Source organism: Jannaschia sp. 2305UL9-9, assembly GCF_041403465.1.
Taxonomy (GTDB): domain Bacteria; phylum Pseudomonadota; class Alphaproteobacteria; order Rhodobacterales; family Rhodobacteraceae; genus Jannaschia.
In genome coordinates this window covers 983,189-1,083,738 of the sequence record NZ_JBGEHM010000002.1, presented here as the reverse complement: position 1 = coordinate 1,083,738, position 100,550 = coordinate 983,189, and the positions used below count along the sequence as shown (strand labels likewise).

At 65.6% G+C, this 100,550-nt stretch carries 88 protein-coding genes, 1 tRNA gene and 1 riboswitch; of the genes, 40 read left to right on the top strand and 49 right to left on the bottom strand.

From position 1 onward, the window contains the following. Positions 1-102: 102 nt before the first annotated feature. Both V6N07_RS13330 and V6N07_RS13325 read right to left on the bottom strand, forming a co-directional pair. Positions 103-366 (bottom strand): hypothetical protein, encoded by a 264-nt coding sequence (locus V6N07_RS13330; RefSeq protein WP_371156790.1) that lies wholly within the window; start codon positions 364-366, stop codon positions 103-105. 39 nt (positions 367-405) lie between these two features. After that, positions 406-481: transfer RNA gene (locus tag V6N07_RS13325), tRNA-Ala, on the bottom strand. Between the two features lie 131 nt (positions 482-612). Here V6N07_RS13325 and V6N07_RS13320 point away from each other — a divergent pair. Next, positions 613-1,893, top strand: coding sequence for a DUF2254 domain-containing protein (locus tag V6N07_RS13320; RefSeq protein WP_371156789.1), 1,281 nt, complete (start codon positions 613-615; stop codon positions 1,891-1,893). 3 nt (positions 1,894-1,896) lie between these two features. Here the strand turns inward: V6N07_RS13320 and gcvP are convergent, their stop codons facing one another. From gcvP to gcvT, 3 genes are all read right to left on the bottom strand, one after another. Further along, complete coding sequence (gene gcvP / locus V6N07_RS13315; protein ID WP_371156788.1) at positions 1,897-4,722, bottom strand: aminomethyl-transferring glycine dehydrogenase; 2,826 nt, start codon at positions 4,720-4,722, stop codon at positions 1,897-1,899. An 83-nt stretch (positions 4,723-4,805) separates the two neighbouring features. Beyond that, complete coding sequence (gene gcvH, locus V6N07_RS13310) at positions 4,806-5,165, bottom strand: glycine cleavage system protein GcvH (protein ID WP_371156787.1); 360 nt, start codon at positions 5,163-5,165, stop codon at positions 4,806-4,808. 20 nt (positions 5,166-5,185) lie between these two features. Beyond that, positions 5,186-6,304: a glycine cleavage system aminomethyltransferase GcvT gene (gene gcvT, locus V6N07_RS13305; protein ID WP_371156786.1), complete on the bottom strand. Its 1,119-nt coding sequence runs from the start codon at positions 6,302-6,304 to the stop codon at positions 5,186-5,188. Between the two features lie 111 nt (positions 6,305-6,415). Further along, a riboswitch (glycine riboswitch) is annotated at positions 6,416-6,505 on the bottom strand. 50 nt (positions 6,506-6,555) lie between these two features. Here gcvT and V6N07_RS13300 point away from each other — a divergent pair. Then, positions 6,556-7,071 (top strand): gamma-glutamylcyclotransferase family protein, encoded by a 516-nt coding sequence (locus V6N07_RS13300; RefSeq protein ID WP_371156785.1) that lies wholly within the window; start codon positions 6,556-6,558, stop codon positions 7,069-7,071. A 16-nt stretch (positions 7,072-7,087) separates the two neighbouring features. On the opposite strand, the gene V6N07_RS13295 is transcribed toward V6N07_RS13300, so the two are convergent. Then, complete coding sequence (locus V6N07_RS13295; RefSeq protein ID WP_371156784.1) at positions 7,088-9,100, bottom strand: protein-disulfide reductase DsbD family protein; 2,013 nt, start codon at positions 9,098-9,100, stop codon at positions 7,088-7,090. Positions 9,101-9,262: 162 nt separating this feature from the next. Here V6N07_RS13295 and V6N07_RS13290 point away from each other — a divergent pair, with 162 nt between their 5' ends. After that, on the top strand, positions 9,263-9,997 hold the full coding sequence (locus V6N07_RS13290) for a DsbA family protein (RefSeq protein ID WP_371156783.1): 735 nt from the start codon (positions 9,263-9,265) through the stop codon (positions 9,995-9,997). 30 nt (positions 9,998-10,027) lie between these two features. Here the strand turns inward: V6N07_RS13290 and V6N07_RS13285 are convergent, their stop codons facing one another. The 4 genes from V6N07_RS13285 to metF are packed head-to-tail and all read right to left on the bottom strand — an operon-like array spanning position 10,028 to position 12,264. Continuing rightward, the gene (locus V6N07_RS13285; protein WP_371156782.1) at positions 10,028-10,426 is read right to left on the bottom strand and encodes an ACT domain-containing protein; all 399 of its coding nucleotides are present in this window, start codon (positions 10,424-10,426) and stop codon (positions 10,028-10,030) included. Next, complete coding sequence (locus tag V6N07_RS13280) at positions 10,423-10,824, bottom strand: PaaI family thioesterase (protein ID WP_371156781.1); 402 nt, start codon at positions 10,822-10,824, stop codon at positions 10,423-10,425. The genes V6N07_RS13285 and V6N07_RS13280 overlap by 4 nt, the downstream gene beginning before the upstream one ends. Before the next feature lie 54 nt (positions 10,825-10,878). Then, complete coding sequence (locus V6N07_RS13275; RefSeq protein ID WP_371156780.1) at positions 10,879-11,355, bottom strand: PaaI family thioesterase; 477 nt, start codon at positions 11,353-11,355, stop codon at positions 10,879-10,881. A 45-nt stretch (positions 11,356-11,400) separates the two neighbouring features. Continuing rightward, positions 11,401-12,264 carry a methylenetetrahydrofolate reductase [NAD(P)H] gene (gene metF, locus V6N07_RS13270; RefSeq protein ID WP_371156779.1) on the bottom strand — a complete coding sequence of 288 codons (864 nt, stop codon included), beginning with the start codon at positions 12,262-12,264 and terminating at the stop codon, positions 11,401-11,403. 99 nt (positions 12,265-12,363) lie between these two features. Between metF and V6N07_RS13265 the strand changes: the two genes are divergently transcribed. From V6N07_RS13265 to V6N07_RS13240, 6 genes are all read left to right on the top strand, one after another. Continuing rightward, positions 12,364-13,290 (top strand): LysR family transcriptional regulator, encoded by a 927-nt coding sequence (locus tag V6N07_RS13265; RefSeq protein ID WP_371156829.1) that lies wholly within the window; start codon positions 12,364-12,366, stop codon positions 13,288-13,290. Between the two features lie 93 nt (positions 13,291-13,383). After that, positions 13,384-14,181: an inositol monophosphatase gene (locus tag V6N07_RS13260; protein ID WP_371156778.1), complete on the top strand. Its 798-nt coding sequence runs from the start codon at positions 13,384-13,386 to the stop codon at positions 14,179-14,181. A gap of 43 nt (positions 14,182-14,224) precedes the next feature. Next, a complete protein-coding gene (locus V6N07_RS13255; RefSeq protein ID WP_371156777.1) occupies positions 14,225-14,440 on the top strand; it encodes a hypothetical protein in 216 nt (71 codons plus the stop codon). A 218-nt stretch (positions 14,441-14,658) separates the two neighbouring features. Then, positions 14,659-15,615 carry a deoxyribose-phosphate aldolase gene (gene deoC, locus V6N07_RS13250; RefSeq protein WP_371156776.1) on the top strand — a complete coding sequence of 319 codons (957 nt, stop codon included), beginning with the start codon at positions 14,659-14,661 and terminating at the stop codon, positions 15,613-15,615. Next, positions 15,612-15,857 (top strand): hypothetical protein, encoded by a 246-nt coding sequence (locus V6N07_RS13245; RefSeq protein ID WP_371156775.1) that lies wholly within the window; start codon positions 15,612-15,614, stop codon positions 15,855-15,857. Before deoC ends, V6N07_RS13245 begins: the two co-directional genes overlap by 4 nt. Continuing rightward, a complete protein-coding gene (locus V6N07_RS13240; protein ID WP_371156774.1) occupies positions 15,854-18,160 on the top strand; it encodes an aldehyde dehydrogenase family protein in 2,307 nt (768 codons plus the stop codon). The genes V6N07_RS13245 and V6N07_RS13240 overlap by 4 nt, the downstream gene beginning before the upstream one ends. Positions 18,161-18,241: 81 nt before the next feature. Here the strand turns inward: V6N07_RS13240 and V6N07_RS13235 are convergent, their stop codons facing one another. Beyond that, the gene (locus V6N07_RS13235; protein ID WP_371156773.1) at positions 18,242-19,153 is read right to left on the bottom strand and encodes a hydrogen peroxide-inducible genes activator; all 912 of its coding nucleotides are present in this window, start codon (positions 19,151-19,153) and stop codon (positions 18,242-18,244) included. Positions 19,154-19,265: 112 nt separating this feature from the next. Between V6N07_RS13235 and V6N07_RS13230 the strand changes: the two genes are divergently transcribed. Genes V6N07_RS13230 through mnhG form a run of 7 tightly spaced genes read left to right on the top strand, consistent with a single transcriptional unit; the run spans position 19,266 to position 24,962 of the window. Continuing rightward, positions 19,266-21,509 (top strand): putative monovalent cation/H+ antiporter subunit A, encoded by a 2,244-nt coding sequence (locus V6N07_RS13230; RefSeq protein ID WP_371156772.1) that lies wholly within the window; start codon positions 19,266-19,268, stop codon positions 21,507-21,509. Beyond that, the gene (locus V6N07_RS13225; RefSeq protein WP_371156771.1) at positions 21,506-21,928 is read left to right on the top strand and encodes a Na+/H+ antiporter subunit B; all 423 of its coding nucleotides are present in this window, start codon (positions 21,506-21,508) and stop codon (positions 21,926-21,928) included. The genes V6N07_RS13230 and V6N07_RS13225 overlap by 4 nt, the downstream gene beginning before the upstream one ends. Continuing rightward, on the top strand, positions 21,928-22,287 hold the full coding sequence (locus V6N07_RS13220; RefSeq protein ID WP_371156770.1) for a Na+/H+ antiporter subunit C: 360 nt from the start codon (positions 21,928-21,930) through the stop codon (positions 22,285-22,287). Before V6N07_RS13225 ends, V6N07_RS13220 begins: the two co-directional genes overlap by 1 nt. Further along, complete coding sequence (locus V6N07_RS13215) at positions 22,284-23,786, top strand: Na+/H+ antiporter subunit D (RefSeq protein WP_371156769.1); 1,503 nt, start codon at positions 22,284-22,286, stop codon at positions 23,784-23,786. The genes V6N07_RS13220 and V6N07_RS13215 overlap by 4 nt, the downstream gene beginning before the upstream one ends. Further along, complete coding sequence (locus tag V6N07_RS13210; protein ID WP_371156768.1) at positions 23,783-24,262, top strand: Na+/H+ antiporter subunit E; 480 nt, start codon at positions 23,783-23,785, stop codon at positions 24,260-24,262. Before V6N07_RS13215 ends, V6N07_RS13210 begins: the two co-directional genes overlap by 4 nt. Beyond that, entirely contained in the window at positions 24,259-24,618 is a 360-nt protein-coding gene (locus V6N07_RS13205) for a monovalent cation/H+ antiporter complex subunit F (protein WP_371156767.1), read from the top strand. Before V6N07_RS13210 ends, V6N07_RS13205 begins: the two co-directional genes overlap by 4 nt. Next, the gene (mnhG, locus tag V6N07_RS13200; RefSeq protein ID WP_371156766.1) at positions 24,615-24,962 is read left to right on the top strand and encodes a monovalent cation/H(+) antiporter subunit G; all 348 of its coding nucleotides are present in this window, start codon (positions 24,615-24,617) and stop codon (positions 24,960-24,962) included. Before V6N07_RS13205 ends, mnhG begins: the two co-directional genes overlap by 4 nt. Positions 24,963-24,977: 15 nt before the next feature. On the opposite strand, the gene V6N07_RS13195 is transcribed toward mnhG, so the two are convergent. From V6N07_RS13195 to V6N07_RS13165, 7 genes are all read right to left on the bottom strand, one after another. Next, the gene (locus V6N07_RS13195) at positions 24,978-25,628 is read right to left on the bottom strand and encodes a DUF1523 family protein (RefSeq protein ID WP_371156765.1); all 651 of its coding nucleotides are present in this window, start codon (positions 25,626-25,628) and stop codon (positions 24,978-24,980) included. Positions 25,629-25,639: 11 nt separating this feature from the next. Next, positions 25,640-25,906: a hypothetical protein gene (locus tag V6N07_RS13190; RefSeq protein ID WP_371156764.1), complete on the bottom strand. Its 267-nt coding sequence runs from the start codon at positions 25,904-25,906 to the stop codon at positions 25,640-25,642. After that, positions 25,903-27,207: a DUF6638 family protein gene (locus V6N07_RS13185; RefSeq protein ID WP_371156763.1), complete on the bottom strand. Its 1,305-nt coding sequence runs from the start codon at positions 27,205-27,207 to the stop codon at positions 25,903-25,905. The genes V6N07_RS13190 and V6N07_RS13185 overlap by 4 nt, the downstream gene beginning before the upstream one ends. Next, the gene (locus tag V6N07_RS13180; RefSeq protein WP_371156762.1) at positions 27,204-27,563 is read right to left on the bottom strand and encodes a hypothetical protein; all 360 of its coding nucleotides are present in this window, start codon (positions 27,561-27,563) and stop codon (positions 27,204-27,206) included. Before V6N07_RS13180 ends, V6N07_RS13185 begins: the two co-directional genes overlap by 4 nt. After that, the gene (locus V6N07_RS13175; protein ID WP_371156761.1) at positions 27,560-29,479 is read right to left on the bottom strand and encodes an ATP-binding protein; all 1,920 of its coding nucleotides are present in this window, start codon (positions 29,477-29,479) and stop codon (positions 27,560-27,562) included. Before V6N07_RS13175 ends, V6N07_RS13180 begins: the two co-directional genes overlap by 4 nt. Before the next feature lie 76 nt (positions 29,480-29,555). Then, on the bottom strand, positions 29,556-30,671 hold the full coding sequence (locus tag V6N07_RS13170) for a hypothetical protein (protein WP_371156760.1): 1,116 nt from the start codon (positions 30,669-30,671) through the stop codon (positions 29,556-29,558). Positions 30,672-30,737: 66 nt separating this feature from the next. Beyond that, positions 30,738-31,862, bottom strand: coding sequence for a hypothetical protein (locus V6N07_RS13165; protein WP_371156759.1), 1,125 nt, complete (start codon positions 31,860-31,862; stop codon positions 30,738-30,740). Between the two features lie 79 nt (positions 31,863-31,941). On the opposite strand from V6N07_RS13165, the gene V6N07_RS13160 reads away from it, so the two are divergent. From V6N07_RS13160 to V6N07_RS13145, 4 genes are all read left to right on the top strand, one after another. Next, the gene (locus V6N07_RS13160; protein ID WP_371156758.1) at positions 31,942-33,210 is read left to right on the top strand and encodes an acetylornithine deacetylase/succinyl-diaminopimelate desuccinylase family protein; all 1,269 of its coding nucleotides are present in this window, start codon (positions 31,942-31,944) and stop codon (positions 33,208-33,210) included. Between the two features lie 7 nt (positions 33,211-33,217). Then, a complete protein-coding gene (locus tag V6N07_RS13155; protein WP_371156757.1) occupies positions 33,218-33,565 on the top strand; it encodes a YigZ family protein in 348 nt (115 codons plus the stop codon). A 145-nt stretch (positions 33,566-33,710) separates the two neighbouring features. After that, complete coding sequence (locus V6N07_RS13150) at positions 33,711-35,168, top strand: ABC transporter substrate-binding protein (protein ID WP_371156756.1); 1,458 nt, start codon at positions 33,711-33,713, stop codon at positions 35,166-35,168. A 166-nt stretch (positions 35,169-35,334) separates the two neighbouring features. Further along, entirely contained in the window at positions 35,335-36,054 is a 720-nt protein-coding gene (locus tag V6N07_RS13145) for a hypothetical protein (RefSeq protein WP_371156755.1), read from the top strand. Between the two features lie 24 nt (positions 36,055-36,078). Here the strand turns inward: V6N07_RS13145 and V6N07_RS13140 are convergent, their stop codons facing one another. Continuing rightward, on the bottom strand, positions 36,079-36,858 hold the full coding sequence (locus tag V6N07_RS13140; protein WP_371156754.1) for an SDR family oxidoreductase: 780 nt from the start codon (positions 36,856-36,858) through the stop codon (positions 36,079-36,081). Positions 36,859-37,011: 153 nt separating this feature from the next. Between V6N07_RS13140 and V6N07_RS13135 the strand changes: the two genes are divergently transcribed. Next, on the top strand, positions 37,012-37,995 hold the full coding sequence (locus V6N07_RS13135; RefSeq protein WP_371156753.1) for a Hint domain-containing protein: 984 nt from the start codon (positions 37,012-37,014) through the stop codon (positions 37,993-37,995). 29 nt (positions 37,996-38,024) lie between these two features. On the opposite strand, the gene V6N07_RS13130 is transcribed toward V6N07_RS13135, so the two are convergent. The 20 genes from V6N07_RS13130 to V6N07_RS13035 all read right to left on the bottom strand — a co-directional run bounded on the left by V6N07_RS13130 (position 38,025) and on the right by V6N07_RS13035 (position 59,394). Continuing rightward, on the bottom strand, positions 38,025-38,468 hold the full coding sequence (locus V6N07_RS13130; protein WP_371156828.1) for a molybdenum cofactor biosynthesis protein MoaE: 444 nt from the start codon (positions 38,466-38,468) through the stop codon (positions 38,025-38,027). 5 nt (positions 38,469-38,473) lie between these two features. Further along, positions 38,474-38,719, bottom strand: a complete 246-nt coding sequence (gene moaD / locus V6N07_RS13125) for a molybdopterin converting factor subunit 1 (RefSeq protein WP_371156827.1) — start codon at positions 38,717-38,719, stop codon at positions 38,474-38,476. Positions 38,720-38,721: 2 nt separating this feature from the next. Further along, positions 38,722-39,390, bottom strand: coding sequence for a CDP-diacylglycerol--glycerol-3-phosphate 3-phosphatidyltransferase (gene pgsA, locus V6N07_RS13120; protein WP_371156752.1), 669 nt, complete (start codon positions 39,388-39,390; stop codon positions 38,722-38,724). 63 nt (positions 39,391-39,453) lie between these two features. After that, entirely contained in the window at positions 39,454-41,310 is a 1,857-nt protein-coding gene (uvrC, locus tag V6N07_RS13115) for an excinuclease ABC subunit UvrC (protein WP_371156751.1), read from the bottom strand. Positions 41,311-41,630: 320 nt separating this feature from the next. Continuing rightward, positions 41,631-42,401: an SDR family oxidoreductase gene (locus V6N07_RS13110; protein ID WP_371156750.1), complete on the bottom strand. Its 771-nt coding sequence runs from the start codon at positions 42,399-42,401 to the stop codon at positions 41,631-41,633. After that, positions 42,398-43,324: a calcium/sodium antiporter gene (locus tag V6N07_RS13105; RefSeq protein ID WP_371156749.1), complete on the bottom strand. Its 927-nt coding sequence runs from the start codon at positions 43,322-43,324 to the stop codon at positions 42,398-42,400. Before V6N07_RS13105 ends, V6N07_RS13110 begins: the two co-directional genes overlap by 4 nt. A gap of 173 nt (positions 43,325-43,497) precedes the next feature. After that, on the bottom strand, positions 43,498-44,331 hold the full coding sequence (locus V6N07_RS13100; RefSeq protein WP_371156748.1) for a S49 family peptidase: 834 nt from the start codon (positions 44,329-44,331) through the stop codon (positions 43,498-43,500). A 235-nt stretch (positions 44,332-44,566) separates the two neighbouring features. Then, positions 44,567-45,631, bottom strand: coding sequence for a flagellar basal body P-ring protein FlgI (locus V6N07_RS13095; RefSeq protein ID WP_371156826.1), 1,065 nt, complete (start codon positions 45,629-45,631; stop codon positions 44,567-44,569). 71 nt (positions 45,632-45,702) lie between these two features. Then, positions 45,703-46,608 carry a hypothetical protein gene (locus V6N07_RS13090; RefSeq protein ID WP_371156747.1) on the bottom strand — a complete coding sequence of 302 codons (906 nt, stop codon included), beginning with the start codon at positions 46,606-46,608 and terminating at the stop codon, positions 45,703-45,705. 94 nt (positions 46,609-46,702) lie between these two features. Further along, positions 46,703-48,148 (bottom strand): flagellar basal body protein, encoded by a 1,446-nt coding sequence (locus V6N07_RS13085; RefSeq protein WP_371156746.1) that lies wholly within the window; start codon positions 48,146-48,148, stop codon positions 46,703-46,705. 33 nt (positions 48,149-48,181) lie between these two features. Next, positions 48,182-49,489 carry a flagellar hook protein FlgE gene (locus V6N07_RS13080; RefSeq protein WP_371156745.1) on the bottom strand — a complete coding sequence of 436 codons (1,308 nt, stop codon included), beginning with the start codon at positions 49,487-49,489 and terminating at the stop codon, positions 48,182-48,184. Between the two features lie 126 nt (positions 49,490-49,615). Further along, the gene (locus tag V6N07_RS13075) at positions 49,616-50,416 is read right to left on the bottom strand and encodes a flagellar motor protein MotB (RefSeq protein WP_371156744.1); all 801 of its coding nucleotides are present in this window, start codon (positions 50,414-50,416) and stop codon (positions 49,616-49,618) included. A gap of 54 nt (positions 50,417-50,470) precedes the next feature. Continuing rightward, positions 50,471-51,019 (bottom strand): pyridoxamine 5'-phosphate oxidase family protein, encoded by a 549-nt coding sequence (locus V6N07_RS13070; protein WP_371156743.1) that lies wholly within the window; start codon positions 51,017-51,019, stop codon positions 50,471-50,473. Beyond that, positions 51,012-52,058 (bottom strand): lipocalin-like domain-containing protein, encoded by a 1,047-nt coding sequence (locus V6N07_RS13065; protein WP_371156742.1) that lies wholly within the window; start codon positions 52,056-52,058, stop codon positions 51,012-51,014. Before V6N07_RS13065 ends, V6N07_RS13070 begins: the two co-directional genes overlap by 8 nt. Further along, complete coding sequence (locus tag V6N07_RS13060) at positions 52,048-54,435, bottom strand: FtsX-like permease family protein (protein WP_371156741.1); 2,388 nt, start codon at positions 54,433-54,435, stop codon at positions 52,048-52,050. Before V6N07_RS13060 ends, V6N07_RS13065 begins: the two co-directional genes overlap by 11 nt. Further along, a complete protein-coding gene (locus tag V6N07_RS13055; RefSeq protein WP_371156740.1) occupies positions 54,432-55,088 on the bottom strand; it encodes an ABC transporter ATP-binding protein in 657 nt (218 codons plus the stop codon). The genes V6N07_RS13060 and V6N07_RS13055 overlap by 4 nt, the downstream gene beginning before the upstream one ends. 81 nt (positions 55,089-55,169) lie before the next feature. Then, positions 55,170-55,904: a peptidase gene (locus V6N07_RS13050; protein WP_371156739.1), complete on the bottom strand. Its 735-nt coding sequence runs from the start codon at positions 55,902-55,904 to the stop codon at positions 55,170-55,172. Between the two features lie 157 nt (positions 55,905-56,061). Further along, on the bottom strand, positions 56,062-56,880 hold the full coding sequence (locus V6N07_RS13045; protein WP_371156738.1) for a transglutaminase domain-containing protein: 819 nt from the start codon (positions 56,878-56,880) through the stop codon (positions 56,062-56,064). After that, complete coding sequence (locus tag V6N07_RS13040) at positions 56,877-57,818, bottom strand: alpha-E domain-containing protein (protein ID WP_371156737.1); 942 nt, start codon at positions 57,816-57,818, stop codon at positions 56,877-56,879. The genes V6N07_RS13045 and V6N07_RS13040 overlap by 4 nt, the downstream gene beginning before the upstream one ends. A gap of 148 nt (positions 57,819-57,966) precedes the next feature. Further along, positions 57,967-59,394 (bottom strand): circularly permuted type 2 ATP-grasp protein, encoded by a 1,428-nt coding sequence (locus V6N07_RS13035; protein ID WP_371156736.1) that lies wholly within the window; start codon positions 59,392-59,394, stop codon positions 57,967-57,969. A 132-nt stretch (positions 59,395-59,526) separates the two neighbouring features. Between V6N07_RS13035 and V6N07_RS13030 the strand changes: the two genes are divergently transcribed. Next, positions 59,527-60,870, top strand: a complete 1,344-nt coding sequence (locus V6N07_RS13030) for a nitrate- and nitrite sensing domain-containing protein (RefSeq protein ID WP_371156735.1) — start codon at positions 59,527-59,529, stop codon at positions 60,868-60,870. A 24-nt stretch (positions 60,871-60,894) separates the two neighbouring features. On the opposite strand, the gene V6N07_RS13025 is transcribed toward V6N07_RS13030, so the two are convergent. Beyond that, on the bottom strand, positions 60,895-62,472 hold the full coding sequence (locus V6N07_RS13025; protein ID WP_371156734.1) for a phospholipase D-like domain-containing protein: 1,578 nt from the start codon (positions 62,470-62,472) through the stop codon (positions 60,895-60,897). Positions 62,473-62,710: 238 nt separating this feature from the next. Here V6N07_RS13025 and V6N07_RS13020 point away from each other — a divergent pair, with 238 nt between their 5' ends. The 15 genes from V6N07_RS13020 (at position 62,711) to V6N07_RS12950 (ending at position 88,886) form a co-directional block, all read left to right on the top strand. After that, positions 62,711-64,495 carry an autotransporter assembly complex family protein gene (locus tag V6N07_RS13020; RefSeq protein ID WP_371156733.1) on the top strand — a complete coding sequence of 595 codons (1,785 nt, stop codon included), beginning with the start codon at positions 62,711-62,713 and terminating at the stop codon, positions 64,493-64,495. Continuing rightward, positions 64,495-69,039, top strand: a complete 4,545-nt coding sequence (locus V6N07_RS13015) for a translocation/assembly module TamB domain-containing protein (RefSeq protein WP_371156732.1) — start codon at positions 64,495-64,497, stop codon at positions 69,037-69,039. Before V6N07_RS13020 ends, V6N07_RS13015 begins: the two co-directional genes overlap by 1 nt. A 1-nt stretch (position 69,040) precedes the next feature. Then, on the top strand, positions 69,041-69,661 hold the full coding sequence (locus V6N07_RS13010) for a paraquat-inducible protein A (RefSeq protein WP_371156731.1): 621 nt from the start codon (positions 69,041-69,043) through the stop codon (positions 69,659-69,661). After that, positions 69,628-70,266, top strand: a complete 639-nt coding sequence (locus V6N07_RS13005; protein ID WP_371156730.1) for a paraquat-inducible protein A — start codon at positions 69,628-69,630, stop codon at positions 70,264-70,266. The genes V6N07_RS13010 and V6N07_RS13005 overlap by 34 nt, the downstream gene beginning before the upstream one ends. Then, entirely contained in the window at positions 70,259-73,012 is a 2,754-nt protein-coding gene (locus V6N07_RS13000) for an MlaD family protein (RefSeq protein WP_371156729.1), read from the top strand. The genes V6N07_RS13005 and V6N07_RS13000 overlap by 8 nt, the downstream gene beginning before the upstream one ends. Positions 73,013-73,037: 25 nt before the next feature. After that, entirely contained in the window at positions 73,038-73,559 is a 522-nt protein-coding gene (locus V6N07_RS12995) for a membrane integrity-associated transporter subunit PqiC (protein WP_371156728.1), read from the top strand. 68 nt (positions 73,560-73,627) lie between these two features. Then, positions 73,628-74,320 carry a D-lyxose/D-mannose family sugar isomerase gene (locus V6N07_RS12990; protein ID WP_371156727.1) on the top strand — a complete coding sequence of 231 codons (693 nt, stop codon included), beginning with the start codon at positions 73,628-73,630 and terminating at the stop codon, positions 74,318-74,320. Positions 74,321-74,385: 65 nt separating this feature from the next. Continuing rightward, positions 74,386-75,984, top strand: a complete 1,599-nt coding sequence (locus V6N07_RS12985; protein WP_371156726.1) for an alpha-glucosidase — start codon at positions 74,386-74,388, stop codon at positions 75,982-75,984. Further along, entirely contained in the window at positions 75,981-77,612 is a 1,632-nt protein-coding gene (locus tag V6N07_RS12980) for an alpha-glucosidase (RefSeq protein ID WP_371156725.1), read from the top strand. The genes V6N07_RS12985 and V6N07_RS12980 overlap by 4 nt, the downstream gene beginning before the upstream one ends. A gap of 209 nt (positions 77,613-77,821) precedes the next feature. After that, positions 77,822-80,221, top strand: coding sequence for a glycogen/starch/alpha-glucan phosphorylase (locus V6N07_RS12975; RefSeq protein ID WP_371156724.1), 2,400 nt, complete (start codon positions 77,822-77,824; stop codon positions 80,219-80,221). A 10-nt stretch (positions 80,222-80,231) separates the two neighbouring features. Further along, positions 80,232-82,421, top strand: coding sequence for a 1,4-alpha-glucan branching protein GlgB (gene glgB, locus V6N07_RS12970; protein WP_371156723.1), 2,190 nt, complete (start codon positions 80,232-80,234; stop codon positions 82,419-82,421). Between the two features lie 55 nt (positions 82,422-82,476). Next, positions 82,477-83,739, top strand: coding sequence for a glucose-1-phosphate adenylyltransferase (gene glgC / locus V6N07_RS12965; protein WP_371156722.1), 1,263 nt, complete (start codon positions 82,477-82,479; stop codon positions 83,737-83,739). Then, positions 83,740-85,173: a glycogen synthase GlgA gene (gene glgA, locus V6N07_RS12960; protein WP_371156721.1), complete on the top strand. Its 1,434-nt coding sequence runs from the start codon at positions 83,740-83,742 to the stop codon at positions 85,171-85,173. 1 nt (position 85,174) lies between these two features. Further along, positions 85,175-87,262: a glycogen debranching protein GlgX gene (gene glgX / locus V6N07_RS12955; protein ID WP_371156720.1), complete on the top strand. Its 2,088-nt coding sequence runs from the start codon at positions 85,175-85,177 to the stop codon at positions 87,260-87,262. Positions 87,263-87,272: 10 nt separating this feature from the next. Continuing rightward, positions 87,273-88,886: an alpha-D-glucose phosphate-specific phosphoglucomutase gene (locus V6N07_RS12950; protein WP_371156719.1), complete on the top strand. Its 1,614-nt coding sequence runs from the start codon at positions 87,273-87,275 to the stop codon at positions 88,884-88,886. A 33-nt stretch (positions 88,887-88,919) separates the two neighbouring features. Here V6N07_RS12950 and queF read toward each other — a convergent pair whose 3' ends face one another. From queF to V6N07_RS12935, 3 genes are all read right to left on the bottom strand, one after another. Beyond that, the gene (gene queF, locus V6N07_RS12945; RefSeq protein WP_371156718.1) at positions 88,920-89,387 is read right to left on the bottom strand and encodes a preQ(1) synthase; all 468 of its coding nucleotides are present in this window, start codon (positions 89,385-89,387) and stop codon (positions 88,920-88,922) included. A 104-nt stretch (positions 89,388-89,491) separates the two neighbouring features. Continuing rightward, complete coding sequence (locus V6N07_RS12940; RefSeq protein WP_371156825.1) at positions 89,492-90,712, bottom strand: mandelate racemase/muconate lactonizing enzyme family protein; 1,221 nt, start codon at positions 90,710-90,712, stop codon at positions 89,492-89,494. Between the two features lie 8 nt (positions 90,713-90,720). Next, positions 90,721-91,794, bottom strand: coding sequence for an alcohol dehydrogenase catalytic domain-containing protein (locus tag V6N07_RS12935; RefSeq protein WP_371156717.1), 1,074 nt, complete (start codon positions 91,792-91,794; stop codon positions 90,721-90,723). Between the two features lie 260 nt (positions 91,795-92,054). On the opposite strand from V6N07_RS12935, the gene pcaD reads away from it, so the two are divergent. Genes pcaD through V6N07_RS12920 form a run of 3 tightly spaced genes read left to right on the top strand, consistent with a single transcriptional unit; the run spans position 92,055 to position 95,337 of the window. After that, entirely contained in the window at positions 92,055-92,849 is a 795-nt protein-coding gene (gene pcaD / locus V6N07_RS12930; RefSeq protein WP_371156716.1) for a 3-oxoadipate enol-lactonase, read from the top strand. Next, the gene (locus tag V6N07_RS12925) at positions 92,846-94,135 is read left to right on the top strand and encodes a lyase family protein (RefSeq protein WP_371156715.1); all 1,290 of its coding nucleotides are present in this window, start codon (positions 92,846-92,848) and stop codon (positions 94,133-94,135) included. Before pcaD ends, V6N07_RS12925 begins: the two co-directional genes overlap by 4 nt. Next, positions 94,132-95,337 carry a TCR/Tet family MFS transporter gene (locus tag V6N07_RS12920; protein ID WP_371156714.1) on the top strand — a complete coding sequence of 402 codons (1,206 nt, stop codon included), beginning with the start codon at positions 94,132-94,134 and terminating at the stop codon, positions 95,335-95,337. Before V6N07_RS12925 ends, V6N07_RS12920 begins: the two co-directional genes overlap by 4 nt. On the opposite strand, the gene V6N07_RS12915 is transcribed toward V6N07_RS12920, so the two are convergent. From V6N07_RS12915 to fabB, 6 genes are all read right to left on the bottom strand, one after another. Beyond that, on the bottom strand, positions 95,334-96,284 hold the full coding sequence (locus V6N07_RS12915) for a threonine/serine dehydratase (protein ID WP_371156713.1): 951 nt from the start codon (positions 96,282-96,284) through the stop codon (positions 95,334-95,336). The two genes, V6N07_RS12920 and V6N07_RS12915, sit on opposite strands and share 4 nt — an antisense overlap. After that, positions 96,266-97,102 carry an alpha/beta fold hydrolase gene (locus V6N07_RS12910; RefSeq protein ID WP_371156712.1) on the bottom strand — a complete coding sequence of 279 codons (837 nt, stop codon included), beginning with the start codon at positions 97,100-97,102 and terminating at the stop codon, positions 96,266-96,268. Before V6N07_RS12910 ends, V6N07_RS12915 begins: the two co-directional genes overlap by 19 nt. Position 97,103: 1 nt before the next feature. Continuing rightward, the gene (locus tag V6N07_RS12905) at positions 97,104-97,790 is read right to left on the bottom strand and encodes a haloacid dehalogenase type II (protein WP_371156711.1); all 687 of its coding nucleotides are present in this window, start codon (positions 97,788-97,790) and stop codon (positions 97,104-97,106) included. 94 nt (positions 97,791-97,884) lie between these two features. Continuing rightward, positions 97,885-98,322, bottom strand: a complete 438-nt coding sequence (locus tag V6N07_RS12900) for a hypothetical protein (RefSeq protein ID WP_371156710.1) — start codon at positions 98,320-98,322, stop codon at positions 97,885-97,887. 180 nt (positions 98,323-98,502) lie between these two features. Next, positions 98,503-99,282, bottom strand: a complete 780-nt coding sequence (locus tag V6N07_RS12895) for an enoyl-ACP reductase (protein ID WP_371156709.1) — start codon at positions 99,280-99,282, stop codon at positions 98,503-98,505. A gap of 3 nt (positions 99,283-99,285) precedes the next feature. After that, positions 99,286-100,515 carry a beta-ketoacyl-ACP synthase I gene (fabB, locus tag V6N07_RS12890; protein WP_371156824.1) on the bottom strand — a complete coding sequence of 410 codons (1,230 nt, stop codon included), beginning with the start codon at positions 100,513-100,515 and terminating at the stop codon, positions 99,286-99,288. Positions 100,516-100,550: the final 35 nt, after the last annotated feature.

The window sequence follows — 100,550 nt, the reverse complement described above, 5'->3', positions numbered from 1 at the left end:
GCTGCCACCTTCAACCCCCCGAAGCATCCGCCCCGTAGCGCCTTCCAGCGTCCCGTCCAGCACCTCAGCGCCTCCGGTGAAGCGGGGTTTAGTTCCAGACATTCACAGCCGCAACAGGTTTTTTGACTTTCCGTCGAAAAACTTTGCCCGGATGGTCAAAAAACCCGTAGCAGCCTGTACTATATACATTATTTTGAGACCCACCGGTAGTTCGGCGAAGGATACCCCGCGAAAACGGGCCACTGACAAGATCAGAAGACCCGAAAAATCGGTCAGACCCGAGTCGTTCACGCCGCTAGCAGGCATGAATTGGGGCGTGATACCGGTATCGATAGTGGGATGCGCCCATACCGCCCATGCAACCATGCCGATGGGCAAACAGAGGACAACGGAGTTCGGGAAACCTGGTGGAGCCGAGGGGAATCGAACCCCTGACCTCGTCATTGCGAACGACGCGCTCTACCAACTGAGCTACGACCCCAACGGCCCTGTCTATGCTATGCCTCTGCGCCACCCGTCAAGATCATGATGGCTGCGCGTGTCGATCGCGTTACCTATGGGGCGGGGCCGGAACCATAATGCGACGGCCGGGAACAATCGGACGGATGCGCGATGAACCTGACATTTCAATTCTGGCGCGTACGGGAAGTCCTGCGCCTGATCTGGGTTCGGATTGCTGCCATATCCGCGCTTGCTGTTGTTGCCGCGATCATCGCGCCCTTCGTGTCGCAGCTTTTGCCGGAAGGCCTGAAGGACCGGATACCGGAAAAGGCCGTAACGGACCTTCTGTCGGTCATCGCCGGTTCCATGCTGGCGGTGGCGACCTTCTCTCTCTCGGTGATGGTGTCCGCCCACCACTACGCCGCGAGTCAGGTGACCCCCAGATCCCACAGGTTGCTGCGGCAGGACGGCCGCACGCAGTCCGTCCTCGCGACCTTCATCGGGGCCTTCGTCTACGCCCTGGTTGCAATCATCATCCTGAATGCGGGGTTCTACCAGGGGCGCGATTACCTCGTGATCTTCAGCGTCACGATCCTCGTCATTGCCTTCGTGATCTTCGCACTCGTCCGCTGGGTGCAGCATATTTCGGATCTGGGGTCCATCGAGGCGACAACCCGGCGTGTCGAGGCCGCTGCCCTGAAGGCCATGCAGACGCGGATGGACCATCCCTACATGGGCGCGCGCCCGCTTGATGCCGCCATTCGCACGGGCGAGGCGATCCCCGTCATAGCGGGGACATTCGGTTGGGTCCAGCATGTCGACCTGCCCGCCCTGTCCGAACTTGCCGAGAAGCTGAACGCGAAAGTACATTTGAACGTCATGCCGGGGCACCGGGTCGATCGTGGTTTGCCGTTGATGGAGGTCGAGGTCCTGCGCCTGTCGACCGAGGATATGGCGGACCTGACCGGGACCATCGTCGTCGGCGACACGCGGTCCTTCGATCAGGATCCCAGTTTCGGGTTGGAAGTCATGTCCGAGATCGCGCAACGCGCCCTGTCCCCCGGCCTGAATGACCCGCGCACGGCGACGGACATCATCTGGCGGCAACACGGCATCCTCGACCTATGGCGCGAAGTCGGTGATCCGGAGAACCCGGCATACCCGCGTCTGCACGTACCCGGCATGACCGCGGATCACCTGACGCGGGTCGCACTGGATCATATTGCCCGGGACGGTGCCGCCCTCGTCGAGGTGCAGGTCGCGCTGCAATCCGCCTTGGCGCAATTGGCAGACCACCGCGAAGCATCCTTGCGGGATGCCTCACTCGAGGTGTCGGCCCGCGCCCTTGCCAGATCCGAGGCGCTGCTGCCCCTGACACAGGACCGGGTACGCGTGCGCGACATCGCCCCAGCCCGCAAGCCGGCCGACTTTCGTACGGCCGGCCAGCAGTAGCCGTTATTCCGCCGCTTCGAGGTAATCCTCGACCGGGGGACAGGTGCAGATCAGGTTGCGATCGCCCGCGACGTTGTCGACCCGGTTGACCGGCGGCCAGTACTTGTCGACCCGGAAGGCACCCGGCGGGAAGCATCCTTCCTCGCGCGAATAGGGCCGGTCCCAGTCGCGGACGAGGTCCTCCATCGTGTGGGGCGCGTTCTTGAGCGGATTGTTCGCCGCATCCATGCGCCCCTCGGCAATCTCCCGCACCTCGTCGGCGATGGACAGCATCGCGGTGATGAACCGGTCCAGTTCCGGCTTCGGCTCCGACTCCGTCGGCTCCACCATCAAGGTGCCCGCCACGGGCCAGGACATGGTCGGCGCGTGGAAGCCATTGTCGATCAGCCGCTTTGCCACGTCGTCGACCGTCACACCATGTTCAGCGAAGGGGCGCGTATCCAGAATGCATTCATGCGCAATCCGCCCACGACGACCCCCATACAGCACGTCATAGGACCCCTTCAGCCGTGCCGCGATATAGTTCGCCGACAGGATCGCGACCTTGGTGGCCTGCGTCAGCCCCTCGCCCCCCATCATCATGACATAGGCATAGCTGATCGGCAGGATCGAGGCGCTGCCGTAGGGCGCGGCGGACACAGGTCCGTCGGTGCCCAGGTCGGGGTGGCCGGGCAGATGCGGCGCCAGATGCGCCTTGACGCCGATCGGCCCCATGCCGGGACCGCCCCCGCCATGCGGGATGCAGAACGTCTTGTGCAGGTTCAGGTGGCTGACATCGGCGCCGATTTCGCCCGGCTTGGACAGGCCCACCATCGCGTTCAGGTTCGCGCCGTCCAGATAGACCTGCCCGCCGTGGCTGTGCGTGATGTCGCAGACCTCGCGCACCGTGTCCTCGAACACGCCATGGGTGCTGGGATAGGTGATCATGCAGGCGGCAAGGTTTTCGCCGGCGGCCTCGGCCTTGGTGCGGAAATCATCGAGGTCGATGTCGCCATTCTCGGCGGCCTTGACCACGACGACCTTCATTCCCGCCATCTGTGCCGATGCCGGGTTGGTGCCATGGGCCGAGGTCGGGATCAGGCAGATGCGCCGGTCCTGCCCGTTGGCCCGGTGATAGGCCGCGATGGTCAACAGACCCGCGTATTCGCCCTGCGCACCGGAGTTCGGCTGCATCGACATCGCGTCATAGCCGGTAATGACGCAGAGACGCGCGGACAGCTCGTCGATCATCGCTTTGTAGCCCACCGCGTCCTCGGGAGGCGCGAAGGGGTGGATGCGCCCGAAGCCGGGGAAGGTGACCGGCATCATTTCGACCGCCGCGTTCAGCTTCATCGTGCAGGACCCGAGCGGGATCATCGCACGGTCCAGCGCCAGATCGCGGTCGGCCAGACGACGCATATAGCGCATCATCTCCGCCTCGGCCCGGTTCATGTGAAAGATCGGATGGGTCAGGTACTCGGTCGTGCGGCGCAGCCCCTCGGGGATATCGACGCGCGGCGCGGGAACATCACCGTCGATGCCAAAGGCACGCATCACGCGCGACAGGACATCCGTATCCGTCACCTCGTCGCAGGCGATGCCGATGGCGGTGGCGCCAATGCGGCGCAGGGTGATCCCCTCGGCCCGCGCGGCGCGCCAGATGACGCCCTGCATCGCGCCGACCTCGACCGTCAGCGTGTCGAACACATGCCCCGGCGCCACGTCGAACCCGGCCCCGGTCAGCGCATCGCGCAGGGCGACGGCATGGGCATGCACGTGGGTGGCGATATGGTGCAGGCCCTTCGGCCCGTGGAACACCGCATAGAAGGACGCCATCACCGCCAACAGGGCCTGCGCAGTGCAGACGTTCGACATCGCCTTTTCACGGCGGATATGCTGTTCGCGTGTCTGCAGGGACAGGCGGTAGGCCTTGTGCCCGTGGCTGTCGACCGACACGCCGACGATCCGACCCGGCATCGACCGCTTGTAGGCGTCGGCACAGGCAAAGAACGCCGCATGCGGCCCGCCATAGCCCAGTGGCACGCCGAACCGCTGCGCCGACCCGACGGCGATATCGGCCCCCATGGCGCCCGGTTCCTTCAACAGGCACAGCGCCAGCAGGTCGGTTGCCACGATGCCCAGCGCCTTCGCGCCGTGCAGCGCCTCCATCTGCGGGGTCAGGTCACGCAAGTGGCCGTGGGTGCCGGGATACTGGAAGATCGCGCCAAACACCTGTTCGGCCACCAGATCATCCGGCGACCCCACGATCAATTCGATGCCCAAGGGCTCCGCCCGCGTCCGCATCACGGCGATGTTCTGCGGGTGGCATGCCTCATCGACGAAGAATGCCATCGCCTTCGATTTCGACACACGCTGAGCCATCACCATCGCTTCGGCGCAGGCGGTGGATTCATCCAGCAGCGAGGCATTGGCCACCGGCAGGCCGGTCAGGTCTGACACCATCGTCTGGAAGTTCAGCAACGCCTCCAATCGACCCTGCGCGATTTCGGGCTGATAGGGGGTATAAGCCGTGTACCACGCAGGGTTTTCAAGGATGTTGCGCTGAATCGCGGGGGGCGTGACGGTATCGGAATACCCCTGCCCGATCATGCTGACCGTCACGCGGTTCTGATCCGCAAGGTCGCGCATCCGTGCCAGGATCGCGTGCTCCGTCATCTGCGGCCAGGGCAAGGGCTCCGCCTGACGAATGGACGCGGGCACCGTTTCGTCGATCAGCGCATCGAGGCTGCCTGCGCCGCAGGCGGCCAGCATCTCGGCCATTTCGGACGGCGACGGACCGATGTGACGGCGGTTGGCGAAGTCATAGGTATCATAGTCGGTCAGGGGCATCCGGCGATCCTTGCATTGGCACGGGGCTGAGATTTGGGGAGCAGGCAGGGCGGCGCGCGGCTGATCCGCGCGCCGCGGCGACGTCAGTCTTCGACGAATGCCTTGTATTGGTCTTCGTCCATCATGTCGGTCATCTCTTCGGGCGTCGTGGTCGTCATGCGGAAGAACCACGCCGCTTCGGCGTCCTCGTTCACCAGACCGGGCGCATCGGCGAGGGCCGTGTTCACTTCGACGATCTCACCATCCAGCGGCGCCATGATGTCGGACGCGGCCTTGACGCTTTCGATCACGACGACCTCCTCGCCCTTGGTGACCTCCTGTCCGACTTCCGGCAGATCGACGAAGACGACATCTCCCAATTGGGTGGCGGCGTGCTCCGTAATGCCGACGGTCACGATACCATCGTTTTCATCCAGCCATTCATGATCTTCGGTGAACTTCATCTGACTCTCCTGTGTGGTCTTCACCGCTTGTAACGCGGCGTATGAAAGGGCAATTCGGCGACGGTGACCGGCAGGCGCTTGCCCCGAACATCACCGTAGAGTGTCGTGCCGGGGGCGCAATCGGCAGGCACATACCCCATCGCGACGGGCGCGCCGACGCTGGGCCCGAACCCGCCGGACGTGACGGTGCCGACCGGCGCGGTCGCGGTTTCGCTGTCATAGAGCATGACACCCATGCGCATCGGTGCCCTGCCCTGCGGCAACAGGCCGGCACGCCGCCGCGTCGCCCCGTCGTCGAGCTGTGACAGGATCACCGCATCCCCGGTAAAACCACCGGCCCGGTCACCCCCGGTGCGACGAACCTTCTGGATCGCCCATTTCAGGTCCGCTTCGACCGGGGTGATGTTGCCCGTCAGGTCCTGACCATACAGCGGCATCCCCGCCTCGAGGCGCAAGCTGTCACGTGCGCCCAGACCGATCGGCAGGACATCGTCATGCGCCAGGATCGCCCGCGCAAGGGCCTCGGCCGTGTCGACCGGGACCGATATCTCGTAGCCATCCTCGCCGGTGTATCCCGACCGGCTGATCCACAGCTCTGCGCCATCGTAGGGGAAGGTCGCGACATCCATGAATTTCATCGCGCCGGTGCCGGGGACCAATGCCTCCAGCACCGCCTCGGCGGATGGTCCCTGCAATGCCAGCAATGCACGGTCCTCCAACAAGGTGACCTCGTGATCCGGCAGGCCTGCCGTCAGGATCTCCATGTCGGCGTGCTTCATCGCGCCGTTGACCACCAGCAACAGGTGATCGCCCCGGTTTGCGAACATCAGGTCATCGGCCACGCCACCGTTCGGCAAGGTCAGCAACCCATACCGCTGCCGTCCTTCGGCCAGCCCCATGACATTGACCGGCAACAGCCGCTCCAACGCCTCGGCCCGGCCCTCGCCGTGCACGATGACCTGCCCCATGTGGGAGACATCGAACAGACCGGCCTTTTCGCGCGTGTGCAGATGCTCCGCCATCACGCCCGCGGGAAATTGCACGGGCATCGCGTACCCGGCAAAGGGCACCATCTTGCCGCCAAGCTCCGCATGCAAAGCGGCCAGCGGCAGGGATTTCAGATTCGTCTCGGCAGTCATAGGCACCTCCAGCAAACGGGATCGCCCCGCCGGTTCGTGCCCCCTCTGTCCCGTGCGCCTGAGATCGCTATCCCTTCGGCGGGCACACGAGGTGCCACTCTCCAGAGTCTTTCGCACGACCGGTCCATTTGCCTGAGAGTTTACCGGGGCGGTTGCTCCTTCGGCCCTGCGATACACCGCAGAGTCTCCCGTGTCGTGCGGGTTTCCGATACGAAACTTGACCCCGACTGCGCAAGGGGGAACATGCGCCGATGGATGAATTCTTCGGATATGGTTCGCTCGTGAACCTCGGCACCCATACCTATGCCGGTGCCCGGCGCATCACGGTGCGCGGCTGGGCCCGCACATGGCGTCACGCAGCGGGCCGGTCGCATGCTTTTCTGACCGCGACCCCCGACGCGGGCGGCGTCATCGACGGTATCGCCGCCCGCGTGCCCAACGGCGACTGGTCCGCCCTCGACCTGCGCGAGGAAGCCTACATCCGCACCCGTCTTGCCGAGGGTCCGGCGATCTATCACATCCCCGAAGGCCACCACGCCCCGGCAAGCGTCGCGAACCCCATCCTGCTCAGCTATCTGGATGTCGTCGTCAAAGGCTACCTGACGGAATTCGGCGAGGACGGCGTCGCCCGGTTCTTCGCCACCACCTCCGGCTGGGATGCGCCGATCTTAGATGATCGTGCCGCGCCGCTCTATCCACGCGCGCAGCAGCTGACCCTAGCGGAAACGGCCCTTGTCGATGACTGGCGCGGGCGCGTGACATCCTAGACCGCGACGGGCTGCACTACTGACGGCCGGCGGCACGCTCCATCGCGTCGATGACGGCGCGTTCGGTCAGGATTTCAGGCAGGGCGATGCCTTCGGGCGCGCCGGGGCCATAGACGGCGTTGAACGGAATGCCGAAGCGTCCGTTGTCGCGCAGATACGTCGCGATTCCCTCGTCCGGGCGGGTCCAGTCGGCCCGAAGCGCGGTTACCCCGTCCCGGGCCAGCAATCCGCTGACAGGTGCCGCATCCAGAACCAGCCGCTTGTTCACCTTGCACGTCAGACACCAATCGGCGGTGACATCGACGAACACCGTCTGTCCGCTGGCCACGTCCTGCGCGATGCGATCCCGGGCGAACGCCTGCCACGGGCCGGAAACTACGGCCGGTTGCCCCCCCGAAACGGGCAGGATCAGCGCCAGCACCACGACCGCCACCAGACCGACCGCCCCGATCGGGGTCGCACGCCGCCAGAACCCGAGCGCCAGCAGCATCGCGATCGCAGCCGCGGCCACGCCGCCCGCGATCACCCACCCGGCAGACGCGGCCAGCACGGACAACAGCCAGATCGCCGCCAGCAGAAGCAATCCGCCCAGCACGCGCCGCAGCGTAGCCATCCATCGGCCCGGTCGCGGCAGGCGTTCGATAAGGCGGGGACGCGCCGCCACGATCAGGAACGGCAGGGCAAGACCCAGCGCCATCGCGACGAACACGGCCATCGTCAGGCCCGCGCCGCTGGTCAGGGCAAACGTCACCGCCGTGCCGAGGAACGGCGCGGAACAAGGCGTCGCCATCACCGCGGCAAAGGCACCGGTTGCAAAATCCCCGCCCCAACCGCCGCGCGTTTCCGTCCGGGCCATTCGGGTCTGCACGTCGCTGGACAGGCCCACTTCGAACAGGCCCATCAGGTTCGCCGCAAACAGGACCATCAGGCCGATCATCAATGCAAGGAAGGCCGGGTTCTGGAACTGAACGCCCCATCCGACCGCGACACCCGCCGCACGCAATCCGATGATCCCGGCGGCAAGGGCCACGAAAAAGGCCAACACCCCTGCGGCAGAGGCGAGAAACCCCGCGCGCACCCGTGCGGCACCCCGGTCACGCGCCTGCAATGCCGATGCCAGCTTGATCGACAGCACCGGCAGAACGCAGGGCATGACGTTCAGGATCAGCCCCCCCGCAAAAGCGAGGAGGAGGATCAGAGCGATCCCCCGCGATTGTCCCGGCGGCGCGGGCGGCGTCTGCGACAGATCCGGGCGGAACGTGGCCGCCCTCGGACCGTCGACAACCGTCAGGTCAAGGCCCCCCTCCCCGGACGACAGGACAGGCAGGCGGGCCCACAGGATCCGGCCGGCATCGCCCAGACGAACATCGGGCGCGCCGAAGGCGGCATAGCTGCCCTGCTCGGGAAAGACGTCGGGGCTGCGCAGGGGCGGATCGGCCACAAGGCGAAGGGTCAGCGCCTCTTCGCTCAGGTGAACCTGATCGACGGTCAGACCGGCACCCTCGGCCGAGACGGGCACACGTGCCACCCAATCGGCGAGCAGACGCGCGTTGGCGGCGTCCACGCTGCCGCCGGCAGGCAGGTCCAGCGTCACGTCCACCGTTTCCGGTATACATACCTCGGCACACACCAGCAGGTTGGCACGCAGGGTCAGCCGGGCGGCCTGCCCCGCATCGACAAGCGCGACGGTCAGCGGGAACAGAACCTCTTCGCCGTATCCGAAATTCTCGATCTCGAAGGCGGTGAACCGTGTCGGCGCAGGATAGGCCAGCGTGACGTCGGAAATGTTCTCGCTGCCGCTCCAATCGATTTCGGGGGGCAGGCCCACCTCGCCGGGCGACCGCCAATACGTCTTCCAGCCGGGCTCCAGTTCCAGATGCAGGCCCGCCGACACGACGCCCGTGCCTTCGCCGACGCCGTCGGTGGCCGACACAAGCTGTGCCCGCACCGTCCGCGTCTCGACCGGGTCGGACGTGGCGGCCAGAACCGGCTGCATCAACAGGCAGAGCATTATGACGAGGATCCGCATCACGCTGCCACCTAGTCCCGGATCGCGCCCGCGCGAAAGGGGGCTGTGCCGCCCTGACGCAGATGTGACCACGCGACCCGGTTGCGCGAAGGCGGCAGACGGGGTCATGTATCACGCAGCCGTGAAGCCGACGGCGACAGCCATTCCTTTCGGAGCTTTCACATGATCCCCGCCGCCCGCCACCTGGCAACCCTTGCCCTGACAACCTGCCTCGTGGCCGGACCTGTTGCCGCGCAGGACTTTTCCGAAGAAGAGATCAAGCAGCTGGCCCTTCAGGCGATCCTCGAGAACCCCGAAATCGTCATGGAAGCCGTCGCCATCCTTCAGGCCCGCGACGAGGAGGAGGCCGCCGCGGCCGCACGCGCGTCCCTTGATGATGACCGTGACATGCTGGAACGCGATCCGAATGCGCCGGTCGTGGGCAATCCCGACGGGGACGTCACCGTGGTCGAGTTCTTCGACTACAACTGCCCCTATTGCCGCCGGGCGGGTGAACAGGTCTCCGCCATGCTGGAGACCGAAGACAACGTGCGCGTCGTCTACCGCGAATGGCCCATCCTCGGCGAAGGGTCCGTGTTCGCGGCGCGCGCCGCCCTCGCATCGCGCGAGCAGGGCAAATACGAGGATTTCCACAAGGCGTTGATGCAGGCCCGTGGTCGTGTCGACGATCGCGTCGTCCTGCAGATCGCGGCCGGTGTCGGGCTGGATCTGGACCAGTTGCAGGCCGACATGGATGCACCCGAGGTTCAGGCGCATATCGACACCTCGATGCAGCTTGCCCAATCGCTCGGCTTTTCCGGCACGCCAAGCTTCGTCGTCGGCAGCGCGCTTGCCCCCGGCCTGATCGACGCGGATCAACTGATCGAGATGATCGAAGCGGCGCGCGAAGACCTCTGAGCCGCGGGACGGGACCGAGGGGCCGGCCGCCTATCGCGCCGTGGCGGCCATCTCCCGCAGGGTTTCCATGGCATCCTCGGCGCGATCTTCCGGAACAAAGAGGTGATCGTGGTAGAACCCCGCAACAGGGTTCACGCCCATTCCCTCGGCTGCCAGTCGGGTCGCGATCCGCGCAAGGAAGCCGACCGCCTCCAGTGACGAATGCACGTTCAACGTGATCATCCGTGACCGGAAGCTGCCTGCAAGGCCGGCTTGCGCGGCCTCCTCGGCGGTCATGATCAGGGTGGTCCCTTCCGCTTCCTCGAACCGCATGCGTGCCGGCAATCCCGCAACGGTCACATCCTGCGTCGTCACAAAAACGAAAACGCCCGGCATCAATTCCGGCCGCATCCCAGCGATCAGCTGCTGCAAATCTGTTCCACCGGTCATGAGGGGCACGCCGACACCGGGACCATCGTGCCAAGGGCCGTCGCGACATGCACGTCATCTTCGCCCCAGACATCCGCCGCCACCGCGATCAGCCTGCGCCCCGGGCGCAGGACGCGCCCTTCGGCGATCAGCCTGCCGCGCGCCGGGGCCAGCAGGGTGATGCGGAACTCCGTAGTCACCACCTCACGATCCGGGGCCATCAGGGTCAGCGCGGCATAACCGGCGGCCGAATCCGCCAGCGAGAACGTGAGCCCGGCGTGCCCTGCCCCCTGCTGCTGCGATGTGGCGGCGCTGACCTCGGCGACGATCCGCACGACCCCCTCGCCCACATGCTCCAACCGGGCGCCCAAGGTGTGCATCATCCCCTGACGGGCGAAACTGTCGCGAATTCGTTCCATCGGCTTTCGTTCCTTTCCGCCAGACCATCGGGCGGGTCCCGCCCTGCCGCCGTCCTACCCTGTCATGATCAGACAGGTTGCAGACCCCGTGGCATAGATCCTGCCGTCATCGACACCCCGGATCGCACCTGTCGCGACACCCGTCGTGCGGCCCGCATGCTGAACGACCCCTTCGACGGTGACGGCCATGCCGACGGGGATCGCCCGCGTGACATTCACCTTGTATTCCAGTGTGGTGTAGATCGATCCGGCAGGCACCTTCGTATGCACCGCACAGGACATCGCGCTGTCCAGAAGGGTTCCGTACCACCCACCGTGGACCGTGCCGAGGGGGTTGCAATGCTGCGCAAGCGGGGTGCCGTCAAACACCACCCGCCCGTCCGCAACCCGTGATACGCGATAGTTCAGCACACCCGCGATGGGCGGGGGTGGGACCGTCCCATCGAGGATACCCTGCATGAATTGCAGACCCGACAGGGCAAGGACCTCGTCCCTGCCAAGGCGGGTGGCGTTCGAAATGGTATCAGACATCGGCGTCCCTGCATTGCTGCGGAGACGCTAGCGCCTGTGGCGGTGTCAGGCCACCCGGCTCAACGCCGACCGTGGCGCGATGCCGAGTGCGGCGCAGACATCCCGCGTCAGTTCCGGCTTGTTCAATGTGTAGAAGTGCAGATGTTCCACCCCTTCGCTGACCAGCGTATCCGCCAGTTCCGCCGCCTGCGCGATGGCCAGAAGGTCTTCGCGGCCGTCGCGCACGGCAACCTCGAAGGCAGCGGCAAGATCATCGGGGATCGTCGTCCCGCAGGCGGCTGCAAACTTGGACACGCCTTTCCAGTTCTCGATCGGCAGGATCCCCGGCACGATCGGCGCGTCGATCCCTTCGGCCGCACAGCGATCGCGAAACCGCAGGAATGTCTCTGCGTCGAAGAAGAACTGCGAAATCGCTTCGCTGGCACCCGCATCGATCTTGCGCTTGAGCCACGCGATATCCGCGTCGGCGCCCGCCGCCTCCGGATGGGTATCGGGATAGCAGCCGACACGCACGTTGAAGTCGTCCGCCGCAAGCGCGGCAATCAGTTCCAGCGAATTGTTGAACCCTTCGGGATGCGGCTCGAACCGGTCGGATCCCTTGGGGGCATCGCCGCGCAAGGCCACGATATCGGTCACCCCGGCGGCCCGGAAACCGCGTGCGACCTCCATCGTTTCCTCGCGCGAGGCATCGACGCAGGTCAGATGCCCGGCCACGCGCAGGTCGAACTGCTTGCCCAGGGTTGCGACGGCCTCGCGCGTCAATTCGCGCGTCGTGCCGCCGGCGCCATAGGTGACAGACACCCATTCCGGGGCAAGAGGGGCAAGCGTGCTGACACAATCCCACAGACGAAAGGACGCCTCCAGGGATTTGGGCGGGAAGAACTCGAAGCTGATCGACGGCGTGGGCATGGCGGAATCCTTTTGGCGTTGTCCCCTTGTGCCAAACCATGGCGGTGTGAGACAGGTTCATAATCCTCATCATCAACATGAGTTCCGTGCGATATGCGCCTGAACATCGAATTCCGACATCTTCGCACCATCCGCGCGATCCAGGATTGCGGCGGCCTTGCCCGGGCGGCCGAACGCCTGAACATCACGCAAAGCGCGCTGTCGCATCAGGTCAAGAACCTCGAGGATCAGATCGGGGTGGAGCTTTTCATCCGCCGCTCCAAGCCCATGACCCTGTCACCTGCGGGGCACCGCCTGCTGCGCCTCGCCGATCAGGTGCTGCCGCAGGTCGAGGCGGTCGAGCAGGAATTCGCCGGCCTGAAGTCCGGCAAGACCGGTCGCCTGCACATCGCCATCGAATGCCACGCCTGTTTCGAATGGCTGTTCCCCGTTCTGGAACAGTTCCGCCGCGCATGGCCCGACGTCGATGTCGATATTCGTCCCGGATTGCAGTTTCAGGCCCTGCCGGCGTTGCAGCGCGAAGACGTCGACCTCGTCGTTTCGTCCGATCCGGATGACATTCCCGGCGTCGAGTTCGCGCCGCTGTTCGACTATGAACCCGTCTTCCTCGCGTCTTCCGCGCATCCGCTTGCCGCGAAGCCCTTCATCACCGCCGAGGATTTCGCGGGCCAGACCCTGATCACCTATCCCGTCGATCGTCCGCGCCTCGATGTGTTCAGCCAGCTGTTGACGCCCGCCGGAATCGAACCTGCCTCGATCCGGCAGGTCGAGCTGACCGCCGTGATCCTGCTGCTGGTGGCATCGAACCGGGGGGTTTCCGTCCTGCCGGATTGGGTCGTGCGCGAGGTGCGATACAATTCCGACTATGTCACCCGCCCCTTGACCGAAGGCGGCATCACCCGCCGTCTCTATGCGGCCATTCGACAGACCGATGCCGCAAAACCCTTCATGGCGAACGTGCTGCGCCTGATGCGGACGGAGCCGCTGAAGCTGCAACGCGGCGATCAGATCCAGCAGGTCCGTTAGGGCGTATGTACCGACGATGCACGGATGGGCTGGTCCCCCGACCTGCCATCGGTTAGACGCGCTGCCTACCCGACCCCCTTCGGAGCGCGACAGATGCAAGGCAGTGCCAATCTCAACGTCATGATTAAGGCCGCCCGCAAGGCGGGACGTGGACTGAACAAGGACTTCGGCGAGATCGAGAATCTCCAGATTTCGGCCAAGGCCCCACAGGATTTCGCGATGCGTGCGGACCGCACCGCAGGCGAAACCATCCGCGAGGCCCTGATTGAGGCGCGTCCGACCTATGGCATGCTGTGCGACGGCGCCGCCGAAGTGGAAGGTCAGGATCCGACGCGCCGCTGGATCGTCGATCCCATTGATGGCACGACCAATTTCCTGCACGGCCTGCCCCATTGGGCGGTCACCATCGCGCTGGAACACAAGGGGCAGATCACCTCTGCCGTGATCTATGATCCTACCAAGGACGAGCTGTTTTGGGCTGAAAAAGGGTCCGGCGCCTGGCTCGACGGGCGGCAGCGTCTGCGCGTTGCCGGTCGGTCCGCCCTGATCGAGGGCACGTTTGCGACCGGCCTGCCCACCGCGGGCAACCGCTACCTGCCTGCCGCCATCAAGGATCTTGCCAAGCTGGCCCCCGCCTGCACCGGCGTGCGCCAATTCGGGGCAGCCGCGCTGGATCTTGCCTATGTCGCGGCAGGACGAATCGATGGCTACTGGAACCGGGGCCTGTCCCCTTGGCATTGGGCCGCCGGCAGCCTGCTGGTCCGCGAGGCGGGCGGTATCGTCGAACCCATTCGCCCCGAGACGCAAACCCTTCTGGAAGACGGCCATCTTGTGTCAGGTTCCGGCGCAGTCTTCGAAAAGTTCGCCAAAATCGTCCGCAGTTCAGCCTGACCCGGACCCATTCTGGTCATGATTGCCCGGCATCCCGAATGTGATGAGTTTGACTGCACATATAAGGGGATTCGCTTCGGGTGAGGACGGAAGCGTCGTCATCGACTGGGCAATCCTGACTGCGGCAACCATCGGAATCAGCGCCTTCATGTTCGACGGTGTCGCCGGATCGATCGAGGCCCTTGCCTACGACATCGAGGCGACGCTGACCTCCATCACCGTGCCGACCACGTTTGCGGCGTATCAGGACCTGAACTGAGCCTTTCGGCCCCGGCCGTGCCGACACGGGTGCCGCGGTCCCGTCCCCGCCAGTCGCGCGGCGTGCCCGACGTCCCCTGCGTTCGCGGAACGATCCCCCTGCTTCCCCTTGGGTGACGGTTGCGCCAATCCCGATGCCATGCGACGTTTTCCAATCAGGCATGCGCGGCCCCACGCCGCCCGTGCCTTCCGATCTGATACACATTCCGGGCCTTCGCTTTGACACACCCTTCCGATCTGCCCCGCAATGCGGGTTTGCCCTTTGACCCCGCGGTCGTGGAGGCGGTCCGGGTCAATACCCCGGCCACGCTGCGCCGGGCCGCGACCTTGCCCGGTCGTCGGTCCCTCAAGAAGGACTGGCAGGCCGCATGGCTGGCCCGCGCGATCACCATGATCGATCTGACGACCCTGTCGGGCGATGACACGCCGGGACGGGTACGCCGCCTGTGTGCCAAGGCGCTGTCCCCCGTTCGTCCGGATCTGCTTCAGGCGATCGGCCTGCCCGACCTGACCACGGGCGCGGTCTGCGTCTATCACGAAATGGTCCCGACCGCGGTCGAGGCGGTTGCGGGCCGGATCCCGGTCGCGGCCGTGTCCACCGGATTTCCCGCCGGCCTGTCACCGTTCCACCTGCGCCTGCGCGAGATCGAGGAAAGCGTCGCCGCCGGCGCGACCGAGATCGACATCGTCATCAGCCGCCGCCATGTCCTGACGGGTGACTGGGCCGCGCTCTATGATGAAACGGCACAGATGCGCGCGGCCTGCGGTGACGCCCACATGAAGGCGATCCTCGCCACGGGCGAACTGGGACCGCTGAAGAACGTGATGAAGGCGTCCATGGTCTGCATGATGGCCGGATCCGATTTCATCAAGACATCGACGGGGAAAGAGGCCGTGAACGCCACCCTGCCTGTCAGCCTGACCATGATGCGCGCGATCCGCACCTACGAGGGCGCGTCGGGCTTCAAGGTCGGCTACAAGCCGGCCGGTGGCGTCTCCAAGGCCAAGGACGCGATCACCTACCTGTCGCTTCTCAAGGAAGAGCTTGGCGACCGCTGGTTGCGGCCCGACCTGTTCCGTTTCGGCGCATCCTCCCTGCTGGGTGATATCGAACGACAATTGGAACACCATGTGACCGGCCGTTATTCGGTGGCGCACCGCCACGCCGTCGGATGATCCTGTTCACCCTTGCCTGCCTGCTGGTTGCAGGATCCGCAGTGGCCATCGCGCTGCGCCAGAAACGGCGCGCGCGGGCGCGCGGGATCGGCACATACGAAACCATGGCGCAGATGTCGCCCGAACAGCGCCAGTTCGCGCGCACCGCCACGGCTGAATGGCTGTACTGGCTGGTGGCATCGCTGATCGTCCTGTCCGCGGCCAGCTGGGCCGAGACCATCTTTTCCGGAGGAGCCCAATGACCGTGGCCGACATTTTCGAAAGCATGGAGTGGGGCCCCGCCCCCGAAGGCCGCGCAGAAGCGGACGCATGGCTTGATGCCCACGGGCGGACCTTCGGGCATTACATCGGCGGCAAACGTCTGGCGCCGGCGGACGGGTTCGCCACGACGAACCCCGCCACCGGCGAGGACCTTGCCCGGATTACCCAAGGTACCGAGGCGGATGTCGCCGCCGCGGTCAAGGCCGCGCGCCGCGCGCAGGCCGACTGGGCCGGGATGCCGGACCATCGGCGCGCCCGGATCCTCTATGCGATCGCTCGGGGGCTGCAGAAGCACGCCCGCCTCTTTGCGGTGCTGGAGGTGCTGGACACCGGCAAGCCGATCCGCGAAGCGCGCGACATCGACGTGGCCCTCGCCGCGCGGCATTTCTACCACCACGCGGGTCACGCCGAATTGCGCGGTGAAACGATGCCGGGTGCGACCCCTTGGGGAGTCTGCGGTCAGATCGTGCCGTGGAACTTCCCCCTCCTGATGCTGGCATGGAAGGTCGCGCCTGCGCTTGCGATGGGCAACACGGTCGTTCTGAAGCCTGCGGAATGGACGCCGCTGACGGCCCTGGCCTTCGCCGATATCTGCGATCAGGCCGGGGTGCCGCCGGGCGTCGTCAACATCGTCACGGGCGACGGGGCGACAGGCGCGGCACTGGCGCGGACCGAAATCGACAAGCTGGCGTTCACAGGCTCCACCCAGGTGGGTCGGATCCTGCGGCGCGAAACGGCGGGCCGCGCCATGGGCCTGACCTTGGAGCTTGGCGGAAAATCCCCCTACATCGTGTTCGAGGATGCCGATATCGACGGGGCCGTCGAAGGGTTGGTCGATGCGATATGGTTCAACGGCGGACAGGTCTGTTGCGCCGGTTCGCGCCTGTTGGTTCAGGAAGGCATCGCCGAGGATTTCGCAGCGCGCCTGCGGGCCCGCATGTCCCGCGTGCGCGTGGGCAATCCCTTGGACAAGTCGATCGACATGGGCGCGATGGTCCATGCCGAACAGAAGGCCCGGGTCGAGGCCATGCTGGCCCGCACATCCGGCACCGTGCATCGCGGCACCGCGCCCGAAGGCTGCTACCTGCCGCCGATCCTCGTGACGGACCTGCACTCTGCCGATCCGCTGATGCAGGAGGAGGTGTTCGGCCCCGTCCTCGCCATGACGACCTTCCGCACCCCGGCCGAGGCGGTGCAACTTGCCAATGACACGACCTACGGGCTGGCCGCATCGGTCTGGTCGCAGGACATAGACGTTGCGCTGGACACCGCGCCGCGCATCGATGCGGGCGTCGTCTGGGTCAACGGGACGAACATGCTGGATGCCGCCGCGCCCTTCGGTGGCATGAAGGAAAGCGGTTTCGGCCGCGAAGGCGGACAGGCAGGCCTTCGCGCCTACCTGCGCCCCGCCGTGGCAGGGCCGTTGAAACCGATTAAGACCAAGGACGGCAACACTATTGCAACCGACGGCATCGACCGCACGGCCAAGATGTACGTCGGCGGCAAGCAGGCCCGCCCCGATGGCGGCTATACCCGGCCGGTCTTCGGGCCGAAAGGACAGGTCGGCGAAGTCGGCATCGCCAACCGCAAGGACCTGCGCAATGCGGTCGAGGCGGCGTCGGGCGCCAAGGGGTGGTCCAGATCGACCGGACACCTGCGCGCGCAGATCCTGTATTACCTGGCCGAGAACCTGTCGGCCCGCGCGAACGAATTCGATGCCCGTCTTGCCGCACAGGGTGCCAAGGACACGACCGAGGAGGCCGCGCGCCATCTGTTCCGCTGGGCCGCTTGGGCCGACAAGCATGATGGCCGCACTTTGGGCGTGCCGATGGGCGGGCTGGCGCTTGCCCTGAACCGTCCGCTCGGCGTGATCGGGGCCTTCGCCGCCGAGGAATCGCCCCTGACGGCCATGGCACAGGTGATCGGCGCTGCACTGGCCACCGGCAACCGCCTCGTCCTGATTGCGCCGGAACATGCCTCGCTTACGGCAACGGATCTGTATCAGGTGCTCGATACGTCGGACGTGCCCGCGGGGGTGGTGAACATCCTGACCGGCCCCCACGGCGAACTTGCGTCGCAGATGGCCGGGCACAAGGGTGTGGACGGGGTCTGGTCGTTCTCGGCCAGCGACATCTCGGGGATCATCGAGGAAGAAGCTGCCGAGGACCTCAAGCGGACATGGGTCAATGACGGCCGGACACGGGATTGGTCCGCGTCCGACGGCGCAACGTGGCTCGCACAAGCGACCGAGGTGCAGACCATCTGGGTTCCGTTCGGCCTTTGACGAAATGGGGGGGCCGCAACGCCCCCTTTGCGTTCAATAACGCGCCGCGCAGTCCCTGTGGTTTGCCGTGCATCTGTCCGGCTAGTCGATGACGCGCACCTCTGGCGCCGCGTCGCGCAGCGCCGCCTTGATGTCGGCGGCCAACTGCTCGAAGGCGCCGCCCTGCGCGGCGGTGCGACGCCAGACCATCCCGATATCGCGACCCGGCTGCGGATCACGTAGCGGGCGCGCCGTCACCAATTGTTCGCGCGCCACTTCGGAACGCACATAGAGCGCGGGCAGGATGGACAGGCCAAGCCCCGTGGCCACCATCTGTCGCAGGGTATCGAGGGACGTTCCCTCGTAGTCCAGCGACAGATGCGCGCCGGTTTCCGCGACGAGGTCTGCAACCGTATCATGCAGGCGGTGGCCTGTTTCCAGGGTCATGACCGTCTCACCCCTCAGATCGGATCGATCCACGACGGATCGGTCGGACAGGCGGTGATCCGTGGGCATGACGACCAGAAGCGGTTCATGGAACAGAGGCGCGATGCGCAGGCCGGGTTCCGAAACGGGCAGTGGAAAGAACAGAAGGTCCAGCGCCCCATCCCCGAGACGGGTCATCAGGTCGGCGGCCAGCCCCTCGCGCACGTAGAAAGTCAGCGCCGGATAAGCCGCATGCAGGGCTGGAATCACCAGCGGCAGGAAATACCCCCCCAGCGAGCCGACGATGCCGACCCGGATGGTGCTTGCGAACGGGTCCGCCCCGGCGCGCGCCACGGTCGAGATGTCGGCCACGTCGCGCAGGATACGACGGGCGCGCGCCGTCACCTCCTGTCCGATGGGGGTCAGCGACACGCCCGAGCGGGACCGCTCGACCAGTTGAACGCCAAGCTTTTCCTCCAGCTCTCGAAGCTGCGTCGACAACGTCGGCTGTGTCACGTGCACGCTGTCGGCCGCACGACGAAAGTGCAGCGTGTCGGCGACCGCGACGAGGTATCTGAATTGCTGCAAGGTAGGCATGATGCTCGCGATAGATAACGGCTATTGAAATTTACTTATACCGAGTGTTTGAACAATCAAACTATTCGCCTATGTAACGACGCAACGCAAAACCGGGGACGTCATGGCAAAGACAGACAGCAGGGGGCCGACCCTTGGGGGACCGGCGGGATGGATCTCGGTCCTGGTGCCGCTGGGCCTGTTTTTCTGGTTTGCCCAGTTCGTGCCGCAGGTCGCGGCGGGTGACGTTCTGTCGTGGCGGTGGGAATGGGTTCCGGCACTCGGCGTGTCCCTGGGTATTCTGCTCGACGGACTCAGCCTGACATTCGCCCTGCTGATCACCGGGATCGGGGCCTTGGTGACGCTCTATTCGACGTCCTACCTTGGCGGGCATCAGCATTATGCGCGGTTCGTAACCTATCTGCTGGCCTTCATGACCGGGATGCTGGGCCTCGTGCTGTCGGACAACCTGCTGTCGCTCTTCGTCTTCTGGGAGGTAACGACGATTTCCTCCTACCTTCTGATCGGGTTCGACGCGGACAAGGGCGCGTCCCGGCGCAATGCCCTGCAGGCCCTGCTGGTGACGGGCACGGGGGGCCTTGCGTTTCTGGCAGGGATAATCCTGATCGCCGCCGCGACCGGCACCTTCGACATCTCCGCGATCGAAGGATCGCTGGCCGATCACCCCCTCTACCTGCCGATCCTGCTGCTGGTGCTGGCCGGGGCCTTCACCAAGTCGGCACAGGTGCCTTTCCACTTCTGGTTGCCCAACGCGATGGCGGCACCGACGCCGGTGTCGGCCTATCTTCACTCGGCCACGATGGTGAAGGGTGGCGTCTACCTGCTGGCGCGCATGAACCCCGCTCTGGGCGGCACGGACATCTGGTTCTGGACACTGGTCATCTTTGGCGGGGTCACGGCGGTCTTTGCCTCGATCCTCGCGATCAAGCAGACCGACATCAAGCAGGTGCTGGCCTATACGACGCTGATGGCACTGGGCACCCTCGTGATGTTCATCGGCATCGGCACGCATGAGGCGATCAAGGCCGCGATGACCTTTCTGCTGGTGCACAGCTTCTACAAGGCGGCCCTGTTCCTGATGATCGGGGTCGTCGACCACGGGACAGGCACACGGGATGCGACCGTTCTTCGGGGCCTCGTCCGTGCGATGCCCTTTACCGCCGTTGCCGCCGCGCTGGCCGCCTTGTCGATGGCAGGTGTGCCGCCGCTGTTCGGCTTCATCGGCAAGGAGTTCATGTACAAGGCCGCGCTCGATGCGCAGCCTGCAATGCTCTGGGTGACGGTCTGCACCTTCGCGGCCTCGGCCCTGATGTTCGTGGCGGCGGGTATCGTCGCGTGGCGTCCCTTCACCGGCAAGCTCGCCGACACGCCCGTCACCCCGCACGAGGGGCCGATGCCCATGCTGCTGGGGCCGCTGCTGCTGGCGGTGCTGGGCCTTGCCCTGGGCCTGTTTCCCGACTTGGCCGAGGGGCTGGTCCGGCCGGCCGCCGCTGCCGTCGCGGGCGAAGCGGTCAAGGTCGACCTCTACCTCTGGGGGGGCGTGAATGCCGCGTTGATCCTGTCGCTGGCGACCTTCGCGGCGGGCTTTGCGCTCTACCTCGGACATATCCGTCTGCGCGCATGGTTGTCGGGGTGGAAGTCACGCTTCGATCCCGGCTGGGACCGCCTCCTGGATGGTGTCGCCGCCGGCGCCAGATGGCAGACGCGCCTGATCCAGACGGGTCAGTTGCGCCGCTACATCTTCATCACCTTCCTGACCCTCGCCATCGTGCTTGCCTGGTCGGTCTGGCGTGCGGGCCTGACGCCTGCACTGGACCTCGGCTATGACATCCGCATCAAGCATTGGTCCGTCCTGATCTTCATTACCGCAGGCGCCACCATCGTCGCCTTCACCAATTCGCGCATGACGGCCGTCGCCGCCCTTGGCGTCGTGGGCGTCGGCGTCGCGCTGATCTTCATCATGTTCGGCGCGCCTGACGTGGCGATCACGCAACTGCTGGTCGAGGTGTTGCAGGTCGTCCTCGTGGCCGTCGCCATGCTGAAACTGCCGCATCTGAACCATGAATACGTCAAGACGCTGCGCGTCTGGGACCTGCTGCTGGCGCTGGTGCTGGGCGGGCTGGTCACGATCATCCTGCTGGCTGTCATGGCCACGCCCTTCGACCTGCGCCTTACCGAATTCTTCGAAAGCGCGTCGGTTCCGGTCGCCTATGGCCGCAACATCGTAAACGTGATCCTCGTCGACTTTCGGGCGCTGGACACATTCGGCGAGGTCGCAGTCGTCGTCATCGCGGCCTTGGGGGCCTTTGCCCTGCTGCGCGGAACAAAGGGGGGGACATCGTCGTGAAATCGTCTCTGATCGTGCGTGCGGCCACGCGGCTTCTGGTCGGGCTGCTTCTGATGTTCTCGCTCTGGATGCTGTTGCGCGGGCACAATGAACCGGGCGGCGGCTTCATCGGGGGCCTGATCGGCGCGACCGGCTTCATCCTGTATGCAATCGCCCACGGGTGCCGCGCCGCGCGCGAGGCCCTGCGGCTGGAGCCGCAGACCATCGCCATGGTCGGACTGGGAATTGCCCTGATCGCCGGTGTGTCCGCGTTCCTGTTCGGCGATGCGCTGTTCAAGGGGCAATGGCTGTTCCTCGGCGCGACCGAGACCGACAAGGGCCTGCCCCTGTCTACCGTGCTGGTGTTCGATATCGGTGTCTACCTCGTGGTGCTCGGCTCCGTCCTGACCCTTGTTCTCGCGCTCGAGGAGGAAGTCTGATGGAGGTCTTCATCGCCATCATGGTCGGCGCCCTCGTCGCCGCCTCCGTCTACCTGATGCTGGCGCGCAACGTGCTGCGCTTCCTGTTCGGTCTGATCCTGCTGTCGAACGCGGCAAACCTGCTGATCTTCGCCTCCGGCGGCCTGACGCCCGAGGCGCCGCCGCTGATCGCCTACGGCGCCACCGCGCCGCCCGAGGGGGTCGCCAACGCCCTGCCGCAGGCCCTCGTGCTGACGGCCATCGTCATCGGCTTCGGGCTCTTCGCCTTCGCCCTCGTGCTGATCTATCGCGGCTACCAGAACCTCGGAACGCTGGATTCCGACGAAATGCGCCTTGCCGAACCGGAGGAGCGGACGTGAGCACCGCAATCCTATTGCCCTTGCCGCTGATCATCGCCTTCGCGACGGCGGTCCTGGCCTTCCTGTTCCGCCGCAACCGCGAGGGGCGCTGGATTTCCGTCGTCGGGTCCGGTGCGATGCTTGTCGCCGCCCTTATGCTGTTTCAAGCGGTTTGGACCCAGGGCACCGTCGCCGCGCAGATGGGCGAATGGCCCGCACCCTTCGGCATCACGCTGGTCGCGGATACTTTGTCCGCCGTCATGGTCGTCATCACCGGCATCACGGCGCTGGCGGTCAGCATCTATGCCGTCACCGATGTCACCGACGAGATGGAGGAGCTGGGCTATCACGCGCTGTTCCAGGTTCTGATCGCGGGCGTCACCGGCGCCTTCCTGACCGGCGACCTGTTCAACCTGTATGTCTGGTTCGAGGTGATGCTGATCTCGTCCTTCGGCCTGCTGGTGCTGGGCGGGCGGCGGGTGCAGCTGGATGCGGGCATCAAGTACGTCACGCTCAACCTGATCTCGACGATCCTGTTCCTGTCGGGCATCGGCCTTCTGTATGGCACGACGGGCACCCTGAACCTCGCCGACCTGAGCCGTGTCGCCGCCACCGTCGACGACGGGTTGATGACGGTGATCGCGGTGATGTTCATGGTCGGCTTCGGGGTCAAGGCGGCGGTCTTCCCGCTGTTCTTCTGGCTGCCTGCCTCCTACCACACGCCGTCCTTCGCGGTGTCGGCGGTCTTTGCCGGACTGCTGACCAAGGTGGGCGTCTACGCGATGATGCGGATGTTCACGCTGGTCTTTACCCAAGACATCGCCTTCACCCACACGATCCTGCTCTGGGTGGCTTGTGCCACGATGGTCACCGGCGTTCTGGGCGCGGCCGCACAGACCGACTTCCGGCGCATCCTGTCGTTCCACATCGTCAGCCAGATCGGCTACATGGTCCTAGGGCTTGCCCTCATGACACCGCTGGCGATGGTCGGGGCCGTCTTCTACCTCGTCCACCACATCATCGTGAAGGCGAACCTGTTCCTCGTGGCCGGCGTCGCCAACCGCATCGCTGGCGGGACGGAATTGGGCCGCATCGGCGGCCTCTACAAAGGCGCGCCGCTGCTCGCCTTCCTGTTCCTGATCCCCGCCTTCTCGCTGGCCGGTTTTCCGCCCCTGTCGGGGTTCTGGGCAAAGTATGTGCTGGTGAAGGCATCGATGGATATCCAGATGTGGATCGTTGCCTTCATCGCCCTGGCCGTCGGCCTGATGACGATCTACTCGATGACCAAGATCTGGGGGCAGGCGTTCTGGAAACCGCACCCCGGCGGTGTCGTGCCCACCCTGTCGTCCCTTTCGATGGGAGAGCGGGTCACCCTGCTGTTCCCGATCGCGATGCTGGCCACGATGACGGTGCTCATCGGGCTGTTCCCGCAGCCCTTCATCCTGATCGCCGAACGCGCGGCCGCCGAACTGCTGGACCCGACCGCCTATATCGAAGCCGTTCTGGGGGCCGATACATGAGCCTGTTCCTCCTCAACATCATCCTTGCCATTGCCTGGGCTGCCCTGACCGGCACCTTCACCCTGCCCGGCCTTGCCATCGGTTTCGTCGTCGGTTTCGTCTGTCTCTGGGTCGTGCAGCCGCTGTTCGACAACCGGGGCGGCGGCTATTTCATTCGGGTCTGGCGCTGGATCAAACTGCTGGTGCTGTTCCACTACGAACTTGTCGTGTCGTCCCTGTCGGTCGCATGGGACGTGCTGACCCCGCGCCACCGGGCCCGGCCGGGCATCGTCGCCGTTCCCCTGCGCGCCAAGGGCGAGGCGGAGGTTCTGCTGGTGACCAACCTGATTTCGCTGACGCCCGGCACCCTGTCGCTGGATGTGACCGAGGATTGCAACACCCTCTTCGTGCACGCGATGTTCGCCGACGATCCGGAGGTGATTGCGTCCAGCATCGAAAACGGAATGGAACGCTGGGTGCGGGAGGCGTTGGAATGAACGAAGCGGTAACGACACCATTGGTGGACAACATGCCGATCCTCGCGTGGTCGGTGCAGGTCGGGTTCGTGTTGGTGATGGCGGGCATCGTGCTGGCCTTCATCCGCCTTGCCAAGGGGCCGAGCCTGCCTGACAGGGTGGTCGCGCTCGATACGATGACAGTCCTGATCGTCGCGTTTTGCGGTCTGTTCGTCTTTGAAAGCGGGTCTAGCGCGTTCCTCGACGTCGCCGTCGTTCTGGCACTGATCGGTTTTCTGGCGACCGTCGCACTGGCGCGTTTCGTCGAACGCAAGGCGGACCGCCCCGCGGCCGAGAAGCTGCGCAGCAATGCCGCCACGTCGGAGGACACCCCATGATCCTGGAGCTGTTCCTGTCGGCCTGCGTCCTGCTTGGCGGGTTCTTCGCCTTCATCGCCGGCTTGGGCATTCTGCGCCTGCCCGACGTCCTGATCCGCATGCACGCCACGACCAAGGCGGGAACCCTCGCGTCCGGCCTGATCATGCTGGCGGTTGCGGCGGGCATCGGTGACGCCCCGACGATCGCGCGGGCCGTCGTCATCGTGGTATTCCTGCTGATCACGGCGCCGGTGGCGGCGCATATGATCGGGCGGGCCGCCTTCCGGTCCGGCGTGCCATTGTGGGCACCGACAAAGGTGGACCCGGAAGCGATCACCAAGCTGGGCGCGCGCAACCGGGATTGATCCGCCGCCGCGCGGTCAGACGCGCGGCTTTCCCCTCCAGGTGTCCAGCCACGCGCGGAATCCCTTGCGGCGTTCCGCGACGCGGTCGCCCGCATCGTCCCACGCTTCGCCCGCGTCTTCGATCAACGGATCGATGCGGTTCCGGCGAAAGCGGCGCACCCGCACCGCGATCGCCCAGACGATTGCCGCAAGGATCGTCAGCACGATGATGTTGATCCACGGGATGATGCGTACGTCCGGTCCGTCGACCGGCCGGATGCCGACCGCGTTCGGGAAAATGGTCAGAAACTCGGACCGCCAGCCATAATGCGTCATCGCGACCCAACGAGGATCGGCAGAGGACGATACCAGATCCCGCGCCTCGGTCTGCAGGTTGGAGGAGTCGAGCTTGAAATACGGCGGCCAGCCCCAGCCCGTGTCCTCGTTGCGATAGACCTTGGGGTCGCCGTCCGTTGCGATGGTCTCGATGAAACGCACGTCGCGGTTGATTGCTTCACCGGTGCCGACGTCGGCGGCGGCCCAGAAGATCGAGTTCTCGCCGAAGTCGACCCGCCGCACCTCGGTGTTCACCACGCGCACGATATCCGTCTGGGGAAGGGTGTAATGCAGGAACCCTGCGACGATGGCGAACAGGGTCAGGCCAAGGACCCATTTGACGATGCGCATGTGCAGCCCCCTCAGGCGTAGTTCACGAAATAGATCAGCCCGCATATCAGCGAGATGGGCACGATATAAACACCCCACAGCAATTTGCGACGCAGGCTGCCCTGATATTCCCGGATCCCGTTCTCGACGAAGGTATGCTGCGGCAGGGGCGGCTGGTCCCGCACCCATTCCTCCTCCAGCCGGGCCTTCTCACCCGCCCGGAACCAGAACACGAGACACCAGTAGACCACGGTCAGCGCGACCAACAGGATCACCACCAGTCTCAACAATCCCATCATCCCCACGGTCCTTTCGCGCGCTTGGCAACCTTTGGCATCGGCGTGGCCACATCGGACGCATAGAGATTTGCCCAGACACCCGCCTTGTCGGCAGCGTAGTCCCTTTGCAACCGTTCCGCGACCCAGAGCTTCCACGCCTCGGGCGCGGCCCGGTAGCGGTCGTAGAACAGGGGCTTATGACAGATGTGAAGCTGTCGGAAATCCTGTGGCGCCAGTTCCGCCAACAGCATGTTGACCAGATCGCGCAACGGTCCGGGCGCGGCACGCAAGGTATGGAAATAGGCGGCATTGCCGCTGTCGACAGCGGGCCAGCCCGCGCGCCCTTCGGCCCATGCCAGCATCGCGCCCAGCGACTGCACCTCGGCCGGCAGGTCCGCGCCATGCTGCTGCATCGCGCGCCGCAATGCGCGTTCGTCGATATGATCCGGCAACGCCCCCATACGCCCGAGGGCATCGATGACCAGATGGTCCAGCTTTTCGCGCAGGATGCTGGCGGCCGCTTCCCCCCGCCCTTCCACGATCGGTTGCACCAACCCGTTGGCCTGCAGGAATGTCGCGATCCGATGACGATCGGCGAGGTCCATCACCTCGATCCCGTTCGCCGGGAAAGGTGCGTTTGCCACGACACCGGGGGACGCGACAGAGCGGAAGACATAGACGCCGCCATAATGCGCCGTCCAGAAATCCTCCTGCCGGAAGGTCGGCGTATCGAACAGGACGGGCGCGCGCGTCACATCGCCGGTGGATCGGGCCAGCGCGATCATCTGCGCAACCAGCACGTCATCCCACCAAGCATCCTCCTCCCCGCGGAACCGCGCAATCATCGCGTCGAGCTTCGCCGCGTCCCGCACGATTCCCGTCGTCGTATCCGCCTCGACCGTGACGGACCGGATATCCAGCAGGCGCTGCGGCACCGGGACGGAAAAGACGGAGTTCTGCAACTCCCCGGCCACCGCGTCCCGCGCGGTCAGGGTGAACAGCTGTGCCTCGTTCGTATCGATGAAGTCACGCAGGATCGCCTGCGTCGTGGAAAACTGCATCTCCAGCAGGGGCGCATCCCGTTGCCGCGTCGACAGCAGGATGATCTGCCGGTTGCAGCCACCGGGGTTGAGATAGGCCATATCGCCCAGCTCATCCCCGACCTCGGGGGAGAAGCCGCTGATGTCGATGTGAAAATGCTCCAACGTCGTGCGCTTGGCCGTCAGGTGCTCCAACGCGCGATTGTAGCGCTCTACCAGGGCGGGGGACGACACCTCGAACAGGCCGCCGAACATCAGGCCGCTTTCGATCAACCGTTTCATCGGGTGCCCCGCTTGCGTTTCCGGGGCCGCATCCTGTCATCGGCCGCCCAGTCCGCCGCCGCCCATCCGCGCGGCAGGTTCGCCACCGACAAGACCATGACAGGCGCCCAGATCAGGCCGGACCGCACCCCCAGCAACAAGAAATAGGCCGGCGCCTCGCCCCAGACGCGGCCCGCGGCGGGCCCGTAGAGCCAGACGAAAAGGACGATCGCCAGAAGGAGCAGGACCCCGGCAGAGATCAGCGCGTTTGCCACCAACGACACGAGCGACCGCGGCAACAGACGTCCCAGCCCGGCCGGAACGATCCATCCGGCAATGGCCAGCAGGATCAGGGGCAGGATCAGCCCGACGATCATCCGCGCCCCGCCGTGTACCGGCGCCTGGCCTCGGCCATCCTGCCCATATCGCGGACCGCGTCTTCGATGGCCGTCTCGTCCGCCTTGTTCGCATAGCGGAATTCGCTGTCGGCGTAGCGGTTGATCTCCTGCAACACCATCTCGGTGGTGATCGGCACGCGCATTTCGGACACCATCGCCAGCTTGTCATCGTAGGACCGGTGCATGAAGGTCTCGGGCGCCTCGAACCACGCGTCGGGCAGTTCCACGTCCATCGCCCGCACCTTCACGGCGTCGGTGATGTTCTTGATGGCCCGCCCGGTGAACCGCGCGTCGGCGGCCTGTATCCCCTTCAGGTAGGTGCCGATCTTGGCAATCGTATCCAGATCCCCGATCCGCCCGCGCACATCGTCGAACACTTCGGCCAGCTTCACCTCTTGCGGGCGGTCATGGCGCGCGAAACTCTTGGACAGGGCCTTCGTCAATTCCTGCGCGGCGAACAGGTCGTGGTCGCCCAATGGAATGTCGTGCCCCTTGCCCAACAACAGGGACAGGATGTCGATGTAGTCGTCCCGCGTCTGCGGCCCATCCACGAGAAACCGCGCGCCCGCCCGCTGCCGCAACGCGTCGTCCACGTTCTCCGGATAGTTCGAGAACATGCCGAAGGTGCAATTCCCCCGCACCACCGTGTTCGCACCCGCGAAACTCTCCATCAGAACGGCCGTGATCTCCAACTGTCCTGCACTGGCGGCGCGGTCGCCGCGATTGCCCGCCAACTGGTCGATATCGTCGATCGTCCCGAATCCGATTACCGACGGGTCCAGCACCCCATTGATAAAGGCCTTGGCGTTCTGCGCCGATTTCCCCTGATAGCTGTCGATACTGTCCGTCGACAGGTTCTCGTACCGGAACGGATAGCCCGCGACCTCGCAGTAACCGGCAATCATCCCGGCCATCATCTGGATCAGCGTCGTCTTGCCCGTGCCCGGTGCCCCGTCGCCCATGAAGGTAAAGATGAACCCGCCCAAGTCGGCAAAAGGGTTCATGCGCCGCTCGAAATCATAGGCCATCAGCATCTTGGACAGCTTCAGGGCCTGATGCTTGGCGATATGGTTTCCGACCACCTCGTGCGGTTTCTTGAATTGCATGGTCAGGGGTTTGCCCGCCGCCCGCAGCGCGGGGTGGAACCCGTTCAACGTCAGGTCATCGGCCTCGACCCGGTAGGACGTGCCCGCGAACACCGACGCGCGGGGCGTGTGGCGGGCGCGATCGGCCAGCCGTTCCATCAAGGCCTCGGCCTGCGCGGCCAGCGTCGCGACCATGGCCGCGTCATCCAGCCCGTCCAACCTTTGATCGATCTCCCAGATCACCCCTTCCAGCATCAGGCCCGCGTTGTCGGTCAACACTTCCTCCGGTGGGGGGACTTCGCGGGCATCGCTTCCGCGCAAGGGCGCGATCAGGAACGCGAGGGCATTCGCGAACACATAGCCGACGGCCAGCGCCTCGGCCTCCAGCAGTTCAGAAAACCGCCCCCGCTCGGAGGCTTGCAGCCGCCTGGCAAGGTTCGCGGCCTTCAACACGTCCAGCCCGCTGCGGTCCTGAACCGTCTCGCCAATGGCAAGTGCGATGGCGAGGGCCCGCCGCAGGGCGTGCAGCACCTGTGCCCGGATGGGCGAGATCAGCCCCTCGCCTTCCACCGTCTCGCGCAGGTGGACGCCGCCCGACCTGCGCGCCGTCGACCGCGTCGCAAGGCCCGGCGTCGTCGATCGAAACCGCGACCGCGTTCCAATTCCGGGCGATCGTTCCGCCACGGGGCGTTCCGATGCTACCCCAAGCCGCGGGGCATGATCGAAACCCGTCATCAGGTTCAGCGCGGCTGCGTATTGCGCGACGATCCGTGCTTCGCTCAACTCCATCGCATCACCCGACAGGCTCATGCGGCCTCCTCCCATCGCATCGTGGCCGATCGCGCGAACACCCCTGATCCCGGCGCGGCTCGGGTCAGGGTGCCGGTCATCCGGCCCGCCACAACCGCCCCCTGCCGACGACATAGGTGACGACATCGGAAAAACCCGGCGCACGGGATTCGACGAGGGCCTGATAGACCCGTTCCGGCAGGATCGCGGCCCGCTCTATCGTCGTGGCCCCGGTATCCGCACCGATCAGGGGCGGCAGACGCCAGACCGCCCTTTCGGCCGTCGAGAACCAGCCGGTCCTTTCGGTCTCCGTGCGTTCGGCCTCCAGCGTCTCCAACGTCCATGCGAGGGCCCAGTCTTCCCCGGCCGGGGCACGGGCCGCCGCAAGCACCGCGCCCAACCCTTCCGTCTGGCGGGTAAAGGCCGAGGAATACATGGGCCCCACCGTCAGACGGCGCAGACGTTTCGGGTGCAGGTGGTCGAAATCGCCGTCGACCCCCCTTGCGACCGTCAACAGCTTCAACTCCGGCAGGGCCTGCGCCATCAGATGCCCCTGAATCCGGGTCCAACGGGTGTAATCCTCTGCCAGGGGCGTGCGGCCGACGTCCTCGACCTCCATCATCCAGATCACCGGCAGGTTGCGCTGACCGTCCCACGCGGACCAGTGCAAGATGTGACGCGCCGGGTCGCCGCCCAGATCCAGACGCGCGACGTCATTGCGCGGCCAGAACAGATCCCCCTGCCGCAACTCATCATGATAAAGCCGCTGGGACATTGCATATTGCAGGTCTGTCGGGATCCGACGCTCTGCCACGATGGCGGTGATCATCGCGTCCTTCAGGGCTGTCGGACTGGGCATGGGCGGGCCCGGCCCACCCGCTTGCGCGGCATCCGATGCCATCGACAAAAGCTCCCGCAATACGGGAAAGCCCGAGGCAGAACGATCGACCGTCAACGACCCGAGGAAAACGCCCGTGTCGCGCCCGGTCATCAGGTACTTGTGGGACAGGGCGCGAAACGTGTGGTTCAGGCCGGTCAGGTGGCGGCCCAGCACGTCCAGCTCGGGTCGGCTCAGCCGACTGTCGCGCTCCATCTCCGCGGCAACACGTGGCAGATGTGACAGGATCGTTTCGAACTTGGCGAAATACCGGCGTGCCTGACGGTTCTCCTGCAGGCCCGCATGATCGCGGATCAGATCCTCCTTCAGCGTCATGCGCTTGGCCGATCTTCGGTGCAGCGGACGATCATCGGTCTTGCCTGCTCGCGCCCCGCCACCCGCCTATCCGCCGTAGAGGTTCTTGTCGTGCTTTTCGACGATTGCCGCGAAACGGCGGGCGAAGCGGTCATCGGCCTTTGCCTTGGCTTCCAGAACATCCCGGGCAAAGACCATGTGATCTTCGTGGGATTCCAGCATCTCGGCCATCCGGGCGTTCGTCGCGGCCCCGATCGCCGCCATGGCCTGCTGCGCCTCCTCGTCCGTCTTGACGCCGATCTCGTTGATGCGGTGCGCCACGTCCTGTTGCTGTGCGGTCTTGAGCGACTTGGACAGCGCGTCATACAGGACAACGCGTTGCTTGGTGTCCGTTTCCAGCTTATTGATCAGGACCATCTGGGTGGCCGCCTGGTTCTGCAGGCTGTCGACCCAGGTCTTGCCCTGCTCGATATAGCGCTCCAGCGTCTGCGACCGTGCCAGCGCCACCTGTTCCTGCTGCACCAGGTCGTTGTGGCGCGCGTTGGCAAGGGCCAGATCCGTTTCAAGCTGCGTGCGCAGGGCGGCGTCCTGTTCGACGCTGATCTTGTTTTCCAGCGTGATCAGTTCCGGGTCCATGGCCGTGATCCGCGTGCGGATGGCCTCCAGCTCGGACACCGCGGCCTCGCGGTCTTCCAGCGTGCTCGACAGGTTCGCCTCCACCTTGCTGCGCTGATCGTTCAGCATCGCAAGCTGCCCCTGCAGCAGACGCGTGATCGTGTCCGACTTTGCAATCAGGTCCTGCAACTTGTCATCGATGGAGGCGGAGCGCAGGCGCTCCTGCCGCATCGCCTCGGCCTTGCCACGCGCGAAGATGCCGATGAAGCTTTCCATGCCAGTCTTGGATCGCATCTCGTCGAAGTCCTTGGAAAACCCGGCGGTCACATCATCAAGTCCCATGATCAGCTCGGCGATGTTGGCATTCATCGTCTCGGTATGGGCATGAACATCCGCCAGCGTCGCGGTCTCCACGTCGATGGTGACACCTTGGTCCAGCTTGACGCGGGCCGCCTCGATCCGGCTCGTGATTTCGGAAATCTTGGATTGCGCCTCGGCAACCTGCCGCTGGCTTTCCTGAACTTCTACGTCGAATTCGGCCACCGGCTGCGCCCCCTGTCGGATCAACTGTGCTTGGTATCGCACAGTTTCCGGCATGATTTTCCGGGTTTGCGGTGGTGCGGCAAGATGTTTGTGCGCAGTGTGACCCCCGCGACACCGCGAAACAGGAGGTAGAATGGATAGCTTGCTGATCGGAATCGAAGCGCGGCGCGAAGAATTGATCGCCCTGACCCGCGATCTGATCCGCATTCCCACGCTGAACCCTCCGGGCCTTCACTACCGCGAGGTTTGCGATCTGGTCGGGGACCGGATGCGCGCGCGGGGCTGGCAGGTGGAGTTGATCCGCGCCGAAGGGGCCCCGGGCGACAGCGACGCCTATCCGCGCTGGAACGTCGTCTGCCGGTTGGAGGGGGCGCGCGCGGGCGACTGCGTCCATTTCAACAGCCACCACGACATCGTGGCCGTCGGCGAGGGGTGGACCCGCGATCCCTTCGGCGGCGAGGTGGCGAACGGCCGCATCTACGGACGCGGGGCTTGCGACATGAAGGGCGGGCTTGCCACCTCGATCATCGCGGCCGAGGTCTTCGCCGACACCCACCCCGATTTCGCCGGCGCGATCGAGATCAGCGCCACGGCGGACGAGGAATCGGGCGGCTTCGGCGGTGTCGCCTACCTTGCGCAACACGGCTGGTTCGACCCGACCCGCGTGCAGCATGTCATCATCCCCGAACCGCTCAACAAGGACCGTATCTGTCTGGGCCATCGCGGCGTCTGGTGGGCCGAGATCGAGACCAAGGGCCGCATCGCCCACGGCTCCATGCCCTTCCTCGGCGACTGCGCCGTGCGTCACATGGGCGCCGTGCTGGACGAGATGGAGGCGCATCTGTTCCCCCTGCTGGCGGGCAAGCACACCGCCATGCCCGTGGTCCCCGAAGGCGCGCGCTCCTCGACCCTGAACCTCAACTCCATCCACGGCGGCGAACCCGTGCAGCCCGAGGGCTATACCGGCCTGCCCTCCGCCTGCGTGCCCGACCGCTGCGTCCTGACCATCGACCGCCGCTACCTGATCGAGGAGACGGAGGGCGAGGTCCGGGGCGAGATCACCGACATGCTGGAGCGCATCAAGGCCAGCCGCCCCGATTTCGAATACGAGGTCCGCGATCTGTGGTCCGTCGCCCCCACCATGACGGACGAGGATGCGCCGGTCGTCACCACGGTGCAGAATGCCGTTCACGCCGTTCTGGGCAAAAGCGCCGAATTCGTCGTCTCGCCCGGCACCTACGACCAGAAACACATCGACCGGATCGGACTGCTGAAGAACTGCATCGCCTACGGGCCCGGCATTCTCGACCTTGCGCATCAACCGGACGAATGGATCGGCATCGACGACATGGTCGACAGCGGCAAGATCATGGCGCTGGCCCTGAACGATCTGCTGGGCTGAGACGCGCGTGAAGACCCTGCATCTCGACATCAACGACAAGGGCAGCCGCTATGCCGTCACGGGGGCCCCGGCCCGATCCGCCGACGACGCCCGCGCCGTGGTCAAGACGCTGTGCCGCACGAAGAAGTTCGCCAAGGCAACGCACAACACATGGGCCCTTCTGACCGAAGACGCCCCCCTGAAGGCCGACGACGGAGAGGCCGGCGCAGGCATGGTCATCCTGCGGATGCTGGAGCGGGCGGACCTGCGCGATCACGTCGTGATCGTGACCCGCTGGTATGGCGGCAAGCACCTGGGCGGCGACCGGTTTCGCCACGTACAGACGGCGGTACGCACCTACCTCGAACGCCTTTGACCCCCACGGCGCCGAAAGTGTTCGCTTGAACGGGCACGATCCGGGCCGGTAACCTGAAGGAAGGCGGCCCTGACGGCCCTTTTGGCCGCTTGCCCCCATCCATCGTGCCTGCATAGTCTGATGGCACAACCGGGAGGGAAGACCCATGCTCACACGCGCCGCGATCCTTATCGCCCTGACGACAACCTCGGCCATGGCCCAGCAGACCGACATCACCATCGGCATGCAGCTGGAGCCGCCGAACCTCGACCCGACCGCAGGCGCCGCCGCCGCAATCGACGAGGTCGTTTATGCCAATGTCTTCGAAGGTTTGACGCGGTTCGGCCCGGATGGCTCCGTGCAGCCCGCACTCGCCGCCTCGTGGGACGTATCCGAGGACGGGACCGTCTGGACCTTTGCCCTGAACGAAGGCGTGACCTTCCACGACGGCACCACCATGGATGCCGATGACGTGGTCTTCAGCCTCGATCGCGCGCGCGCCGAGGAATCGACCAACGCGCAAAAGGCGCTGTTCGCCGGAATCGAGAGTGTCGAGGCCGTCGATCCGACCACTGTCCGCATCACGCTGGGCGCGCCGAACGGGAACCTCGGGTTCAACCTTGCGTGGGGGGATGCGGTCATCGTCGCCCCCGAAAGCGCCGAGACCAACGCCACCGCCCCGGTCGGCACCGGCCCCTTCATCATGGAAAACTGGGTGCAGGGCGACCGGGTCGAGCTGTCGGCCTATGCGGACTATTGGGGCGAGGCCCCGGCGCTGACCGGAGCGACGTTCAAGTTCATCTCGGACCCGAACGCGGCCTTTGCGGCGATGATGGCCGGCGACGTCGATGCCTTCCCGAACTTCCCCGCGCCCGAGACCCTGTCGAACTTTGCCGCCGATCCCCGGTTCAGCGTCATCGTCGGGTCGACCGAGGGTGAGACGATCCTTGCGATGAACAACAAGTCGCTGACCGATCCCAAGGTGCGTCAGGCGATCAGCCACGCCATCGACCGGCAGGCGATCATCGACGGTGCGATGTTCGGCTATGGCACGCCGATCGGTACGCATTTCGCGCCGCACAACCCCGACTACGTCGACCTGACGGAGCAATCCGCCTTCGATCCCGACCGCGCCCGCGCCCTGTTGGAGGAGGCAGGCGCCACGGATCTGACCCTGCGCCTGATGCTGCCCCCGCCCAGCTATGCCCGCCGCGGCGGCGAGATCATCGCAAGCCAGTTGCGCGATGTCGGCATCGCGACCGAGATCAGCAATCTGGAATGGGCCCAGTGGCTGGAACAGGTGTTTCGCGGCAAGGATTTCGACCTGACGATCGTCAGCCATACGGAACCGGCCGACATCAACATCTACGCGCGTCCCGACTACTACTTCCAATACGACAACCCGGCGTTCCAGACGCTGATGTCCGATCTGGAAGCCACGGCGAACGCCGAACAGCGGACCACCATCCTGCAGAGCGCACAGCAGATGATCGCGGACGATTACGTCAACGGATACCTGTTCCAGCTGGCCAAGACCGGTGTCGCCGATGCCCGCGTCCAGGGACTTTGGGAAAACGCCCCGACGCAGGCCAATGACCTGACCGGCGTCAGCTGGGCGCAGTAACGCAATCGACCCGAAGGGGGCGGCCTGCCCCCTTCGACCCATGGGTGCGTGGCGCGCAGGCGGGTGGCCCACCCGGCCCCGCCGCTGCCCCACGATGACGGTCTTGCCCCACCCCGTGCGAAAGCCATCGCAATCGCCAACCGACGCCTTATCTTCGCGGTGTGACATGAAAGGCCCCGCCATGCGTTTGCGCGCCATCCTCGTTCTGCTTGCTGCCCTCGCGTTTGCTGCCTCGCCCCTTTTCGTGCCGGGCTTCGGGGGCTACGACCCCACGCAATTCCCCGTGCCGATCGAGGAACCACCGGTGCAACCGGCCGGCTACGCCTTTTCGATCTGGGGCCTGATCTATCTGTGGCTGATCGTCGGTGCGGGATTCGGCCTGTGGAAACGGGCCGAGGAGCCTGCGTGGGATGCCCATCGCCTGCCCCTTCTGGTCAGTCTTGCGGTCGGCGCCATCTGGCTGGCCGTAGCCGTGGCATCACCGATCTGGGCGACCGTCCTGATCTGGGTGATGCTGGGTGGTGCGCTTGTGGCGCTGCTGCGCACGCCGACGTCGGACCGGTATCTTCTGCGCGGTCCCGTCGGGCTCTATGCCGGGTGGCTGACGGCGGCGTCCTGCGTATCGCTGAGCCTCTTGACGGCGGGATGGGGCCTTGCCCCCTTCGGGCCGGACGGATGGGCCATCGCGGCCTTGGCGCTGGGCCTTGTCATCACGTTGGCGATGCTCTGGCGCGTGCCGTCCCCCGCCTATGCCGCCGCCGTCATCTGGGCCTTGGTGGGTGTCGTCGTGCAGAACGGCGCAACGCTTGTCGGTCTGTTCGCCGCGAACGCAGCCGTGATCGTCCTGGCTTTCGCCTATTTCGCCGGTCGTTGGCGGCACAGATAGCGCCGCCAACCACGGGCGTCGCGATCAGATGGTCGCGTTCGTCGCGCCGCCATCCAGCAGGACGTTCTGACCGACCATGAACCCCGCATGGACGGAGCACATGAACGCACAGGTGGCCCCGAATTCCGCAGCCGTGCCATAGCGCCGCGTGGGGATCGTACCTTCGCGCTGTTCGCGCGCCTGTTCGACCGAGATGTTCTGCGCACGGCTGACGTTTCCGTCCAACGCCATGGCGCGGTCGGTGTCATGTATCCCCGGCAGCAGGTTGTTGATCGTCACACCCGACGGCGCGACCTGACGGGCGGTGCCTGCGACATAGCCGGTCAGCCCCGTACGCGCGGCATTCGACAGGCCAAGCGCCGGGATCGGTGCCTTTACCGATTGCGAGGTGATGTTGACCACGCGGCCCCAGCGCCGGTCCATCATCGCGGGCAGACAGGCCTTCATCAACGCGATCGGCGTCAGCATGTTGGCGTCCAGCGCGGCGATGAAATCATCGCGGTCCCAATCGGACCAGACACCGGGGGGCGGGCCGCCTGCGTTGGTCACGAGGATGTCGGGATTGTCCGCTGCGGCCAGCATTTCTGCCTGTCCCTCGGAGGTCGTCACGTCACAGGCCACGGTCGTGACCGACACGCCGTACCGGGCGCGCAGATCGGCAGCGGCCGCCTCCAGCGCCTCGGCGCCGCGCGCGCTCATGATCAGGTCGACGCCAGCCTCCGCCAATGCTTCGGCGCAGCCAAGACCCAACCCCTTTGACGACGCGCAGACCAGTGCGCGCTTTCCCTTGATGCCCAGATCCATTCTGTCCTCCTGCGAATATTCATCCCCCGGTAACACCCCGCGTGGCAGAGTTCAGCGACAATCCGCAGGCGCGCCCATGAACTATCCCCTGACCGTCACCCTGCGGCCCCTTTTTCGCCACGCAGCGCCTGCTAGAACGGGTGCATGATCGACATGCCCAGCCCCCTTTCCAGCCTCAGCCGCTGCACCGTGATTCCGGCAGATGCCCTGTCGGTGGAAACCGGGGCCTTGATGGGGGATGCCATCGGCGACCTGACACAGGTCGTCGCCGGTGATATCTATCAGCTGGATCAGGGCGTCGAGGCGCGGGAACTGGTGCTGACGCAGGCGCGCGGCTCTCTCACCGTTGCCGCCGGCAGTTCGATCGGCGCGCCAGGACAACCCGTACGCCCGCTCGCGCGTCATCAGTTGATGGGCGACCTCGGTGGCACGGTCGAAGTTCTGGTTCTCGACGTTGCCGGTATCCGGCTGGCCCTGCCGCTGGGTCCGTTGTCGGCGCATGATGAATACTGCCTGTTGTCGTCCGATCCTGTCGGAGGGGAGCTTGGCTCCGTCTCCTCCGTCAGCTTCGCGCGCGGCACACGCATCACGATGGCCAGCGGCCTGCAGGTCCCGGTCGAGGATCTGAGCGAAGGTGACCGTATCCTGACACGCGACCACGGCATTCAGGCGGTGCGCTGGACGGGCCGACAGACCGTGCGCGCCGAAGGGTCGAACGCCCCGGTTCTGCTGCAGAAGGGCGCGCTCAACAATGCCGACGACCTCGTGCTATCCCCGGACCACAGGCTTTTCATCTATCAGCGGCGCGATGCCATCGGGGCCGGTCGGGCAGAGGTTCTGGTGCGCGCGCGGCATCTCGTGAACGGTGACACGATCCGGCGGGCAGAGGGCGGGCACGTCGATTATTTCCACCTGCTGTTCGATGCCCATGAGATCATCTATGCCGAGGGCATTCCAACCGAGAGCCTGCTCGTCTCTCCGGACGTGCTGGCCGGGCTGGACGAGGATCTGGCCCTCGACGTGAACCGGCACATGCAGGGACGCGCCCATGTCCCGCACCACGGGATCGAACCGGCCGCCGCAGATCTCGATGGGTTCGATGCGGCTGCCGTGCTGCGCCGCGCGTCCTCGCGCTAGGTCGCTCGATCACCCTCGCGAAGCGGCCTTCAGGCCTGCCATCGCTTCAACGCGGCTTCATCCGTGTCGGCGGCGGCAACCCAGTCTGCGCCCGACGCGGTCACTTCCTTTTTCCAGAAAGGCGCCCGCGACTTGAGGTAGTCCATCAGGAATTGCGCGGCCTCGAACGCCGACGTGCGGTGGCGGGCGGCGGTGGCGACCATCATGATGCGGTCGCCCGGCCGCAATGCCCCGAACCGGTGAATGATCGTCGCACCGCTCAGGTCCCACCGCCCGGATGCCTCCTGCGCCATCTGGCTCAGCGCCTTTTCGGTCATGCCGGGGTAATGTTCGATCATCATGTGGTCGAGGCCATCCGCGACGTCCCGCACACGTCCGGTGAAGGTCACGACCGCCCCGGTGTCCGCCCCCGCTTCCAGCCGTTCCGCCTCTGCACCCAGATCGAAGTCTGCTTCGCTGACGACAACGCGGATCAAGACTAGCCGCCTGTCATCGGGGGAAAGAACGCCACTTCGCGCGCCGCCCCCAAGGGCGTGTCCAGATCCACCAGTTCCTGATCCAGAGCCGCGCGCACCGTTGTCACGTCTGCGAAGGCCGCGTCATACCGGGCGTCTCGCTGGCGCAGTTCGGCGATCAGGTCGGCAATCGTGGCCGCCTCGGTTTCGACCTCTTCGCGGCCTAGCCCGATACGCTCCCGCAGCCAGGCGAAATAGAGCACGCGCAGGGTCACGACGGGCGATCCTTGAGGTAGGGGCGTGCCTTGGTGAAATAGTCCCACCCCGTCATCGCGGTCAGCAAGGCCGCCACCCAAAGGAGGATCGTGCCGACGAGGAAGGTGATCTGCTCGGCCCAGAGAAGCTGAGCAAGGTTCAGATCGTCGGCCACTTCGCCCGACAGGATCGCCTTGACCAGGGCGACATCCATGCCGTGCACCCGTTCCGCGAAATGATGCTCGAACACGCCCGCCGAAAACAGCACGGCGATCGACACCATCTGCGCGGTCGTCTTCCACTTGGCCAATCGGGTCACCGCAAGGGTGGAGGATGTGGCACCGAGGAATTCACGCAACCCCGAAACGAAGACTTCGCGGAACAGGATCACCGTCGCAGGCAGCAGGATCCAAGGATTCATGCCCGAAAATCCGGTAATCACCAATAGCGCGATCACCACCATCGCCTTGTCCGCGATCGGGTCAAGCATCGCGCCAAAGCGGCTTTCCTGGTTCCATTCCCGCGCGATGTAGCCATCGAACCAGTCGGTCACGGCCGCCACGATGAACAGGATCAGCGCGAACCAATCCGCCCAAGGCCGCGCAAAGAACAGGAACATGATCGCAACGCCCGGCGCTGCGAAGAGACGGAGGACCGTCAGGATGTTCGGGATCGTCCATCTCATGGCGTTGGTTTAACGATCTTGGTCAGGGCATTCCATCCCCGTTCATCACCGCCGGCCCCGGCATCATCCCTTTTCGTGGAAATGCTGATGAATTGCCTCGGCGAGGGCATCGCTGATCCCGTCCACCGCCTTCAGGTCGGCAAGGGCCGCGCGTGAAACGGCCTTCGCGCTGCCGAAATGGGTCAGCAGGGCGCGCTTGCGGGTCGCGCCGACACCCGGCACCTCATCGAGGGGATTGGCCACGAAGGCCTTCGCACGTTTGGCCCGGTGTGTGCCGATGGCAAAACGGTGCGCCTCGTCGCGCAGGCGCTGAATGAAGTACAGGACCGGGTCATTGCGCTGCAACGCCATGGGCCGGGCGCCGGTGCGGTGGAACTCCTCCTTGCCGTGGTCGCGATCGACGCCCTTGGCCACGCCGACCATCGGCACGTCTTCCACGTTCAGATCGCGCATGATCTCCCGCACGGCACTGACCTGTCCCGCACCGCCATCGATCAGCAGAAGGTCGGGCCAGAGATCAGATTTCCGGTCCGGATCCTCCTTCAGCAGGCGCTTGAAACGGCGGGTCAGCACCTCCTTCATCATGCCGAAGTCATCGCCCGGCGTAAGCTCCGCATCCTTGATGTTGAACTTGCGATACTGCGACTTCTCGAACCCGTCCGGGCCGGACACGATCATCGCGCCGACCGCGAAACTGCCCTGGATGTGCGAGTTGTCGTAGACCTCGATCCGTTTGGGCGGCGCCGGCAGGTCGAAGGCATCGGCCACGCCTTTCAGCAGGCGACCCTGCGTCGCGCTCTCGGACATCTTGCGGCCAAGGCTTTCGCGCGCGTTGCGAACCGCCCCCTGCACGAGGTCGGCCTTTTCGCCACGCTGCGGAAACAGCAGCTGCACGCGTCGCCCCGCCTTGGCGGACAGGGCCTCGGCCATCAGGTCCATGTCTTCCACCCCATGGGACAGCAGGACCATGCGGGGCGGCTCCTTCCCGTCATAGAACTGTCCGAGGAACGCTTCCGTCACCTCGGCGGGCGACATGTCGGCGGACACACGGGGGTAGAAATCCGAATTGCCCCAGTTCTGGTTCGCACGAATGAAGAAAACCTGAAAACAGGCCTGCCCCCCGTCCATGTGCAGGCCGATCACGTCCGCCTCCGGCACGCCCTGCGGGTTCACGCCCTGAACGGATTGCACATTGGTCAGCGCCTTGATCCGGTCGCGCATCGCAGCGGCGCGCTCGAACTCCATCTCCTCGCTGGCGCGGGTCATCTCGTCGGCCAGCTTGGCCTGGATCTCGGTCGTCTGCCCGCGCAGGAAACGCGCCGCGTCATCCACGGACACGGCGTAATCCTCGGGCGTGATGTAGCCGACGCAGGGCGCGCTGCACCGCTTGATCTGATAGTTCAGGCAAGGCCGGGTGCGCGTCTCAAAATCGCTGTCCGAGCAATTGCGCAGAAGGAACACGCGCTGCAGCTGGTTCAGGACACGGTTGACCGCCCCCGCGCTGGCGAAGGGGCCGAAGTAATCGCCCTTGTCCGCCTTGCGTCCGCGGTGCTTCTTGATCTGCGGAAACGCGTGGTTTCGCGTGACGAGGATGTTCGGAAAGGATTTGTCGTCCCGCAACAGAACATTGTAGCGCGGCTTGAGCTGCTTGATCAGGTTCTGCTCCAGCAGCAGAGCCTCCAGCTCGGTCTCGGTGGTCAGGACCATCATCGACGCCGTTTCCGAGATCATCCGCGCAATCCGCCCGGAATGCCCCTGAAGCCGGGTATAATTGGCCACCCGATTCTTCAGACTGCGCGCCTTGCCGACGTAGAGAACCCGGCTTTCCGCATCCAGCATGCGGTAGACGCCCGGCGATCCGTCAAGGCTTCGCAGGAAACGCTTTATGACCTCTGGTCCTGTTTCGATTTCACCCGTCATGTCTCTTCCGATTCCTTCGCGGGGCTGCCCCGGTCCGCCTGCAAGCGCAAGTCCCCCGCGCTGCACAGCGTGTTCACCCACCTGTGGATAAAGCTGGGAACAGAATTCGCAGCCCCTTTGTTCATATGGCGTTTTTCATCAAACCGTCACAAAGTGGGCTTTCCAGAAAAATCCGCAACATGTTGTTTCCAATGGATTTAAAAAACGACATCACTCGATTGCATCCCTTGCGCGGGCGGGGGAACTTTTGACGACCTGACACCACGGCAGGGTGGACAACTTCTGTGTGGTGTCGGGTGATCCCGGGAATCGGCCTCGACCTATTCCACGCCCAGCACATCCGGTGTCTGCCACGCCAGATGCTGTCCGCCGTCGATGCACAACAGCTGTCCCGTAAGTGCATTCGATTGCAGGATATACCGCAAGGCACCCAGAATATCATCAGGGGCGGCCCCGCGCTGCAGCAATGTGGCCTTGCGCTGGGCCGCGAAATGCTCGGCCGATTGGCGCGTGCCCTGCATCGTCGGGCCGGGTCCGATCGCGTTGACCCGGATGGCGGGCGCCAAGGCCTGTGCCGTGGTCTGCGTCAGCGTCCACAAACCGGCCTTGGCCAAGGTATATGTCATGAATTCCGGCGTCAGCTTGCGCACGCGTTGATCGATCATGTTGACCACGCAGCCCGTCGCCAACGGCAACCCGTCAGAGGCGGCGTCCGGCGCCTGCGCGGCGAAGGCCTGTGTCAGGATGAACGGCGCCCGCAGGTTGGACCCGATATGACGATCCCAGCTGGCGTGCGTGGCCGTGCGGATGTCATCATGCTCGAAGATCGACGCATTGTTGATCAGAACGGTCAGGGGGCCGTCCAATGCCTCTGCGGCGCGCGGAACGAGCGCATCGCAGGCACCAAGATCCAGAAGGTCTGCCTGAAGGCATGCGGCCCGCTGGCCCATCGCTTCGATGCGGTCGGCAACGTCCTGCGCACCCTCCCGGGACGTCGCATAGTGCAGCGCCACATCATAGCCGAGCCGCCCGAGTTCCAACGCCATCGCGGCGCCCAACCGGCCGCCTGCGCCCGTCACCAAGGCCCTCATGTCAGCACCACTGCAAGATAGGCCGCATACAAGCCGAACAGCACCACGCCCCAAAGGCGGGTGATATCACGGCGCAGAAACACGAATGGCACGAGCATCAGCGTCGCACCGACCATGATCCACAGATCGAGCGTCAGGAACGTGCGGTCGACGGGGATTGGCCCGACAAGGACAGCCACACCCATGATGCCGAGCAGGTTGAACAGGTTCGAACCGATGACATTGCCCAATGCCACGTCCGCATGGCGGCGAATGGCCGCCATCACCGTTGTCGCCAGTTCCGGCAGCGACGTGCCGATCGCCACCAGCGTCAGGCCGATGACCGTTTCGCTGACACCATAGGCGCGCGCGATGTTCGTGGCCCCGTTGACCAGCAGGTTCGCCCCAAGCGGCAGGCCGATCAATCCGAGGATCAGGAAAGCCCCCAGCTTCCAGCCCGGCAAGCCGTCTTCGGCGCCCTCGACCTCCACCACCTCGCCCCGGGACGACAGGAAGGTCGCGACCAATATCCCTGCAAGCGCCAGCAGCAGGACGATACCGTGCCACCACACCAATGTGCCGGTGAAACAGAACGCCACGAACAGGACCGTGGCGCCAGCCATGTAAAGGTAATCCCGCCGCGTATCGCATGCCGACGTATGCAGGCAGGCGATTATCGCCGGGATACCAAGAACCATGAGGACATTGGCCGTGTTCGACCCCACGACGTTCCCCAACGCAAGCCCCGGAACGCCATCGAGGATCGCCTTGACGCTGACCAGCAATTCCGGGGCCGACGTGCCGAAGGCAACGACCGTCAGACTGACCACCAGCGCCGGCAAGCCGAGCCGCAAGGCAAGGTTCACGGCACCTTTCACAAGGGCGTCGCCGGCAAAGATCAGGATCACCAGGCCAATTGCGACGCTCAGGAATTCGACGATCATGCCAACGGACCTTTCTTGCAGGGGCACCGCCCCCGACCAACACGCGGCGCGCCACATGCGTGGCACCGAACCGCTTCGCGTTTTCCAATCCGGGGCAAACGCAGCCGACCGAACATGGCAAGGACGGCCATGCCGATCAGGAACAGGGTGACGATCTTAAAGAGCACTGCGCATCAAAGCCCGTATCGGGACCACAGGGCCCGATCCTCGATGGCCGTGGCCATTTCGGACAGGATACCGGGCACGAACCTTTGCAGCAAAGGACGCCTTTGCCGGATATGCCTGAGGTCCAGTTTCTCGCCGTAGAGGCGGCGCAACACAGGCTCCAGATGCCCGATGCCGTCGACCAGACCGACCTCGACGGCCTCGTCCCCGATGAAGACGTCGCCCGTGAACAGGTCACGGTCGGTGGACAGGCGATCGCCCCGGCGGGCCTTCACGTGGTCGATGAAATTCCGGTGGATCCTCGCCTGAATATCCTTCAGACGCGCGATATCCTCGTCCCGTTCCGGGCGAAACGGATCAAGCAGGCTCTTGTCCTCACCGGCGGTGTGAACCCGTCGTTCGATTCCGTATTTCGCGATCAGCTCATGAAACCCGAACCCGGCCGAGATCACCCCGATGCTGCCGGTGATGGAGCTTGCGTCCACATGGATGTCGTCCGCCGCCGCAGCCAGCCAATATCCACCGGAGGCGGCCACATCCTCGACAAAGGCATGGACCGGAATCTTGTGCTCATCGGCGAGACGACGGATGTGCGCTCCGATCAGTGCGGATTGAACGGGCGACCCGCCCGGTGAGTTGATGACCAGGGCCACCGCACTTGGCTTGCCGCGCTGAAAGGCCTGTTCGATCGAGGCCGTGATACCGGCATGCGACAGCGCCCCACGCCCCCCACCGGATGAGATGACGCCCTGCAAGCGCAGAACCGAAATGCGCGTCCGGTTCTTTCGAAGATACGGTATGCGAGAAATAACCATGATCGGCATGTAGAGCCGCCCCGTCATGCGAACAAGGCGAGCCCGGTCTAAAGGTCATGCTGACGTGGCCGTTCCCGTGACAACCGTCGCGGTCCCGCAACAATCCTTGGTCTTCATCCGCGGTCAAAGGTCAGGCAGGCCTCGGCAAAAGCAGGGCCGGGGATCACGACCGTATTCCGAAGACACGGCGCAATCCTGCGGGCGAAAACAGCAGGCGCCCACGGATGCGCGGTCGCCCCCTGCCCCGGCATCACGCCGCCCGTCATCTGACGACGAACTCTGCATGAAGGGCACCGGCTGCCTTTATGCTCTTGAGGATGTCGATCATGTCCCGGGCCGAAACGCCGAGCGCATTCAACCCCGCAATCACATCCGACAGGCTCGTCCCCCCAGAAACAAGGGCCAGCCCCGGCCCTTCCTCCTCTTCCACGTCGACGGCCGTGCGCGGGACGACCACCGTCTGCCCTGTCGCGAAGGGGTTTGGCTGAACGACGATCGGAGCCTCCTGAATTCGCAGTGTCAGATTGTTCTGAGAAACGGCCACCTGCGAGATGCGAACGTCGTCCCCCATCACGATCGTCCCGGACGCCTGATCGACGACGACCCGGGCCTTCTGCTGCGGCTCGACCGTGACGTTCTCGATCCGGCTGATCGCATGGGCCGGGGACCGCTGCCCGGCGTGGGACAAATCGAGCAGGATCGTACCGGCATCCAGCATCAGGGCCACACCCCGCCCCATGCGCCGATTGATGGCCTGCTCGACACGGGACGCGGTGGTAAAATCGGGTTCCCGCAGCGCGAGCCGTATCTGGGTCATCTGCGAAAAATCGAAATCGACCTCGCGTTCCACCCGTGCGCCGGCCGGGATGACCCCCGATGTCGGAACGCCCTGGACAACCTCTGCGCCGTCCCCACGGGCCGCGATGCCACCCGCGACGATGGTGCCCTGCGCCACGGCGTAAATCTCACCGTCTGCCGCCGTCAGGGGCGTCATGACGAGGGTGCCGCCCAGAAGGCTGTCTGCATCCCCAATGGCGGAAACCGTGACATCGATGCGGCCACCGCTGCGCGAGAACGCAGGGAGCGAAGCCGTCACGATAACGGACGCGACATTGCGGGGACGAAACTGCTCTCCGGTGACGTTGACGCCCAAACGCTCCAGAATATTGGTCATGATTTCTTCGGTATAGGGCGCATTCCGCAACCCGTCGCCCGTTCCGTCGAGGCCGACGACGAGGCCATAGCCCACAAGATCGTTGCCCCGCACCCCGTCGAATTCCACGAGGTCCTTTATCCGAATGGATTGCCCATGGGCGGCAGTCACCATGAGGAACACGCCGCATAGAATGGAAATCAGGGCACGGGAATGTCCGGCCACGGCGGCGCCCCCGACAGTCCTCATAGATAGTCCGTCAGGCGCAGTTGGGCCTGACGCGCCGTGATGGCATAGAGTGTTTCGAGCCGGCTCATTTCGTCTTGCAACCGGGTTGCCACATCGAAAGGATCGACACCGACGGCCTCCGAAATTGCTACTTCGGCATCTTGCAATCCTGTTTCTGCGGCATCGTATCGTGTTGCAATGCGTGCTTCCTGAACTCCGATCCGTCCTTGCAGCAGTGGAAGATTCGCACCGACCTGCGCGGATCGTTCCTGCAGAACCATCATTGCGGCACCGCGATCCCCTGCCCTCATGTCAAAGCCCGCGTCCGACAGCCCCGCGACAAGCACAGCCTGTTTGAACGCATCCCGCACCTCCGACGATTTCGCGTCCACCGCAAACGAGACGCTTTGCCCTTCACCGGCCGGAAAACGGATCGGGGCCGCGTCGAATCCGGTCACGCGCGTCGTCTCGAAGGTTCCTGCGCTGGCGAAGTAACTATCGACCGCATTCACATAGCTGTCGAAGTCCGCGGCACCCCTCGCGAGCAGGCCGACATCGTCAAGGACATCGGCAACTGAGGCGAGCGGCGGGGTCTCGGATCCATTGGCAAAGATTGCGCGTCCTGCAATTGTATGCCGAAGCGCTGCTCCGATGTCCTCTGCCGCCCCACGCGCGGTCGCCGCGGCCTGTTGCACGCCATCGTTTCCGGCGGCGGCCAGACTTGCCGGCAGTGCCTGCGCCACACGCTGACCCGCCTGGCCGATGGTTTCGAGAGAGGTCTGCAGCGCGTCCCCCCAGGTCTTGGCCTGTCCAAGGGATTCTCGGACGGACTGCAGGTTGTGCATGCGATGCGACAAGTGGGAAAGCTCCGAAAAGTCGCTGGACAAGGCGCGGCTAGTGTCCGCACTGCGTCCGCTGGCCAATTCCTGGGACAGGATATCCACGCGGTCCCGCGTCGAACTGGCCGTATCGCGCATGGTATGAAACGGAAGGGAAAGCCCGGCTGCAAGTGTCATGTCAAATCTCCGTCAATCTATCCATCATCTGCCCGACCGCCTGAATGAGGCGCGCATTTGCGGCATAGGCCTGTTCGACCTCCAGCAAGCTGCGCATCTCCTCATCGATGTCGACAGCACCACCATCACGCAGATCGACGAGCGTCGTCTCTTGCGCGCGGCTCCGATCGAGCACCTCGTCGGCCGTGACGCGGTCAAGCGAGACGGCCGAACGCAGCCGGGCGCCGAGGCCGGCGATATCATGGCTCCCGTCGCCCAGACTCGACGAAACCGGAACAGCGACCGTGCCGAGAGCTTCGGAAAAGCGAAAGAGCTGTTCCTGGTTCGAGGTGGATCCGGGCGTCACCGCGCCCAACCCGTCGCGAAGATGCCAATGGCCGGACGGCTGATCGGGCGTGACGCGCGCGTTGACAGCAATACGACTACTCAAGCCGACGAAATCCCCGTCATCCACCCGCGCGCCGGCATCCGTGAACAGGCCCGCAGTCGCACCGGCGAGGCTGGGGTCGACAGAAGGGTCCTGAAAGCGCGCACCCAGTTCGACCGCGACGGCATCGAGCCGTGCCATCGCGGTGGTCGCGCCTTCGTCGCGCAAAGTGAACAACCCGCCTAGCCCACCACCGGCCAGACCGTCGCCCACCGCACCGGCGCCGACATTGCGCCCGTTGACCGTCAGCCCGGACAGGTCGTCAGGGTAAGTCTGATGCGGCTGGATCAAGGTTCGCGGCTGATACCCGATTTCGGCCGCGCCACCATCGAGCAGGACGACCCCGCCCTGCGACACGAGTGCGATACCGCCATTGTCGCGCGGCAACTGCCGCAGCGGGATATCGGTCGCTATGCGATCGACGATCGATTGCCGTTGGTCCAGAAGGTTCGAGGGATCGACACCCGTGGCGCGCATGCGGGCAATGTCCCCATTCAGAGAGGCCACCGAAGACAGGTCGTCATTGAGGCGATCCACCGTGTCCCCGACCGCACCTTCGGTCGCCTGCCGGTCTGTCGTCACGAGATCGCCGAGACTGTTGAGCTTGTCGGCCAGATCTTGCGCGCTTTGCGACACGACGGCCAACCGGGTTGCCGACGTGGGATCTGCCGCCGCCGCGGTGAAGGACGCGTCAAGACGGGCCAGCAGTTCCTGCAAGCTGCCAGATTGATCGGGGTCGCCGATCGCCGCCTCGAAGCGCGTGTGAAATGCCTGTCCGACCGAAGCTTCGGCGGTTTTGGCCTGCGCATCCCTGCGCATGCCCTGAAGCGTCGGATCCACATCCCTGACGACGCTTGTCCGCCCGGCCGGCACACCCGTCGTCGTGCCCGAAGTCACGAGCTGCCGTCGCGCATAGCCGGGCGTGTCGGCGTTGGCGACGTTCGAAGCTATGATCTCTGCCCGTCGGGACGAAAGACCAAGTCCGGTCAGGGCATTGTTGAGAGATGCGGACAGGCTCATGCTGACCTCCTGTTATCGGGGCGCGGACCGGGCTTAGCGTTTGATGTTGGTGGTTTCCTGCAGCATCTCATCGACCGTCTGAATGACCTTGGCGTTCGAGTTGTAGGCTCGTTGCGTCTGAATCAGTTGGGTCAGTTCGGAGGCGACATCAACCGCGCTCTCCTCCCGGGAAAAACCGACAAGATCACCGACCGGACCATTGCCGGCATCCCACAGGTAGAAGGCCCCGCTGTCGGAGGACACCTGATAGCTCTGGTTCTCCATCGCCTTGAGGCCGTTCATGTTCGGCACGTCAACGATGGGGATCTGGTAGAGCCGTTTGGAAAAACCAGTGTCGTAGATCGCGCTGAGCGACCCGTTCGCATCGACCTCGATCGAGGCGAGAATGCCGACCGGCGATCCGTCCTTCGTGACGGACAGGGGCGCGAAGGTGTCCGACAACTGGGACAGGCCGCGCGCCTCCAGGGGCAGGCCGACGTCGATGGCCAGATCACCGCTTTGTGCCCCCACCGTCAGCAGGCCGGTCGTGGCGTCGTATGTGCCGGTGCCGAGGTCCGTAATGCTGGCAATCGTGCCGCCATTGTCCCGGCTGTCGTCGAAGACCACCGTGAACTCCCCGATCAGAAGCCCGCCCTGCGCATCGTCGGTGACCAGCATCGTCCAGGTGTTGGACGCAGGGTCGCCCGCCGCCGGGATCGTCGGGGAGAACGTGATGTCGAGGTTCTGGGCCTGGCCGAGGTTGCCGTAATATTCGAGGGACATCTCACGCGGATCGCCCGAAGCCGTCGGCAACGTATCGGTTGCCGGCAGGTTCACGCCCAGCGTGATCTTGGTCGTGGCATCGCCTTCGAACTGGTTTCCGTCGACCCGCACCGGTTGCAGCCCGCCCAGCGTGTCGCGCGCGAAGTTCGGGATTTCGCCATCCTGGTCCGCCGGCCAGCCCAACAGGGCAAGCCCCGCATCGGTGCGCAGAATGCCATCCGCATCGGGCCGGAAGGACCCCGTCGTCGTCATGTGCAGCGGCATGGCGCCGGACGTGTTGTTGATGCTGCTGATCGGCGTGACCGGCAGCATTCCACGCCCGCCGACCGCCAGGTCGGTCGGGTTGTTGGTGGTTACCAGGGTCCCGCGCTGATCGACGGCGCGCCCGGTTGTGACGCGCACACCACCGGCCGAATAGGCGCCCCTGCTTTGATCGAGAACAAGGGAATGGAAGTCGGCCGTCGAACGCTTGTAGCCGAACGTGGCCGAGTTGGCGATATTGTCGGAAATCGTCGCCAGCTTGCTTGCGTTCACGTTCAGGCCGGTCACGCCTGCGTTCAAGGAAGAGGAAATCGTCATCGATGGCCCTTTCGCCGGTATCTCACATCGGGGCTTCTCCCCGAGTCGGGCAACCTTAGGATCAGTGGGGTTAAGGGCCCGCTAACGCCTGCGACCAATCGCAGGCAGGGTTAACGAACCACAAGGTCAGGGGCGGGCATCCGCGCGCAACAGGACGATCTCGATCCGGTTGTTGCGCTGCGACAGGGGGTTGTCATCGACCGGTCGGCGGTCGGAATGACCGGTCAGCCTTGCAATCCGTGCCTCGTCCACCTCCAGCGGCAGAAGAGCCTGCCTCAGTTCACGGGCCCGCGCGCTGGTCAGGTCCCACCCGCGCGGCACACGTGTGACGATCGGCTCCGACGCCGTGAAGGCGCTGAGCGCGAGGGCGTTGCGTTGTTCGCGCAGAATTGGCGCGATCGATCCCAGCAGGCCCTTCAGAACAGGCGTCGCAACCGCATCGCGGAACAACGCCCGGTCCGGCAGGTCGAACAATTCGATGATCAGGCCTTCGTCGGTCAGGCGCACAGACACATGGCGCAACTGCTCCTCATCCAGAAGGCTGTCACCACCCTTACCCAGCAACGCGGCCTCGACCGCCTTCAGCTCGGCATCCGGATCCTCGGTGGTGCCGTTGTCGGTGGATGTCGTGATCCCACCGCGCCCCAGTTCGATCAGGGCCGCATCGCTGGCAAGGGACCGTCCGCCCAGCGCGCCGTCCCCGCCGCCCGACGAGCGGCTGAGGGCGATGGTCGGGCTGAAGTAGTCAGCCAGACCCTTGCGCTGCTTTTCGGTCGTGGCGTTCAGCAGCCACATCAGCATGAAGAAGGCCATCATCGCGGTCACGAAATCCGCGTAGGCCACCTTCCACGCGCCGCCATGATGACCGCCACCGCCGGACACCTTCTTGCGCTTTATGATGATGGGTCGTTGGGACTCGCTACTCATGATGCCGGCCTGTGCTTGACGAGCCGGAATTACGGGACAGGCATGAAGAAAGCGTTAGGGGGCGACCCACTGCCCGATCAGGTCCGGCCCTTCGAACACCGCCCGCCGGTGCGGCGCATGGGCCAGCGATACGGCATCCATCCGGGTCACACGTCCCGGCAAGGCAACGAACCGGTCGATATCCGGCGTCCGCGTCAGGTTCGCCGGGTCCGACAGCGGCACGCCCGGGGCCGGATCGGTTCCGTAGTTGTCACGCGCCGCGGACGGCACCCCGGCCCAGCGGTCCGGGTCCGCCGGGACGATGTCGCAGATCACGTTAACGCGCAGCTGCACCTGCGTCGCCGCGTCCCAGAACAGCAGGGTCGCCCGCGGGTCGTGACGCAGGGCGGCGACCTTTCCCGTCCGCAGATCGGAATGAACCTCGACCAGTGATGCCTTGGCGTCGGCCCGCCGCAGACCGACCATGCGCGCCTCGGGCCCGTGCCGACCCGCCGTGGCGAAAGCCACGAAGCGGAACGGGTCATCGGATCGCGCGGCCCCGAGGGCCAACCTGTCCCAAAGATGGGCGCGCAGGGTCGTCAGGTCATCCCAGGGGTCACTCATATCCCGTCATCTCCAGGTATCCGTCCGCCGTATGCGTGCCGCTCGCCGTCACGGGACCCTCCCAATAGGGAAACAGGGTGTCCTGCCAACTGTCCGGGTTGACCGCGCGCACCTCGATATCCACGCCCTCGGCAGGAAGTTCCAGTCGCCAGTCCGTCGGTACATCGCGCCCCGCCACGCGGCTCTGGGCCAGGGGCGTCAGCCGCAGCGCCCCGTCCGCATAGGGGGTAAGGTGCCCATCCGGCGTGATCCACGAGGCATAGGTGTAGGGCTGCGGCCCACGCAGCTGAAACCCCATGAGGCGGTGACCATCGTCAAGATGCAGCGAGAACCAGTCCCATCCCTCCTGATCGGCATCGAGGGGTTGGGACGACCACTCCCGATCCAGCCAGGCACGCCCCGTCACGTTCACGTCCCCCGTGGGCAGGGACAGGACGCCGGCGGCTTCGTAGAATGGCTGGGAATAGTAGTAGCTGGCCTGTCCGCTGCCGGATTTGACGGAAAACCCGTCGGCGCCATGAAACACGAGCGGACCTTGAGCCCGAAGATCGAGGTCATAGCCGGCCTCGGACGTGCGCGACGTCAGGGTCAGCGTATCAAGCGTCGGCCCCGCAAGTTCCCAGTCGTCGATCCATGCGCTGAACGGGGTCGCTGCAACGCCTGCTTGCCCAAGCCCCCCACGCGCCAGTTTTTCACCCGAAAAATGATCCTCCGGCGTCGTGACGCCGAAATGCCCCATCCAGACCTGAGGGCCTTCCGGCGACAGGGCCGAGCGGAACAGCGTCCATTGCACGCCATAGCGTGTCCCGTCCCCGGATTGCAGCGAGGCGGTCAGATACCACCATTCGATGCGGTAGTCCGGATGAGGGCCGTGATCTTGCGGAAAGACAAACTGCGGATCAGGCTCCGGCAGGGCGAACCCCTCACCGCCCTGCCCGAGGCCCGCAAACCCTTGGGCCGCAACCTGTGTGCAGAGGATGACGGCGAAGATGCAGGCCAGACCCCACTGGGGCGCCCAAGTCCCTATGCTATCTTTCATGCGCGAACACCTTGATCAGATCGGCAGGAGGAATGCGCCACAACCGCCAGGCAGGGATCGCGGCGGCAAGGACCGCGGCGACCACGCTCCACCCGCCGAGGGCCAGCCAGCCGCCGGGGTCCGGCAGAAGTGGCAGGCGCCAGCCGAACGCCTGCACGTTCACGACCGCCAGCAGGACCCATGCAAGGCAGATGCCGACCGGCACCGCCACCAGCGCGGTCGCCACCGCGAGGATCAGCGCACGCCCGAGGTCCGACACCGCAAGCTGTCCGCGCGTCAGCCCAAGCGCCCAGACAGGCGCGACCTGCGGCAGGCGCATCGTCCCCAGCGTCGTCAAGGACGCCCAGAGCGCGAATCCCGCCACACCCAGCGTCAGCACATTCAGCGCAGCCGTCACGGCAAAGGTCTGTTCGAACACGGCCAGCGAGAACCCCTTGATCGCCGCCTGCTCGACCACTTGATCCGCTTCGAGGTCGAACGCCGCGGCAAGCTCCGCACCCAGATCGGCGGCTTGGTCCGGGGGGACGCGCACCGCGAACCGCAGACGCGGCGCGTCCGGGAACGCCGCATCAAACGTCGCAAGCCCGAGGATCGCCTGCCCCTGCGGATTGCCATAGTCGGAATAGACGCCGATCACCGGCAAGGGCCCCGTCGCCTGCAGGGACAGCAGGTCGCCGGGCCACAGATCCGACCGGCGGGCCAGCTGTTCGTTCACGAGGATTCCGTCCCCCGCGGCCAGACGAGCCCAGACCTGCGGCACGGCCTGCAACAGGGGCCAGTTGTCGCGATACGTCGGATGGTCCGCCACGCCGAAGACATCGCCCGGCGCATCCGCCAACGTCGCCTCCGCCGAGACGATCGGCAAAACGGCATCCGCGCGCCCCTGCAACCAGCCTTCGATTTCCCCGGCCTGCGCAGGATCCGCTGCGGTGACATACAGCTCGGATGCGAGGCGCTGATCCAGCCACCCGGTGAACGTCGCACGAAAACTGCCGACCATCGTGCCGACACCGATGTTCGCGGCCAGTGCAAGAAGCAGGGCCATCAGTGCAAGGCTGAGCCCCGGAACCTGCTGGCGCGCATCGGCCCACAGCCATTGCGTCACCGCCCCCCGTGCCCGCCCCGCGCCGAAATCCAAGACCACCACGAGGATGGGGGGCAGCAGCAATGCCGCACCAAGCAGAAGGGCGCCGAGGGCCGCGAAACCCGCGATCAATCCCTGCCCCAGCACCGCAAGGGCCACAGACAGCAGAAGCAGCACGCCCCCGACCGCCGCCTGAATGCGCATCCCACGCCGCTGCGCACGTGCCCACGCCCGGGGCATCGCAGGCGCCAGAATCGGCATCGTCACGATCCGCCGCAGGCTCAGCCCACCGGCCCCTGCCATGCCAAGACCCGCCATCGCAAAGCCGGACAGCCACCACACCGGGGACAGGCCGAGGCTGCCCGCGACGGAGGCCCCATAGAGACCCGACAACGTCGCCGCCACGCCCGGCAGCAAGGCGGCCGCGATGACGTATCCCAGCAGGATGCCCAGCGCACCCGCAACCAGCGTAAAGATGAAAAGCTCCGCGATCAGCACGACCGCAAGGGTGCGCACCGGCAGGCCGAGCGCCCTCAGCGTGCGAAAAAGGGTGCGGCGTTGCTCGAACGCCAGACCGATGGTTGCGTGCACGATGAACAGACCCACGACAAAGGCCAGCAATCCGAACGCCGTCAGGTTCAGGTGAAAGCTGTCGGTCAGCCGGGCAAGATCGCCATCTGCCTCGGGTTGCGTGACCGTGGTGCCGGGCAACAGTCGGACCAATGCCTCGGGCGCGTCCGGCGCATCCGGTCCGATCAGCAGGCGGGTGATGTCCGTTGTCCCGACAACCTGTTGCGCCGCCTGAATGTCGATCATCACGAGCCCGGGGGCCAGACCGTCCAGCCCCCGCCCCTCGGGCAGGTCGGCGGGCAGGCGCGGCAGGGTTTCGGGCGCGGCGAAGACGATGCGTCCGGCAAGAAACGCGCGCAGGAGGTCCGGGTCCGACAGGTCGGGCACGACGGCGCCTGCGCCCTGCGGCAGGGTAAAGGGATCGATCCCGAACAACCGCAGGCCCGTGCCCGGAACCTGCGCCTCGACCACCGGGGACACTGGCCATCCTGCGCGGCGCGCCGTCGCAAAATCCGCCAGCGTCAGCGGCCCTTCCACCCGTGGCAGGCGATCCTGCCCCAATGTTGCCGCCGCCTGATCGTAGTTGACGCGGGCCTGCGCATTGATCGCCTGCACCCCTGTCCACAGACCTGTTGCAAGGGCCAGTCCGACCACCAGCGTCAGCAATTGGATCGGGTGCCGCCGCCAATGGGACCAAAGCGCCGAGAGCGCGGCCCGGATCATGCAATGCGCCCCGAGGACAGGTGGATCCGCGCATCAAGGCGGTCCGCCAGACGTGCCGAATGCGTGACCATCAGGAAAGACGCGCCGCTGTCTGCAACGAGGTCCAGCATCAGGGCCAGAACGCTGTCTCCGGTCGCCTCGTCGAGGTTGCCCGTCGGCTCATCCGCAAGGATCAGCGCGGGTGCCGCCGCCAGCGTTCGCCCGATCGCCACGCGTTGCTGCTGTCCGCCGGACAGCTGTTCGGGATACCGGTCCAGATGGGCGGTCAGGCCGAGGCGCTCGGCCAGGTCCGTCTGCCGCGCCGGGTCCGCGCGGCCCGCAAGGCGGGCATGGAACGACAGGTTGTCGGCCACCGACAGGGACGGGATCAGGTTGAACTGCTGAAACACGAGGCCGACGTCGCTGCGCCGCAGGGCGGCACGTCCGCGGTCGTCCAGTTTCGTGATGTCGCGCCCCGCAATCATGATCCGACCGCTATCGGGCGCATCCAGCCCTGCGATCATGTGCAACAGCGTCGATTTGCCGGAACCGGATTCCCCCGTCAGGGCAAGCGTGCGCCCCGCCTCCAGATCGAAGGACACGCCATCCAGAACCCGCACCGGGCCATCGGCGGAGGAATAGGTCTTTGCAAGGTCGCGAACAGAAATCAGCATGGCCCGGACGGTAGCGGCCCCGGCCCCGGCTTCAATGGCGCGCGTCGCCCAACCTGACGATTGGCATGCGCGCCACCCGGATCACAATGTCACATCCGGCAGGCTGTGAAAGGCCTGTCGCAGGGCGTTCGACCATCCATCGGAGATCGCGCGCCAATCGCTGTCGGTTTCCTGGATCCGGCGGCTTGTGCCCAGCCGCAGGGTGTCGGCCTCCAGAACCTGAAGATCCAGCGGGGTGCCGACCGACAGGTTCGCGCGGATCGTGGAGTCGAAACTGACCATCAGCAATTTGACGGCCGTCGCATAATCCATGCTCGTCTCGAAGGCGCGGACAAGGATGGGGCGGCCGTATTTCGTCTCGCCGATCTGGAAGAACGGCGTGTCGCGCTGTGCCTCGACGAAATTCCCCTCGGGATAGATCAGGTAGAGACGCGGCGAGCTGCCCTTGATCTGACCGCCGAGGATCATGGTCGCCCCGAACGTCTTGGTGGCGCTTGCGGGTCCTTCCTGACTGCTGTCCGCGATGACGTCCTGCAGGGTCTTGCCCACCAGTCGGGCGGCCTGGAACATCGACGGCACGGTCAACAGCGACGGGTCGCGTTCGGACGGGGCGAGGTTGCGTTCGTCCAACAGGGACACGACCGCTTGCGTCGTCGCCAGATTGCCGGCCGTCATCAGGACCAGCGCGCGCTCTCCCGGCACTTCCCATGTGAACTGCTTGCGGTAGGTCGAGATGTTGTCGACCCCGGCATTGGTACGGGTATCCGAGAGAAAGACGAGGCCGCGATCAAGCTGTAGGCCGACGCAATAGGTCATGGTGTCCTGTCCTGAAAAGATAACCCGTGGGAGGTTGGTCCAGACGACCCCGCTGTCAACCAAAACCATGCGTGAGGCGCGGCGCAATCCATCAAATACGCCGGGACCGGGCGGCTTTCCCACACCGGACCGGTCCTGTCGCGACCCGACAAGGCCTCTATTGCTGTTCCGCACCTTCGCTGACGTGGACGGAAACGGACATCTCTTCGAGGCCCGCGCCCTGCCGGATTCCCGATATCGGCGCGGCATCGGTATAGTCCGATCCGGTGGCGACCCGGACATACCGTGTATCCGGCGAGATTCCGTTCGATACGTCGAAACCGACCCAGCCCAGACCGTCGACATGGGCCTCGGCCCAGGCATGTGTCGCTTCCTGATCGTCCCGGTCATTCATCTTGAGATAGCCGGAGACATAGCGCGCGGGCCGGTCCAGCAGGCGCGCGGCGGTCACGAAGATATGGGCGTGATCCTGACAAACCCCGATGCCCTGCGCGATCGCCTCTTCGGCCGTGCGCCCGACGCTCATGTCGGCGGTATCGTAGGCGACCTGATTGCGAATGGCCGCCGACAGGGCGTGCATCTGGTCCAGCTGATTGTCCATGCCCCGCACGTCGCGCGCCAGGGCCATCGTTCCCTGACCCCGCCGGGTCAGGTCGGTGGGGCGCAGGAACATCCAGAGGGGCATGAACCCGCCGTGGGCGCCGATGACGCCGGAGGCATCCGACATTTCGACCACGCCCTCTGCCGTGATCTCGACCTCCTGCGCTCCGGGGTCGAGCGAGACAAGCTCTACCGTGTTGGCATTGCTGTCATCGAAACGGACTTCGACGCGGCCGCCACGCACGACCGTCCGCCATTCGACGATCCGCTGACCGTGACGCGCCTTCGGCGTCAGCCTCAGCTGTTGCAGGCCGTAATCGACGGGCTGGTCATAGCGATAGGTGGTGACGTGGCGGATCTTCAAGGAAGCGGTCATCGGGTGAACCTGAAGTCTTGTTCGACCTGCTGGCCGAGGGCTGCGTTGCCGGCCAGGAAATCCTGCAGGAAGCGGTGCAATCCCTCCTCGAAGATCGCTTCGATGGTGAGATTCTCCAATCGCCGACAGATCGCGTCGGACCGGTCATGGCAGGGCTGACGGATGCCGTAATCCTGTTCGAGATATGCGAGGTTGGTGCCGATCTTGCTGTAACAGAATGCAAGGCTGCGCGGCATGCGACCATCGAGGATCAGGAATTCCGCAATCGAAGACGCCGCCCATGCGTTGCCATGCACGGCCCGGAATGCGCCCTCGGCGGAGACGGCGCGCAGGATCATCTCCCATTGTGCGTTGTCCAGGCGGGATCCGACGCCCGCCACGGACGGCAGCAGGACGAAATACTTGACGTCCAACAGGCGCGCGGTGGCATCGGCCCGTTCGATGAAGGTGCCGATCCGGGCGAAATCATAGGCGTCGTCGCGCAGCATCGTCCCATGCAGGGCACCGCGCACGAAGGCCGACCGGGCCCTGATCGTCGCCAGCGCATGGGGCAGGTCACGGGTTGCGATCCTGCGCGCCAAAAGCTTGCGCAGGGTCATCCAGCATTCGTTGACCGCTTCCCAGATCTCGCGGGTCAGCGCAGTCCGTGCGGTCCGCGCATTCGTCCGGGCATTGTCGATACACCCCAAAACGGAAGAGGAATTGTCGGGCGAGCGCAGAAGGAAATCGATCGCCAGATCGCTGGTGACCTCGTCATGCACCTGTTCGAAGGCACGGCGCACCCCCGCCGTCGCAAGGATCGAGGACCATTCGCTGTCCGAACTGTCCGGCCGGGTCAGGGCCATCCGTTGTCCGGTCTCGATCAGACGGGCAAGGTTCTCTGCCCGCTCGAGGTAGCGGAACATCCAGTAAAGGCTGCCTGCGGTCTTGCCCAGCATTCAGCATCCCCCCCACACATCAGAGGTTTGTGGCGTGGCCTGCACCGGCATCAATCGTTCCATTCGCTGTGTCGCACCGTCACGCACCGCCAGGCGAACGCCATGGCCGGACCCCGAAACGGCAGGCCCCTGTTCTCGTCGCCATCCATCAGTCATCCTCGAGCACCCAGGTATCCTTGGTGCCACCACCCTGGGAGGAGTTGACCACCAACGACCCTTTCTTGAGCGCCACGCGCGACAGCCCGCCGGGCGTGATGTCGATCCCGTTCGGCGAGACGAGCACGAAGGGCCGCAGATCGACGTGGCGCGGGGCAAGCCCCTTGCGGGTGAAGATCGGAACCGTCGACAGGCTGAGCGTGGGCTGCGCGATATAGTTGGACGGCCGCGCCTCCAGCTTCTTGCGGAAGGCCGCGATGTCCTTGCGCGACGCCGTCGGACCGATCAGCATTCCGTATCCGCCGGAGCCATGGACCTCCTTCACGACGAGATCCTGCAAGTTGTCGAGAACATGTGCCAAGGCATCGGGGTCCGAGCACCGCCACGTCGGGACGTTCTCCAGCATCGCCTTCTCGCCGGTATAGAATTCCACGATCTCGGGCATGTAGCTGTAGATCGCCTTGTCGTCGCTGACCCCGGTGCCGGGCGCGTTGGCGATCGTGATCCCGCCGGCGCGATAGACGTCGAAGATGCCCGGCACGCCCAACATGGATTCGGAATTGAACGTCAACGGATCCAGATAATCGTCATCGACCCGGCGATACAGCACGTCGATCGGCTTGTAGCCCCGCGTGGTGCGCATCGCGACCCGCCCGTCGACGACGCGCAGGTCGTGCCCCTCGACCAGTTCGGCACCCATCTGGTCGGCCAGGAAGCTGTGCTCGTAATATGCGGAATTGTGGATGCCGGGCGTCAGGACCGCCACCACCGGCGCCCCGTCGCAGGCAGGCGGAGCACAGGCCGACAGGGAGTCGTGCAGGTTCTGGGGATACCGGCTGACCCGTTGAACCTTGTTGCGGGTGAACAGCTCCGGAAAGGTGTGCAGCATCGTCTCGCGGTTTTCGAGCATGTAGCTGACGCCGGATGGTGTGCGGGCGTTGTCCTCCAGCACGTAGAACTGGTCCGGGCCGGTCCGCACAAGGTCGATGCCGACGATATGGGTGTAGATGTCGCCGGGCGTATCGACCCCGATCATCTGCGGCAGAAAGGCATCGTTCCGCGCGATCATCTCGACCGGAAGGACACCGGCGCGGATGATCTCCTGACGGTGATAGATATCATGCAGAAAGGCGTTCAGGGCGCGCACCCTCTGCTCGATCCCTTTCGACAGGCGCGCCCATTCCCGCGCGGCGATGATGCGCGGAATGATGTCGAAGGGAATCAGACGTTCGCCCGCCTCGGCCTGACCGTAGACATTGAAGGTGATGCCCGTCAGGCGAAACGCATCCTCGGCTTCGCGCGCCTTGGCCCGCAGGCGGGCCGGGTCTTCATGCTCGAACCAGTCGGCGAACTCGGCGTAGGCCGCGCGTGTCACGCCTTCCGTGCCCAGCATCTCGTCAAATATCGGGTCCGAAGTCATCGCGCAGCCCTGTTCAATTCCTCCACTCCGGAGCCCTGCGCCCCACAGCGTCGCCCAACACTGCAACCTTCCTAACCTTTTGGAAACCCTTGCATGGCAATTCGATGGGAAACGAGTTGGAGTGAACATGCCATGAACCGACTGAAGCTGCTTACGGTAAGTCAGTCGATGGCAGTCATCTTCTTCTCCGGATTCGCTGTGGCGGTGCTGTTTGCGCTGTCCTTGATGTCGGCTGAATTGCGGAAATACCGAAGCCTGTCGCAGGACCGGGCGCTTCTGGTCGCTGCCCGAAATATGAGCACGGCAATCGATGTTGTTCAAAGAGAGCGCGGTTTGACAGCGGCGTGGCTGGCCGCGCCCACGGCTCAGATCAGCGAGGCCCTGCAGGAGCACCGCGTCGCGACGGACGCGGTGCTGTCCCGATTGCAGGCCGAGACGTCCGACATGGCCGGCCGACCGGGCGACCTTTCGATCGCATCGATCGCACCCTGGCTGTCGGACATGCGTCAGACGGCAGATGCCCGCATGACGACGGCCAACGTCTTTCGCGATGAGATGACGGCCAAGATAGACGACATGATCGGCACGATCGTCCATAGCGCGCAACAGGCCAGATCCGCGCGCCTTGCCCTTCTGATCCGCGATTCGACCGACCTGCTTTGGGCCAAGGATGCGCTCGGACTGCAAAGGGCCATCGGCGCCAAGATCTCCACCCATCTCGACAGCGGGCGCTCGGTGCCGGCCGCCGACATCGCCGACCTGCGCAACCAGGTCCGCGCGACCAATGAGGCACTGGGCCGGTTCCGCCTGACGGCAAACGCCGAAATCCTCTCTGCGATCGAGCTTTGGCACCGCGCGCCCGCCACCCATGCGTTCGAACGGATCCGCGACAGCATCATCGCGGGCGCCGGTATCACCCTGCCGCCGGACTTCTCGGCGGCTGTCTGGCTGTCACTGAGCGATGCGTCGATCGAGGGACTTCATCGTCTGGCCCTGTTCGAGCATGAGCGGCACTATCCGATCCTGCGCGCGGAAATGGCGGACCTGCGCGGCCATATCATCGGCAACGTGGCCCTGTTGGTGGGGCTGTTCCTGATCTTCGGAAGCCTTGCGTTCGCCACCCTCAAATCGGTCGACAAGGCGGTGCGCGATCTGATCGGAACGATCTGCAACCTGTCCATCGACCCTCCGTCGACGCGGGTTCCGCCGTGCCCGCAAAAGGATCTCAACCAGATTTCCAAAGCCCTCAGGATCCTGCGCGCGGCGTTGATCGAAAGCCGCCGCAATCAAGAGGCTGCGGAGCTGATCCGATCGAGCGTGGATGAACACCTCGCCAACGTGCTGACCGCCGCCGAGAACGGCGCCCTGGATCAAAGGCTGGACGTTCTCGGTCTCGATGCACATGGCGCCCTTCTGGCACGGGGCATCAACCGTCTGCTGGATCAGATCGAACGCGAAAGGACCGCATCGGCCTGACGCGGAACGCGCCTGACCGTCACGTCAGACGAGTTCATCGGGAGCGAGCGGAATATCGCGACCGAACCTGCGACCGGGCCCGGCCTTGTAGGGCACCAGGAACCCACCCCGTTCCTTCGGCGGGGTTCCCGTATTCGCAGCCGCTTGCGCGCGCCAGGCGTCGACACAAGTCTCCAACGCGCAAAAGGGACGCGCGGCATCACCGGTGATGGTCTCGCCCAGCCAGTGCTGCAAAAGCCGTGTGCGCAATTCGACGACAGAGCCCGTGTCGCGCAGCGGCACGCCGAACTCAGTATCCCAGCGCAGGCTGCGTCCGTTGAGGTTTGCACTGCTGACGAGGCCGGCCTTGTCGTCGAACAGACAGACCTTGGAATGCACATAGATCAGCGGCGCGCCGTAAAGGGTATCGCGATCCCCGGACTGCGACGGCCTGGGTTGCACGGGCGAGCCGATGAATGCCCGCGACCCGAAGGCCTGCCGGATCCGGCGGATGCACCGCGCCTGCAGGTACTCGCCGAACCGGGCGTCCGATCCGCTGTTGCGTTCAAAGGCCACGTCTTCCGGCGCGGCGGGCAGGACCATGAACAATTGCAGGGACGGCGCGCGCTTTGCGGCCTTCTGCAGGGCCCGCGCAATCCGCCGGTCCCGCATGAATTGCGTCTCGATATAGATCAGGCGGTCCGCCGAGGCGATGCCGTCGAGGATCTCCGCCTCGATTTCGGACAGGACCTTTCGCGGGGCAAGCACCCGCGAAAGGCCGCGCGCGGCCTTGGACAGGGTGCGCAGAACGGTGCCGTCCCCACGGCGGGCGGTCTGCATTCGGCGCGTCACGGGAATGAAGTCTTCGAGATGTTCCGCCGCCTGCCCCGCGGCACGGGGGTCGTCGAGCATGAGCTGCACATCATGCCATGTCGTCGCCGCGGGTTTCTGGTGCAGTTTGGTATCGTAGCGCCGTTCGTTGAGATCCAGCCCGCCGCAATACAGACGGCGGCGGTCGATCACGGCCACCTTCTGATGGTGGGTGACGGGGGCCAGCTCCGGCATCATCCAGTGCCGGGGGCGCACGCCATCGCCGTACTCGACCAACTGCGCCGCCAATCCGGGCCGGTCGCGCAGATACTGGGCCCGCGCGTCGGGCGTCATGGCTGAGATCGCGCGCGCGCGCTTGGACAACATCACCTGCACCTTGGGCCAGAGCGCGAGGCGCGCCACACCCGTCAGCCGCGCGGGATGCAGGTTGGCGGAAACGTGGACATCCGCGCCTTCGGGGGCCAGTTCACGCAGGGCGGCCCCGATGCGCACGGCGCGCCAACTGTCCGCATGCAACGCCTCGCCGACCACCGGATCGAAATCCGACAGCATCAGCCTGACCGAGACACCGCGGTTCAGGGCATCCAGTATGAGATCGAACCAATCCCGCCCGATCGCCTGCGCCCGCGTGCTGCGCAGGCGCGTGCTGAAATCGAAGATGCGGAACCCCGCGATGATGCTGTCCTGCGCGTCGAGGACGGCGTCCTCGAACGCGGGATAGGCCTCTTCGGCGGTGACGAGGAAACGGGGCGTCACCGGGGCGGCGTGATGATCGGTCGCGGGCTGGGACATCGCGGAAATCCGTCGGTTGAGAAGCAGTCAGGGAATGCGGTCACGGCAACCGGCGCGCACACCGATAGCGGCCTGCGGGCCAAACGTCGACCGTCCGCTGTTTTCATGGTGAGAACACGCTTGGGTGAAATGGGTTCCAACAACGTGACCCGGGTGGTAACCATTGTCTCCAAACGGGCACCTGTCACAGCCCACCCCTGCCAACGGACGCGTGCGTCATCTTGCTTTAGGACATCGAATGCCGTTTCGGAGCATGGTCGCCGCGGGCGTCCTGTCTTGCCTGTCACCCGGATATGCGCTTGCCGCTACCCTTGTCGTCGACATTCAGGCCGAGGAGGAACTGGTCGACACGTTGCAATCGGCCTCGCTGGTGGCGCAGGCCATAAACGAGGGGACCGAGACACGTCGCGACATCGTGGCCGCCGCGCAGGCGGATTACAGCCGACTGCTGGCCGTTCTGTTCGAAGCGGGGTTCTTCGGCCCGACGATCTCCATCCTCGTCGATGGCGTCGAGGCGTCGACCCTGCCCACGGTCGGCACGAGCGGTTCCGTCGGGACGGTCACCCTGTCGGTGCAGACGGGCGCGGCCTTCGTCTTCGGCCAGGCCCGGATCGCGCCCCTGCCCCCGAACGCATTCCCGCCCGAGGGGTTCGCCCCCGGCGCCCCGGCCGGCACCGCCATCCTGCGCGAGGCCACGACCGACGGGACAGAGGCGTGGCGCGCCATCGGCCACGCCAAGGCGGCCCTCGTCGCCCAACAGATTCAGGCAAACCACCCCGCAAACGAACTGAACGCGGATCTGACCCTCTCGCCCGGGCCGAAGCTGTCCTACGGCGATCTCGTCGTGACCGGAAACGAGGATGTGCTGACGCGTCAGATCACCCGCATCGCGGACCTGCGGCCGGGTCAAACGTTCGACCCGGATCAGGTGCAGGAAAGCGCGCGGCGTCTGCAACGCACCGGCGCGTTCCGATCGGTTTCAATCACCGAGGCCGAGGAGATCGGCGCGGGCGACACCCTTCCGATGACCGTGCAGGTGGTCGAACGTCTGCCGCGACGTTTCGGCGCCGGCGCCGAGATCGGCACGACCGAGGGGCTGTCCCTGTCGGCCTTCTGGCTGCACCGCAACCTGACCGGCTATGCCGACAGCCTGCGCATCGAAGGCGAGATCGAGGGCATCGGCGGCGACAGCGGTGGTGAGGACTACACCCTCGGCTTCGCCTACAACCGTCCGGCCACCTTCAACCCGGAGACGGATCTGTTCATCACCGGCGAGATCGCCAGTCTGGACGAGCCGACCTACAGCAGTGACAGCGCCGAACTGGTGGTTGGCGCGCGCCGTATCGTCAGCGACGAGTTTCAGTATTCCTACGGTGTGTCGTTCGAGAAATCGCGTGTCACGGATGCGTTCGGCACCCGCAACTTCGAGATCATCTCCCTTCCGCTGGAGGCACAGTACGACCGGCGCAACGATGCGCTGAACCCGTCCGACGGGTTCTACATCGAGGCCGGACTGCAACCGTTTCACGGCCGCCTGACCGCCGGTTCGGGCCTGCGGTTCACGGCCGACATGCGCGGGTATCAGCATTTCGGCGCCCAAGACGGCACCGTGCTGGCCGCCCGCCTCCAACTCGGGTCGGTCGTGGGCCCGGATCTTGCCGACGTGCCTGCCGATGACCTGTTCTATTCGGGCGGCGGTGGCACGGTGCGGGGACAACCTTATCAATCGCTCGCCGTCACCTTGCCCAACGGACGCGAGGTCGGCGGCCGATCCTTCCTTGGCCTGTCGGGGGAGGTGCGCCAAAGCGTGACGGATACCATCGGGGTCGTCGGCTTCGTGGATGCGGGCCTCGTCAGCGAAGGATCCGGCTGGTCGGATGGCGAAACCCATGTCGGGGCGGGCATCGGCCTGCGCTATGACACCGGGATCGGCCCGATCCGGGTCGACCTTGGCGTGCCGGTCAGCGGGCCGGATGACAACAGCGGGGTCGAGATCTACATCGGCATCGGGCAGGCCTTCTGATGCGCCGCCTGCTGTTCCCCCTTGCGATCATCGCCGCCACGCCCGTAACCGCACAGGACGCCGCAGAAGACCGTGACCGCGGCTTTCTGACCGCCCTGATCGAGGACAACCTGTCCGCCCCCGGCCTGTCGGTCCGCATCGATGGGTTCGAGGGGGCGCTGTCCTCCACCGCGACACTGGATGCGCTGACCATCTCGGACGACGAGGGCGCATGGCTGCGCCTTGAGGACGTGGTTCTGGACTGGAACCGATCCGCCCTTCTGCGCGGCCGGCTGGAGGTCGAGGAGCTTTCGGCTGCGCTGATCTCCGTCGCCCGCGCCCCGCTGCCGGCCGAAGGGGTCGATGCGCTGCCGGACGCCGGGGCCTCAGGGTTTTCCCTGCCCGACCTGCCGGTATCGGTCGACATCGAGCAATTGCGCGCGGATCGGATCGAACTCGGCGCGGCACTGCTGGGTCAGGACCTCGCCTTGTCGCTCGAGGCGCAGGCACAGCTTGCCGACGGATCGGCAAGCGCGACCCTGCAGGCCAGCCGCCTCGACGGGGTCGACGGATCATTCGACATCGCCGCGGCCTTCGACGGCGATACGACGGAGCTGACCATCGACCTCGATATTTCCGAGGGCGAAGGCGGGCTGGCATCGACGCTGATGCAACTGCCCGGCGCACCGGCCATCGACCTGACCATTGCGGGCAGCGGCCCGCTGGACGCTTTCAGCGCCGATATCGCACTGGCGTCAGAGGGCACCGAACGCCTTGGCGGTCAGGTCACGCTTGCCGGGGTGGAGGACGGGCGCCGGTTCGCAGTGAACCTTGGCGGTGACGTCACCAGCCTGTTCGCGCCGCAGTATCAGCCCTTCTTCGGGGACGATATCGGCCTGCGTATCGCGGGCGTCCTGCCGGAAACGGGCGGAACAATCCTCGAAACCCTCGATGTGACCACGCAGGCCCTGTCCCTGCAGGGGGCCGCCACGATCGGGGCGGATGGCTGGCCGCGCATGCTGGATATCACCGGTCAGATCGTTTCGGCGGACGGCACACCTGTCGTCCTGCCCACGGCGGACGCAATCTCCGTTCGATCGGCGGATTTCACCCTGCGCCATGACGCAGAGGTGTCCGAAGACTGGCAACTCGACCTGACGGTGGACGAGGTCGATCACCCGGTGCTGACCCTCGACCGGGCAAGTGTCACCGGCACGGGCCAGTTGGATCGCACGGATGGTGTCGTCACGGCGGCAGACGCCGATCTGGAGGTGACGGCCGCGGGCATGGCATTCGCGGATCCCGCCCTTGCCGAGGCCATCGGGTCCGATGCCTCCCTCACCACGCGTATCGGCTGGACCGCGGATGGTCCGGTTCGGATCGAAGGCCTGTCGCTGCGCGGCCCTGCCCTGACGGCGGACGGCGCGGTGACGGTGGCGATGGACGGGCGCGACCTGCCGATCGCGCTGGATCTGACGGCGGTCATCGACGACCTTTCCCGCCTTTCGGGCCTTGCGGGTCGTGACCTTGGCGGCGCATCCGACCTGACGATTTCGGGCGACCTTGCCCCCGTTGGCGGTGCCTTCGACGTCACCCTGACGGGCACGGCCCGCGATCTGGAAACCGGCATCGCGCAGGCAGACGCCCTGATGGATGGCCAGACCGACCTTTCGGTCGAGGCCCGGCGCGACACGACCGGAACCTACCTCGACAGCCTGTCCCTTTCGAATGCGCAGGCCTCGATCGAGGGACGGGCAACCATTTTGGCAGAAGACGCGCCCGCCCGTTCCGAGGGCCGCAGCAGCGAAGCGACGCTTGCGATCGATCTGACCGACGGGGCCATTCTGGATCCGCGCCTCGAAGGCGCCGTCTCGGCCAATGCGCAACTGGGCGAGGACGCCAACGGCGCCTGGACCGGCAATGCGTCCCTGACCGCGCCGCAGGGCGTGACCGCCGAGGTTGCGGGCACCCTGACCGGGGCCGCGCCCGATGTGGCCTTCGATGTGTCCGTGCCGGATATCGATGCCTTCGCGCCCGGCGTTCCCGGTGCGCTGACGGCATCGGGCCGCGCCTTTGCGACCGACGGCATCTGGTCCATCGACGCCGATGCCTCCGGCCCGTGGGATGTCACCGCCTCGGTCGAGGGGGTCGTGACGGGCGACGCGCCCGAAATCACCTATCGGGCAGAACTTCCGGACCTCACGGCGCCCGTCCCCGCTCTTGATGCCATCCCCGCACTTGCCGGGGCGGCCACGCTGACCGGCACGCTGTCGCAGGCGGATGGTGTGTGGACGACGGACACCCGCGTCGATGCCCCCGAAGGCGTCACCCTGCGCCTGCGCGGCCCGGTGACAGGCCCGGCCCCGCGCCTCGACATCGCCGCCACCGTGCCCGAGGTTCAGGATTTCGTGGCCGGCGTGGATGGCACGCTCAGCCTCGATGCCGTGGTTGCGCAGGTCGATGGCGACTGGACGGTCAATGCGCGCGCCACCGGCCCCTATGATGCCCGCGCGACGGTCGAGACCATCGTGACCGACACGCCGCTGGCGCTTGATTTCACACTGTCCGTCCCGCGCCTTTCCGCAATCGCCGAGGGTATTCCCGGCGGCCTCGACGTGACCGGCATGGCCGTACAGGAGGAGACGGGCTGGCGTGTCGACGTGGACGGCACGGGCCCCTACGACGCCGACCTGTCCATCAACGCCCGCCTGCCCGAGGCGGGCCCGGAGGTCACGGTCAACGCCCGCGTTCCCGATGCCTCGCAGATCGCGCCGCAACTGAACGGCCCCCTGACCATTGCCGCACGGGCCGAACAACGCGATGGCGTCTGGTCCGTGGACGGCGATGCCGACGGGCCCTTCGGCGCAACCGCAACCGTCAATGCCAGCCTGCCGGAAACGGGGGCCGAGGTTACGGCCGCCCTGCGCCTGCCCAACGCATCGGCGCTGTCCCCGCAACTGCGCGGCCCGCTGAACGTCGATGCAACGGCGCGGCAGACCGATGGGGTCTGGCGGGCGGATATCGACGCCAGCGGTCCCTATGGCGCCACGCTTGATGTCTCCGGCGTCGTGGCCGGCGCACCTGCAGATGTGCAGATCGATCTGTCGGTGCCCGATATCTCGCCCTTGGTGGCGGACATTTCCGGGCCGCTGCGGGTCACGGGACAAGTGTCGCAGCCGGGCGACGACTATCGCCTGAACCTCGACCTGACCGGCCCGTCCGGCACCACCGCGGATGTCGCGGGAACGGTCGCTGCGGATGGTACGCTGAACCTCGACGTGGCCGGGTCCGCCCCGCTTGGCCTTGCCAACCCGTTCGTGTCGCCCCGTCGCCTCGCGGGCACCGCGCAGTTCGACCTCAGTGTCGCGGGTCCACCCGCCCTCGACTCGGTGACCGGCACCATCCGCACGAGCGGTGCGGCCCTGTCCCTACCGACCCTGCGCAACACCCTCGACCCCATCGACGCGACCATCGCCCTGTCCGGCGGACAGGCCCAGATCGACCTTCAGGCCGGGCTGACCAGTGGTGGACAGATCACCGTCAATGGTCCCGTCACCCTGTCGGCACCGTTCGATGCCAATTTACGCGTCCTCTTCGGCGTCACGCTGGTCGACCCGTCGCTCTATACCGCCGATGTCGAAGGCGACCTGTCCCTGACGGGCCCGCTGACCGGCGGCGCGGTTCTGTCCGGTCAGGTTTCGATCGAGGAGGCGGAGATCGCGGTCCCCTCCTCCGGGCTGACGGCGATCGGGGATCTGCCCCCGATCGACCACCTTGGCGCCACGCGCCCCGTGCAACGCACCCTGGAACGCGCAGGCCAGAGCCTGACGGCCGAGACCGAGACGTCGCAGGATTCCGGCGGCTCCGGTGGTTTCGGCCTCGACCTGACCGTGTCCGCCGATGGGCGGATCTTCGTGCGCGGTCGGGGTCTCGATGCGGAACTGGGCGGCAACCTGCGCCTGACGGGCACGACCGAAAACCCGATCACCGCCGGGGCGTTCGAGCTTGTCCGCGGTCGCCTCGACATCCTGCAGCAGCGTTTCGATCTGGATGAGGGCGAGATCAGCTTCCAGGGCGACCTGACCCCCTACATCCGGCTTGTCGCGATCACCGAGACGGACGCGCTGACAGCCTCGATCACCGTCGAGGGGCCGGCCGACGGTATCGGCGTCACCTTCGGCAGCACGCCCGACGTCCCGCAGGAAGAGATCCTCGCCCAGATATTCTTTGGCCGCGACCTGAGCCAGCTGTCCGCCCTGCAGGCGTTGCAACTGGCCAATTCGGTTGCCGTTCTGGCCGGGCGCGGATCGGGGGGCCTGTTGGAAAAGCTGCGCGGGAACGCAGGGCTGGACGACCTCGACATCACCACAGACAGCGATGGCAATACCGCCGTGCGCGCGGGCAAATACATCTCGGACAACGTCTATACGGACGTTCAGATCGATCAGGATGGGGATGCGGCCGTGTCGCTCAACCTCGATCTGACGCCGAACCTGACCGTGCGCGGATCGACGGGGGTGAGTGGCGAAAGCTCTCTCGGGATCTTCTTCGAGAAGGATTACTGAGGTGACGCCGACCGAAGACATGGTCTGCTGTCCGGTCTGCGATGCCCTGCACGAGATGGGGGATGTCCCTGACGGTCAAAGGGCCCGCTGCATCCGTTGCGGAACGGTCATCGCCGTCGGCCGCCCCGAGGCGATCCTGCGCATCGTCGTTCTGGCCGTGACCGCCCTGATCCTGATGACGATCGTGGTCTTCTATCCCTTTCTGGAACTTCGGAACGGTGTCTTCGACAGCCGCGCCTCGGTCTTCGAGACGGTGATGAGCTTCAGCGAAGGTGTCATGGCGCCCCTGTCCGTGGCTGTCGCCATCTTCGTCATCGTCCTGCCGGTGTCCCGTCTCGGCCTGCTCGTCTGGGCGCTGGGACCGTTGTCGATCGATCGCAACGCCCTGCCCGGTGCCGCACGGGCGCTGCGATGGGCCGAAGTGCTCAAACCATGGGCGATGGCCGAGATCTTCATGGTCGGTGTCGCCGTCGCCTTGATCAAGCTTGCCGATCTGGCGACGCTGTCGATGGGACCGGCATTCTGGTCCTTCACGGCGATTGTCGTCATAACCGCCCTCAAAGACACTCAGATGAGCAAGCATTCCATATGGACGGCACTCGACAAAGCAACAATGCGCTGACCGCCCGCGAGGCGGGCCTCGTCGGATGCCGTCACTGCACGCGCGTGATGCCGCGCGGCACGCCGAAATGCCCGCGATGCGGTGGCACGCTCGAAAGCCGTGACGCCCATTCGCTGCAACGCGTCTGGGCGTGGATGATCGCAGGTATCCTGTTCTTCATTCCGGCGAACATCTATCCGATGCTGATCACGACCACCGTGGGCCGCGCATCCGAACAGACGATCATCGGCGGGGTGATCGAACTGGCCCATCACGGCGCCTACGGCGTCGCCGGCATCGTCTTCGTGGCCAGCATCCTGATCCCCGTGGGCAAGTTCGTGGCCATTGGCTATCTCGCCAATGTCGTGCGCAAACCGCATGGAGAGAAACCCAAGCATCTGTTGCACCTGTTCGAATTCGTCGAATGGATCGGCCGCTGGTCGATGATCGATGTGTTCGTTGTGGCCATTCTGGTCGCTTTGGTGCAATTCAACATAATCGCCACGATCAACCCCGGAATTGCGGCGGTGTGTTTCGCCTTGTCGGTCGTGTTCACAATGCTGTCCGCGCTAAGCTTCGACAGCCGTATCATCTGGGACCGGATCGAGACGCTGTCTGATGAATGACACTACGGAAACTCCCCACAGCCCTGTCATGGAGACGACGGCACGGTCGCGCCGGTTCGTCTCGGCCGTCTGGCTGGTGCCGATCATCGCGGTGATGATCGCCCTGGCGATCGCGTGGCAGAGCTATTCGAACCGCGGCGTCCTGATCACGATCGCCTTTCCCGATGCCAGCGGCGTCTCGGTCGCGCAGACCACCCTGCGCTTTCGCGAGGTCACGGTCGGCGTGGTCGAGGAGATCGGCTTCACCTCAGACCTCAGTCAGGTCAACGTATCCGTGCGCGTATCGCGCAACATCGCCCCCTATCTCGACGATGATGCATCGTTCTGGGTCGTCCAGCCCGAGGTATCGGCCCGCGGTGTCGAAGGCCTGAACACCATCCTGTCAGGCACCTATATCGAGGGCACCTGGGACAACGAGATCGACACGCCGCTGACGGAATTCCAGGGCGACGAACGCGCGCCCATCGTCCCCCCCGGCGTCGAGGGCACGGCCATCACGTTGTCGACGCGCGAAAGCTCCCGTCTCGGGCCCGGCTCACCGATCCTGTATCGCGGGATCGAGGTCGGCCAGGTCGCACAGCCGCGGCTGTCGCCCGACGGATCGCAGATCCGGATCGACGCCTTCGTGCGTGCGCCCTATGACCGTCAACTGTCGACGGCGACCCGCTTCTGGGACGCCTCCGGCGTGTCGGTCGGCCTTGGTGCCGGTGGCGTGGACCTGCGGATCGGGTCGCTTGCCTCCATCCTCGAAGGGGGTGTGACCTTCGACACCCTGATCTCCGGCGGCGACGTGGTCGAGTCGGGGCATGTGTTCAACATCTTCGAAGACGAACCCTCGGCCCGCGCCTCGACGTTCGAGACGCCCGCTACCCGTTCGATCTATATCGCCACGCTGTTCCCGTCGGCCATGGCGGGCCTGAGCGAGGGGGCTACCGTCCGCTATCAGGGGGTGCGCGTCGGCTCCGTATCCTCGATCACGGGATTCATCCGCCCCGACGACCCGTCGCAGACGGTGCAGCTTCTGGCCGTGATGACCCTGCAGCCGATCAAGATGGGGCTGGAGGACATGTCCTCCGACCTGCAGGGGTTCGATTTCATATCCGATCTGGTCGCCAGTGGCATGCGCGCGCAGCTGGCCTCCACCAGTCTGTTTGGCGGCGATCTGGCCATCGAACTGGTCAATGTCGATGGCGCCACGGGTGGGACACTGGAAATCGGGGTGGCCGACAACCCCCTGATGCCCTCTGTCGAGAGCGAGGATTCCGGTCTCGCCGCCAGCGCGGCGGGCGTCATGGACCGGATTGCCGACCTGCCGGTCGAGGAACTGCTGACCTCTGCCACCGATCTGCTGAACAACCTCAACCGCATTGCCGGGTCCGATGAGACGCGCGCCATCCCCGGCGCAGCCCTTGCCGCGATCGAAGACGGACGCGGTCTGATCCGCGACGGCCGCAGCATCATCGCCTCGCCGCAGGTGGCCAGCGTCCTTCTGGATCTGGAATCCGCCGCGACCAACGTGGCAACCCTGACCGAGTCTGTCGTCGCCGACAATCTGATCGGGCAATTGTCCGAAACACTGGAATCCGCCGGCGAGGCGGCCCGCAACATCGCGGTGGCCACAGTCGATCTGGATGCGCTGACCGATCGGCTGACTCAGGTCGCCACCGATGCGGGGACCATTCTGGCCGACGAGGCGACGCAGGCCCTGCCGGCCGCGGCCTTGGCCGCCGTCGAACAGGGCGAAGGCCTGCTGCGCGACGGGCGCGACCTGTTGGCATCGGCGCAGATCGACACCATCCTGTCGGATATCGAAACCGTATCGGGCGATGTGCAGGGTATCGTCTCCGACGTGGCCGCCAGCGGTCTTGCCCCCCGCCTGACGGATGCCATCGCCGCCGCGACCGATGCGGCACGCAATATTGCCGAAGGCACCGTCGACCTTGCTGCGGTGACTGAAAACATCAACCGTCTTGTCGCGGATGCGGATATCCTGCTGGCCGATCCCGCGACACAGGCGCTGCCCGGTGCGGCCCTTGCCCTCGTCGAGGACGGGCGCGCCCTCGTCGCCTCGCCGGAGTTGCAGCAGATCGTCACCGACCTTGCCGCGACCACCGCCGACATCCGCACCATCACCGCCCAGCTGGCCGCCGAACAGGCCGGCGCGCGCCTGACCGCGGCACTGGACGCGGCCGCTTCCGCCGCCACGTCCGTGGCCGACGGGGTCGAGAACCTGCCCGACCTGTCGGCCTCGGCCGAGCGGATCCTGGCCCAGGCGGAAACCATCGCCGAAGGCCTGAACCGCCTGACCGCGAAGGCGGAGGCGCTGGCGCTGGACGAACTGGTCAACAGCACCACCGACCTGATGCAGACCGCAGACGCCTTCCTGTCGTCGGACGAGGCGGATGACATCCCCGTGGCCCTTGTCGCCACGCTGGAAGAGCTGCGCGTCACGATCGAGACGATCCGCACCGGCGGTACGCTCGACAACCTCAACACGACCCTGCGATCGACCGCCGGTGCCGCCGACAGCATTGCCGTCTCGGCCCGCGATCTGCCGGCCCTCGTGGCCCGCCTGCAGGCGTTGACTGTCTCCGCGACCGGTGTGCTGGATGGCTATGGGCCGGACAGCCGCGTCAATCAGGAACTGTTCTCCGCGCTGCGTGCTGCCACACGCGCGGCCGAGGATGTCTCCTCTCTCTCGCGGACGATCGAACGCAACCCGAACTCTCTCCTCCTGGGAAGGTGACACCTTGTTCCGACTGACCACTGCCATGGCCTTCGCCCTTCTCACCGCCTGTGCACAGACCGAGTATTTCGTGCCGCCGCCGGTCACGACCGACCTGCGCCTGAATGTTCGCGCGGACACGGTGATGGTGAACGACATCTCCATCCCGGAGTATGCCATCAATCAGGAAATTCCGCTGCAACGGGCGGATGGATCCCTTTTCACGGATACGGACAAGCTCTGGGCAGACCTGCCCGACCGGGCCATGGCCGGCGCCTTGACCCGGCACCTGAACCAGATCACCGACGCATCGGTCGCCGTCGAGCCATGGCCCCTGTCCGGCTTTCCGGATGTCGAGGTTACGGTCTTCGTCGAGGATATGATCGTTCAGGCCAACAATTCCCTGCGCCTTACCGGCACCTATGCCCTGCGCCGCGAAACGGATCGCGGCAGCATCGAGACCTTCGCCCTGACCGTCCCCGTTGCCGATCAATCCTACACGGCGATCATCGCCGCGCATGAGGCGGCATGGCTGCGCCTGGCCGAGGAAATCGCCCGCAAACTGTGATTGCCGGGCTGGTGCGCATGGGTTTCGGTGGCTACGGCTGACGCGGAACCCTATGCACCGGAGGACGCATGAAACGCTCGCGTATCAACGATATCATGGCAGAGGCGGATGCGATGATCCGTCACCATGGCTTTACCCTGCCCGCCTTCGCCTACTGGACGCCAGAACAATTCGCGGCGCGTGCCGGTGATGCCCGTCACGTCATCGACGCGCGCTGTGGCTGGGACATCACCGACTACGGTGCGGGCCGCTACGATGAGATGGGCCTCTTCCTGTTCACCCTGCGCAATGGCCTGTTGTCCGACCTGCAGAAGGGCGGCGGCATGTGCTATGCCGAGAAGCTGCTGATTTCCAAGCAGGATCAGCTGTCGCCCATGCACACCCACGCCCTGAAGGCCGAGGATATCATCAACCGGGGTGGTGCCACGCTTGTGGTGGAACTCTACGGCTCCGACGACGACGGCAACTTTGCCGAGGACCGCGGGGGCCGCGTCTGGCTGGACGGTATCGCGCATGATTACGCACCCGGCGAAAAACTGCGCCTGCCCCCCGGCGCCAGCGTGACCCTGCGCCCCGGCGACTGGCATGCCTTCTGGGGGGACGGCGGCGACGTCCTGATCGGCGAGGTCAGCACCGTCAACGACGATGAGACCGACAACATCTTCCGCGAGCCCATCGGGCGTTTTGCCGCCATCGAGGAAGACGTGGCACCGACGCATCTGCTCGTCTCCGATTACGCGGAACGGCTACCCGCGGCCTGAGGCGCGCTTGCGTATCGGCCTCCGGGCGGGATAGGCCGAAAGGAACGTTCCCCCCGGAGGCCCAAATGACCCAGAATGCAGACTGGTGGCGCGGCGCCGTCATCTATCAGATCTACCCCCGCAGCTTTCAGGACGACACCGGCAACGGAACGGGCGATCTGCGCGGCATCACGCGGCGGCTGGACCACGTCGCATCCCTTGGGGTCGATGCAATCTGGGTCAGCCCCTTCTTCACTTCGCCCATGGCGGACATGGGGTATGACGTGGCCGATCACAGGGGGATCGACCCCAGTTTCGGCACCATGGAAGATTTCGAGGCGATGGTCGCGCGGGCCCACGAACTGGGTCTGAAGGTCATCATCGACCAGGTCTTCTCCCATTCTTCCGAGGAACATCCCTTCTTCGCCGAAAGCCGTCAGAGCCGCGACAACCCCAAGGCCGACTGGTACATCTGGGCCGACCCCAAGATCGACGGGACACCGCCCAACAACTGGCTGGCGATCTTCGGCGGACCGGCATGGACGTGGGATTCGCGGCGCAAGCAATACTACATGCATCAGTTCCTGCCCCAGCAGCCGGACTTCAACGCGCACAATCCGGACGTGCAGGACTGGATCATCGACACGATGCAGTTCTGGCTGGACAAGGGCGTCGACGGCTTCCGCCTCGACGCGATCAACCACCTGTTCCACAGCGCCGACCTGCAGGACAATCCGCCCGACTGGCGCGAAAAGGACGAAGCGGATTCCAAGCCCTTCGAAATGCAGTATCCCATCCACTCCAAGAACCAGCCCGAGAACCTGAAGTTCATGGAACGCGTGCGCGACCTGCTGGATGCGCATCCCGGCACCATGGCCGTGGGTGAGATCGGCGAAGGCCACCACCCGATCGAACGTCTGACCGAATACTCCAAGGACGGAGAGCGGCTGCACATGGGCTATACCCTCGCGCTGGCCGGGGCAGAGTTCAGCGCCGCGCATGTCCGCAAACAGGTCGAGGGCTTCTTTGCGCCGGGCCTCGACGGCTATCCCTGCTGGGCGATGTCGAGCCACGATTTCAACCGCCCCGTCACCCGCTGGGCCGATGTCGCGGCCGATCAGGATGCCTTCGCCAAGCTGGCGGGCGCGGTCCTTCTGACCCTGCCCGGCGGCATCTGCCTCTATCAGGGCGAGGAACTGGGCCAGGCCGATACCGAGCTTGCGCGCGACGAAATCGTGGACCCCGAGGGCTTTGCCTTCTGGCCGGAGGTCAAGGGCCGCGACGCGAGCCGCACGCCGATGATGTGGGAGGCCGCGGCCCCGCAGGGCGGCTTTTCGACCGCCGACAAGACGTGGCTGCCGACGAAACCGCCACAGGTGGCGCGTGCGGTCGACACGCAGGATGGGGTCGAGGGATCCGTGCTGGAGACGTTCCGCGCCCTTCTGACCCTGCGCCGCAACGAGACGTCGCTGCGGACGGGCGATACGGTTTTCCTCGACGTGGCGGACCCGGTGCTGGCCTTCGTGCGCGGCGCCGACATCGTCTGCGTGTTCAACATCGGCCGCGACCCCGTGTCCGTGGCCGATATCGACACGGGCGATGCCCTTTTGGCGTTGAACGCGAAGGTGGACGGCGACTTGCATCTTGGCCCGAACGGTGTGTGGATCGGAAAGCTGGCAAAATGACCGCGCCGTGGTGGCACGGTGCGACGGGGTATCAGGTCTATCCACGCAGTTTCTGTGACAGCAATGGCGATGGCATCGGGGATATTCCGGGCATCACGTCCAGGCTGGACCATCTGGCCGCCCTTGGCGTGGGCTTTGTCTGGCTGTCGCCGGTCTATGCCTCGCCGATGGCGGACATGGGATATGATATCTCGGACTACCGCGCCATCGCGCCGGAATTCGGGACGCTGGACGATTTCGACCACCTCGTGGCCGAAGCGGCCCGGCGGGACATCCGCATCGTCATGGACCTCGTGGTCAACCACACGTCGGACGACCATGCGTGGTTCCACAACGCGCTTGCCGGGGGGGACAGGCGCGACTTCTACATCTGGCGCGACCCCGCGCCGGATGGCGGCCCGCCCAACGCCATGCAATCGGTATTCGGCGGCCCGGCCTGGACCCGCGATCCCGCCAGCGGACAGTATTACTTCCACCAATTCACGGCACAGCAGCCCGACCTGAACTGGGACAATCCGGCCATGCGGGCCGAGATCACGGACATGATGACTTGGTGGCTGGACCGGGGCATCGGGGGCTTTCGCCTCGACGTGATCGACCTGATCGGCAAGGACGTGGATCGCGGCATCACCACCGATGGCCCCGACCTGCACCGCCACATCGCCGAGATCGCGCAGACATGGGCCGGGCGCGACGTCCTGACTGTCGGCGAAGCCTGGAGCGTGACGCCCGAGACCGCCCCCCTCTACTGTGAAAACCTGTCGATGGTGTTCCAGTTTGCCCATGTCATCGCAGGCTGGCACCCGGAACATGGCAAATGGCACCCCCTGCCCCGCGACTGGCCGGCGCTGAAGCGCGTGCTGTTCGAATGGCAGGCCAGCGATTGCTGGAACAGCCTGTTCTGGGGCAACCATGACCTGCCGCGCGCTGTCTCTGCCTATGGCAGCAGACGGCACCGGGTGGCGTCGGCAAGGGCATTGGCCACTGTGCTGCACCTCATGCGGGGCACGCCGTTCATCTATCAAGGCGAAGAGGTTGGGATGAAGAACGCCGCCTTTTCCGACCTTGGCCAGTTCCGCGATGTCGAGACGCTGAACCTGCATCGTATCCGCATGGCCGCAGGTGAGGACGAAGCCACCTTCATCGCCGGCGCGAACGCGAACGGACGCGACACCTCGCGCACGCCTGTGCATTGGGATGCGGGGCCTTCGGGCGGGTTCACGACCGGCACGCCGTGGATCACCCTTGGCGCCGACCCGGCAGAAGTGAACGTCGCCGCAGACAGGGCCGATCCGATGGGCGTCTTCGCCCGCTACAGCACATTGACCCGCTTGCGCCGCAAGCATGCGATCATCCGCGAAGGGGACTTCACCGGTCTGTCCGTCGATGATCGACAGGTCATGGCCTATACCCGCACGCTGCGCGGACAGGTGTTGGCCGTGGTCGCGAACCTGTCGGACGATCCCGTCACCTACGATCCGCCCGCCGATCTGCACGCTGCGACGCACCCCCTGTTCGACGGCGAGGCCCCCGTGGATCTGTCGCGGCCGTCACGCTCGGGCCATGGCAGTCCGTCGTTCAGCTGTCCGGTCCCTGACACCAGCCCCATGGCAGACGTGCAACTATGACGGGAGCATGTCGCGGCATCCGGCTTCATCGCTCGACAAACGGTGCGCAATATGGGCATTTGCCCATTAATACATCATTTGCCCACAGCGACCTGCTGCAACCATTCTCATTGCAGCCCAAAAAATGACCCATTCATTCCGTTGAAGCGGGGACAATCGGGCTTGACCCGACCTTTGTTTCCAAACCGCACATCGAGGACACCCGGTCCATGCCCAAAGACACCCTGACGCCGACCCTGCCCACCGCCGCCCGTTTTGCCGATGACATCGTCACGCATCTGATGTCATCACTGGGCAAGGATCCGGACCATGCCTCGGACAACGACTGGCGCGTTGCCCTGTCGCTGACGGTGCGCGACCGTGTCGTAGACCCGTGGTTCGAAAGCACCCGCGCGACCTATGCCGCCGCCGGCAAGCGGGTCTACTACCTGTCGCTGGAGTTTCTGATCGGTCGCCTGATCGAGGATGTGACCATCAACCTCGGCCTTGAAAAGGTGGCGACCAAGGCCCTGAAGCGGTTGGGCAAGGATTACGACGCGCTTGTCGTGCTGGAGGCGGACGCCGCCCTCGGCAACGGCGGTCTAGGTCGTCTGGCCGCCTGTTTCCTCGACAGCCTGTCGACCTTGGGCATACCGGCCTACGGCTATGGCATCCGCTATGAGCACGGGCTGTTCGAGCAGCATTTCAGGGACGGTGTCCAGGTCGAGAACGCCGAGGCCTGGCTGGCCCAGCGCAACGTCTGGGAGTTCGAGCGCCCGGAAGTGACCTACGAGGTCGGTTTCGGCGGACACGTCGATTATACCGAGGATGGCGCCGCCACATGGCATCCAACCGACAAGGTGATCGCCAAGGCCTATGACACGCCCGTCGTCGGCTGGCAGGCCAAGTGGGTCAACACCCTGCGCCTGTGGTCCGCCCTGCCGGTCGTCAACTTCGACCTCGACGCCTTCAACCGGGGCGATCACCTCGGTGCCTCGGCCCCGGAATCCTTCGCGCGCACGCTCAGCCGCGTCCTCTATCCCGATGACACGACGGATCAGGGCAAGGAGTTGCGCCTCAAGCAGGAATACTTCTTCGTCGCCGCCAGCCTGCGCGACCTGCTGCGCCGCTTCCAGTCCGAAGGCTACGAGATCGAGACGCTGGCCGACCACGTCGCGATCCAGATGAACGACACCCATCCCGCGCTGGCCGGTCCCGAACTGATCCGCCTGCTGGTGGACGAACATGGTGTGGCCTTCGACGCGGCCATCGACCTGGCCCGCGAATGCCTCGGCTATACCAACCACACCCTGCTGCCCGAGGCGCTGGAGCGCTGGTCCGAGGGCCTCGTCAAGCACCTGCTGCCGCGTCACTACGCGATCATCTGCCTGTTGAACCTGCGCAGCCTCGAGGCCACAGGCACCCCGATCCTCGAACATGGCGAGGTCAAGATGGGGGAGCTGTCCTTCGTCATGGCGCACCGCGTCAACGGCGTCTCGGCCCTGCATACCGAACTGGTCAAGGAGCTGGTCTTTCACGACCTGCACGCGGCCTATCCCGACCGGATCGTCAACCAGACCAACGGCGTGACGCCGCGCCGCTGGTTGCTGTCGACCAATGCGCCGTTGTCCACGCTGATCACGAAGACGATCGGCGATGACTGGGTCGCGGACCTGGAGCAGTTGACCGCGCTGGAGCCGCATGTCGACAACGCCGCCTTCCTGCGCAACTTCGACAAGGCCAAGCGCGCGAACAAGGTCGCCCTGTCGAACTGGCTGCGCGACCATCACGGCGCCGCCATCGACCCCGACGCGATGTTCGACATCCAGATCAAGCGCATCCACGAATACAAGCGCCAGCTGCTGAACATCCTCGAGACGATCGCGCTGTGGAACGACATGCGCGACACGCCCACGGCGACCTGGACCCCGCGCGTCAAGATCTTCGGTGGCAAGGCGGCGCCGGGCTATGCGATGGCCAAGTCCGTCATTCGCCTGATCAACGATGTCGCGGCCACGGTGAACACCGACCCGGTGACGCGCGATTGGCTTCAGGTGGTCTTTCCGGAGAACTACAACGTCTCCATGGCCGAACGCCTGATCCCGGCCGCCGATCTGTCCGAACAGATCTCGACGGCGGGCAAGGAAGCGTCCGGCACCGGCAACATGAAGCTGTCGCTGAACGGCGCACTGACCATCGGCACGCTGGATGGCGCCAACGTCGAGATCCGCGACCACGTCGGGGCCGAGAACTTCTACCTGTTCGGCCTGACCGCCGAACAGGTCCGCGCCCGCCGCACACAGCCCGACTATGCCCGTGCCGCGATCGAGGCCTCGCCGCGATTGAAGCGCGTTCTGGGACAGATCGCCGATGGCGTGTTCTCGGGGGGCGAGAACCGCTACGGCGATATCCTCGGGATGCTCTGGGATCATGATTATTTCCTCGTGACCCCGGATTTTGCAGATTATTTCGAGACGCAGCGTCAAATTGACGTAGACTACCGCGACAGGAAGGACTGGACCCGCAAGGCCGCGCTGAACACCGCGCGGATGGGATGGTTCAGTTCCGACCGTACGATCGCCGGCTATGCCTCGGACATCTGGGGCGCCAAGTCGATGCTGACGAACTGAAGGGGCGGACATGACCGGTTTGACGCAAGAGACCATCGACCAGATCGTCACGGGGACATGCGACGACCCCTTCGCGTATCTGGGCCTGCATGCGGTCGACGGAAAACTGGTCGTCCGGGCCTACGTCCCCGGCGCCTCGGACATCGTGGTCCATGACGCCAAGACCGGTCGCAGGATCGTCGCCCTGTCGCATCTGCGCGACGGCCTGTTCGAGGCCGTGGTCCCGCGCCGCAAGAACCGGTTCGCCTACATCCTGCGGATCACCACGGATGGTCAGACTTGGGATACGGCGGACGCCTATGCCTTCGGTCCCGTCATGGGGGAACTGGACGAACACCTGATCGGTGAGGGGTCGCACCGGCAGATGTGGCGCGTCCTTGGCGCACATGTCATGACGCACGAGGGGACGCCGGGCGTGCATTTCGCCGTCTGGGCCCCCAATGCGCGACGCGTGTCGGTCGTGGGTGGCTTCAACATCTGGGACGGGCGCCGCCATGTCATGCGCCGCCGCGGCGCCACCGGCGTCTGGGAGATTTTCGTCCCCGGCATCGGTGATGGGGAGCATTACAAGTACGAGCTCCTGGCCGCCGATGGCACGTTGCTGCCGCAGAAGGCGGATCCTTTCGGGTTCGGGTCCGAGCATCCGCCTGCAACAGCCTCCGTCGTGCGGCAGCTGGATGGCTACGATTGGTCGGATGCGGACTGGCTTGCCAGACGGGGCAAGGCGATTGCCGTCGATGCGCCCGTCTCGATCTACGAGGTGCATATCGGGTCGTGGAAACGCGTGCCCGAGGAAAACAACCGCCCCCTCTCCTACCTCGAACTGGCGCAGGACCTCGTGGCCTACGTCAAGGACCTTGGCTTCACCCATATCGAACTGATGCCGGTCAGCGAGTTTCCCTTCGACGGATCCTGGGGCTATCAGCCGGTCGGCCTGTTCGCGCCGACCATCCGGCATGGCACCCTGCAGGAATTCCGCGCCTTCGTCGAAGCATGCCATGCGGCGGGCCTCGGCCTGATCCTCGACTGGGTGCCCGGCCATTTCCCCGAAGATCCCCACGGCCTCGGTCAGTTCGACGGCACGGCCCTGTACGAGCACGCCGACCGTCGCGAAGGCTTCCACCCCGACTGGAACACGTTGGTGTTCAACTACGGCCGGGCCGAAGTGTCGAACTATCTGACCGCCAACGCGCTCTACTGGCTGGACGAACATCACATCGACGGTTTGCGCGTGGATGCCGTCGCCTCGATGCTCTACCGCGACTATTCCCGCAAGGATGGGGAATGGATCCCGAACAAGGACGGCGGGCGCGAAAACCTCGAGGCGATCGCCTTCCTGCAATCGACCAACGTCACCGTCTATGGCCAACTCGACGGCGTCGTGACCATCGCCGAGGAATCGACCTCATTTCCTGCCGTATCGGGCATGGTGGACGCCGGCGGCCTCGGTTTCGGCTACAAGTGGAACATGGGCTGGATGAACGACACCCTCGTCTACATGGGCGAGGACCCGATCAACCGCAAATACCACCACGACAAGATGACCTTCGGACTGCACTACGCCTTTTCGGAGAACTTCGTCCTGCCGATCAGCCACGACGAGGTCGTGCACGGCAAGGGCAGCCTTCTGGACAAGATGCCCGGCGATGCATGGCAGAAGTTCGCGAACCTGCGCGCCTATCTCGGCTTCATGTGGGGGCATCCGGGCAAGAAGCTGTTGTTCATGGGCTGCGAGTTCGCGCAAGGCGCCGAATGGAACCACGACAGCAGCCTCGATTGGCACCTGCTCGACATTGACCTGCACAAGGGCGTGCAATCCCTCGTGCGCGACCTGAATGCAACCTACCGCGCGGTTCCCGCGTTACATGAACGGGATACGAAGCCCGAAGGCTTCGATTGGGTCGAAGGTGGGGCCAATGAAGAATCACTGTTCGTCTGGCTGCGGCAGGGGGCCGAGGGGACCAAGCCTGCCCTTGTCGTCTGCAACATGACGCCCGTCCTGCGCGAAGGACGCCGCATCGGCGTGCCGCTGGCAGGACATTGGGCCGAACGGCTGAATACCGATGCCGGCCAATATGGCGGGTCGGGTGCCGGGAACATGGGCGGCCTCGACAGTGAGGAAGTCGCGGCAAGCGGCCGCCCCCATTCGATCGTCGTCACCGTGCCGCCATTGGCGACGGTGATCTTCGAGCTCGACTAGCACGAGACGCGTCCCCGCCCACGGGCGGGGGCATACTTCAGGGGAGGAGACCCAAATGACGGACCGGGAATCACAGCGACTTGCACAGCAGTCGATGGCCTTCGTGCTGGCAGGGGGGCGGGGCAGCCGATTGTACGAATTGACCGACATCCGCGCCAAGCCCGCCATGTATTTCGGCGGCAAGAGCAGGATCATCGACTTCCCGCTGTCGAACGCCGTCAATTCGGGCATCCGCCGCATCGGTGTGGCAACACAATACAAGGCCCACTCCCTTATCCGGCACCTGCAACGCGGCTGGTCGTTCTTTCGCGCCGAACGCAACGAAAGCCTCGATATCCTGCCCGCGTCGCAGCAGATGGGGAACGACAACTGGTATCGCGGCACCGCGGATGCCGTTGCGCAGAACATCGACATCATCGAAGGCTACGGCCCGAAATACATCATCATCCTCGCCGGCGATCACATCTACAAGCAAGACTACTCGCTGATGATCAAGCACCACGTCGACAGCGGCGCGGACGTCACCGTGGGGTGCATCGAAGTCCCGCGCGAGGAAGCCTCGGCATTCGGCGTCATGCATGTCGATGATCAGGACAATATCCTCGAATTCATGGAAAAGCCCAAGGACCCGCCCGCCATGCCCGGTCACCCGGACCTCGCGCTGGCATCCATGGGGATCTACGTGTTCGAGGTGGCGCATCTGGCGAAACTGCTGCGCGCGGATGCCGATAACCCCGACAGCAGCAACGATTTCGGCCACGACATCATTCCGGACCTCGTCAAGAACGGCAAGGCCATCGCCCATCCGTTCAGCCGATCCTGCGTGCGTACGGGGTTGGAAAAAGACGCCTACTGGCGCGACGTGGGCACGGTCGACGCCTTCTGGCAGGCCAACATCGACCTGACCGATTTCGAGCCGGAGCTGGACGTCTACGACAACGAATGGCCGATCTGGACCAACCAGGAGCTGACGGCCCCGGCCAAGTTCATCCACAACGAGGAAGGCCGCAAGGGCCACGCCGTGTCGTCGATGGTCTCGGGCGGGTGCATCATTTCGGGGTCCACCCTTGATCGCTGCCTGCTGTTCACGGGCGTGCGCACGCACTCCTATGCGGAGCTGGAGGGCGTTGTCGCGATGCCCTACGTCGACATCGGCCGCAACGCTCACCTCAAGAACGTGGTGATCGACCGGGGTGTGCGCATCCCCGAGGGCCTGATCGTCGGAGAAGACGCCGAGGCCGACGCCAAGCGGTTCCGCCGGACCGACAACGGCATCTGCCTGATTACCCAAAAGATGATCGACGCCCTGGAGACATAGATGAACATCCTGTTTGTCGCATCGGAATGCGCCCCCTTCGTCAAGACGGGGGGGCTGGCCGACGTGATCGGGGCCGTTCCCAAGGCGCTGGCCCCGCTTGGGGCGCATGTGCGCGTGCTGCTGCCCGCCTACCCCGCCCTCGCGATGGAGGTGTCGCGCGGGACCGAGGTTCTGTCCCTGCCCGACCTGATGGGCGGCCATGCCCGCGTGGTCGCCGTCTCGGCCAAGGGCATCGACCTTCTGCTGCTGGAGGCGCCGCATCTGTTCGACCGTCCGGGCAACATCTACCTCGATGGCAACGGGCAGGATTGGCACGACAACTACCTGCGCTTTGCCGCCCTGTCCCGCGCCGGCGCCCTGATCGGGGATGGCGCGCTGGACGACTGGAAACCCGACCTCGTCAATGCGCACGACTGGCAGGCCGCCCTCGTGCCGGCCTACATGGCCCTTGCCGGCAGCACCGTCCCCACCGTGATGACCATCCACAACATCGCCTTTCAGGGCGTGTTCGGGGCCGATGTCTTGGCCGCGATCGGCCTGCCGTGGGACATGCAGAGCGTCGAGCGGGGCGAATACTACGGCCGTTTCAGCTTCCTCAAGACCGGCCTGACCATGGCCAGCAGGATCACCACGGTCAGCCCGACCTACGCGCGCGAATTGATGGAGCCGGAATACGGCATGGGCCTCGACGGTGTGATGCGCGCCCGCGCCGCGGACCTGTCGGGTATCGTCAACGGCATCGACCTCGACGTCTGGAACCCGGAAGACGACGCCAACGCGCCAGAGGGCTATTCCGCGCGGACGCTCCGGAAGAAGGCAATCAACAAGGAGGCGCTGGAAGGGCGTTTCGGACTGACCCGGGGCGAGGGCCCGCTGTTCTGCGTGATCAGCCGCATGACCACGCAAAAGGGCCTCGACCTTCTGCTGGAGGCCATGCCGACATTGCTCGAACGCGATGCACGCCTTGCCATCGTGGGCAGTGGTGACAAATGGATGGAGCATGCCTTTTCGGATGCCGCCACGCATCACGCCGGCCGGGTCGGCACGATCATCGGATATGATGAGGGGCTGTCGCATCTGATGCAGGCCGGTGCCGACGCGATCCTCGTGCCATCGCGGTTCGAACCCTGCGGCCTGACACAGCTTTACGGCCTGCGCTACGGCACCATCCCCGTCGTGGCGCGCACCGGCGGTCTGGCCGATACGGTGATCGACGCGAACCTTGCCGCATTGGACGCGGGCTGTGCAACCGGTGTGCAATTTGCCCCCGTGACGGCGGTCGCGTTGGGGCAGGCCATAGATCGCACCTGTGACCTGTTTTCGGATCAGAAAGTGTGGACTGCGATGCAGCGGCGCGCGATGAAGCACCCCGTGGGATGGGATGCCTCGGCCCGCGCTTACCTGTCGCTCTTTTCCGCGCTGACCGAAAGCTGACGTGACCAAATACCAGATACAAATCGGAACGCCCTTCCCGATGGGCGTCGACCATGACGGAAACGGCGCCAACTTCGCCGTCTATTCTGCCAATGCGACCGGCATCGACCTGTGCCTGTTCTCCCCGGACGGCCAGACCGAGGAACAGCGCCTGCCCCTGCCCGAACGGACCGGTTCGATCTGGCACGGGTATGTGCCCGGCCTGCCCCATGGACAGCTTTACGGCTATCGCGCGCACGGCCATTTCGCGCCCGACCGGGGCCACCGGTTCAATGCCAACAAGCTGCTGATCGACCCCTACACGCGCGAATTCCATGGCACCTTCACGAACGCGCCGGAAATCTACGGCTACGACATCGACGCACCCGACCGCGACCTGTCGTTCTCGACCACGGACAGCGCGCCGTTCATGCCCAAATCGGTCGTCTCGCACCCGGACCTGTTCACGCCGACCACGCGCCCACTGGCAGATACCCCGACATCCGAGCTGATCTACGAGGCGCACGTCAAGGGCCTGACAAAGGCGCACCCGCGCGTGGCCGAGGCCCTGCGCGGCACCTATGACGGCCTCGCCTCGGGCGCGATCATCGAGCATCTGCACCGCATCGGCGTCACCACGATCGAGCTTTTGCCCGTGCACGCCTTCCCCGATGACGGGTTCCTCGTGGAAAAGGGACTGCGCAACTACTGGGGCTACAACACCATCGGCTTCTTCGCGCCGGAGCCGCGATATTTCGGGCCCGCGGGGTTCGCCGGGTTCCGGGCCATGGTGCGCAAGTTCCACGACAACGGGATCAAGGTGATCCTCGACGTGGTCTACAACCACACCGCCGAGGGGGATCATTCCGGTCCGACCCTGTCGTTCCGGGGCCTCGACAACGCCGGCTACTATCGCCTGATCGAAGGGCAGCGACGCTACTACGTCAACGACGCGGGCACCGGCAACACCCTGAACATGACGAACCCGCATGTCCTGCGCCTCGTGACCGACAGCCTGCGCTTCTGGGTCACGCAGATGGGGATCGACGGGTTCCGCTTCGACCTTGCCACGACGCTGGGGCGCGAGACCTATGGTTTCGACCGACGCGGCGGGTTCCTCGACGCCCTGCGGCAGGATCCGGTCCTGTCCCGCGTCCGCCTGATCGCGGAACCCTGGGATCTGGGCCCCGGCGGCTATCAGCTGGGCAATTTTCCCTACGAATTTTCGGAATGGAACGACACCTTCCGCGATACCGTGCGCCGCTACTGGAAGGGGGATGAACATTCCACGCAGGAACTCGGCGCCCGCCTTCTGGGATCGGCCGACAAGTTCGACCATTCGGGGCGCCGGTCCTGGGCATCGCTGAACTTCCTGACCAGCCACGACGGCTTCACCCTCGCGGACCTGAACGCCTACGACGAAAAGCACAACGAGGCGAACCTCGAAGACAACCGCGACGGCCATTCCGGCAACTACTCCGACAATTGCGGGGTCGAGGGGCCGACCGATGACGCGGTCGTTCTGGCCCGCCGCGCACGCCGTGCGCGCAACTTGCTGGCGACACTGTTCTTGTCACAGGGCACGCCGATGCTTCTGGCCGGCGACGAGGTCGGCAATTCGCAGGGCGGCAACAACAACGCCTATTGTCAGGACAGCGAGATCGGCTGGACGGACTGGACGGGTCACGACCCCGGCCTGACCTCCTTCGTCGCGCGCCTGTCCGCGTTCCGCCGCGATCACTCGGTCCTGCGACAATCGCACTTTCTGCATGGCAAACGCCGCGCGGCCGACCGCCTGCCGGATGTGATCTGGACCGATTTCAAGGGACAACCGCTGAATTGGCGCGATCCAGGCCTGTCTCAATTCTGCGTCGTCCTGCGGGCTTCGGCGGAAACCACCCTGCCCGAAGATGACACCGACACCGTCCTGATCGCCTTCAACCGGTCGGGCCGCCACGGCCACGTCAAATTGCCCCCGGCCCCCGACGGCCGCAGGTGGGTCCGCGGGATCGATACCGCGCATCCGACCGCCGCGGCGCGCCCGGAACCCGATCAGGAACTTGCCCCGATACAGGGTGTCTCCGTCATCGCCCTTATACTCGAACCGTAGGATCAGACCCATGACCCAGATCGCGACACAGCCCATCGACGGGCAGAAACCCGGCACCTCCGGCCTGCGCAAGAAAACCCGCGTCTTCATGCAGCCGGGCTACCTCGAGAACTTCGTTCAGGCCATCTTCGACGGGATCGGCGGGGCACGCGGCAAGACCTTCGTCGTGGGCGGCGACGGGCGCTACTTCAACGCCGAGGCGATCCAGGTCATCCTGCGCATGGCCGCCGCCAACGGCGCCGCGCATGTCATCGTCGGTCGCGACGGCCTGCTGTCGACGCCCGCCGCCTCACACCTGATCCGCCTGAACAAGACCGACGGCGGCATCATCCTGTCGGCCAGCCACAACCCCGGCGGCCCGGACGAGGATTTCGGCATCAAGTTCAACACCCCCAACGGCGGCCCGGCGCCCGAGGGGATCACCGACGCCATCTTCGCCCGCACCAAGACCATCGACGCCTATCACATCACCGAGACGCAGGACGTCGATCTTGGCACGATCGGCACACAGGCCATCGGCGACATGAAGATCACCATCGTCGATCCGGTCACGGATTACGAGGCGCTGATGGCCTCGATCTTCGATTTCGACGCGATCCGCGAGATGATCGCGGGCGGCTTCCGCATCCGCTTCGACGCGATGCACGCCATCACCGGCCCCTATGCCCATGCCATCCTCGAAGGCACGCTGGGCGCCCCCGCCGGCACGGTGGTCAACGGCACGCCGTCCCCCACCTTCGGCGGTGGCCACCCCGATCCGAACCCGGTCTGGGCCAAGGATCTGATGGACGTGATGATGGGCGACGACGCCCCCGATTTCGGCGCCGCCTCCGACGGCGACGGCGACCGCAACATGATCGTGGGCCGCGGCGCCTATGTCTCCCCCTCCGACAGCCTCGCGGTGCTGGCCGCCAACGCCCAGCATATCCCCGCCTACAAGGGTGGCCTCGCCGGTGTCGCCCGCTCCATGCCCACCTCCGGCGCCGCCGACCGCGTGGCGGAAAAGCTGGGGTTGGGCATCTACGAGACGCCGACGGGCTGGAAGTTCTTCGGCAACCTGCTGGACGCGGGCCGCGTCACCATCTGCGGCGAGGAATCGGCAGGCACCGGGTCCGATCACGTGCGCGAAAAGGACGGCCTCTGGGCGGTGCTCTTCTGGCTGAACCTGCTGGCGGCGCGCAAGATGTCGGTGGCAGAGGTCATGGCCGACCACTGGGCCACATACGGGCGCAACTACTACACCCGCCTCGATTACGAAGCCGTCCCGACGGAGCCCGCCATGGCCCTGATCGACGACGTCCGCGCCCGCCTCGCCACCCTGCCCGGCCAGACCTTCGCGGGACTGACGGTGACGAAGGCGGACGAGTTCAGCTACGACGACCCGGTCGACGGCTCCGTCAGCCACAATCAGGGTCTGCGCATCTGGTACGAAGGCGGCGCCCGCGCCGTTCTGCGCACCTCCGGCACCGGCACGGAGGGGGCGACGATCCGCTGCTACCTCGAGGCGTTCAGCGACACCGTGCTGGACGACATGCACCAGCTCGACGCCGTCCGCGCCGCCACGATGGATCTTGCCGCCTTCCAGCAGCACATCGGCCGCACCGCGCCCGATGTGACCACCTGAGCCACAACCGCCCCGGCCTAGCCCGCCGGGGCGCTACCCCCGCCCGCGATAGGGCGGCACCCCCTGATCGGGGATCCAGACGCCCTCGGGTGCAGGCCCCGTCTGCCAGAACACGTCGATCGGGATGCCCCCGCGCGGGTACCAATAGCCGCCGATGCGCAGCCATGCGGGCGCCAGCAGGTCGACGATCCGCCGCCCCACGGTCAGCGTGCAATCCTCGTGAAACGACCCGTGGTTGCGGAACGACCCGAGGAACAGCTTCAGCGACTTCGACTCCACCAGCCAGTCACCGGGCACGTAGTCGATCACGAGGTGCGCGAAATCCGGCTGCCCTGTCATCGGGCAGAGCGACGTGAACTCCGGCGCCACGAAGCGCACACAATAGGCGACGTCAGGCTGCGGGTTCGCCACCCGCTCCATCACCGCCGCCTCGGGCGAGGCGGGAAGGTCGGTTTGCCCACCCAGTTGGGTCAACCCGGAATAGATCGTCTCTTCGCTCATTCAAACGCTCCTCATGCCGCGCATCGAAGGGGCGCGCCCCCTTCCTCTGGCCAAAAATACCTCGGGGGGGCCCCGAAGGGGCGGGGGCAGAGCCCCCTGCCCCCTCAATCCACAGCCCCCCCGCCAAAGGCATTGCCACCCGCGTAGTCGCAGGGCGCCTCCTGCATTTCCAGATGCAATCGGTCACCGGTATAGGGATGCGCCCGCGCCAGATCCTCGTCGAACGCGATCCCCAGCCCCGGCGCCTCGGATGGCACGACGAAGCCCCCCTCGACACGTGGCCCGCCGCCCAGCGCGTGGTGGAACGGCGTCTCGATCGCCTCGACCATCAACAGGTTCGGGATCGTGGCCCCCAGCGCGACATTGGCCGCGAACTCCACCGGCCCAGCGTACAGATGCGGCGCCACCTGCGCGCCGAACCCCTGCGCCAGCGCGGCCAGCTTGCGCCCTTCCGATATGCCGCCAAGCCGACCCAAGGCGGGCTGCACGATCTCGGCCCCGCCGAGGCGCAGCAGGATCGCGAATTCCGACAGGGAACACAGGCGCTCGCCCCCCGCAACGGGGATCGGAACGGCATCCGCGACCCGCGCCATGCCGTGCGGATCATCTGGCGGCACGGGTTCTTCGAACCACAGCGGATCGTATCCGGCGATGGCCCGTCCCAGCCGGATCGCCCCCGCCGGGTTGAACTGCCCGTGGGTGCCGAACAGCAGGTCGGCACGGTCGCCCACGGCCTCCCGGATCGCGGCACACATCGCGACCGACAGGCCGATATCGGCGCGCGCCGGCTGATGCCCGCCCCGGATGGTATAGGGCCCCGCCGGGTCGAACTTCACCGCCGTCCAGCCATCGTCGGCGCAGCGCCCCGCAACCGCGCCCTGCATCTCGGGCGATGTCCAGAAGGCGCCCATATCCATGTCCGCGTCCGGGTAGAGATACGTATAGGCCCGCAGCCGGTCCCACATCCGCCCGCCCAGCAGGGCCCAGACGGGCCGGTCCCGCGCCTTGCCGAGGATGTCCCAGCACGCGATCTCCAACCCCGCGAAGGCCCCGAACACCGTCGGGTCTGCCCGCGCCGTGAACCCCGAGGAATAGACACGCCGCGACATCAGCTCGATGTTCTCGGCGCTCTCGCCCTCCATGTGGCGCGCGAAGACATCCGCGATGACGGCGCGCATCGCCTCGGGCCCGACGGCGCTGGCGTAGCATTCACCATAGCCCACGATGCCACAGGCCGTCGTCACCTTGGGGATGATCCAGTATCGTCCGCCCCAACCCGGCGCGGGCGGGGCGACCACGAAGACCTCCAGGTCGGCAAGGCGCAGCGGCGCGGTCATGCCATCACCACGACGTTGCGGCGGCCTTGTCCCGCGCGCGTGGCCGCGATGGCGTCGTTGATCGCCTCCAGCGGATAGGTGCCGGACACCAACTCCTCCAGCTTCAGCCGCCCCTGCGCATGCAGGTCCAGCAGCCATGGAATGTCCCGCCGCAGGACCACGTCCCCCATCCGCGTACCGCGCAGCCCCTGACCGTAGTAGCTGGCCGAGACCGGGTCGAAATGCCCGACCGTGCCCACATGCGGCATCCCGACCAGATAGGCCGTGCCGTGCGGCGCGCACCAGTCCAGCGCCCCGTCGATGACGGACCCGGCGCCGACCGTGACGAAGATATGATCGGCCAACCGGCCAAGGGCCAGCATCGCCTGACGCCCGTCCGCCCCGGCCAGCACCCCGTCGGTGGCGCCGAAGTCCCGCGCGGCGTCCAGCTTGTCCTGGCTGATGTCGACGGCGACGATCCGCGCCGCGCCTGCCAGCCGCGCGCCCTGCACCGCGTTGAGGCCCACGCCCCCCGCGCCGATCACGACGCACCAGTCGCCCGGCCGCACCTGCGCGGTATTGACCGCGGCCCCCAATCCCGTGACCACGCCACACGACAGGATGCAGGCCGCCTCGGGCGCGATATCCTCGGGGATGGTGACGACCTGACTGGCGTCCACCGTCACCGCCTCGGCAAAGGCGCCACAGTTCATCGCCGCAACCACGCCCGCGCCGGACGCATCCGTCAACGGCGTGATCGCACCCGGATCGCCGCATTGCGTGGGCCGCCCGCCCGAACAGGCGGGGCAGGTTCCGCAGGCCCGGATCAGGGTGACCAGAACCCGCGCGCCAACCGGCATGTTCGCGACCCCGTCACCAACAGCAGATACGCGCCCCACCGCCTCGTGCCCGTAGACGGCAGGCAGATCGCCGCCCCAGCCGCCGTCGGCAAAGGTGATGTCGGAATGACAGATCGCCACGGCCTCGATATCGACCTGCACTGCCCCCGGACCGGGCGGTGCGAGGGTCAGCGTCTCGATCTGCAGGGCGGCGCCGAACTCCCGACACACGGCCGCACGGATGTCTCTCATGATTGTCTCCGGTCCTGATTTCAGCCACCCTGCCGCAGGGATCGTGGGACGTCATCCCCGAACCGTCACGAACCTGTGCCTTGAGCGACCTGCCGTCAGTCGCCCCGCCCTTGCCCCAGGCGCAGCGGCGGTCCACAACCGCCATCGGAGGGGCTCCGTGCAGGCAGGCCCGTGGACGACAGGACGCGCGTGGTTGCGGCCCCGTCAGCGCATGAAGGCGTCACGCCGCCCGGGACACAGAACGATACAGGATTGCCGACATGACCGACATCATCGCCCCGGATGGCATCCGTATCCACGCCCTCGACGAAGGCCCCCGCGATGGCCCGGTGCTTGCCTTCGCCAACTCGCTCGGCACGGATCTGCGGCTTTGGGACGGGATCCTGCCGCTCCTGACGCCCGGCTATCGCATCATCCGTTTCGACAAACGGGGCCACGGCCGGTCGGATGTGCCCGATCCGCCATATGGCATGGGCGCCCTTGTGTCGGATGCCGAGGCCGTGCTGGACCATTTCGGGGTGGCCGACTGCACGTTCATAGGCCTCAGCATCGGGGGCCTAATCGCGCAGGGGCTTGCCGTGAAACGCCCCGATCTGATCACGGCAATGGTCCTGTCGAACACCGCCGCCAAGATCGGCACGCCCGCCTTCTGGACCGACCGGATCGACCGCGTCCAGACCGACGGGATGGAGGCAATTGCCGACGGCATCATGGATCGGTGGTTCGGGCGCGATTTTCGCGCCGGTCCGGGCCTTGCCACATGGCGCGCGCGGTTCGTGGCGACATCGCCCAAGGGCTATGCCGGGTGCTGCGCCGCGATCCGGGGCACGGATTTCTATACCCCGACCAGCGGCCTGCGCCTGCCGACATTGGCCATCGCCGGGTCCGAGGACGGGTCCACCCCGCCCGACCTGATCCGGGAAACGGCGGACCTGATCCCGAAATCGGAATTCCGCCTGATACGCCGGTCCGGCCATCTTCCGTGCGTCGAGACCCCCACGGAATTCGCCGCGCTGCTGACCGCTTTCCTGACACGTCTGGACCGCAAACCATGACCATCGCCCCGCAAGACAGCCCCCTGCTGCGCGACCTCTTCGCAGACCCCGAGATCGCCCGGCTGTTCACCGATACGGCAGCCGTCCGCGCGATGCTGATCGTCGAGGGCACCCTTGCGCGCGTGCAGGGCAGCGCAGGCCTGATCCCCGAGACGGCCGCCGCCTACCTGCACCGCGCCGCGATGGAGATACAGATCGATCCCGCGGGCCTTGCATCGGAAACCGCGCGGAACGGCGTCTGCGTGCCTGCCCTGCTGGCGGCCTTTCGCAAGCAGGCGCAGGCCCCCGAACATACGCAGTTCCTGCACTGGGGCGCGACGTCGCAGGATATCATCGACACCGGGCTTGCCCTGCGCTTGCGGCAGGTCCTGACCCTGCTGGGCGACCGGCTGGATCGCCTTTTGACCCTGTTGGCCGATCTGGCCGACACCCACGCCGAGACCCCCATGATCGCCCGCACCTATGGACAGCCTGCGACGGTCACGACGTTCGGCGCCGTGGTGGCCACATGGGGCACGGGCCTGCTGGCACTGCGCGACGAGCTGCCGGGCGTTCGCGACGCGGTCCTGATCGTGACGCTGCATGGGGCGGCGGGGACCCTGTCAGTACTGGGCGAACAGGGGCCCGCCATTCGTGCCGACCTTGCCCGGGCCCTTGGCCTTGGCGATCCCGTCGGCGTGCCGCATGCGGACCGGGCGCATATCCTTGGCCTTGCAGGGTGGGCGAACCGCGTGCTTCAGGCCTGTGCGAAATGCGCGACCGACCTGTTGCTGTTGACGCGGGAGGGGGAGGTCACGCTGTCGGGGGGCGGATCCTCCTCGACCATGCCGCAAAAGGCCAATCCGGTGGCGCCTTCCGTGGTCTGTGCGCTGGCCGCCCATGGTGCGGGGCACGCCGCCGCCCTGTCGATGCGTCCCGCGTGGGATCAACGGGACGGCGCGGCATGGTTCACCGAATGGCTGTCCCTGCCCCCGCTGATGGCGGCGACGGGAAAAGCGTTGGAGGTTCTGGGCCAGATGGATGTCGGCTATGGCACCCCCACGCACCCGGCGGGCACGGCGCCCTCTGACCTGATCCATGCCGAGGCGCTGACCTTTGCACTGGCGCGCGACATGTCCCGCCCCGATGCGCAGGCCCGGGTCAAGGCGTGGGCCACCGAGGCCAGGGCGACGGGCGGCTCTCTGCTTGCGCTGGCCGGGGTCGATCCGGCCGATTACGCGCCCGAACGCCAATGGGGCGAGGCGCCCCTGCATGCCCGCAGGTTCGTCGCCGCCGTGCGCGGATGACGGACACGTCACCACCCACGCGCGACACCCGTCTGCCCATCGTCTTCATCATGCTGACCGTGATGATCGAAGCGGTCGGCATCGGCCTGATCCTGCCCGTCATGCCGGCCCTGCTGGAAGAGGTGCAGGGCGTCGGCCTGTCGCAGGCGGCGCTGTGGGGGGGGCTTCTGGCGTCGATCTATGCGCTGATGCAGTTCCTGTTCTCGCCCACGATCGGCAACCTGTCGGACCGGTTCGGACGGCGACCGGTGCTTTTGCTGTCAATGGCGGTGATCTTCCTCGACTATATCCTGATGGCCTTTGCGCATACCTTCTGGCTGCTGCTGCTGGGACGGATCATCGCGGGTATCGCGGCGGCCACCATGTCGACGGCGACCGCCTTCATGGCCGATATCTCCAGCCCCGAGAAGAAGGCCCAGAACTTCGGCCTCGTGTCGGCGGGCTTCGGATTGGGCTTCGTGCTGGGGCCGGCGATCGGTGGTCTGATGGCGGAATGGGGGCCGCGCGCGCCGTTCTGGGCGGCCGCTGCGATCTCCGGCGCCAATCTGGTGCTCGGGCTAGCCGTCCTGCCTGAGACCCTGCGCCGCAAGCGTCCGTTCGAATGGCGGCGGGCGAACCCCTTGGGCGGGCTGATCGCCATTCGCGCCCTGCCCGGCGTCGGCGCCCTGCTGGCCGTCTGGTTCTTCTACCAGGTCGCGAACTGGGTCTATCCGGCGATCTGGGCCTATTTCACCCAGAGCGCGTTCGGCTGGGATGCCCGCATGGTCGGCATGTCACTGGCGGTCTATGGCATCTCGATGGTGGTGGTTCAGGGCGGGTTGATCCGCTGGGTCATCCCCCGGCTGGGCGAACGCCGCACGCTGGCGTGGTTCCTGCCCTACAATGCCGCGATCCTGCTGGGTGTCGCCTTCGTGGAACACGGCTGGCTGATGCTGGCGTTGACGCCGTTCTCGGCTGTGGGGGCCTTGGTCGCCCCCGCCATTCAAGGCGTGATCAGCCGGGCCGCGTCCGACGATCAGCAGGGCGAACTTCAGGGCGTTCTTGCCTCCATCACGGCGGTGGCGGCCATCGCCTCACCACTTTTGATGACGCGGGTGTTCAACCTTGCGACATCGGGCGAGACGCAGTTCCCCGGCGCGCCCTTCCTCGTGGCCTGCGCCCTGATGGTGGTGTCCTGGGCCCTGTTCCGTCGCGCGTCCTAGGACGGCGACAACGCCCGCAGAAAGACATCGCGGTCGACATTGCCGCCTGTCGCGATCACCGCCACATCGCCCGTGTGATGGAACAACCCGGCCGCAAGCGCGACCGCGCCGCCGGGTTCCAGAACGATGCGAAGATGGTCCCACGCGATTGCCATGGCGCGCAGGGCCTCCTCGTCCGTGACGACCATTCCCGGCCCGGCAAGGCGTTGCAGCACGGGAAACGTCAACTCGCCCGGAGTGGGCGTCAGGATGGCATCACAGAGGGATCCGACCTTGGCCGCGTTTTCCTGTCGCGTGCCCGACCGAAGGGACCGGGCCATGTCGTCGAAGCCCTCGGGCTCGACCGTGCGGACGGTTGCACGCCCCTCAAGCGCAAGCGCCACACCCGCGGCCAGCCCGCCACCGCCGCAACAGACCAGAACCTCGGACACCTCTTCCGGGAGGTCCTGCGCGATCTCCAACCCGCAGGTGCCCTGTCCCGCGATGACACGCGCGTCGTCATAGGGGCTGATCAGTTCGAGGCCGCGTTCCCCGACGAGGGCCGCACCGATCGCGAAGCGGTCTTCGGTCGCGCGATCATAGAGGATCACCTCGGCGCCATAGCCGCGCGTGTTGTCGATCTTCACCTGCGGCGCGTCGGTCGGCATGATGATCACCGACTTGCGCCCCGCCATCCGGGCCGCCAGCGCCACGCCCTGTGCATGGTTTCCCGACGAATAGGTGACGACGTCGCCACCCGCCTGCGCCACGGCATTCAGGCCGCCGCGGAACTTGAAGCTGCCGGTTTTCTGCAGGCATTCGGCCTTGACCCAGATCCGCCGTCCCATCGCCGCATCCAGAGAAGGCGCGTTCAGCAACGGCGTGCGGACCGCATGGCCGCGAAGACGGTCGGCGGCGGCGTCGATATCGGCGCGGGTGATCGGGTCCGTCACAACAGCATCGTCCATTCGTTCAACGCCTCCAGCGCTTCGGCTTCGTCCAGAAACGGGACATGCCCCCGGTCGGGCACCTGCGCGACAATCATGTCAGGCCGACGGCGCGCCATTTGGGTCAGCGTCGCCTCGGTCAGCAGGTTCGAATTGACGCCGCGAATACACGCCAGCGGCAGGCCGGCCATCGCATCGAACAGCGGCCACAGGTCAGGCACAGGCTGCGCCCCGGCCTCCAGCACCGCATCGCGCAGCTTGACATCATACGTCAGGGCCAGCCCGTCGCCCGTATCGCGGTAGTGCTTTTCCGCCTCCTGCCGCCAACGGTCGGCCGGGACATTGGCAAAACCGTCGATCAGGGCGGCGCGCATCAGGGCGGCTTCCTCCAATGTCCGGGCCTCGGGCGGTTGACCGATGTAGTCGGCAATCACCTCCAGCCCTTCGGGCGCCAGTTCGGGCCCGATGTCGACCAGGGCCACGCCGGCCAGCCGTGCCTTGGCCATAAGGGCCAGTGACATCGCGATCAGCCCCCCCCGCGACGTCCCGAGGATCGCGACACGGTCCAGTTCCATATGCGCCAGCAGTTCCAGCACATCCCGCGCTTCGGTCGGGATGGTATAGGTCCGCCAGTCCGGCGCGCGCTGCGACTTGCCGCGCCCGCGGTAGTCCAGCCGGATCACGCGATGTTCGCCCAGCAGGTAGGGCAGCACGTAGTCGAAGTCGGTGGAATTGCGCGTCAGGCCGGACAGGCACAGGATCGGCGGCGTATCGGGGTCGCCTTCGCCCTGATCCTCGTACCACAGGCGCAGATTGTCGGACGTCTTGAACTCGGGCATCTCAGATCGCCTTCACCAGCGCCGGAATACCCGTCAGGTCGTCCAGTACGTGGTCGGGCATCTGCCCCAGCCGGTCCACCGGCTGTCCGGTCCGGTTGACCCAGGCCACCCGAAACCCATAGCCCTTGGCCGCCGCCGCATCCCAGCCGTTGGACGATACGAACAGGACATTGCCCGCCTCGCACCCGAAGGCCCGGCCAACCATGTCGTAGACCTTGGAGGACGGCTTGTAGATGCCGACGCTTTCGACCGAGAGCACATGATCCAACAGGCGCCCCACGCCGGCGGAGGTCACGGCACCCTGCAGCATTTCGGGCGTGCCGTTGGACAGGATCCCGGTGCCAAGGTGCATGTCCTTCAGCGCACCCAGCATGTCCGGCACCTCGGGATAGGCAGACAGATCCCAGTAGAGTTGCAGCAACCGATCGCGCAGCTTCGGATCGGTCAGGCCGTTCGCCTCCAACGCCCAATCGAGCCCGTCCGCGGTGACCTTCCAGAAATCGACATGGTCCCCGGTCACGGCCCGCAGCCAAGTATATTGCAGCTGCTTGTCGCGCCAGTCGCGGGCCACGGCGGCCCATGTATCGGCCAGTGCCTCGAACCCGTCTTCGGACGCGGCCTCGCGCGCGGCGGCGGTCACGTCGAACAATGTGCCGTAGGCGTCGAAAATGCAGGTGTCGATGGCCATGGGCGCCCCTCTGATTGCGTGGCGCGACCGTGGCACGGGGATGCGCAACCGTCCAGCCTGTCGGCCCGACGTCAAGCCATACAGGGTTGCGGGATCAGTCGAGGCTGCGCAGCACCAGCTCGCATTCGAGGGCGGTCAGGATCGTGCGTTCCCGGCTCCAGCTGCCATCGAATGTCATTGCTTCGTCGAGGCTGCGATGCTGCGCAGCGACGGCCTCATCCGAAAGCCCGCCGAGGTAGATCGCCATCCATGCCTCGACATCGACCGCATCGCCGCCACCGGAGGCCACCCGTGCCGCCTCGCGCGCCTGCAGCCCCGAAAGGCCACCACGGCACATCCGGCCTTCGAACGACGAGCGCACGACATGGCCGCGCAGCCCTTCGGCTGTCGAGACACTCGCCGTCTCGATACCCGTCACGAGGGTGGACATCACGCTGATCCCGGTGCCCACCAGAACAGCGGTCAGCACGACCCAATCAATCGTGATTGTGCCAGCCTCGTCGGTCAGGAATGTCTTCAGCGAAGGGACCATCACACCTGTTGTGCCCGTGTTGCAGTTAACCTTGATATGTACACCAACGCGCGGGTGTTTCTCAGGCTTCCTGCTGCAGCAAAAACAGTGATTTGTGCGCAGTTCTTTCGATTCCGCGATCGTTCAGGCGGGATGCGGCCGATTGTTTCGAAAGATCGGCGGAATCGTGCAGGCCCGTGCCTAGAGATTGTCGGGATGTGGCATCCCCATCACGTGATATCCCCCGTCGACGTGAATGATCTCACCGGTGGTGGATGCCCCGGCGTTCGAACACAGGTACAGCGCCGTGCCGCCCACCGCGTCCAGCGTCGCATTGGACCGCAGGGGGGCATTGGCCTCGGCGTGGCGGAACGTCTTGCGGGCCCCACCGATGGCCGCACCGGCCAGCGTCTTCATCGGTCCGGGGCTGATGGCGTTGACGCGGATGCCCTCCGGCCCCAGATCGGAGGCAAGGTACCGTACAGCCGATTCCAGCGCCGCCTTGGCCACGCCCATGACGTTGTAGAACGGCATGACACGCTGCGACCCGTCGAAGGTCAGCGTGATGATCGTGCCGCCATCGGTCATCAGCGGTCGCGCGCGGCGGGCCACTTCGATCAGGGAATAGCACGAGATATCGAGCGTCTGCTTGAAGTTCGTGCGGCTGGTGTCGACGATCCGACCGGTCAGCTCCGACTTGTCGGAAAAGGCGATGGCGTGGATCACGAAGTCCAGCTTGCCGCCCTTTTCCAACTCGGAAAAGGCCGCGTCCAGCGACGCATCGTCGGTCACATCCACATCCAGCAGGGTGGTGGACCCGACTTGTTCCGCCAAGGGGGCGACCCGCTTGCCGAACGCCTCCCCCTGGTAGGTGAACGCCAGATCGGCGCCCGCCTCGGACAGGGCCTTGGCGATCCCCCACGCGAGCGACCGCTCGTTCGCGACACCCATGACCAGACCGCGCTTGCCGTGCATGTCCATGGCTCAGCCCCGATGCTTGGAGATGATGACGGTGCCGTTCGTGCCGCCGAACCCGAAGGAGTTGGACAGGACCGAGTCGATCTCCACCCCGTCCTTCAGCTCCGTGTTGATCTCGGACGGGGCAAGGGCCGGGTCCAGTTCGGTGACGTTGATCGAGGGTGCGATGAACCCCTTGTTCATCATGATCATCGAATAGATCGCTTCCTGCACGCCCGTCGCGCCGAGGGAGTGTCCGGTCATCGATTTGGTGGATCCGATGGCCGGTGTGTTCCCCTCGCCCCAGATGTTGCGGCAGGCGACGACCTCCTTGATGTCCCCCACGGGGGTCGAGGTGCCATGCGCGTTGACGTAGTCGACTTTCCGGTCCTCCGGCAGGGTCGACAGGGCCAGGCGCATCGCGCGCTCCCCGCCCTCGCCCGAGGGCGCGACCATGTCGGCGCCGTCGGACGTGGCGCCATAGCCGGTGACCTCGCCATAGATCGTGGCGCCGCGCGCGATCGCGCGCTCGCGCTCTTCCAGCACGACGACACCCGCGCCGCCGGCGATGACGAAGCCGTCGCGCGTCGCGTCATAGGGGCGCGAGGCCGTCTCGGGCGTGTCGTTGTACTTGGACGACATCGCGCCCATCGCGTCGAACAGGCACGACAGGGTCCAGTCGACCTCCTCTCCGCCGCCGGCAAAGACGATGTCCTGCTTGCCGAACTGGATCTGCTCCACCCCGTTGCCCATGCAGTGCAGCGACGTGGTGCAGGCGGATGTGATCGAATAGTTGACACCCTTGATGCCGAATGGCGTCGCAAGGCAGGCGGAGTTCGTGGACGACATGCAGCGCGTCACCATGAAGGGGCCCATGCGCTTGGGGCTGCCCTTGCTGATCACCGTGTCGAAGGCGGTGAAGAAGTTGGAGGTCGATGGCCCACCGGACCCCATCACGAGGCCCGTGCGCTCGTTCGACACTTCGTCCTTTTCCAGACCGGCATCCGCGATCGCCCGCTCCATCGCGATGAAGTTATAGGCGGCGCCCGGCCCCATGAAGCGCAGGTTGCGCTTGTCGATATGCTCGGTCACGTCGATGTCGGGCATGCCATGGACCTGGCTGCGGAACCCGTGTTCGGCGTATTTCTCGGCAAAGGTGATCCCGGATTTGCCGGCGCGCAAGGAAACTTCGACCTCCTCCGGGGTGTTCCCGATGGGAGAGACGATCCCGATTCCGGTAACGACGACACGACGCATGGGTTTCTCCTCCGGCTGCAAGTCCGCGATGGTGT

Excerpts from the sequence above, each read along its gene's own strand:
- V6N07_RS12985 (WP_371156726.1), top strand. The coding sequence starts at position 74,386 with ATGACCCAGAATGCAGACTGGTGGCGCGGCGCCGTCATCTATCAGATC.
- V6N07_RS12975 (WP_371156724.1), top strand. The coding sequence starts at position 77,822 with ATGCCCAAAGACACCCTGACGCCGACCCTGCCCACCGCCGCCCGTTTT.
- V6N07_RS13260 (WP_371156778.1), top strand. The coding sequence starts at position 13,384 with ATGCAAGGCAGTGCCAATCTCAACGTCATGATTAAGGCCGCCCGCAAG.
- V6N07_RS13085 (WP_371156746.1), bottom strand. The coding sequence starts at position 48,148 with ATGAGCCTGTCCGCATCTCTCAACAATGCCCTGACCGGACTTGGTCTT.
- glgB (WP_371156723.1), top strand. The coding sequence starts at position 80,232 with ATGACCGGTTTGACGCAAGAGACCATCGACCAGATCGTCACGGGGACA.
- V6N07_RS13175 (WP_371156761.1), bottom strand. The coding sequence starts at position 29,479 with ATGAGCCTGTCGGGTGATGCGATGGAGTTGAGCGAAGCACGGATCGTC.
- uvrC (WP_371156751.1), bottom strand. The coding sequence starts at position 41,310 with ATGACGGGTGAAATCGAAACAGGACCAGAGGTCATAAAGCGTTTCCTG.
- V6N07_RS13095 (WP_371156826.1), bottom strand. The coding sequence starts at position 45,631 with ATGGTGACTGCCGCCCATGGGCAATCCATTCGGATAAAGGACCTCGTG.
- queF (WP_371156718.1), bottom strand. The coding sequence starts at position 89,387 with ATGAGCGAAGAGACGATCTATTCCGGGTTGACCCAACTGGGTGGGCAA.
- V6N07_RS13300 (WP_371156785.1), top strand. The coding sequence starts at position 6,556 with ATGGATGAATTCTTCGGATATGGTTCGCTCGTGAACCTCGGCACCCAT.
- pcaD (WP_371156716.1), top strand. The coding sequence starts at position 92,055 with ATGACCGACATCATCGCCCCGGATGGCATCCGTATCCACGCCCTCGAC.
- V6N07_RS13180 (WP_371156762.1), bottom strand. The coding sequence starts at position 27,563 with ATGATCGTCGGGCTGATCCTGCCCCTGATCCTGCTGGCCATTGCCGGA.
- V6N07_RS13080 (WP_371156745.1), bottom strand. The coding sequence starts at position 49,489 with ATGACGATTTCCTCTTCCTTGAACGCAGGCGTGACCGGCCTGAACGTG.
- V6N07_RS13065 (WP_371156742.1), bottom strand. The coding sequence starts at position 52,058 with ATGAAAGATAGCATAGGGACTTGGGCGCCCCAGTGGGGTCTGGCCTGC.
- V6N07_RS13105 (WP_371156749.1), bottom strand. The coding sequence starts at position 43,324 with ATGATCGTCGAATTCCTGAGCGTCGCAATTGGCCTGGTGATCCTGATC.
- V6N07_RS12920 (WP_371156714.1), top strand. The coding sequence starts at position 94,132 with ATGACGGACACGTCACCACCCACGCGCGACACCCGTCTGCCCATCGTC.
- V6N07_RS13285 (WP_371156782.1), bottom strand. The coding sequence starts at position 10,426 with ATGACCGGTGGAACAGATTTGCAGCAGCTGATCGCTGGGATGCGGCCG.
- fabB (WP_371156824.1), bottom strand. The coding sequence starts at position 100,515 with ATGCGTCGTGTCGTCGTTACCGGAATCGGGATCGTCTCTCCCATCGGG.
- V6N07_RS12995 (WP_371156728.1), top strand. The coding sequence starts at position 73,038 with ATGGCCTTCGCCCTTCTCACCGCCTGTGCACAGACCGAGTATTTCGTG.
- V6N07_RS12895 (WP_371156709.1), bottom strand. The coding sequence starts at position 99,282 with ATGGACATGCACGGCAAGCGCGGTCTGGTCATGGGTGTCGCGAACGAG.
- V6N07_RS13160 (WP_371156758.1), top strand. The coding sequence starts at position 31,942 with ATGGATAGCTTGCTGATCGGAATCGAAGCGCGGCGCGAAGAATTGATC.
- V6N07_RS13255 (WP_371156777.1), top strand. The coding sequence starts at position 14,225 with ATGAGTTTGACTGCACATATAAGGGGATTCGCTTCGGGTGAGGACGGA.
- V6N07_RS13005 (WP_371156730.1), top strand. The coding sequence starts at position 69,628 with ATGGACGGCACTCGACAAAGCAACAATGCGCTGACCGCCCGCGAGGCG.
- V6N07_RS12900 (WP_371156710.1), bottom strand. The coding sequence starts at position 98,322 with ATGGTCCCTTCGCTGAAGACATTCCTGACCGACGAGGCTGGCACAATC.
- V6N07_RS12905 (WP_371156711.1), bottom strand. The coding sequence starts at position 97,790 with ATGGCCATCGACACCTGCATTTTCGACGCCTACGGCACATTGTTCGAC.
- V6N07_RS13015 (WP_371156732.1), top strand. The coding sequence starts at position 64,495 with ATGCGCCGCCTGCTGTTCCCCCTTGCGATCATCGCCGCCACGCCCGTA.
- V6N07_RS13060 (WP_371156741.1), bottom strand. The coding sequence starts at position 54,435 with ATGATCCGGGCCGCGCTCTCGGCGCTTTGGTCCCATTGGCGGCGGCAC.
- V6N07_RS13165 (WP_371156759.1), bottom strand. The coding sequence starts at position 31,862 with ATGCCGGAAACTGTGCGATACCAAGCACAGTTGATCCGACAGGGGGCG.
- V6N07_RS13245 (WP_371156775.1), top strand. The coding sequence starts at position 15,612 with ATGATCCTGTTCACCCTTGCCTGCCTGCTGGTTGCAGGATCCGCAGTG.
- metF (WP_371156779.1), bottom strand. The coding sequence starts at position 12,264 with ATGCCCACGCCGTCGATCAGCTTCGAGTTCTTCCCGCCCAAATCCCTG.
- V6N07_RS13295 (WP_371156784.1), bottom strand. The coding sequence starts at position 9,100 with ATGCGGATCCTCGTCATAATGCTCTGCCTGTTGATGCAGCCGGTTCTG.
- V6N07_RS13110 (WP_371156750.1), bottom strand. The coding sequence starts at position 42,401 with ATGAGGGCCTTGGTGACGGGCGCAGGCGGCCGGTTGGGCGCCGCGATG.
- V6N07_RS13240 (WP_371156774.1), top strand. The coding sequence starts at position 15,854 with ATGACCGTGGCCGACATTTTCGAAAGCATGGAGTGGGGCCCCGCCCCC.
- V6N07_RS13100 (WP_371156748.1), bottom strand. The coding sequence starts at position 44,331 with ATGACGGGGCGGCTCTACATGCCGATCATGGTTATTTCTCGCATACCG.
- gcvP (WP_371156788.1), bottom strand. The coding sequence starts at position 4,722 with ATGCCCCTGACCGACTATGATACCTATGACTTCGCCAACCGCCGTCAC.
- V6N07_RS13150 (WP_371156756.1), top strand. The coding sequence starts at position 33,711 with ATGCTCACACGCGCCGCGATCCTTATCGCCCTGACGACAACCTCGGCC.
- V6N07_RS13205 (WP_371156767.1), top strand. The coding sequence starts at position 24,259 with ATGAACGAAGCGGTAACGACACCATTGGTGGACAACATGCCGATCCTC.
- V6N07_RS12980 (WP_371156725.1), top strand. The coding sequence starts at position 75,981 with ATGACCGCGCCGTGGTGGCACGGTGCGACGGGGTATCAGGTCTATCCA.
- V6N07_RS13075 (WP_371156744.1), bottom strand. The coding sequence starts at position 50,416 with ATGAGTAGCGAGTCCCAACGACCCATCATCATAAAGCGCAAGAAGGTG.
- V6N07_RS13320 (WP_371156789.1), top strand. The coding sequence starts at position 613 with ATGAACCTGACATTTCAATTCTGGCGCGTACGGGAAGTCCTGCGCCTG.
- V6N07_RS13000 (WP_371156729.1), top strand. The coding sequence starts at position 70,259 with ATGAATGACACTACGGAAACTCCCCACAGCCCTGTCATGGAGACGACG.
- V6N07_RS12935 (WP_371156717.1), bottom strand. The coding sequence starts at position 91,794 with ATGAGAGACATCCGTGCGGCCGTGTGTCGGGAGTTCGGCGCCGCCCTG.
- V6N07_RS13020 (WP_371156733.1), top strand. The coding sequence starts at position 62,711 with ATGCCGTTTCGGAGCATGGTCGCCGCGGGCGTCCTGTCTTGCCTGTCA.
- V6N07_RS13275 (WP_371156780.1), bottom strand. The coding sequence starts at position 11,355 with ATGTCTGATACCATTTCGAACGCCACCCGCCTTGGCAGGGACGAGGTC.
- V6N07_RS12990 (WP_371156727.1), top strand. The coding sequence starts at position 73,628 with ATGAAACGCTCGCGTATCAACGATATCATGGCAGAGGCGGATGCGATG.
- V6N07_RS13210 (WP_371156768.1), top strand. The coding sequence starts at position 23,783 with ATGAGCCTGTTCCTCCTCAACATCATCCTTGCCATTGCCTGGGCTGCC.
- gcvT (WP_371156786.1), bottom strand. The coding sequence starts at position 6,304 with ATGACTGCCGAGACGAATCTGAAATCCCTGCCGCTGGCCGCTTTGCAT.
- V6N07_RS12950 (WP_371156719.1), top strand. The coding sequence starts at position 87,273 with ATGACCCAGATCGCGACACAGCCCATCGACGGGCAGAAACCCGGCACC.
- V6N07_RS13330 (WP_371156790.1), bottom strand. The coding sequence starts at position 366 with ATGGTTGCATGGGCGGTATGGGCGCATCCCACTATCGATACCGGTATC.
- V6N07_RS13145 (WP_371156755.1), top strand. The coding sequence starts at position 35,335 with ATGAAAGGCCCCGCCATGCGTTTGCGCGCCATCCTCGTTCTGCTTGCT.
- V6N07_RS13040 (WP_371156737.1), bottom strand. The coding sequence starts at position 57,818 with ATGCTGGGCAAGACCGCAGGCAGCCTTTACTGGATGTTCCGCTACCTC.
- V6N07_RS13220 (WP_371156770.1), top strand. The coding sequence starts at position 21,928 with ATGGAGGTCTTCATCGCCATCATGGTCGGCGCCCTCGTCGCCGCCTCC.
- V6N07_RS13050 (WP_371156739.1), bottom strand. The coding sequence starts at position 55,904 with ATGACCTATTGCGTCGGCCTACAGCTTGATCGCGGCCTCGTCTTTCTC.
- V6N07_RS13190 (WP_371156764.1), bottom strand. The coding sequence starts at position 25,906 with ATGATGGGATTGTTGAGACTGGTGGTGATCCTGTTGGTCGCGCTGACC.
- V6N07_RS13170 (WP_371156760.1), bottom strand. The coding sequence starts at position 30,671 with ATGACGCTGAAGGAGGATCTGATCCGCGATCATGCGGGCCTGCAGGAG.
- V6N07_RS13035 (WP_371156736.1), bottom strand. The coding sequence starts at position 59,394 with ATGACTTCGGACCCGATATTTGACGAGATGCTGGGCACGGAAGGCGTG.
- V6N07_RS12915 (WP_371156713.1), bottom strand. The coding sequence starts at position 96,284 with ATGGACGATGCTGTTGTGACGGACCCGATCACCCGCGCCGATATCGAC.
- mnhG (WP_371156766.1), top strand. The coding sequence starts at position 24,615 with ATGATCCTGGAGCTGTTCCTGTCGGCCTGCGTCCTGCTTGGCGGGTTC.
- V6N07_RS13030 (WP_371156735.1), top strand. The coding sequence starts at position 59,527 with ATGAACCGACTGAAGCTGCTTACGGTAAGTCAGTCGATGGCAGTCATC.
- glgA (WP_371156721.1), top strand. The coding sequence starts at position 83,740 with ATGAACATCCTGTTTGTCGCATCGGAATGCGCCCCCTTCGTCAAGACG.
- V6N07_RS13135 (WP_371156753.1), top strand. The coding sequence starts at position 37,012 with ATGCCCAGCCCCCTTTCCAGCCTCAGCCGCTGCACCGTGATTCCGGCA.
- glgC (WP_371156722.1), top strand. The coding sequence starts at position 82,477 with ATGACGGACCGGGAATCACAGCGACTTGCACAGCAGTCGATGGCCTTC.
- V6N07_RS13290 (WP_371156783.1), top strand. The coding sequence starts at position 9,263 with ATGATCCCCGCCGCCCGCCACCTGGCAACCCTTGCCCTGACAACCTGC.
- V6N07_RS13185 (WP_371156763.1), bottom strand. The coding sequence starts at position 27,207 with ATGAAACGGTTGATCGAAAGCGGCCTGATGTTCGGCGGCCTGTTCGAG.
- V6N07_RS13025 (WP_371156734.1), bottom strand. The coding sequence starts at position 62,472 with ATGTCCCAGCCCGCGACCGATCATCACGCCGCCCCGGTGACGCCCCGT.
- V6N07_RS13070 (WP_371156743.1), bottom strand. The coding sequence starts at position 51,019 with ATGAGTGACCCCTGGGATGACCTGACGACCCTGCGCGCCCATCTTTGG.
- V6N07_RS13140 (WP_371156754.1), bottom strand. The coding sequence starts at position 36,858 with ATGGATCTGGGCATCAAGGGAAAGCGCGCACTGGTCTGCGCGTCGTCA.
- V6N07_RS12925 (WP_371156715.1), top strand. The coding sequence starts at position 92,846 with ATGACCATCGCCCCGCAAGACAGCCCCCTGCTGCGCGACCTCTTCGCA.
- pgsA (WP_371156752.1), bottom strand. The coding sequence starts at position 39,390 with ATGAGATGGACGATCCCGAACATCCTGACGGTCCTCCGTCTCTTCGCA.
- V6N07_RS13230 (WP_371156772.1), top strand. The coding sequence starts at position 19,266 with ATGGCAAAGACAGACAGCAGGGGGCCGACCCTTGGGGGACCGGCGGGA.
- V6N07_RS12910 (WP_371156712.1), bottom strand. The coding sequence starts at position 97,102 with ATGCCCGAGTTCAAGACGTCCGACAATCTGCGCCTGTGGTACGAGGAT.
- V6N07_RS13195 (WP_371156765.1), bottom strand. The coding sequence starts at position 25,628 with ATGCGCATCGTCAAATGGGTCCTTGGCCTGACCCTGTTCGCCATCGTC.
- V6N07_RS13045 (WP_371156738.1), bottom strand. The coding sequence starts at position 56,880 with ATGACCGCTTCCTTGAAGATCCGCCACGTCACCACCTATCGCTATGAC.
- gcvH (WP_371156787.1), bottom strand. The coding sequence starts at position 5,165 with ATGAAGTTCACCGAAGATCATGAATGGCTGGATGAAAACGATGGTATC.
- V6N07_RS13055 (WP_371156740.1), bottom strand. The coding sequence starts at position 55,088 with ATGCTGATTTCTGTTCGCGACCTTGCAAAGACCTATTCCTCCGCCGAT.
- V6N07_RS13280 (WP_371156781.1), bottom strand. The coding sequence starts at position 10,824 with ATGGAACGAATTCGCGACAGTTTCGCCCGTCAGGGGATGATGCACACC.